Raw genomic sequence first — 92,403 nt, forward strand, 5'->3', positions numbered from 1 at the left:
ACATCCCGGCGGCGCTTTATAAGGCGCTGGGCGGTTTTGCCACCAGCGGGATCAATATGATCCGGCTGGAAAGCTATATCCGCGATGGCATCTTTGCCTCGACCTTCTTCTATGCCGAGGTCGAAGGCCGCCCCAGCGACCGCCTGCTGAAACTGGCGTTTGAGGAACTGGCCTTCTTCGCCGAAGAGGTGGAGTTGCTGGGCGTCTACGCCATGGACCCCTTTCGCGCCTCGCAGGGGGTGTGATTAGCTACGGGAGCTTTGTCCCTTCGCTGACGGCCTGATATACCGCAGGTATGGTTTCCGGCACGATGGGGCCAGTGATCTTGTCGATCACCACACCGTCCGCGCCGACGATGAAGGTTTCTGGCACGCCCGAAATCCCCAGATCGAGTCCCATCTGTCCGTCTTCGTCAGACAGTATGCGCGCGTAAGGGTTGCCGTGCTTTTCAATGAAGCTCAGCCCATTGATCGGCGTGTCCTTATGGTCGATGCCGATAATGATGACACCCTTGGCCTTCAGGTCCATCAGATAGGGATGCTCGGCCAGGCACGGCGTGCACCATGAGGCAAAGACATTGACCAGAACCGGCTTGCCTGACGCACGTGCGATCGCCGGCAAGGAGACCAGCGACCCGTCGTGCAGATCGGTAAGTTCGCGCGCCGGCAGCGATTTGCCCACCAGTTCTGCGGGGGCGTAATCGGTCTTTTTATGGAAGTTATACCAGCCGAGTACGGCCAGAAGCCCCACCAGCAGGATCAGAGGCGCGGCCAGTAGAAGGCGCCTCATGCGCCTACCTTCTGGGCCTTTTCGGCAGCCAGGGTCTCCTGCAACGCCTTGAGCTTGGCCGCGCGGTCACGATGTGCACGCACGCTCAGCACCATGAGGCTGAGCAGGGCCAGCGCCGTAACGCCATAGCTGCCCCAGACGAAAAAGGCGTACTTGCCCATATTCAAATCCATTATGCCCCTCCTTCGCGGAAGCCCAGACGCGCTCGCAGCCCGTTGTATTTTCGGTTCAGGATTTCCGTATCGATGCGGATCAGCCACAGCCAGACGAACAGCGCCTTATAGGCCAGTGCCATCACCAGCAGCGGCCACAGCATGGACGGGGCGACGGTGGGGCCATCCGGACGGAAAACCGAAGCCCCCTGATGCAGGGTGTTCCACCAATCGACCGAAAACTTGATGATGGGCAGGTTGATCAGGCCAATTAGTGCCAGAATGGCGGTTGATTTGGCCGCCCGCTGCTCGTCTTCGATCGAGGCGTGCAAGGCGATATAGCCGATATAGAAGAGGAACAGCACCAGCACCGAGGTCATGCGCCCGTCCCACTCCCACCAGGTGCCCCACATGGGCTTGCCCCACAAAGAGCCAGTGATAAGGGCCAGTGCGGTGAAGACGGCTCCGATGGGGGCGGCGGCCTTGGCAGCGGCATCGGCCAGAGCGTGACGGAAGATCAGCCCGAAGAAGCTGGCTACGCCCATTACAAGATAGGTAAACAACGCCATCCACGCCGCCGGAACGTGGATGTACATTATGCGCACCGTGTCGCCCTGCTGATAGTCTTCGGGCGAGGCGAAGCAGAGATAAAGTCCCCACGCAAAAAGCACGAGGCTCAGCCCAGCCACCCACGGGCGCACGGGCGTAAACACCTTTGAGAAACGTTCCGGATTGGCCAGCCAGCTGATAATCATGGGTGTCTCACATAGGCGGTTTCATGTGGAGCGACAAGTCTGTCAATTTAACGCACTCCGCAGCGCCGCGCCCATGGCGATGGGGCCCAGTGCCAGCGCAAACAGGCCGTAGGCGCAGAGCAGGCTAAGCGCCTGAAACACAGGTGCTCCGGTGACGAAGGCCTGCATCAGGCCAGCGCCAAAAATAACTGGCGGCACATAGAAGGGTAGGACCAGCAGGGCGATCAGCACCCCACCCTTGCGCGACCCCAGAGTCAGAGAGGCCCCTGCGCCACCGATCAGGGCGAAGCTGAACGAGCCGATCAGGGCGGCGACCAGCGCCCAGCCGGCCACGCCCACGGGCGCACCCAGCAGGATCATCACCACGGGCGTCATCAGCGATAGGATCAGGCCCGTCCCCAGCCACTGCGCCAGACATTTGAGGAACGCCACCCATTCAAGTGCTAGCGGCCCGGTGCGCAACAGGTCGAACACCCCCTCTTCGTAATCGCGCTCAAACAGCCGTTCCAGTGACAGGAGCGAGGCCAGCGCGAGACAAAGCCACGTCAGGCCGGGCGCGATCTTCGACAGGGTTTGCGCCTCCGGGCCGAGGCTGAGCGGCACCATCGCCATCAGGGTCAGATAGAACCCGGCCGCCAGCACCGGCCCACCACCGCGCGCCAGAGACAGGCCCAGATCGCGCTTCAACAGGGCGAGGGAAGGGGAGGGCGGCCTTGCCTTTAACTCACCCATAGACGGTCTCCATCGCCGGCGCCGTCAGGCGCAGTTCGCGCACGTCAAACGGTAGCGGGTCGTGCACGGCGCACACGATCAGCCCGCCCGCGCTCAGATGCGCCCGCATCAGTTCAGCCAGCTTCGCCCGCTGTTCGGCATCGAGCGGTGACATGGGCTCATCGAGCAGCCAGACGGGGCGTTTGGCCATGATGAGCCGCGCGCAGGACAATCTGCGCTTCTGCCCCGCCGACAGCATGCGTGTTTCCAGCTCCAGTAGAGGTGACAGGTTCAGCCATCGGATCGCCTCCGCCTGCCCCGCCGCCGTGCCGCCGAGAAAAGCGCGCTGAAAGTCCAGTTCCGCCCCGGCCAGACGCCCCGGGGACAGGGCTTCGGCGTGGCCGAGATAGTGAGCCTGGGCCGCCATTGACCCCTCCGGATCAACCCCGCCCACATAGCGCACGCTGCCGCCGTCTGGCCGGATAAATCCGGCCAATGTGCGCAGCAGCGTCGTCTTGCCCACACCATTGGCCCCGGTCAGGGCGACGCATTCACCCGGTGCGACTGAAAACGACAGGTCGTGAATCAGGTGGCGGTAGCCTTTTTTCAGGCTCAGCGCGTCCACCATAAGAGAGAGGGCCATCAGGCGAAAACTTCCGAACAAATTCCCCCCGACGGGGGCTTCTTCATAGACGAGTAGCCGGAAGCGGTTTAGAAGGCAATTGACCGCGCCATCGGCCGGTAACCGTGCGACCCCGGACAGGACCCTGTGCGTCCGTCAGGGCGGAACGCGCGACGCCGGTGTCAGGCCCATTGGGGGCCGCGATGTTCCCACCTTACGCGGTCGGAAGGAAAAGCGACCATGTCCCTCGACAGCTTTATTTCTAAGGCCGAACTTACCGTCGGCGAACACACCTACACCTATTTTGACCTTAAGGCTGCCGAAGCCAACGGCCTTCCCAACATCACGCGACTGCCCGCCTCGCTGAAGGTGCTGCTGGAAAACCTGCTGCGCAACGAAGACGGCGTGTCGGTGACCAAGGCGGATATTCAGGCACTGGCCAACTGGATCGACAATAAGGGCTCAGTTGAACACGAGATCGCCTTCCGCCCGGCGCGCGTCCTGATGCAGGACTTCACCGGCGTTCCCGCCGTCGTGGACCTGGCGGCCATGCGCGACGCCATGGTCAAGCTGGGGGCCGATCCGGCCAAGATCAATCCGCTCAACCCGGTGGACCTCGTCATCGACCACTCGGTCATGGTCGATTATTTCGGCACGGCGGATGCGGCCAAAAAGAATGTGGACCGCGAATATGAGCGCAATATGGAACGCTATAACTTCCTGCGCTGGGGCTCGTCGGCCTTTAACAATTTCCGCGTGGTGCCGCCGGGTACCGGCATCTGCCATCAGGTCAATTTGGAATACCTGGCGCAGACCGTTTGGACGAGCGTCGCGGGCGGCGGCGACGTCGCCTATCCGGACACGGTGGTCGGCACCGATTCACACACCACCATGGTCAACGGCCTGAGCGTGCTCGGCTGGGGCGTTGGCGGCATCGAGGCCGAAGCCGCTATGCTGGGCCAGCCGATCCCCATGCTGATCCCCGAAGTGATCGGTTTCAAGCTGACCGGCAAGCTGCCGGAAGGCGCCACCGCCACCGACCTCGTCCTGACCATCACCCAGATGCTGCGCAAAAAGGGCGTGGTTGGCAAGTTCGTCGAGTATTTCGGCGAAGGCCTGACCACCCTGTCGCTGGAAGATCAGGCGACCATCGCCAATATGGCTCCGGAATATGGCGCGACCTGCGGCTTCTTCCCGGTGTCTCAGGCCACCATCGACTACCTGACGGCCACCAATCGTGAGCCCGCCCGCGTTGCGCTGGTTGAAGCTTATGCCAAGCAGCAGGGCCTGTGGCTCGATCCGGAAAACGATCCGGTCTTCACCGATACGCTGGAGCTTGACCTCGGTGGCGTGCTGCCGTCGCTGGCCGGTCCCAAGCGCCCGCAGGACCGCGTGCTGCTGAGCGACGCGGCATCGGAATTTGCCAAGGCCTTGAGCGGTGAGTTCAACAAGGCTGGTGACGAAACCCGCTCTGCCGCCGTCGCCGGCACCGACTACAGCGTCAAGCACGGCGATGTGGTGATTGCCGCCATCACCTCGTGCACCAACACCTCCAACCCGTCGGTGCTGATCGCCGCCGGTCTGGTGGCGCGTAAGGCCAAAACGCTGGGCCTCAGCGTCAAGCCGTGGGTCAAGACCTCGCTCGCCCCCGGTTCGCAGGTGGTCACCGACTATCTCAATGCCGCAGGCCTGACCGCCGATCTCGATGCCCTGGGCTTCAACCTGACCGGCTATGGCTGCACCACCTGCATCGGCAATTCCGGCCCGCTGCCCGAAGCCATTTCGGCGGCCATCAACGAAGCCGACCTCGTCGCCTGTTCGGTCCTGTCTGGCAACCGCAACTTCGAAGGCCGTGTGAACCCCGACGTGCGCGCCAACTATCTGGCCTCACCGCCGCTGGTCGTCGCCTATGCGCTGGCCGGGTCGCTGAATGTCAACCTCTCGACCGACGCTCTGGGCACCGGCAGCAATGGTGAGCCGGTCTATCTCAAGGACATCTGGCCCACTAACGCCGAGATTGCCGAGATTCAGCGCGCCAACGTCACCCATGACAAGTTCAGCGCCCGCTACGCCGACGTCTTCAAGGGCGACGAACACTGGCAGGCCATCTCCGTGTCGGGCGGTCAGACCTATCAGTGGGACGCCACCTCGACCTACGTAGCCAACCCGCCCTATTTCGAGGGCATGACCATGACCCCGGAAAAGGTCACCGACATCGTCGAAGCCCGCGTGCTCGGCATCTTCGGCGACTCGATCACCACCGACCACATTTCGCCGGCCGGCTCGATCAAGAAGACCTCGCCCGCCGGTCAGTGGCTGACCGACCACGACGTGCCGGTGTCGGAGTTCAACTCCTACGGCGCGCGTCGCGGCCACCACGAAGTCATGATGCGCGGCACCTTCGCCAATATCCGCATCCGCAACAAGATCACGCCGGACATCGAAGGCGGGGTGACCAAACACTTCCCGTCGGGCGACGTTATGGCCATCTATGACGCGGCCATGCGCTACAAGGCCGAAGGCCGCAGCATGGTCATCTTCGCGGGCAAGGAATACGGCACCGGCTCATCGCGCGACTGGGCGGCCAAGGGCACCAAGCTTCAGGGCGTGCGCGCCGTCATCGCCGAGTCGTTCGAGCGTATCCACCGCTCCAACCTGGTCGGCATGGGCGTCCTGCCCTTGCAGTTCAAGATCGACGGCTGGCAGAAGCTGGGCCTGACGGGTGAGGAAATCGTCACCATTCGCGGCCTCGAAACCGTCCAGCCGCGTCAGGAACTGATCGTCGAGCTGTTCCGCGCTTCGGACGGCAAGGTGGCCCGCTTCCCGGTCCGCTGCCGCATCGACACCCCGACCGAGCTTGAATATTTCAAAAACGGCGGCGTCATGCCCTACGTGCTGCGCAATCTGGCCCGTGGCTAGGATTGAAGAGAGAAGAGGCAGGGGGCTTGCCCCCTGCACCCCGATACAGGAGCCCCGTCGTCACTGGCGGGGCTTTTTTTAGAGCAGCCCCTCCGCCTGCAACTGCTGCTGCCACAGGTCTTTGCGGCGTTTCAGATCGTCTTTGTGCGCCATGTCAGAATAGTCTTCCGGCACGCGATCCAGCGCTTCATAGCGAAACTCGGTCTCGCCATGCGCGTTCCACGCGGCTTGCAGGCTGGCGTGACGGTGACTGCCCAGTCGCAGCGTGAACCACAGACCGTTCTGCTGTGCCTCCAGATTGCGGCTGGCCCCCACCCACGTCTCGCCCGTGGCCTTGCAGATCACCGCATAGACCCCGCGTATCGCCTTCCGCTCTTTATAAGCCGCTATGGCCGCCTTCTTTTCATGGCTGTCCATGATCTTTCTCCTTTGACAGCGGCGCGGATAGTGCATATTTTTATCCGGGTAAAATAAATTTTGAGAGCCTGATGACGTCCGAACCTCTCTATGCCGTGTTTCAAGCGGCTCGCCGCCTGATCGTCGGTACACCCGCCGAAGCCGCACTGGCCGCCCACAAAGCCCTTGAGGTGCAGCCCGACACCCCCGTTATCGTCTTTGATCGCGCGACGGGTGCGGTGGTTGATCTTGACCTGCGCGGCGACGAAGCGGCCATTCAGGCGCGCTACGCCCCCACGCCTGAAGTTTCGCCTGAAATTGCCCCTGAAACCGTCAAACGCGGGCGGCCAAAGCTCGGGGTCGTGCCGCGCGAAGTCACGCTTCTGCCGCGCCATTGGGAGTGGCTGGGGCAGCAGCCGGGCGGCGCGTCAGTGACCCTGCGCAAGCTGATTGACGCCGCGCGCAAAGGCGGCCCGGACCCAAAGGCGCGCCTCAATGCCGCCTATCGGGTGATGGTCACTCTGGCGGGAGACCGCGAAGGGTTCGAAGAGGCGTCGCGCGCCCTATTTGCCGGGGATCGCGACGCGCTTCGTCAGCGCCTTGCCGTCTGGCCTGCCGATATTGGCAAGGAGGTTCTGGCCTGCCTCGCAATTGACCTGACCAGCACCTGAGCCGTGCATCATGGCCAAAAGCGCCGTTCAGGAGTGAAAAACAAACTTCACCCATGCAAATTTCTGCGCCGTTTCACGCCCATTTTACCCCTGTGGCCTATGCAAGGCTTCGCGCCTGCGATATGCGCCAAACCAAGGACTCCATAAGTCCGTCCCCAGACCCTTTCCAAAGGTGTACCGATGCTTGAAGCCTATCGTGCCCATGTGGCCGAGCGCGCCGCGCTTGGCATTCCGCCCCTGCCGCTGACCGCGCAGCAAACCGCCGAAGTGATCGAACTGATCAAGGCGCCTCCGGCCGGCGAAGCGGAATTCCTTCTCGACCTGATCACCTATCGTGTGCCACCGGGCGTCGATGATGCGGCCAAAGTCAAGGCCTCCTTCCTGTCGGCGGTGGCGCATGGCGACTTCCCGGTTGAGCTGATCAGTCGCGAAAAGGCGACCGAGCTTCTGGGAACCATGGTGGGCGGTTACAACGTCAAGCCGCTGATCGACCTTCTGGGCGACGCTGTGGTCGGCACCATCGCTGCCGAAGCGCTGAAAAAGACCCTTCTGATGTTCGACTTCTTCCACGACGTCGCGGAACTGGCCAAGGCGGGTAACGCCAACGCCAAGGACGTGATCCAGTCATGGGCCGAGGCCGAATGGTTCACCGTGCGCCCCAAGGTTGCCGAAAAGATCACTGTCACCGTCTTTAAGGTCACGGGCGAAACCAATACGGACGACCTGTCGCCCGCGCCGGACGCCTGGTCGCGCCCCGACATCCCGCTGCACTATCTGGCCATGCTGAAAAACGCCCGCCCCGGGATCTCCCCGGAAGAGGACGGCAAGCGCGGCCCGATCCAGTTCATCGAAGGCCTGAAAGCCAAAGGCAACCTCGTCGCCTATGTCGGCGACGTGGTCGGCACCGGTTCGTCGCGCAAATCGGCGACCAACTCGGTCATCTGGGCCACCGGCGAAGACATCCCCTACGTGCCGAACAAGCGCTTCGGCGGCGTGACGCTGGGCGGCAAGATCGCCCCCATCTTCTTCAATACGCAGGAAGATTCCGGCGCCCTGCCCATCGAAGTCGATGTGTCGCAGATGGATATGGGCGATGTCATCGACATCTACCCCTATGAAGGCAAGGTCGAAAAGGCCGGTCAAAAGATCGCCGACTTCCAGCTTAAGTCGCACGTTATTCTGGACGAAGTGCAGGCCGGGGGCCGCATCAACCTGATCATTGGTCGCTCGCTGACCGCTAAGGCGCGTGAGTTTCTGGGCCTGCCGGCTTCGACCGCCTTCCGTCTGCCGGTCGCCCCGGTCGATTCGGGCAAGGGCTTTACGCTGGCGCAAAAGATGGTCGGTAAGGCCTGCGGTCTGGCCGAAGGGCAGGGCATCCGTCCGGGCACCTATTGCGAGCCCAAGATGACCACGGTCGGCTCTCAGGACACCACCGGCCCGATGACTCGTGACGAGTTGAAAGACCTCGCCTGCCTCGGCTTCTCGGCGGATCTGGTTATGCAGTCCTTCTGCCACACGGCGGCCTATCCGAAGCCGGTCGATGTCAAGACGCACCGCGAACTGCCGGCCTTTATCTCGAACCGCGGCGGGGTGGCCTTACGTCCGGGCGATGGGGTCATCCACTCGTGGCTGAACCGTCTGCTTCTGCCTGATACGGTGGGCACCGGTGGCGATTCGCATACGCGCTTCCCCATCGGGATTTCCTTCCCCGCGGGTTCAGGCCTTGTGGCCTTCGGTGCGGCGACGGGCGTCATGCCCCTCGATATGCCGGAATCGATCCTTGTCCGCTTCAAGGGCGCGCTTCAGCCGGGCATCACCCTGCGCGACCTCGTCCACGCCATCCCCTACTACGCCATCAAGCAGGGCCTGCTGACCGTGGCCAAGGCCGGTAAGGTCAACGCCTTCTCCGGCCGCATCCTCGAAATCGAAGGTCTGCCGGACCTGAAGGTCGAACAGGCGTTTGAGCTGACCGACGCCTCGGCCGAGCGTTCGGCGGCGGGGTGTACGGTGAAGCTCAACAAAGAGCCGATCATCGAGTACATGACCTCAAACATCGTGCTGATGAAGAACATGATCGCCGACGGCTATCAGGACGCCCGCACGCTGCAACGTCGCATCAAGGCGATGGAAGACTGGCTGGCTAACCCGGTGCTGATGGAAGCCGACGCCGACGCCGAGTACGCGGCGATCATCGACATCGACCTCAACGACATCAAAGAGCCGATCCTGTGCGCTCCGAACGATCCGGACGATGCGCGTCTACTGTCCGAGGTGCAGAACACCGCCATCGACGAAGTGTTCATCGGCTCGTGCATGACCAATATCGGCCACTTCCGCGCCGCCTCCCTGCTGCTCAACGGCAAGAAGGACATCCCGACACGTCTGTGGGTCGCCCCGCCGACCAAGATGGACGCCGCCGAACTGACCAAGGAAGGCCATTACAACGTGCTGGGCACCGCCGGAGCGCGTATGGAAATGCCGGGCTGTTCGCTGTGCATGGGCAATCAGGCTCAGGTGCGCGAAGGGGCGACAGTGGTTTCGACCTCAACGCGTAACTTCCCCAACCGTCTGGGCAAGAACACCAACGTCTTCCTGGCTTCGGCGGAACTGTCGGCGATCGCCTCAAAGCTCGGCCGCCTGCCGACCGTCGAAGAATACCTCTCCGACATGGGCGTTATCAACGCCAAGGGCTCGGAAGTCTATCGCTACATGAACTTCGATCAGATCGAAGAATATGCCGATGTGGCCTCTACGGTTGCCGCTGAGTAGTCGGCTCACGGACCCTGCACACTGAAATAGGAGCCTCGCTGGAAACAGCGGGGCTCTTTTTCTTTCTCACTCCCTGCGGCCTTTTCAGGTGGCCGATGCGTCTATTGTAAGCGGGCCAGTAGAGCCTGACGCTTTTCTTCGTATTCGGCTTCGGTAATGGCGCCGGAATTTCTCAAAGTCGCGAGCGCATCCATTTCGGCCGATAAATCATGCGCTGTAAAACGGGCGGGGGGTGTCACCGAAGCGTTGGATTTGAACTGAGCCGCCAGCGCCATATTCGAGCGCTCAACGGTTCCCGGAATGATAAAGGCGTCAATCAGAACCCAGATTCCCACGCCCGCCATCAGGAACAGCCCAACCAAAAGCACGGCGGTCAAAACACCTAAGATCATCAGGACCAGTTGCGTGATCGCAACGCCATTGCGCCCCAGATAGAAATTGTGCGCGCCAAGCCCGCCGAGAAAAAACCACAGCACATAGGCTAACGCGATCGACTTTTTGCGGGCATCATAGGCCATCATGGCCTGCGTGTTATCGTAGGTCATTACCCCCTCCACTCTGTACACACACAAAGTACAGACCTTGGGCGGGGGGTCAGCTACCGGTTATGTGGGGCAGTAGGACACGCAAACGAATGCCCCTCCGGCGGGACCGAAGGGGCGGACACATAAGACAGCGTGGCGTCGTTTCGACCTAAAGCTTATAGGCCGCCTTGGGCAGGTTATAGGTCAGGTCCTTGATCGTTTCAGCGGCGTCTTCCAGTTCGAGGCGGTGTTCGACCACCAGACGCGCGAGGAAGTTGGCGTCGATGCGGCGGGCGACGTCGTGGCGCGCCGGGATGGACAGGAAGGCGCGCGTATCGTCATTGAAGCCGACCGTATTGTAGAAGCCGGCGGTTTCGGTGACCTGTTCGCGGAAGCGTGTCATGCCTTCGGGCGAGTCGTGGAACCACCACGACGGGCCGAGCTTCAGGATCGGATAGTGCCCGGCCAGCGGGGCCAGTTCGCGCGAATAGGAGGTCTCATCCAGCGTGAACAGAATGACCGTCAGGTTCTTTTCATTTCCGAACGCATCGAGCAGCGGCTTGAGATCATTAACATAATCGGTAGCCAGCGGAATGTCGCAGCCCTTGTCACGCCCGAAGGTTTCAAAGATCGTTTGGTTGTGGTTGCGGAACGATCCGGGGTGAATTTGCATGGTCAGCCCGTCATCAAGGCTCATGCGCGCCATTTCGGTCAGCATCTGGGCGCGGAACAGCTCGGCATCGGCGGAGGTAAATTCCCCGGCGATGATGCGGTTGAACAGGGCTTCGGACTCTGCGCCCGACAGATTGGCGGTCTTTGCCGTCGGGTGGCCGTGGTCGGTCGAGGTCGCGCCCATCTCCATAAAGAAATCACGGCGTTTGCGGTGAGCGGCGAGATAGCCCTTCCAGCTATAGACGTCTTCGCCCGACAGGTCGGCAAACACCTTCAGCTTGTCGCGGAAGTCCTCGTGTTCGGCATCGATAACCGGATCGGGGCGGTAGGCTGTGACAACGCGACCCTTCCAGCCCGACGCGCGAATTTTCTGATGGTGCTCAAGCGTGTCGGTCGGCGACTCGGTGGTGGCCAAAAGCTCGATATTGAAGCGTTCAAACAGAGCGCGCGGCTTATAGGCGTCGGATGCCAAAAGCTCACCGATGCGGTCGAAATACTCATCCGCCGTCGTCTCATCAAGGCGCTTGTCAAAGCCCATAATTTGACCGAAGACGTGGTTCATCCACATGGCGGTCGGCGTGCCGCGGAACAGGTGTTGATTAGCGGCAAAAATTTTCCACGCCGTGCGCGGATCGGCGGTCGAAGGCCCGGCCTTTGACCCCACGCCCAAATCGTTTAAGTCATAGCCCTGCGAATAGAGCATGCGGTAGATGTAGTGGTCCGGTGCCAGGAACAGCTCGGTCGCGCTGCCGAAATTGGCATTATCGGCGAACCATTGCGGGTCCGTATGACCGTGCGGCGACAGGATGGGGTAATCCTTGATCAGCGCATACAGCTCGCGGGCCACCGCTCGTTGCGCCGGGTCTGCCGAAAACAGACGGTCTTCGTTCAAAATCAAAGGCTTGGACATGTGATAGATACCGAAACAAAGCGAAACCGTGGACCGTTCTGTCTGGATTTTGTGACGGTCTTCGGGCTCATGATCTCCCGTTGCAACAGGTAACCGGTGTCATCGCTTTTATCAATGTCTAATTTAGACTCGTTCGCAAAAACCGGTCAGGGTTTGAACGACGGGTCTGCCGGGCCGGTCGATTCCCGAACGATCAGGGCCGTATCAAAGACGGTGCTGTCCTTGCGGTTTTCCGCCAGCAGGGCATCGGCGGCCGCGCGGCCGATGTCGCGGATGGGTGCGCGCACGCTGGTCAGGCCGGGGGTAACGCGGGCGGCGATGGGGGCGTCGTCATAGCCAACCACGCTAAGGTCATCGGGCACGCTGAGGCCCAACTCGGCGGCGGCCTTATAGACACCAACCGCCATTTCGTCGTTGGAACTAAAAATGGCGGTTGGGCGCGGTGATTGCGACAGCAGCGCCTTGCCGGCCACATACCCCGACTCGAATGTATATTCCCCCTGCACGATCAGGGCGCTATCGAGCGTCAGGCCGCGCGCCGTCAGCCCCTCATCGAAGCCCTGCCGGCGTTGGCGCGCCGAGGCGTAACCTGCCGGGCCCGAGATGAAGCCGATACGGCGGTGTCCCAGATCGGCCAAATGCTCTGCCGCTGCACGGCAGCCCATGCGATCGCGCGACACCACTTGCGATGAGACGATAGGCGGCGTGTTTTCTTCACCGGGCATGGCGGTGATGCGCACATAGGGCACGTCGAGATCATCCAGCGCGGCCAAAAGCTGACGGTTTTCGGCAATGGGTGGCAGGACGATCACGCCCGACAGGCGCTGCAATTCCACGAATTCGCGGATTTCGTCGATAAAATCCGGGCTCGTCTTGTCGCACGGGTGGACCACCAGTTCGGTGCCCGAACCGCGGATGAAATCCAGGACGCCATTTTGGATGTTTATGACGTACTGCGCATTGGGGTTGTCATAGACAAGGCCCAGCAGGAAGGAGCGGCGAAAGGCCAGACCGCGCGCCTGCGGGTCCGGTTTGAAACCGATGCGGGCGATAATGGCATTGACCTGATCGCGGGTTTCGGCGCGTACCGATGGCGAATGGTTGATCACCCGCGACACTGTCTTCTTCGAGACGCGCGCCAGCGAGGCCACATCGTTGATCGTCGCCTTCTTTCGGCGCTTCAGGAAATCTTCGACGGGATCGGGGACGCCTTCGGGAAGAGCGGTCGTGGTCATGTGTGAGTTTTGCTTCCGGCCTGAATTGCGAAACGGTCACATACAAAAGTCCGTTTCATCTGTTATGTTTAGCGGTAAATGGCGGTTGCGGGCAAGCGCGCAGATTTTCCGTCCATAGCCCTGTTACGCCTCTTGCCTATCTACCGCGTTCAGAGGTATGACACCGGTTACCAACCGTCAACATAAAAAACAGCGTTCGCGATCCCGCCTCTGCGGGCGTCGGACGTCAGAAAGACAGCGATTATGCCCGACGACTCTTCCTCCTGCGCGGCCCTAGGGCCCAAGGATATCAAGGCCCCGGCTATGGTGCGCTATGTGCGCGTGCACGCCACCGACGATGTGGCGATTGCGGTCGAAGCGCTGAGCGCCGGGGAGGTGCTGGATTTTGGCGATGTGCAATTGACGCTCGGAACCGACATCCCCAAAGGGCACAAGATCGCCCTGCGTGACATCGCGGAGGGTGCGCCGGTGCTGAAATTTGGCTTCCGTATCGGGCACGCCATCGCACCGATCAAGACCGGTGAGCACGTCCATACGCACAATCTGTCCACCTCTCTGACCGGGGTTGAGGATTATGACTACGCGCCCGTGGCCGCCGAAGGGCCGGGCTCGCGTCCCGATGCGCGCACCTTTATGGGCTATCGCCGTGCGGACGGCCGTGTCGGTATCCGCAATGAAATCTGGATTTTGTGTACCGTCGGCTGCGTGGCGCGCACCTCTGAGCGGCTGGCCAAGGTGGCGAGCGAGCGCTTTAAGGGCCGCGTCGATGGTGTCTATGCTCTTACCCATCCGCTCGGCTGCTCGCAACTGGGCGACGACCTGAACCATACGCGCAAACTGCTGGCGGCGCTGGCGGCGCATCCCAATGCCGGCGGCGTGCTGATCGTCGGTCTGGGCTGCGAAAACAATCAGCTCAGCGCCCTGATCGGTGAGATCGAAGGCCGCACGCCCGACCGCCTCAAATACTTCGCCGCCCAGATGGTCGAAGACGAGCACGAGTCGGGCCTTGAGGCGCTGGAAGCCCTGGTGCAGGTGGTCGAAAAGGATCAGCGCGAACTGTGCCACGTCTCGGACCTCGCCATCGGCGTCAAGTGCGGCGGTTCGGATGGCTTTTCGGGCCTGACCGCCAATCCGCTGGTTGGACGTGTGGCCGACATTGTGGCGCTGGCGGGCGGTCAGTCAATCATGACCGAAATCCCCGAAGTCTTCGGGGCCGAGCGCATTCTGATGGCCCGCGCCAAGGACGAAGGGGTGTTTCATCAGATCGTCGATGTGGTCAACGACTTCAAACAATACTTCCTCGACAACAACCAGCCGGTGTTTGAAAATCCGTCGCCGGGCAACAAGGCCGGGGGCATCTCCACACTGGAAGAAAAATCGCTGGGAGCTGTGCAAAAGGGCGGTCTCAGCCAGTTGACCGAGGTGCTGCGCTATGGCGAGCGCGCCACGCAAGCAGGGCTGTCGCTCCTCGAAGCGCCGGGCAATGACGCCGTGTCTTCGACGGCGCTGACGGCGGCCGGGGCGGTGATCGTGCTGTTCACGACCGGGCGCGGCACGCCGCTGGGCTTTCCTGCGCCGACGCTGAAGATCGCCTCGAACACCGCTCTGGCCGAAAAGAAGCCGCACTGGATCGACTTCAATGCCGGTCAGGCGCTGGAGGGCAAGACGCTGGACGAAACGGCCGACGACCTGATGGACCTCATCCTGCGCGTGGCATCGGGTGAGCGCGCCAACAACGAAAAGAATGACGAGCGCGAAATCGCCATCTGGAAGAATGGTGTCACCTTGTAGGTATCATGGGGAAAACAGCGTTTCCCCTGTGCACCGTCTTCGCTATAGTAGAGAAAATTCCTTGGGGCGGCCCGGCGTAATTTTTCGCAGTTTAGCCGCTTTAACAGTCTGAAAGAAAACGCATGACCCGCCTGTCGCTTGCCACCTTGTCCGATCTCTCTGCAGACGTGATCAAACCCGCCTACGATCCGGCGAGGGTCTCGGTCGGAATTGTCCATTTCGGTCCCGGCGCTTTTCACCGCGCCCATCAGGCGGCCTTTGTCGATGCTCTGCTGGCGACAGACCCGCGTTGGGGCATCTGCGGTGTGTCATTGCATTCGAAGGGGGTGCGCGATGCGCTGACCCCGCAGGACGGCCTCTACACGCTGGCTATTCTCGACGAAAAGATCGAGTATCAGATCCTCGGTTCGATGCGCGAAGTGCTGGTCGGGCCGGAGGACATCGACGCCGTGCTGGAACGTCTGACGCGCCCCGAAGTGCAGATCGTCACCTCGACCGTCACCGAGAAAGGCTACTGCCTTGATCCGAATTGGGAACTTGATTTCGCCCATCCTGATATTGTGCATGATCTGGCCCACCCCCAGACACCGAAATCCTATATCGGCTACGTGGCCGAAGGCCTGCGCCTTCGCTATGCCGCAGGCTTGGCCCCCTTTGTGCTGATCCCTTGCGATAACCTGCCGAAGAATGGCCACCGCCTGAAGGCCGCCGTCGTGGCCTTTGTGGCGAAGAATGATGCGGCGCTGGCGGCGAAGATCGAGGCCGATCTGGCCTGCCCCTGCACCATGGTGGACTCCATTACCCCCGCGACCGACGACGCCCTGCGCGAGCGGGTCAATGCGGCGGTTGGCCTCCAAGACGCCTGGCCGATCCAGCGCGAAGCCTTCACTCAGTGGGTGATTGAGGAACACAACCACGACGGCGGTCCGGACTGGGCCTCGGTTGGCGTCATCCTGACCGACAATGTCCCGGCCTATGAGCGCGCGAAGCTGCGTCTGCTCAACGGCCCCCATTCGACGATCGCCTATACCGGCCTCCATAAGGGCATCGAGAGCGTGTCCGAAGCCATGAAGGACGCGGAGCTGGCGCAACTGGCGCGTGACCTGATGTTGAGCGACGTAGTGCCGCTGCTGGAAGCCCCGAAGGGCCTTGACCTGAATGCCTATTCCGAAGCGATTCTGAAACGCTTCCGCAACCCTGCCATCCGTCACCTACTGTCGCAAATCGCCTGGGACGGCTCGCAAAAGCTGCCGATCCGCCTCCTGTCGTCCCTGTCCGAGGCGCTGGAAAAGGGGCAGGATGTGAGCCGCTTTGGCGTACCGCTGGCCGCGTGGATGCGCTTTATCCGTGCGAAGGCTGTGGCCGGTGAGACGATCACCGATCCCCTGGCCGATGAGCTGATCGCCCTGGGCAAGGGGCTGAAAGATGAGCTGTCAGACGTGGCGACCTGCCTTGCCTACCGCAAGGTCTTCCCTGAAGCGCTGGCTAATGACCCCCGCGTTATCGCCGCCGTCGAAGGGGCCTATCAGACGCTCCTGTCCCGAGAACAGGTGGCCGCGTAGGAAGCCCTTTACCGCATCACCTTTAAAGCGGAACGATTCCATCAGAGCGAAATGACTTTAGGTGGGGTCATTCCGCTCAAGCCGCTGTTAAGTCGGCGGCCAAGGTGGTGCAGCTCTTAGCCGGCGAGGGGCTAAACTCATCTGGATCAATACTGTTTCCACCCAAAACAAGATGTTCCAGAAATCATTCCGCTTCAAAATGGAAACGCCGTGGCCGACTTGATCCACTCATCTACGGACAGGGTCTTGGTCACTGGAGGCGCCGCGCGTTCGCGGCAATTCGGGCGTTCGCACAGCCGGCACATGGGCCCGGTTTCGACCGCCGCCGGGGTGTTGAGGTCGAGCCCCTTCGCATAGACCAGCTTTTCGGCGTATTTCAACTCGCAGCCCAGCCCCAGCGCCTGCTCGCTGTAGGCCCCGCCATCCCAGCCGCGCAGGCCCCGGTCGAGCGTGCGCGCCAGCGTGAAATAACGCGCCTTGTCCGGCGTTTCGATCACCTGGGTGAGGATGCGGCCCGGCGACTGAAAGGCCTGATGCAGGTTCCAGCGCGGGCAGGCCCCGCCAAAGCGCGAGAAGGGGAACCTGCCCGCCGCAAAGCGTTTGGAGACATTGCCTGCGGAATCGATGCGCATCATGAAAAAGGGCACACCGCGGCGGCCGGGCTGTGACAGGGTGGTCAGGCGGTGCGCCGCCTGCTCGAAACTGACGCCGAACGGGGCGCGCAGCAGTTCCAGATCGTAGCCACAGGTTTCGGCCGCCTCATGAAAGCGGCTATAGGGCATCAGGGTCGCTGCCGTCAGATAGTTGAGCAGCGCGATCTTGAACAGCCGCGCCGAGGCGAGGTCTGGCGCCTTGGCGCGTTCGACGCGTGCATTCAGCTCTGTGCCATGTAACGACAGGGCCAGTTGATAGACGATGGCGAAGGCGCGCGAGGAGGGGGCGAGCGTCTCCGACAGCATCAGGCGACGCCGGTGCGGATCGTAGCGCCGCTGATAGATGAGCATGACCGAGGCCGGCATGAAGCGTACGCCGATACCGAATTCGCTTTGCAGCCGACGTTCGGCAGCGGCTTCGAGCGTGTGGGGATCGCCGCCCAGCGCCTCGAACAAAGCCTCGCCGCGTTCATCGAAGTCCGGGAAGTAGTTATTGGCCGCCTGTACCTGATCGCGCGTCCAGTCGGCGGGCGAATGTTCGTTGAGGATTTCCGCCGAACTGAGGTCGATCACCTCTCTCACCTTGCGTTCCTTATAGGCGCGATAAAGCCGCAGCATGGCCTCGGCCACTGTGGGGGAGGCGGCGACCAGATCGGCAATTTCACGGCGCGGTGCGTGCAGGTCCTTGAACAACGGATCGCTCAGCACTTCGGCCAGATCGGCCTCACCCGACGGATCGGCCTCCGCGGTGAAGGTGCGCATATCGAGATCATAGGTCGAGGCCAGCTTCAGCAGCACCTGCGCCGTCACCGGGCGCTGATTGCGCTCCAGATGGTTGAGATAAGAGGGCGACACGCCGAGGTCTTCGGCCATGCGCGTCTGGGTCAGGTTCAGGTCGTGCCGCAGGCGTTTGACGCGGCCGCCGAGGAAGAGTTTGCGATCAAGTTCCGACATGGCCTAGTCCACGACCTTCAACTGAATTTGCCCGCCATTTGGGACATCCTTAATGTGAAAAGCGACATGGCCCGCCGAAGCCATCACCTGATCCGTGGGAGCTTGAGCTATGTTGTCTACGGCATATTCGCCGCCCAGAGGTGTCCAGAGCTTTAGACAGTAGCTGTAGCCCTCATGTAGATCGCCAATGGTATCGCGTGCCATTTCGACCAAGCGTTCCATTTTCCAATCCACCTGAAAATCCGCGTCCTGCAACACCAGTCTATAATTCGCGTCATCACGGGCAATGGGTTCGCACAAGAGGTCTTCGGGGCATATTCTCCGGTACTGGCCATCCAAAGAGCGAAACAGAACATTTCCGAAGGCATTCACCGCCATCACCTGATCGACTTCGAAGCCAAGCCAGCCCCATTCCTTTTGAATGATGTCGCGCATGTTTCTGACGGCCTGAGCAAGTGAGACTTTGAAGTCATTTAGTCACAATTTTACAAATTCAACAAGGTCGGGTTTTGCCAAATGACCCGGTATTCACCCGCTAATCTCTCCATTATCGCTCATTTCTAGCGCTTAATCGTCCCATCAACAGCGCGGCCCAGCCGCCGGAAAGGAGACGTATTATGACAAATTCACCCTTTTTCACACCGTTTCTGAGCCCATTCGATCTTGTGGCTGCCTATGCGTCCTCGTTCGGCGCTGCGGCCGTTCTGTCGCGTCAGGCCGCCCTGATGGCTCACCGCGAAAGCCTCAATCCCACCACCCCCCGGCCGGAGCGTCGGGATACGGAGACCCTGTCATGACCACTTTCGAGCACCTGGTGCCCAACGCCCCGAAGGGACGCTTCAACGGCATTACCCGTCCTTACACGCCGCAGGAGGTCGAAAAGCTGCGGGGTTCGGTGTGGGTCCGCAACACGCTGGCCGAGCGCGGGGCCAACCGCCTGTGGCAGCTGCTGCACGAGGAGCCCTTTATCAATGCGCTGGGTGCCGTCACCGGCAATCAGGCCATGCAGATGGTGCGCGCCGGGCTCAAGGCCATCTACCTCTCTGGCTGGCAGGTCGCGGCGGACGCCAACACCGCTTCGGCCATGTATCCGGACCAGTCGCTTTACCCGGCCAATGCCGCACCGGAACTGTGCCGCCGCATCAACCGCACGCTTCAGCGCGCCGATCAGATCGAGCATTCTGAAGGCGGCGCGAAACGCGACTGGTTCGCCCCCATCGTCGCCGACGCTGAGGCCGGCTTCGGCGGGCCCCTCAACAGTTTTGAGATTATGAAGGCCTTTATCGAGGCCGGGGCGGCAGGCGTGCATTTTGAGGATCAACTGGCTTCTGAAAAGAAGTGCGGCCACCTCGGCGGTAAGGTGCTGATCCCGACCCAGGCGCATGAGCGCAATCTGATTGCGGCCCGGCTGGCGGCCGACGTGCTGGGGGTGCCGACGCTTACCGTGGCGCGCACCGATGCCGAGTCGGCGCAGCTCATTACGTCTGATATTGACGAGCGCGACCATCCATTCATCGACCGCGACAGCCGCACGCCGGAAGGCTTCTTCCGTCTGAAGCCCGGAACGGGGCTCGATCATTGCATCGCTCGCGGTCTAGCCTATGCCAAATACGCCGACCTGCTGTGGTGGGAAACCTCGCACCCGGACCTTGACGATGCGCGCCGCTTTGCCGAGGCCGTGCACAAGGTTCATCCGGGCAAGCTCTTGGCCTATAACTGCTCGCCGTCCTTCAATTGGAAGGCGAAGCTGGACGAGGCGACGATCGCCAGATTCCAGCGCGAGTTAGGGGCTATGGGCTACAAGTTCCAGTTCGTAACGCTGGCCGGCTTCCACTCGCTGAATAACGGCATGTTCGAACTGGCCTCCGGGTACCGCGACCGCGGCATGGCGGCCTATTCCGAGCTTCAGCAGCGTGAATTCGCCAATGAGGCGGCGGGCTATACCGCTACCCGTCACCAGCGCGAGGTCGGTACCGGTTATTTCGACAAGATCGCCATGACCATCACGAATGGTCAGTCCTCGACGACCGCCTTGAAGGACTCGACCGAAACCGCTCAATTTCAAACAGAGCCCGCAGAGTAAAACCCGCACAATAAAGGAGAGTGCCGCATGAACGCCTACACCCGTCCTGATGCCATTATCGACTTCTGCCTCGCGCCGCTGAACCTCAATGCGGATGCGGCCGCTACGCAAGAGACTCGTCGCCGCCTTGAACACGTCCTTCGGACCTATCAGCTTAAGCTGGCGCAGCCGGTCGAGGTCGATTTCACCCGTATGCCCACCCTGACTATCAATGAGGCGGCTCACGGATACGAGTAGGGGCGTCACCCCTGACAGAAATGACGCCTTTTCCACCTGCCCCTTCGCTGAACCTCGGCGGAGGGGCTTTGTTCATTTGACGCGCGGCGCGGCTTTCAGTAAGGCTTGGCCAACCTCCCTGAGTTAGCTGGGCCTTATGTCTATGAGCACCGTTCCTCCTCCTGAAGTCATCTATGTCGATGGTCACAAGGTCGCCTGCAATGGCGGCGGTGGCGCGCTGGGTCACCCTATGGTCTATCTGGAACTCGGGGCCAATGGTGAGGTCGAATGCGGCTATTGCGACCGAAAGTTCGTGCATAAGGACCATGCGCACGAGTATCAAAGCCCGGCACCGCGCCCCGAGGGCGACCACTAAAGCCAGCGGATCTGAGGTCATCAGTTCCGCTCTTTGGTCTTTTGTTTAGCGCACTTTTTCATCCAAGAAGTGCGTCCCACTTTTTTGGAAAGTGCTCTGATGAGATATCTTCACACGATGATCCGCGTGAAAGATCTGGACGCGGCGCTCGATTTTTATTGTCGCGGTCTGGGTCTATTCGAAGTGCGCCGCACGGTGAGCGAAAAGGGCCGCTTTACGCTGGTCTTTCTGGCCGCGCCGCTGGATTCAGCCACAGCGACAGTAAATGGTGGCGACCGCGCCGCGCCGCATGTCGAGCTGACCTACAACTGGCCGGACGAAAATGGTAATGTCGAAGATTATACGGGCGGGCGCAATTTCGGGCACCTGGCGTATGAGGTCGATGACATCTATGCTGCCTGTCAGCACCTGATAGATATGGGCGTCGTGATCAACCGTCCGCCGCGCGATGGCAACATGGCCTTTGTGCGCTCTCCGGACGGTATCAGCATCGAACTGCTGCAAAAGGGGGCACCCAAAGCGCCGCAGGAACCGTGGGCCAGTATGCCCAATATAGGGAGCTGGTAGAGGTTTAGCTGAGAGAAACACGAAAAGCCGTTGGGAATTCCCAGCGGCTTTTTGGTGGCTTCGACTGGCCACCCACTCGTCATGTGGCTTGCGCCTAATGCCACCCTCCCCGCCAGCGGAGAGGTGTAAGAGGAGGTGGGGCTATCTTCCTGCCAATCCCTGACCCACAGATTGGGTATGGGGAATTGGCATCGTGCACGGATGGCTTTATTAAGCCTGCACGCCCCGCCCGAAACCCTTCTTGAAGCGAGCCCTCATGTCCCCCAAACGCCTCGTCCTGATCGACGGTTCCGGCTATATCTTCCGCGCCTATCACGGCCTGCCGCCCCTGACGCGCAAGTCCGATGGTTTGCCGGTTGGGGCGGTGTCGGGCTTTTGCAACATGTTGTATAAGCTCATCAAAGAGAACCGTGGCGAGGATGCACCGTCGCATCTGGCAGTAATTTTCGACGCCGGGGCGCACACCTTCCGCAATGACCTCTATGATCAGTACAAGGCGCATCGACCGCCCCCCCCCGAAGACCTGATCCCGCAATTCCCCCTGATCCGTCAGGCGACCAGGGCCTTTGGTATCCACAATGTCGAACTTCTGGGCTTTGAAGCCGACGACCTGATCTGCACCTATGCGCATCTGGCCGTGCAGCAGGGCTTCGAAGTCACCATCATCTCGTCCGACAAGGACCTGATGCAAGTGGTAAATGACCACGTCTCCATGCTTGATCCGGTCAAAGGCACACATGTCGGGCGCGAGCAGGTCATCGAAAAGTTCGGTGTGCCGCCGGAGCTGGTCGTTGATGCGCAGGCCCTGATCGGCGATTCCACCGACAATGTCCCCGGTGCGCCCGGCATCGGGATCAAGACTGCCGCCCAGCTTATCCTCGAATACGGCTCGCTCGATGCGCTGCTTAAGCGCGCGCACGAGATCAAACAGCCCAAGCGCCGCGAGGCCCTGACCGACTTCCGCGATCAGATCCTGATGTCGCGTGAGCTGGTGCGTCTGCGCTGTGATGTGCCACCGCCGTGCCCGATCGAGGAATTTGCCCTGAAAGACCCCAATGCTGCCGAACTGGGGGCGTTTCTGGCCGAGATGGAGTTCACCTCTCTAGCGCGTCGCGTCGGCGGATCGCTGGCGACGCTCGAAACCGCGCAGGCGGCACCGCGCGATCTCACGGCACCTGTGTCTAAGCCTCTGTTTGGCACGATGGCTCAGGTGAGCGCACCGCGCCCGGCCACTCCCGAAGCGCTGCTAACGCCGGTCGATTACAGCGCCTATCAGTGTGTTCAGGACATAGAGGCGCTGAAGGCCTATCTGGTGCAATGCCGGGCAGCGGGTGTGTTTGCCGTTGATACGGAAACCGACTCTCTGTCGGCCACCGCGTCGGGTCTGGTCGGCGTTTCTCTGAGCTGCGCGCCGGGGTCGGGGGTCTACATCCCGCTGTCGCATCAGTCGGACGACGGTGGTCTGGCCTTGTCTGGGGATGAGTTTAAACAGATCGCCCTGGTCGAAGCTTTGGCCGAACTCAAACCGCTGCTCGAAGACCCGACAGTGCTGAAGGTGGGGCAGAATATCAAATACGACCTGTCGGTCTTTGCGCGCTATGGTATCCGGGTTGCGCCCTATGACGACACCATGCTGATCTCCTACGTGCTCGAAGGCGGCCTGCACGGACATGGCATGGATGAGTTGTCTGAGCTGCACCTGGGCCACACGCCCATCCCGTTCAAGCAGGTAGCCGGCACGGGCAAGAGCGCCAAATCGTTCAAATTCGTCGATCTGAAGCCGGCCACCGAATACGCCGCCGAAGACGCTGACATCACGCTGCGTTTGTGGCATGTGCTCAAGCCGCAACTGGCGCAAAAGCGACTTCTGACCGTCTATGAGACTTTGGAACGCGCGATGCCGACGGTCCTGTCGGACATGGAACTGGCTGGCGTGCGCATCGATCCGCAGGTGCTGCGCCTTCTCTCTCAGGACTTTGGCGTGCGCATGGGGGAGATCGAGACAGAGGCGCACACGGTGGCCGGTCATCCGTTCAATCTCAATTCGCCGCAGCAACTGGGGGCCATCTTTTTCGATGAAATGGCTCTGCCGGGCGGCAAGAAGACCGCGACAGGTCAGTGGGCGACCGATGTCAAGGTGCTGGAAGAGATCGCCGAAAAGGGCACGCACGATCAGGGCCAGCGTTTGGCGCGTCTGCTGCTCGATTATCGTCAGATGGCCAAGCTGAAAGGCACCTATACGGACGCCTTGGTCGAATATGCCGATCCGCAGACCCAACGCATCCATACCTCCTATCAACTGGCTTCGACCACCACAGGCCGATTGTCTTCCAACGAACCCAACCTGCAAAACATTCCCATCCGCACGCTGGAAGGGCGCAAAATCCGTACCGCCTTTGTGGCGCGTGCGGGCCACAAGCTGATCTCGGCTGACTACTCTCAGATTGAGTTGCGCCTGCTGGCGCATATTGGCGACATCGGCCAGCTCAAGAAGGCGTTTCAGGACGGCATCGACATTCACGCTCTGACGGCGTCGGAAATGTTTGGAGTCCCGGTCGAAGGTATGCCGTCCGAAGTGCGTCGCCGTGCCAAGGCCATCAATTTCGGTATCATCTACGGCATTTCGGCTTTTGGTCTGGGCAATCAGCTCGGCATCGACAATCAGGAGGCGGGTCGCTACATCAAGACCTATTTCGAGCGCTTCCCCGGTATCAAGGCCTATATGGACGCGGCGAAAGAACAGGTGAAGGCGACGGGCTATGTCGAAACCATCTTCGGCCGGCGCATCCACATCCCCGACATTCACGCCAAGTCGGCGGGTCAACGCGCCTTTGCAGAGCGCGCGGCGATCAATGCGCCTATTCAGGGTACCGCCGCCGACATCATCCGCCGTGCCATGATCCGTATGCCGGGAGCGCTTGAAGCCGCGGGCCTGACCACAACCATGTTGCTTCAGGTGCACGACGAACTGATCTTCGAGGCCCCCGAAGCCGAGGTCGAAGCTGCCAAGGCGGTGATCGTAGAGGTGATGAAACACGCGGCGCTACCGGCGCTCGACATCTCCGTCCCGCTGGAGGTCGAGGCCAAGGCGGCGGACAACTGGGATGAAGCGCATTGATGGACTCGCAATAAAATCCCTGGCTATGGCTCGGTATTTGATTGCACGAGGTCAGGTTTATGGTTTCGATAGCCGATGATATTTCGTTAGCGGGAAAGGCGTTCATGGCTTTTGTCATGTCGCCGGACCGCGTCGCACAAGCATCGACCGATAAAATCGAAGCTCTGATCCGGCACCTCGATTGGCTGGCTATGGCCATGCACGATACCGAGCCCGACAGTTTCGATCCAGCAGAATATCCCGAACCCGCGCTGCCAAAATTTGAAACGATATATCAAGCTGTTCAGTCGGGCTTTTCTGAACTCAGACCGTACACTTTTATCATATTGGATGCGCAGAGCGGCGTGAGTAAAAAGCCCTGGGAGCAAGACCCATGGGACGATTTGACGGATATATACCGAGATTTGTTCGACGGTATTTGGCGCATGGAACACACCTCTCGTTCTGACGGGTTGTTTGAACTGTCACTTAGCTACAGATCGCATTGGTGCGCACACTTGCGAGCCTTGCAGGCTTATCTTCAAACCCTCACGGTTGCCTGACCCTACTTCCGCATACCGGCACTCTTGTCGCGCACGGGGCGGAATTCCGAACCGGCCTTCCATTGCGGCCAGTCGTGGCTATAAGCCAGATCACGCCCCAGCCGGTAGGCGAGGTCGATATCTTCGACCGCGCCGCTGAGGTCCCAGTCGGCGCTCCACGCATCGCAGGTCTTGTGATAGCAGTTGGTCGTATAGTCGGCGACCCAGCGCTCGCCGGCGGCCCGCCCACCTTCGGCGAGATCGGCCCCGCCGCCCAGACCCATAATTAGCAGGGTTGGTACGCCGCGCTTGGCTACCGAAAAATGGTCGGCACGGTAGAACAGGCCGCGTTCGGGGGCAGAATCGGGGGTCAGGGTACGCCCCTGATGCGCCGCCAGCGTCGCCAGACGGTCCTCCAGATCGTTCTGACCCATGCCGATCAGCACCAGGTCCTTAGCCTTGCCCGCCGTTTGCAGCACGTCCAACGTGATATTGGCTACTGTCGTTTCCAGCGGATAGGTTGGGCGGTTGGCATAGGTTTCTGAGCCCAGCAGCCCGCGTTCTTCGGCGGTCCATAGCGCAAAGACGATGCTGCGGTCGGGCTTCGGCCCTTGCGCAAAGTGACGCGCGATTTCCAGCACGGCGGCGGTCCCCAACCCGTCATCATTGGCGCCGGGGCGGATGGTGCGGCCCTGCGCGTCCGCTGGCCCGATGCCATAGGCGTCCCAGTGTGCGCCGTACAGGATTGACTCGTCCGGACGGGTTTTGCCGGGGAGGCGGGCGACGACGTTATGGCTCTGCACCCGATCGCTCTTCACCGCGGCCTCAATCGACAGGCGCGCGTCCCCGATAGCGACCGGTTTAAAATCATCCCGACGCGCCGCTACGCGCAGCGCCTTGAGGTCCAGCCCGGCCTTGCGGAAAAGGTCCTCGGCTGCCGCGCCGCTCAACCAGCCCTGAACCGGCACGGCCTGAAGCGCATCGGGTTGGCGCACTACGTCAAAGACTTCGGAATGCGGTGCGATGACCGTGCTCCAGCCATAGCCCGCGCCCGGCGTGTCGTGGATGATCAGGGCACCGGCGGCCCCCAGACGCGCGGCAATCTCATACTTATAGACCCAGCGCCCATACCACGTCATGGCCCGGCCTCCGAAACGCTCGGCCACCGGCTCACCGGCGGCGGCTTCGAAATCCGGATCATTGATCAGGAAGACGGCGATCTTGCCTTTGAGGTCCACGCCTTTGAAATCGTCGCGCTGGCGCTCCGGGGCCTTCACGCCGTAGCCGACAAATACCAGAGGCAGGTCCTTGACCGACAGCTTCTCGACCGGGCGCGCCGTGGCCAGATAGATGTCTTGCTCGTGGGTAAGGGGCTGTACCCCCGCTGGCGTGCGCAGGTTCAGCAGCGAAGGGGTCGCCAGGCGCGTATGGGTCAGTGGTACGGTCTGAAGATAGGTGCCGTTCTCACCACCGGGCTCAAGACCCAGCGCATTGAAGCGTTCGCTCAGCCAGGCGACGGTCTTGGCTTCGCCGGCTGTACCGGGGGCGCGCCCTTCAAAGGCATCGGAGGCCAGCACTTTTACGTCTTGCGAAATCCGCGCGCCGTCAATACTGCCGGACACCTGCGCCAGCGCCCCATTGGCCGCAAAGCTGGTGATCAGTCCGAGACAGATCAGCGTGCGTTTCATGTGCGGCTCCTGCGGCAAGACGATGTTTATAGGCCTGCCCTTTGACGATGCGCAATTGGCATTTGCCCCTGCGGCCTTGGCCCGATAAGCTGAGACCATGACGACTGTAAAACGCCTCGATCATTTCAACATTCAAACCCACGATATGGCGGGCACCATCGCCTTCTATGCCGATCTGCTGAACCTTGAGGCACGCACGGCGCCAGAGCGTGACCCAGCGGACCGCATGTGGCTTTACGACTCCGGCAATCGTGCCGTGATCCATCTTAACCGTTTTGGCACTGACAACACCATCCCGCGTGAAGTGCTGCCCGGTAACCCGACCGGGGCGATCCATCATATCGCCTTTGAATGCGACGGCTATGAGGAGACCGTGAATAAGCTTAAGGTTATGGGGCTCTACTATGCGACGAACGATATTGCGCGCATTTCTTTGCGACAGATTTTTGTCGCTGACCCTAACAATGTGCTGCTGGAACTCAATTTCCGCGGGTGATATTTCATTATTTACAAAACGATGTGCGGGCGTTTCGTTTTAAAACTCTCATTTATACTATAGTTAACCTTCCGTTTAGCATTAATACGGAAAAGCTGGAAGCGTATACTTTTTGCCCTCCTGTATTTTCCGTGTGCTCAATGTTCAAAAATCTCACCATTCGCGCGCGTATCGTCGCGGCCTTCGCCCTGATCCTTTTCGCTACGGCGGGACTGGGGGTGTTCAGTGTCAGTCAGTTGAACGCCGTCAACCGCTCGGTCGATGATCTGGGCTCGAACTGGCTGCCGACGGCCAATACGCTGGGTGACGCTTCGCAAACCTTTGAACTGATGCGCCTGCGTCAATCGCAACTGCTGATCGTCGCTGAGGCCGAGCGTCCGGAAATCGTCGAAAATATCGCCAAGGCGTCTAAGGACCTCGAAGAGACGCTTGAGAGCTACAAGACGATGATCTCCAACGGCGAGGAGCAGGCGCTGGCCGACAAGATCTACGGCACGATGCAGGGCTACCGCACCAACAGCCAGCGCTATCTTGATCTGGTGTCGGCGGGCGATATGGTGACTGCACAATCCTTCTTTATGAACGATATGCAGGCTCAGGCCCGCACCCTGCGCGACGCTATTCGTGCCGATCGTGCGTATCAGGTCGAAGAAGGCAACAAGGCCGCGGCTAAGGGTATCGCCACGGGCAAATCGGCCGCTACACTGATCCTGATCGCACTGGCCGGGACGGCGGTGTTTGCTGCCCTGATCGGCTTTTTGATGATTCGCGGCGTCTCCGTGCCGATCGCGCGCATGTCGGACGTGATGAAGGCCCTGTCGGGCGGTCAGGCGGACGTGAAGGTACCCAATCTGGGTGAACGTAACGAAATCGGTCAGATGGCGGCTTCTGTCGAAGTCTTCCGCGATGGCCTGATCCGCAACCGAGCGCTGGAAGTCGAAGCGGCCAAGGCTCGTGACGAGTCCGAATATCAGCGCAAGCAGGCAATGCGTGATCTGGCTGCCGATTTCGAAGGCGCTATTGGTGGCGTAGTAGAAATGGTGTCCTCCGCCGCGACGGAAATGCAGGCCACGGCGGCGCAACTGACCGCTTCGGCGCAGGAATCCTCAGCGCAGGCACAGTCGGTGTCGGCGGCAGCCGAAGAGGCGGGCACCAATGTGACCTCGGTGGCCGGTTCGGCTGAGGAACTGGGGGCTTCTGTCTCGGAGATAAGCCGTCAGGTGCAGCATTCGCTTACCAAGGCACGCGAAGCCGTCACCGAGGCCGAAGCCACCTCGGCCATTGTCAACGAACTGTCAGAAGCCGCAGGCCGCATCACCGGTATCGTGGACATGATTTCGGGCATTGCGTCGCAAACCAACCTGCTGGCGCTCAATGCCACCATCGAATCGGCCCGAGCCGGTGAGGCCGGGAAGGGCTTTGCCGTCGTCGCCGCCGAAGTGAAGACGCTGGCCACTCAGACGGCCCGTGCCACCACGGAGATCAATCAGCAGATCGCTGGTATTCAGGCGACCACCGAACAGGCGGTGCGAGCTATCGGAAACATCTCGCAAACCATCCGCATCATCAACGAGTCCTCCGCCACCATCGCCGCCGCGGTGGAGCAGCAGGGCGCGGCGACGGGCGAGATCGTACAGGCGGTCAATCAGGCCTCGATGGGCACGACCGAGGTGACGCAAAGCATCACCGGTGTCGCGCGTTTGGCAGAAGAAACCGGGATGGGCGCCTCTCAGGTGCTCAATGCCTCCTCCGAACTGGCGCAACAGGCGGAGATGTTGCGGGCACAGGTCAACGGCTTCCTGGCGCAGGTGCGCGCGGCGTAGTACTGAGGGGGAGGGGAAATGAGTTTGGGTACGCCTTCCAAGATTGTCTCATCTGTCTGACGCAAATGAGACAGTCTCGCGTTTTTGACCTCCGGATGAGGTCGGGCTGAAGCAAGATTTGGCCCTTACAAGATTACCGCGGCCCTCTCTCAAAAGTTTTATAATCCGCACGCACACTTTTTTAACCCTGTTTTTACAGTTTCGGATAACGCTCCTCTTTGAATTGTTTGGGCCTGCGGCACAATTATTCAGAGGGGATGATGTTCAAAAACTTTTCTATCCGGTTACGGATTATCGCTGCCTTTTCGGTTGTCCTTGCCTGCACGCTGGGACTGGGTCTGTTCGCCATCAACCGTCTGGCCATCGTCAATGGATCCCTTAATGATCTCGCCACCCACTGGCTGCCCGCCTCTCACAGCCTAGGCGAAGCCGGTCAGAGTTTTGAACTGGCCCGATTTCGCCAGCTTCAGCTTTCGACTGTTCCAGAGTCTGAACGGTCGGAAATTCGCGACAGCGTTAATCAGGAATTGGCTCAGCTGACGCAAGCCATAGAAGGCGGTACGCGCCACCTGACCAGCCCGGAGGAGCGGGCGCAGTCGGAGAAAATCCGCACAGAACTCAAAACCTACATGGCCAATAGCGAGCATTATGCCGGGTTGATTGACACCGGTGACATGGCCGCGGCTCAGGCCTATTTCTCGCAAGAAATGCGCACACAGGCCCGCGTACTTCGCAATTATATTCAAGAAGCCCGCGCCTACCAGGTGGAGGCCGGCAACAAGGCCGCCGCTCATGGCATGGAACAAGGCGCGACGGCCCGCACCCTGATCCTGATCGCGCTGTGCGTGACCGCCCTAAGTGCGGCCCTAATCGGCTTCATGATGATCCGCGCCGTCTCTGTCCCGATTGCGCGGATGTCGGACGTTATGAAGGCCCTGTCGGGCGGTCAGGCGGACGTAAAGGTACCCAATCTGGGTGAACGGAACGAAATCGGTCAGATGGCGGCTTCTGTTGAGGTCTTCCGCGATGGCCTGATCCGCAACCGAACACTGGAAGCCGAAGCGGCCAGGGCTCGTGAAGAGTCCGAGCATCAGCGCAGGCAAGCGATGCAGGATCTGGCGGCAGACTTCGAAGGGGCCATCGGGGGCGTGGTCGAAATGGTATCCTCCGCCGCGACGGAAATGCAGGCCACGGCGGCGCAGTTGTCCGCATCGGCGCAGGAATCCTCGGCAAAGGCACAATCGGTTTCCGCTGCGGCCGAGCAAGCCGGAAGCAGTGTCACCTCTGTGGCCGGGTCAGCCGAAGAACTGGGGGCTTCGATCTCTGAAATCAGCCGTCAGGTGCGTCACTCGCTTAGCAAGGCGGGCGAAGCGGTCATGGAGGCCGAAGCCACCTATGCTATCGTCAATGAGCTGTCGGGTGCGGCAGGTCGCATCACGAGCATCGTGGACATGATCTCGAGTATCGCCTCGCAGACCAACCTGCTGGCGCTCAACGCCACAATCGAATCGGCGCGCGCCGGTGAAGCGGGCAAGGGCTTTGCCGTTGTCGCCGCCGAAGTGAAGACGCTGGCCACCCAGACGGCCCGTGCCACTACTGAGATCAATCAGCAGATCGCTGGTATTCAGGCGACCACCGAACAGGCGGTCCGAGCTATCGAAAACATCTCGCATACCATCCGTATCATCAACGAGTCCTCCGCCACCATCGCCGCCGCAGTAGAGCAGCAGGGCGCTGCCACCAGCGAGATCGTATTGTCCGTAACTCAGGCTTCAACCGGCGCGATTGACGTGACGCAAAACATTACGGGCGTGGCCCGAATGGCTGAAGAAACCGGCACGGGCGCGTCTCAGGTGCTGAGTGCTTCGTCCGAACTGGCGCAACAGGCAGCGAAGTTGCAGGCGCAAGTCAACGGCTTTTTGGCGCAGGTGCGCGCGGCGTAGAATAGCTGTTTTTTGGAGCGGAAAGCCCGGTGATTTTGCCGGGCTTTTTTGTGCTTATGCCGCCAGACCAGCCTGCACCAGAAGGGGTTTGAGCCGGACCAGCGCCGCCGGGTCTTCCATCAGGCTGGCGCGCACATCAGCTACGCGCAACTGCTTCATGACTTCCGCCTTGGCCAGTTCGCTGAGTGCGCCCAGCGGCCCCGACTGACCGGTGGCAAGACCCAGCAGGGCCGCCATCCGCTGAAGAGGCGATTTCGAACCTTTCAGGATATGCGGGATCAACTGCACATCGCTGGCGATCTGTACGCCGATTTGCCCCAGCCGCGCATGAGCGGCATCGGTATCGCTTTCACCCAGCGCCGCCTTTGTGATGCGCCGTTGCAGCAGGGCCAACAACTGAAGCCGCTGCCCCGCTGGGCGTTTGGGATCACGCAGGTCCGTTTCAAATCGATGCGCTGTCAGGGCCGACAACAGCCAGCGCGCCGCTTGTTTTTTATTAGCCGTCCCGACCACGTTCTCACACAGCCACAACAGACGCTCGATCTCTTCGAGGCAGTGTGGTGCCGACCGCGTCAGCCCTTCGACGAAGGCGCTCGACACCAGCATTTTGGAGCGTTCGATAAAGGCGTCGGAAATGTCTTCGCGCTCGACCTGCTGCTGGCTGCCGGCCGTGAGTGCCAGCGCCATGGCGCGCAGGAGGTCGATTTCGCCCACCGGATTGTCTGGCATCAGCCGCTTTACGCCCCGCAGTTCGCCTAGCACGTTACGAAACGCCTGAAGGCGCAGGTCGCGGAAATGGCCGTCACGGATCAGACGTGCAAACTCTTCAAGGTGCGCAGGCGGCGGCGGTAAGGCACGCCCAATGCCCGAATCGACCTGACTGAGGCGTTCGATGGCCTCACCACTGACCATATGGGTCAGAAAAGCCAGACCTTCGCCTAGGCTGATGTCGCTTCCCAGAATTTCCGCCAGACCGCCTTTGCGCGCAAAAAGCTCGATGATAGGCGTTTCAATGACGTCGACCGCCCATTTCAGTTCCGGCTTACTGACTATGGTGGCAGCGATACGCGTCAGCGGGATCAGCTTGCGCCCGGCACTGCGGTCTGCGCCCATCAGCTTGGCTACCGCGCCGCCAAAGGCGTAGCCACGCTCTGGCGATTGTCCGATGCGCGCGACCTGAGCCGCAATATCGCCGTCGAGGTCGATATCACCGAACACTTTTTTGCGCCCGTCGCCGATCACGCGGTTAATGGCCTTATCCGTCAGATTGGTCCAACGGCGCATAATCTCGTGGATCGAGGCCCCAGTTTCTTCAGATTCGGGGATGGCGACCTTCTGAATGGCATGCGTCAGGTCATTGGTCGAAACGTCCAGCCGCTCACAAAGGACGGGACTGTGCAGCAATTCGAACACCGTCGCCCCCTGACGCCGCAGCCAGTCTTCGAGCACGCGGGCAATGGTCTCACGGGCGTGGCGGCTATAGAGGTCCTGCGGCGAGGTGCAGATGGGCTCGGCACTGCTGGCGACCTTCGGTTTGCTGCGCGTTTCAGGCAGCCCCTCGGTGAGGACGGTATAGGTGCGAAACTCCCCGGTATCGTCGGAAAAGACTTCCTTGGTCACCTTGATGGCGGCGGCGCGACGGGCATTCAGTAGCTCACGTGCCTGTGCGATAGCGGCGTCGCGGTCTTCCAGCGCATTTTGCAGCACCCAGCCCGATTGCGGCGTCTTTCGCGAAAAGATTTCGTAGTGGATCTGACCGGCCATAAAGCCTCAAGCGTGACGTCAAGAATTGGCTCTTTATGACGCGGGTGTCACAAACCCTGCCATTCGCGTCGAAATATGGACGAATCCTGTTAAATTAACGTTGAAGCGACGTCGGGGCCTGATTATCACCCCGGAGTGGCCTATATTTGGTCAACAATTGAGTGTTTGCCGTAAACGGCGTTATATGTTGCGCCACAGGTAAGACAACCGGAGGGCTTATGGCCAGAATTACCCTTGTCGATGATGACGAAAACATTGTCACCAGCGTTTCGCTGGCGCTGGAGAGCGGCGGACATACGGTGCAGGCCTATCACGACGGCGCGACCGGTCTGGCCGCACTGGAAAAGGACCCGCCCGATCTGGCGATCCTTGATGTGAAGATGCCGCGCATGGACGGCATGGAGGTGCTGCGACGCCTGCGCATGAATTCCAACCTGCCGGTGATCATCCTGACGTCGAAGGATGATGAGATCGACGAAGTGCTGGGCTTCAACCTCGGCGCTGACGACTATATGCACAAGCCCTTCTCGCAGCGCCTGCTTCTGGAGCGCGTGAAGGCCGTGCTGCGCCGAGCCGGCGTCGTCGATCAATCCGAGCCGCCTGAAACGCAGGAAGCGCTGAACGCCAAGTCGCTGAAGCGTGGTAAGCTGGTCATGGATGCCGCGCGCCACGAATGCACCTGGGAGGGCAAGCCCGTGCGCCTGACCGTAACCGAGTTCCTGCTGCTGCACGCGCTGGCGCAGCGTCCCGGCTTCGTCAAAAGCCGCGACAACCTGATGGACGCCGCCTATGACGATCAGGTCTATGTCGATGACCGCACCATCGACAGCCATATCAAGCGCATGCGAAAGAAGTTCCGTCTGGTCGATCAGGAGTTTGACTCCATCGAAACCCTCTATGGCGTTGGCTATCGCTATCGCGAAGTGTGACCATGCCGCTTGCCCGCTTCCCTCATACCTGCCCGGCTTTGCCGGAGAGGGGGACCATACGGGCCGCCGCAGGCGCACAGATGCGGTGGTGGTGGGGCCTATTGAGCCCGTCTCCCCAATCCAGTGGGGAGGTATAGATAATGGACGGCACCGAAACCCCGCAGCGCCGCCTTCTGCCGCCCTTTGCGCGCATCGGTTTTTTCCGTGCGCGGCTGGGGCGGCTGATCCTGTTGCTCAATCTGGCCGGGCTGCTGGTGCTGATCACCGGCGCGCTGGTGCTCAATGAATTCCGTCAGGGCCTGATCGACAACCGTAAGGAGTCGTTGATGGCACAGGCGGAGACGATGGGCGAGATCATCGCTGAGGTCGCGACCGCCGGTGATCCGGAGCCCTATCTTGAGCCGCAATATGCCGTGCTGGTACTGGGGCGCTTCATCCCCGCAGAGCAGCGTGCGCGTTTGTTCGATGCCAAGGGGCACGTCCTTACCGACTCCTATTCCGTCTCTGAACAGATCGATGTGCGCAGCCTGCCGCCGGTCGAGGACACCCTGCCCGATACCGAGCGCCGCAAGGCGCGCAATCTGCGGCAGGAAAAGGCGCGTGAGGCGCTAGATGCCGAGGTCAGACAGGCCTTAAGCGGTGAGCCGGTCGCGTCGGTGCGCTATAACGAAAAGGGCGAAAAGGTCGTTTCTGTCTCGGTGCCGCTGAAGCGGGTCAAGGCCATACTGGGCGTCCTGACCATCGAGGCGGGCGACGTGGACACCATCGTCGCGGCGCAGCGCTGGGCCATGCTACCCTTTATTCTAGTGGCGCTGGGCGTCAGTCTCTTTTCATCGCTGCTGCTGCACTGGCTGGTCAGCCGGCCGATCCATCGCCTGTCCGACGCCGCCGATGCCGTTCGGATGCAGAAGGCGCGCACGTTCTCGCTTCCCGATCTGGAATCGCGCCACGATGAGGTGGGGATTCTGGCGCGTTCGCTACAATCCATGACTGAAGCTCTGCAAAAGCGTATGGACGATATCGACCGCTTTGCTGCCGATGTATCGCATGAGATTAAGAACCCCCTGACTTCGATCCGCAGTGCACTGGAGACACTCAGCCTGGTCAAGGACGAGACGGCCAAGGCGCGGCTGATGGCCGTTATCCAGCAGGATGTGCGGCGCGCCGACCGCCTTATCACCGACATTTCCAATGCTTCACGCCTTGACGCCGAATTGGCGCGCGATGTGCCCAAACCCGTCGATGTCGGCGCGCTACTCGAAGACATTGTCTCCCTCTATCAGCATATGCCCGAGGGTGCGGCGGTCAGTCTGGAACGCAAACTGTCCCCGGCGGCGTCAAAGGTGATGGGCCGCGAAGGGCCGCTGGGGCAGGTCTTCCGCAATGTCATCGACAATGCGCGCTCCTTCTCGCCCGAAGGCGGTACGGTGCGCGTTTGCGTCGTCTATTCCGACGCCGACCCGAAGCGCCCGCTGCAAATCGTCATCGAGGACGACGGCCCCGGCATCCCGGCGGAAAACCTGGAGACCATCTTTCAGCGTTTCTATACCTCGCGGCCCAAGGGCACGGATTTCGGCCGCAATTCAGGTCTGGGCCTGTCGATTTCGCGCCAGATCATCGAGGCGCAGGATGGCCGCATCTGGGCCGAGAATCGTCTGAACAGCGACCACACCATCGCCGGCGCGCGCTTTACCATCACCCTGCCGAACGTGTATCAGTGACTCATCCCTAAACCTCCCTGCCTCCGGCAGGGAGGGGGCAGCGGCCGTCAGGGCGTGGGGGTGGGGCGTATTGCGATATGTCCATTTTTATAGCGTGTTGAATAAGTAAGCCCCCACGGCCCAGCAAGCTGGGGAGGGATAACCCCGCGGAGCCGCCCTTGTCCCGAATCATTCTCCACGCCACGTCGCTGACCGTACCCATTCGGGGCCAGTGGCGCGGCGTGTTGTTGATGGGGCCATCGGGCGTAGGTAAGAGTGATCTCGCCCTGCGCGCGATGGAGGCTGGGTTTCAGCTCGTGGGCGACGACTACTCGGTCCTGTGGGCATCAGGTGATCACATTTTCGCCAGCGCCCCGGAGACCATTGCCGGGCGCCTTGAGGTGCGTGGTATCGGCATCACGCCGCAGCCCCGTCGCCCCTTAACGCGCGTAAGTCTTTGTGTGCACTGCCAATTATCGCCGCCGGAGCGCCTGCCCGAATCCGAGTTGACCCCCCTTCTGGGGCACGACCTGCCCACCATCAGGCTTAACCCAAGGGAAGCTTCGACTGTGGCCAAACTGCTCACCCGACTGCGTCTTCTGTCGTGATCCCGCGGATCGGCCTTGGCACCGTCGCATTTTCGTCCTAAATCGAAAGACCTTTTTGCAGTGCAGTGAATTGGGTCTATAATCAGTTTCTTGTGCCCCGCCTCGACCCGAAATCCGGGACCCGACGGGCGGTCACGTGTAGGGATGACCTTTATATGATCGGACTGGTGATCGTGACCCACGGCGGTCTGGCGGAAGAGTTTGTATCCGCCATGGAACACGTTGTAGGACCGCAGGATCAGGTGACGGCCATCTGTATCGGGCCCGAAGACGACGTGGCTCAGCGCCGTCAGGACATCCTCAAGGCGACTTTCGCCAATGACAGTGGTGACGGTGTGATCCTGCTGACCGACATGTTCGGGGGCACCCCGTCGAATCTGGCCATCTCTGTCATGGAACAGACCAAGGCCGAGGTGATCGCCGGGCTCAACCTGCCCATGTTGATCAAGCTGGCGACGCTGCGCAAGCTGGAAGCCCTGGCTGATTGCGTGCAGCACGCACAGGAGGCCGGTCGCAAGTACGTCACCGTCGCCTCTTACGTCCTGTCGGGTGACAACTGAAGGTGACCGCCCAAGTTTGACCGCAAGCGGCGGGACGCGCAGGGGCCTTAAACCGTTCAAAATGGAGGTATCCGGTGAGTGAGGAACCATCCATGACCACTGCCTTTGCCATGAGTGAAGACCCGCGCTGGCTAGCCCTAATCGCCCGCGATGCGACGCAAGACTGCGCTTTTGTCTATGCCGTGAAGACCACCGGCGTCTATTGCCGCTGCACCTGCCCCTCGCGGCGGCCAAAGCCTGAGAATGTGCGCTTTTTTGCCACTAGCCCGGAGGCACAGGCCGCCGGCTTCCGCCCTTGCAAGCGCTGCCAGCCCGATCAAGGCGGTCAGCGCGCCCTTCAGGCGCATCGCATCGCCGAGGCCTGCCGCGAGATTGAAACCGCGGAGGCCGAACCGACCCTCGAGGCGCTGGCTCAGCGGGCGGGCCTTAGCCCCTTTCATTTTCACCGAGTGTTCAAAGCGGCCACGGGTCTGACCCCCAAGGCCTATGCCCGCGCCCACCGCAGCGGCCGGATGCGGGCGGCGCTGAAGACCAGCGGCAGCGTCACCGAAGCCATCTACGAAGCCGGCTTCAATGCCCCCAGCCGGTTCTACGCTGATACGGCTAACGCACTGGGTATGTCGCCGCGCACCTTCCGCAAGGGCGGGGTGGCCGAGGTGATCCGCTTCGCCGTGGGCCAATCGCGTCTGGGTGCGTTGTTGGTGGCCCGCAGCGAAAAGGGTGTCTGTGCGGTTTTTCTGGGCGATGACCCGGAGGCGCTGGTGCGCGACCTTCAGGACGCCTTTCCCGAAGCCGAACTAATCGGTGGGGACGCGGCGTTTGAAAATACGATGGCGTGTGTGGCTGGTCTGATCGAAGCGCCGCAAACCGCGCTCGACCTGCCGCTCGATATTCGCGGCACCCTGTTCCAGCAGAAGGTGTGGGCCGCGCTTCAGGCGCTGCCGGCTGGTACGCGCGTCTCTTATAGCGAACTGGCCGAGCGGGTGGGCCTGCCCGCGGCCGTGCGCGCCGTGGCCTCGGCCTGTGCGGCCAACAAGATCGCCGTGGCCATACCCTGTCACCGGGTGGTGCGTACCGATGGCAGCCTGTCGGGTTATCGCTGGGGTGTGGAGCGCAAGGCGGCGCTGTTAGAGGCGGAAGGCGAGATTCAGACCGCTTGATTTGTTCCCTTTTTGTGCTATGTTCGCGTTACGTTCTAATGACGCTGCGGAACCGCACCATGGAAAACGAGAACATCGAACCTCTGCGCAAGATCATCCACGTTGATATGGATGCCTTCTACGCCTCAGTGGAACAGCGCGATAATCCTGAACTGCGCGGCAAGCCGGTGGCGGTGGGCGGACTGGAACGCGGCGTTGTGGCGGCGGCCTCATACGAAGCGCGCAAATACGGCATCCGTTCGGCCATGCCGTCGGTGACGGCGCGACGCAAGTGCCCGGAGCTGATATTCGTCAAGCCGCGCTTTGACGCTTATAAGGCCGTCTCGAAACAGATCCGCGACATTTTTGAGGACTATACGGAACTGGTGGAACCACTGTCGCTCGATGAGGCCTATCTCGACGTCACGCACAATCACAAAGCTATCGCCTCGGCGACCCTGATCGCGCAGGAAATCCGGGCGCGGATCAAGCTGGCGACCGGACTAACGGCTTCGGCGGGTGTGTCCTATAACAAGTTTTTGGCCAAGATGGCGTCGGACTATCGCAAGCCAGACGGGCTTTACGTCATCACGCCGCGCATGGGGCCTGAGTTTGTAGAGACCCTGATGGTGGGGCGCTTCCACGGCATCGGCCCGGCGACCGAAGAGAAGATGAATCGGCTGGGCATCCTGACCGGGGCAGATCTCAAGGCGCAGGATCTGGCCTTTCTGCAAAAGCATTTCGGCGTGTCGGGCGACTATTACTACAATATTGCGCGCGGCATCGACCATCGCCGCGTGCAGCCGGACCGGGTGCGCAAGTCCGTGGGCGCGGAAAACACCTTCTTTCAGGACATCTTCTCACTGGAGGCCGCGCGCGCAGCCCTTTCACCTATCGTGGACAAGGTGTGGCGCTATTGCGATCAGCACGGCACGCGCGGCCGCACCGTGACGCTTAAGGTCAAATATACCGACTTCCAGCAGATCACCCGCAGTCACACCGCGGCTGCCATCGTGCTCAACAAGGGTGAACTGGCCCGTCTGTCGGGCAGTCTGCTCGAAAGCGTCTTCCCAATCGCCAAGGGGATTCGTCTGCTGGGCGTCACCCTATCGTCGCTGGGCGGTTCGCAGGCGCAGGCCGAACCGCAGCAACTCAGTTTGGCGATTTAGAGCGACATGTCGAAAAGCGTGAACGGTTTTCGAAAAAAAATATCTCTACCAAACAGAAGCTTAGAGAGCTTGTCGTCTCAGCTGGGCCGACGAACGCTTTAACCAAACGTGGTCGTGATATCCGCCCCTTCCTTGAGCGTCAGGGTGACCGGTGTGCGTTCAACCACCTCGGCCAGTCGCGCCCTCTGGGCCTCATCCAGGGCTCCCTTAAGGGTCAGCAAACGTGTGATTTTTGAGCGCTTGTCGTCCTTGCTGTGGTGCAGTTCAACATCGATGGCCTCCAGCGGCCAGCCCTTGTGCGCCGCATACATGCGTAGGGTGATACAGGTACAGGCGGCCAGAGAGGCTAGCAGCAGGTCGTAGGGTGCAAATCCAGCATTGCCGCCGCCCAGAGCTTCAGGTTCGTCGGCGGTGAGGGTGCGTCCGCCGGTTTCAATGGTGGTGAGAAAGTCGACGGTGCCGATATGGGCGCGTGCATGAGCCATGTGGTGTCTCCCTTTTGTCGGCAGACTATATGCGCGCAGCGTCCCTTCCTATGGCTATTTTACGCGCACGCGATGCAAATGGAGGGCTGCGGCGGGGTGCCAGCGAGACAAAAGAGGCAAAGCATGACGACCCTGTATGGCCAAGAGGCCCGCGAACGTATCTGGTCCCTGATCAAGGACACTAAGGTGGCTATGCTGGCGACGCACGCTGCGACTGGCCTGCTGCACGCGCGGCCCATGATGCCGCAAATTCGCCACCCGGAGGACAAGGCCTTTGACGGCGTGCTGTGGTTCTTTACCGGGGCTGACACAGGCAAGATTGGTGAAATCGAAGCCAATCCGGAGGCGCTTCTCACCTTTTCCGACCCTAAGGGCCACAATTATGTCGCCCTCAATGGCACGGTGAGCATCAGTCGCGACCCAGTGATTATCGATGAACTGTGGTCAGCGGCGGACAAGGCGTGGTTCCCCGGCGGCAAGGACGATCCCAATCTGCGCCTGCTGCGTTTTAACGCGAGCGAAGCCGAATTCTGGGACAGCCCTGGCCTGATTGCCGCCGGCGTCGCCTTCCTTCAGGCCATGGCCACGGGCGAGCGTGCCGATCCCGGTGACCACGGCCATGCCGATCTCGGCATCCCTGATTTTGCTCCGCGCACAGACGATCGGGCGAATCCACTCGCCATCACGCCACGCGATCCAGTGGGTTAAGGGATAAGCAAGGTGCTGCCGGTGGTGGCGCGGCTCTCGAGTGCTTCATGAGCCGCGCGCGCCTCGGTTAGCGCAAAACGCTGATCAATCCGTACACGGACTTTGCCATTCAAAATAACGCCAAACAGGTCCGCGGCGGAGTCTAAAAGCGTCGCGCGGTCCAAGTTATAACCGAAAACCGAAGGCCGGGTCAGGAATAGCGAACCCTTCGTATTCAGCACCGAAATATCGACCGGTGGCACGGCACCAGAACTCTGCCCAAATGACACCATCAGGCCTAACGGTTTCAGCACATCAAGTGATCCATCGAACGTGTCCTTGCCCACCGAATCATAGACGACATCGACCTTGCGCCCGCCAGTAATCTCCAGAACGCGCGCCACGAAATCTTCGGTGCGGTAGTTGATCAGATGGCTATAGCCATTGTGCCGCGCGAGTTCGATCTTGGCCTCAGAACCTGCGGTGCCGATCACCGTGGCCCCCAGAGCCCTGGCCCACTGCCCGGCGATCAGCCCAACGCCCCCCGCCGCCGCGTGGATCAAGACCGTATGTCCCGGCCCGACACGAAAGGTCCGGCGCAATAGGTATTGCGCGGTCAGGCCTTTGAGAAAGACCGCCGCCGCCACTTCGTCGCTGATGCCATCAGGAATGGGAATCAACTTGTCGGCAGCGATCAGGCGCGCCTGCGCATAGCCGCCGGGGGTCGCCGAATAGACCACCCGGTCACCGACTTTTACGAAATTGACGCCTTCGCCCACCGCTTCAACTATGCCCGCCCCTTCATTGCCCGGCACAAAGGGCATTGCGGTCTTATAGAGCCCCGAGCGGAAATAGGTGTCGATGAAGTTGACGCCGATGGCAGTGTGACGCACGCGCGCCTCCCCGGGCCCCGGTTCGCCGATATCTATCTGTTCGACTCTGAGAACCTCGGGTCCCCCGGTCTCGTGCACGCGAATGGCTGTGGTCATAGCGCTTTGTCTTTCTCACAATGGAGAGGAGATTAAACCACCTCGCCCGCGCGGAAAATCAGCGAGGCGCCCGGCGCGACCACTGTCCACACCTCGTCGTGGGTGAGGGGCTGGGTAGCGATGATGATGACCTTGTCGTCCGGTGTGGTTTCCTGCGCGAAATCGACCTGCATCTCGGCGTCGATCAGGGTGGCGCGGCCGAAGGGGGCCCGGCGCTGGATATAGGTCAGCTTCTTTGAGCAACTGGCGTAAAGCGACCGCCCATCAGTCAGCAAGGCATTGAAAACACCCATCTTGCGCAGCTCACCAAACAGTCGCTTGACCTCCTTGTCCAGCACGCGGGCGGGCGGATAGTCCATATACTTGCGGACCAGTTGATCGAGTATCCAGCAGAAGGCGTGTTCGGAATCGGTCGTGCCGATCGGGCGGAAAAAACTCAGCGGCAAGGCTTTGACGCCCTTGAGCTGGCCATTGTGAGCAAACGTCCACGCCCGGCCCCAAAGTTCGCGGGTAAAGGGGTGGGTGTTTTCCAGCGCTACGCGACCGCGATTGGCCTTGCGCACGTGGGCGATGACGGTCTTGGACTTGATAGGGTAGTTTCGCACGAGGGCCGCCAGCTCGGACGTCGCCGACGGGTTCGGGTCGTGAAAATTGCGGCAGCCCTTCTGTTCATAGAAGCTGATGCCCCAGCCATCAGCGTGCGGACCCGTGGCCCCGCCGCGTTTGGCCAGGGCCGTAAAGGAAAAGCGGATGTCGGTGGGCACGTTGGCGCTCATGCCCAGAAGTTCGCACATGTCTCAATACCTAAACGTAAGTCTCGTCTCACCTGTAACAGGCTAACGTCCCAACCGGCAAACGAGGCTTTCTATTCGCTTGCGTGAGAAGAGGTATGCCATGTGACGGCTCATTGCAGGATTGCCCGTTTACACATCCCGGTTTACCACTCGTTCCGGTATGGGCCGCGTAGGGGCCGGTTTATTTTTTTGCAACGCCTCATGCCGACGAGTGTGCGCCACTTTTCGCCACGAGGCTCTCGAAGGAGACTTCCGATGAAACGTACGGCGACAGCCCAGTGGCGCGGCGACGGCATGACCGGCACCGGCACGCTCACGACCCAAAGCGGCGCCTTTACGGCCCAGCCCTACAGCTTCAAAACCCGCTTCGGCGATGAAGAGGGCAAGGCCGGGACCAATCCGGAAGAACTGATTGCGGCGGCACATTCGGGCTGCTTCACCATGGCCCTGTCGTTTGCGCTGGCCAAGGCCGGGTTCACGGCGGAACTGCTGGAAACCGAAGCCGTGGTTGAGGTCACGCCCTCCGAGGCGGGCTTTTCCATCACCGCCATCACCTTAAAACTGAAGGCCAATGTGCCGGGTGTATCGGCGGAGCAGTTTCAAGAACTGGCCGCCGGGGCCAAGGCCAACTGCCCTATCTCAAAGGCGCTGGCTTCGGTGCCGATCACGCTGGAAGCGTCCTTGGTGTAAGCTGGCCTATACCTCCCCGGCAAACCGGGGAGGTATAATTCTTTATTGAAACAAGGCCTTTTCGCCTGCGATGACCTTGTCGTAACCGAAAACGATGTCCGCATCGGGGGTGGGCACGTCGTGAGAGTAGGCGGGACAGCCCAGATTGTGCAGGACGTGGCGGATAATGTTGAGCCGTGCGTCTTTTTTCCTGTCGGTCTTGACGCATGTCCACGGCCCGGCCGTGTGGTGTGAGCGGCGCAGCATCTCATCACGCGCGGCAGAATAGGCGTCCCATTTCTCCTGCGCCACCGCATCGAGCGGGGATACCTTAAGGCGCTTCAGCGGGTCCGATCGCCGGTCATCGAGCCGCTCTTTCTGCTCTTTTTTGGAAATATCCAGCCACAGCTTGATCAGGATGATCCCGGCATCGTCCAGCATGGTCTCAAACGGCGTCACATCGCGCAGGAAAATCTCCTGCTCCTGCGGCGTGGAAAAGCCCATCACCTTTTCGACCCCGGCGCGGTTGTACCACGAGCGGTTAAAGATCACCCATTCCCCGGCGGCAGGCAGGTGCTCAGCATAGCGCTGAAACCACCACTGGCTTTTTTCGCGGTCAGATGGCTTTGGAAGTGCGAGGACGCGCGTCTGACGCACCGACAGGTGCTCGGTGATGCGCTTGATGGCCCCGTCCTTGCCCGCGCTGTCGCGGCCCTCAAAAACAAGGCAGATTTTCTTGCCCTCGGCCAGGGCCCAGATCTGGGCATCGACCAGAGCCACCTGCAAGTGGGCCAGTTCGGCTTCGTATTCATCCTCGGTCATGGGCGCTCCTATTCAGACAGCGAGGCTCACCCGTCGGGGAAAAAATTTCAACAGCAATTCCCGTTTACGCCACGCGGCGGTGGTCGTTGAGCACGATCAGGCGCGTCTGGCCGTTGGGAGCTTTGGTTTGGGTATTTTCGATCTGGGCCGCGACCAGGCTCAGCTCACCGGCCAGCGGGCCCTCGATATCGAGTGGGTGGACGCTGGCGAAATGGCGCGGCCAGCCGCTATGCAGGGCATAGATACCCGCAAAGCGATCGACGAGGCCCTCGTCATTGCGTAGCGGCACCAGCATCAGCTCACCCGTAGCGTCCAAGGTCTGAAGCGGCACATGGACCTTGAGGCATATCGCCTCTTCGCGCTGCCGCGCCAGGGTGAGGCTGGCCACCACAAGCGCCCCGTGCGCTTCGCCAAACAGCTCGGTAAGGGCGCGCCCCTTGAGGTGCGTGCCATGCAGGCGTTCGACACGCTCACCGATCAGGCGGAAGCGAAAGCCATCGCGCGCCGTCAGTATAAAGGCGGACGGCAAGAGGGCCTTCAGATGAATGGGGTCAAGGTCCGAACGCAACGGCGTCTGACCGGCTTTGCGGCGCAGCGCCTGCCAGTAGCTGAGAAATGTCCCTGTGTCATTGTGAGCCATGGCGGCCTCCTCTGAGGCATACCCAGCAAAAAACCGGCCGCTGTGGCCGCGTCGGCGCGCCAGAGCTGAAAAAAAGCGGCCCGGCGCACCCGCTGAGGGAAACCGGTTCTCTTTTCGCGTCATGCGCTTAAGACTACCGCAAGACACCTGTGCTACGACCACGTTAAGCATTTTTATCCCCCGTCTGAGCCGTCCGGTACGGATCTTGCTCGGAGAACGGCAGAACGGGTTCCATTTGTGCCAGACTGACGCATTTCGGGACCGTTGCGGACCACAGATCATTCAGCGGCAGCCGGGCCTGTAGAAACGGCGGCCTGCCCTAGACACTCAGGAGCGTGATATGCGCGTTAGCTTTGCGAAAACCCTTGCCGCCGTGGTGGGGTTCGGCATGATGATGACGGCCAGCGCGGCTCTGGCCGGTGCGGGCTGCAACAGCGGCTGCACGCCGCCGGCCCCGCCCAGCCCGCCGACCCATCCGGGTAAGCCCAACATGCCCTGCGGCGGTGGCCGCTGCGGTGGCAATGTCGACGTCAACGTCAATGTAAACGTCAATGCGAATGCCAGCGCGCGCGCCTGGGGGCCGGGTGCCTTTAATGGTTCCGGTTCGGGCGCAGCCTATTACGGCGGTGGCTACGGCAACTGGTCGCAGTCGCAGGGCATCCCCTCGACCATGGGCCTGAACGTTGAAGGCGGCGAAATGCGCGCTATGGAGTCCTATCAAGCGTCGCGTAGCTCGACCCGCCTGATGATTATTGAGTCCGCTTGCATCGACGACAAGGGCGTGCCGCATCCGGCCTCTCAGGTTTTTGGCGGTAAGGACGTGGCGGGCAGCTATGCCGGCGAAGTCTATCGCTGCATCGCGGGGACAAAGATGCGCTACACCCTTCGTGACAAGGATGGCGGCGAAGGCAAGTCTTATGATTGTCGCAAGGGCGAGGCCCTGTGGCACGAAGGCGGTCAGGTCCGCTGCAAGGTGCAACTGGCGGCGCGTGACTGTAACGAGCGCTCGCTGCTGCGCAAGTTCGGCGCCGGTATCAAGGTGCTGACCCTGACCACCACCGAAAACTATATGGCCCAGCGCGAAGTTGTAAAACAGTCGTCGGCCAGCTATTCCTCAACGATGGTGTTTGATGGCGGCGTCGGCGGGTTTGTCCAGTAAACAAACACAGCTTTCTATAAACAGAAACGCGACTGAAACCTTCAAAGCCCCGGTTCGACAGAGCCGGGGCTTTATTCATACCCGACCGCAGGAAAAAGAATTGGCCACGAAAAGCCCAAAAAGCTGGAAAAGAAAGTGCGGCCAGGACGCCCCGATAGACGAAGCCTGTCAGGCAATAGACTGCCAACGGTTTTCGTGATTTTCGTTGCCGAAAAATCTCCGTCAATACTGTGCCGGTGGATCGGTCTTAAGGCCCAAAACGGTCAGGGCGTGGATGATCAGGAAGATGCTGACCGTCGCCGCCAGCAGCATCACAAAGCGCCACGGGATCAGGCGGGGATTTTCCTTGCGCAGATCGGGCGGACGCGCCCCCAGCCAGCCGGAAAGGACGGTTAGTCCGGCAAAGGCAGCCAGCAAGGTGAGAGTCAGGGGCAAGTTCATGTCCATGCCCGGCATATGGGCCTCCTGAGGCGCAAACACGCAAGAGGTGTTGCGTTTTTTTGTGGATAAGCGGTATTCAGGGGTGGGCCTCGCCAGAAAAGCGATTCGTTTCAGCGCATCTTCCACAGAAGAATAACGTTCTCCCAGATATTGGGGTTAACAAAAGGTTTACACCCCAGATGATGCGTATTAGCCTTTGCCACAAAGGTTGACAGGGGATTCGGATGAGCGGCACGCCTTGGAGCGTAAAAGGCATCGACGCCAAGGCGAGAGAAGTGGCCAAGGAATTGGCGCACCGCTCTGGCATGACGTTGGGCGAATGGCTCAATCAGATGATTCTCAAGGGTGAAGACGTCGATGCGGCTATCCGCCGTGAGCGTCAGCGCACGGCCCGTGATCCCGCCCCGCGCGCCCGCCGCGCCCCTGAGCCTGTTTATGGCGAAGGCGATTACGAAGACGATGTGTACGTGCCGCGCGATGTGGCGCCTCAGGCTGGGTCGGCGCGCCGGCCGGCTCCCTATTCCATGGCCGCTGAGCGTCAGCGCCGTGCCCCGGTGGCTCCTGCCTATTACGACGAAGCACCATCGGTTCAGGTCTCGGGGGGCGACATCGGCAAGGTGACGCGCGTGCTTGAGACCCTGGGGTCACGCCTTGAAAATTCCGAGCTGCGCTCGGCTACGGCTGTGCGCGGTGTGTCTCAGGCCGTCGAAGCCCTGCTGAACCGTCTGGAGCGCTCCGAAAGCACGCTGGCCGAAACGGTGGCTGAGACCGAAGCGCGCTTGAGCGATACGGCGCGTGAAGTGTTCGACAGCGTGGCGGATTCGCGTGAGTGGCTGGCGCGCAGCGATGCCGACCGTCAGGCTCTGTCTGAGCGTCTGGAAACGGCAGAGCGTCTGGTTGATGCGCAGGCTGAGCGTCTGGAAGGCCTTTCGGGCCATCTGCGCGAGGAGCGTGAGCGTGTCGCGCGCCTGGAGGCTGAGCTGAAGGCTAATCCGGCGCAGTCGGCGTTTGAAACGGTCGAAGCGGCTGTGGGACGTCTGGCCAATCAGCTTTATGAAAACGACGTCCGCTCACGTGATGTCCTCAAGGATGTGCGCGGCGATCTGGTCGGCCTGTCGCACCGTCTCAGTCAGCTTGAACTGCGCGATCCTGACGCGGCGGCGCAGGCGCTGGTAGATCGCGTGGCCGCGCAACTGTCGCAACGTCTGGAAGCCGCCGAAGCGCGCACCGCCACGGCCATGCGTAGTCTGGAGCAGGCCTTTACGGCGCTGGATGCGCGCCTGAACCGTGCCGAGGCGCAAGGCGATGTCACAGACCCGGAATCGGTCCAGTCGCTGAGCCGTCTGTCGGCCGACCTGACCCGTCGTGTCGAAGAGTCGCGATTTGAAGTTATGCGCCTTCTGGAAGACAGCCAACAAAGCTCCGCCGAAGAGACCCTGGCGGCGGTTGAAGCGCGTCTGTCGGCGGCCGAATCGCGTCAGGCTCGCGCCATAGAGACGCTGGGACAGGACGTCCTGAAAATTGCCGATAACCTCAATCGTAAGGTGGCGGCCGTGCAGAGATCGGGTAATGAGGCGGTCGCCCACATGGCTGCGGACATGAGGCGCCTGAACGACCAGGTCGAGGCGCGCTTTGCGGCGGCAGATGCGACGCACGCAAGCGCGCTTGAGCGCCTGAGCGGCGAAATCGCCCGCATTTCCGAGAGCCTGACACGCAAGATTGTTGAGACCGAAAAGCGTACCACTCAGGTGCTGGAAGGCGTCGGTGAAGAACTCGATACCCGTCATCAGCGCGTCCATTCCGACATTGCCGAGCGCATTCGTCAGAGCGAGGAGCGCACGCAAAAGCTGCTCGACGAGGCGCGCAATAAGATTGATGCGCGTTTAGGGCAGGCCCAGACACAAACGCTGCTGCGCGAAGCTGAACGCGAAGTCCCGCAGGCGCCGCTCTATGCCCCGACCGAATTGCAGCAAAAGCCGTTTTCGGCCTTTGAGCATGGCTTCGAAGACGAAGCCCCCGCTCCGGTCGCTGAGGCCGCCCCGGAAGCTGTGATCCAAACAGAGGTCAGGCGCCCGGCGTTGGACGATGACCTGACCGGGCGTTTGCTGGAATCGGTGACGCAGTTTGATGCGGATCCCTTTGAGGACGATCCCTTTTCCGACATCGTCGAACCGGCCAAAAGCCCGGCCTCTGACCCGTTTGCCGAGGCCTTGATCGCCGAAACACAGGCGCAGCGCGCGCTGAGTGAAGACGATGGCCGCGACATGCAGGTACCGCTAAAGCCGCGGGCAGCGAGTGCAGCCGCTGACCCCTTTACCGATGATTTCGACCTCGACCCCTTCGCCGATGTCGATGCGTCGCGCAAGATCGCGCCGGCGGCTCTGTCGGGTGCGTCCTACGAAGACGCAGCTCCCCTGTCCACGCGTGACGCGCTGGCGGCGGCGCGTGCGGCAGTGCGCGCCTCGATCGAAGGGGCTGACACTAAGAAGCCTCTGGGCCTGAAACTGGGCACCTCGCGCACGCGCGAGGCCCAGCCCAAGCCTGAGAAGCCCAAGGGCAAGACCCTGCTGAACGCCTTCAAGGCCTCGTCCATCGCCATCGTGGTGACGGCAGGCGCAGTTGGCGGTTACTATGCCTTCCGTGACAAGGACGAGCCAGCAGCCCAAAAGCCCACCCTGGCGGCCGCGGCGATCACGACGAGCCAACCGAAGTCGCAACCGGCTCAGGACATGAAGCGTCTCAAGGCCATGTACGAGGCGGCGTCTTTGGCGCTGGATGCCAACGACCCGAAGGCGGTTGAGGCCATGCGTACCGTGGCCGATCTTGGCTATCCGGTGGCGCAGTATGAGATGAGCACCCTCTATGACGGTGGGCGCGACGGTCTGGTCGTGGCTGACAAGACACAGGCGCGGCAGTGGGCCGAACGTGCGGCGAAGGCGGACTATCCGCTGGCCATGTATAAGTTCGGTCTGATGAACTATAATGGCGAAGGCGGCCCGCTCGATTACAACGCGGCGGCGACCTGGATTCGCAAGTCGGCGGAATTCGGCGTGCGCGATGGTCAGTTCGGTATCGGCGTCATGTATATGCAAGGCACCGCCATCCCGGAAAACCCACCGGAAGCCTATAAGTGGCTGTTGATTGCGGCCAATAATGGTGACCGCGAAGCCGAGTCCATGCTGAAGGACCTGCGGGCACGTCTGAAGCCCGAACAGGTGGCCACGGCGCAGACCGCCGCGCGCGCCTTTACGCCAGTGAAAAGCAAAACAGACGACACCAGCTTAGCGGCGCGTTAACCCTGAAGGACGGATAACGTATCGCCAACCCCGGCCGCCTGTGACAGATTGGGCATGGCCGGAAATCTGGTTATCCGAAAGGCTCTGACGTGGAAATCTACCTGCCCATCGCCGAGATGTCGGTGAATGTCTGGCTGATGGCCGGATTGGGTGTGGTTGTGGGGTTTCTGTCGGGGCTATTTGGCGTCGGGGGCGGTTTTCTAATGGCCCCGGTTCTGGTGGCGCTGGGTATACCGCCGTCGATTGCCGTCGCCTCTCAGGCCGGTCACGTACTGGCCACCTCGACCTCATCTGTCATGAGCTATGGCCGCGAAGCGAGCGTCGATTACCGGATGGGCGGCGTTATGGCGGTGGGCGGTATCGCCGGGGCGATCGCGGGCGTTGAAGTCTTCCGCCTGCTGCGCCTGTTGGGGCAGGCCGACCTGATGGTCGCCGTCCTCTACCTGCTGCTGCTGGGGACCATTGGCGGTATGATGCTGAATGAAAGCCTGCGGGCCCTGTTACGGGCTCGCGACGGTCTGCCTGCCGAACGCCCTAAGGTCAAACGCCCCGGCTGGCTGTACGCCCTGCCGTACAAAATGCGATTTCCGGTGTCGGGCCTCTATATTTCGGTGATTCCCCCGATTGCGATTGGTTTTGTCGTCGGTCTGCTGGCGGCCCTGATGGGGGTGGGTGGCGGCTTTCTGATTGTGCCGGCCATGATTTATCTGCTGCGTATGAAGGCCTCGGCGGTGGTGGGCACCAGCCTGTTTCAAATCGTCATCACAACCTTGGTCACCATGATCCTTCAGGCCGTGCGCAACCATACGGTCGATGCGGTGCTGGCCTTTATCCTTTTGATCGGCGGGGTGATCGGTGGGCAACTGGGCATCCGTGCGGCCACGAGATTTCGTGCCGAACAAATGCGGGTGGTGCTGGCTATCATTATACTGATGGCCGGTTTGCAGATGGGCTTTACCCTGTTCGTGCCGCCGGAAGATCCGTTCATTCTGGCCCCCACCAACGGATAGGGGCTCGATATGGTCGCCGCCTCTCTGCCGCCCGACGTCACCGCCCCCGCGCCGCCGGTGCCCTATATCGAGACGCAACCGGCCGCGGGTGTATCGGCTGACCTCTTGTCCACCGACCTGACCCAGAACCGTATTGAGGTGTCCTCTTCGTTTCAGGGGGCGAAGGTCATCCTTTATGGTGCGGTGTTTGAGCCCGAAGACCAGCCGTCCGACGTGGTGGTGATCATCCGGGGGCCGCAGGCCTCGATGCGCCTGATCCGCAAGGTCAAGGCCGGGGCCGTGTGGCTCAATTCGCGCCCCGTCGTCTTCGAAGGCGCGCCCGGTTATTATATGGCAGCGTCTTCGCAACCGCTTGACCGCATTACTGATTTTTCGCACCGCCGGCTGCTGGGTCTGGGCCTCGATTATATTGCCATGGATACCTCGCGCGAAAACAAGGTGGTGACGCGCTATGGCGTCAAGGATGTGGTCGTCAACGGCATCGAAGACGACTATCTCGACTGGCGGCGTGCGGTCATCCGGCTGAAGTCGAAGGCCGGGCTTTATAATGATAACCCGCTGGGCGTGCGCTTTGTCGATAAGAACCTGTTTCGCGCCGAGGTGACCTTGCCCTCGGAAGCGCCGATTGGCGACTATACGGCCGAGGTCTGGTTGTTCCGTGACGGTCAGCCGGTCGGCTACAGCGAGAAAAAGCTAACGGTGGAAAAGGTCGGGTTTGAGCGCTTTGTCTATACGGTAGCGCACCGTCATGCCTGGCTTTATGGGCTGGCCTGCGTCTTTATGAGCATGGGCATGGGCGCGCTGGCGTCACGGTTATTCCGGCGGGGGTGAGTGCTCGCGTCTCCCTCAAGGTGAGCGACGGTGCCACGGACGCTACCAATGCTTGTCACGTCTGCTTCAGCGTTCTATGGTGACTGGGCTTTTCAAGAGGGGGCGGCGATGGCCATTGGAAAAGTTCTTGTCCGTACCGTCATCATGACGTTGATCGGAGCCAGTATTCTGGCGCTTTACCAGATCAACAACGGCCTGTTTGATGCGCTGCGTTACAGTGGGTCGGTCATCGTTCTGGCGTTGACCGGTTTTGTGATGAATATGATCGAGCACTACTGGAAAAGCCGTCGCGCGACCCAAAAGGGATGATGACCTCACCCACTCGTCGAGGGTCATTATCCGTATGTGCGCGGAGAGGGGCTTTTGTTAGTCGTCCATAACGACTACATTGCCCGCGTGAGTCCTGAGTTTCCCGACATCGCCGATCAGACACCCTCCGCCGATACGGAGGCGTCCCTGCGCGCGCATTTACCAGCGCAGGGCTTCGCGCTTTTGCCCTCCAGCGGGGCGTTTAGCGACGGGCACGTGTCGCGGCGCATCGGCGCCCCGGAAGCGCGTGAAGCCTGGGGACGCGAACCTCTTCTGATCGTCAATGCGCCGCTGATGCGCCAGCGCCTGTTCGGACAGCGCTCTTTCCGCGAAACGAAGCATTTCGACCTTCTGGAGCTGTTTGCCTTTGTGCGTCCGGCGCGTTTTGCCGCCCCGTCCGTGGCCGGGCTGGCTCTGGCCATGGGCTACGGCGAGCCGGAAGGGGCCGAGGCGCAGGCCGCCGTCGTCTATCAGGTGGCGCTGGCGCTGGCGCGGGAACTGTCCGAAGCGCCTCTGGCCTTTCGGCTGATGGCGCGCTCGTCGCTGGAGTTCATGCAGCGTCAGGGCTGGGTCTGGGCCCCGTTTGTGGATGCGGCACTGCGCCAGAAGCCGGTGCCGGAGGGTTACGTCGCGCCACCGCCGCTGGAGGTGTGGTCGCTGCTCGAAGAATGGGAGGAGCAGGCCCCCGCCGGCGATGCGCGTCAGGTCAGCCTCGGCGAAGACGAGGTTCTGAAAGGGCTGAAGGACAATCTGCACCGTGCCGGTCTTCAGGAAGGCCGCCCCGAACAGCAGGCCTTTGCGCTCAAGACGCGCGAAATGTTTGCGCCCAAATGGGCCTCGGAACAGCCAAACATGCTGCTTCTGGAGGCCGGGACGGGCACGGGCAAGACGTTGGGCTATCTGTCGCCGTCGCGCCTGTGGGCCGAAAAGGCGCAGGGGCGGGTATGGATTTCAACCTATACAAAGGCCCTGCAGAAACAGATTTATAACGATACCCGCGCCCTGTTCGACACTGAGGGAGAGCGCGAGAACAAGGTCGCCATTCGCAAGGGGCGCGAAAACTATCTGTGCCTCTTGAACTGGCAGGAGCGGCTGGCCCCGCTGACCCAGGGGCCGGGGGAGGCGATTGTCGCCGCTTTGGTGGCGCGCTGGATCGTCTATAGCCGCGATGGCGACATTGTAGGTGGCGACTTTCCCACCTGGCTGCCTTCGCTTCTGCCCGCGGGCTCGGCCGCGGCCATGTTCGGGGCGCTCAATCCGGCCAATCTGGTCGATCGGCGCGGGGAATGTATTTACAGTGCCTGCCCTCACTACCGCACCTGCTTCGTCGAAAAGTCGATCCGCAAGGCCAAGTCGGCGCAAATCATCATCGCCAATCACGCGCTGGTCATGGCGCAGGCGGCCTACGATCTGCGCGAGGCCGCCAAGGCCGAACAGGGCGAAGCGACGATGGAGCCCGAAGCGCCCGGACTGTCGCGGCTGGTCTTCGACGAAGGCCACCATGTGTTTGAGGCCGCCGACGGGGCCTTTTCGTCGGAACTGTCGGGCTTTGAGGCCTATGAGCTGCGCCGCTGGATACGCGGCAATGAGGGGCGCGGGCGGCGCTCACGGGGGCTGGAACAAAGGCTGGGCGACCTTCTGGCAACGCGAGAAGTGGCGCAAAACGCCCTGAAAGACCTGATCCGCGCGGCGCACCTGCTGCCGTCCGAAGGCTGGTCGCAGCGCCTGACCACGCGCACCCAGTCGGGTGAGATGATGGCGCCATCAGGCCCCATCGAAGCGCTTTTGGCCGCCGCCCTGAAACAGATCGAGGTGAGGGGGCAGGAGAGCGCAAGCAAGAGCCGCTATCGTCCCGAAGCCGATAATGCCGAATGCGAGGCCCATCCCTGCCTGCCCGAAGTGTCCGAGGCGGCCTCGGCGGCGGCCAAAGCGCTGCAAGCGATCGAAGCGCCATTGCTGGCGCTCGTGCGCGCCATTGAAGACATTCTGACGGGCGAGGAAGAGATTGATCTGGCCGAACGCACGCGGCTCGATGGGGCCTTGCGTGGGCTGGAGCGGCGGGCGCGCATGACACTGCCGGCGTGGCGCAGCCTGTTGCAGCAACTGGCCTATGCCGAGGACGAAGACCCCATGCAACCTTCGCCCTATGTCGATTGGTTCGCCACCATTTCCCACGGTGGGCGACTGGTCGATGTGGGGTTGCACCGCCACTTTGTCGATCCGTCCGTGCCGCTGGCCGACTATGTGCTGAAACCGGCGCATGGGGTGCTAATGGCCTCGGCCACCCTGTCTGACAAGGCTCTGGCTGAACACCCCGACGAAGACCCGTTCGCTCTGGCGCGGCAACGCACCGGCGCCGCTCACCTGTCGATGGGGGCCAAGTCGTTGCGCATCGCCTCGCCGTTTGATTATGAGGCGCAGGCGCGATTGTTCGTCGTCACCGACGTGCCTCGTGATGATCCGCGCGCTGTGGCGAGCGCCATGAAGGCGCTGTTTCTGGCGGCCGGGGGCGGGGGCCTTGGCCTGTTTACCGCTATTCGCCGCCTCAAGGCCGTCTATGAGCAATTGTTCCGGCCGTTGGGCGAGGCGGGGATTTCGCTCTATGCCCAGCATGTCGATCCGCTGGATGTCTCTGACCTGATCAGCGTGTTTCGCTCCGAACGCCATTCGTGCCTCTTGGGGACCGATGCGGTGCGCGACGGCGTCGATGTGCCGGGTCAGGCCCTGCGCCTGATCGCTTTTGACCGCATCCCGTGGCCCCGTCCGGATGCTTTGCATAAGGCGCGGCGGGCGCATTTCGGGGCCAAACTCTATGACGACGCGCTGGTGCGTGCCAAGCTGGCGCAGGCCTTCGGGCGGCTGATCCGGCGAGCCGATGACCGAGGCGTGTTTGTGATGCTCGATTCAGCGGCACCCACTCGGTTGTTTGCATCCTTGCCCGACGGGGTGGTGGTGCAGCGCTGTACTTTGGCCGAAGCCCTGACGGCGATTGAGGGGTTCCTGCCGCGCGAGTAGGTCCGGACGAGGGGAGGGAATGTCATTGACCCCCTATCTTTCAGCGCCTAAGAGTGCGCGCAAAATCGCCGTGCAGAGTAACCTGACATGATGCTCAAAAATCCCGCCAGCAAGTACCGCCCCTTCATCTTCCCCTTCGACATGTCCGACCGGACCTGGCCGTCAAAGACGATCGAAAAGGCGCCGCGCTGGCTATCGACCGATCTGCGCGATGGCAATCAGGCGCTGGCCGATCCGATGGACGTCGAAAAGAAGATGCGCTTCTGGAAGACGTTGATGCAGATCGGCGTCAAGGAGGTCGAGGTAGGCTTCCCTTCGGCGTCTCAGATCGAATTCGACTTTGTGCGCAAGCTGATCGAGGAAGATCATGTCCCCGACGATGTGACCATTCAGGTGCTGGTGCAGGCACGTGAGGACCTGATTTTGCGCACCTTTGAGTCGCTGAAAGGCGCGAAAAAGGCCTGTATCCACTTCTACAATGCGACCTCACCCCTATTCCGCCGCGTGGTGTTCGGGCTGGAAAAGTCAGATGTGCTGGCTCTGGCGGTCAAGGCGGCGCAACTGATTAAGGACTGCGCGGCGAAGCAGCCAGACACCGAATGGTCATTTGAATATTCGCCGGAAACCTTCTCGGCCACCGAGCCCGACTTTGCGGTCGAGGTGTGCGAGCGGGTGATGGATGTGTGGGAGGCCTCGCCCGAAAAGCCGGTCATTCTCAACCTGCCGGCCACGGTCGAGGTGTCGTCGCCCAACATCTATGCCGATCAGATCGAATGGTTTTGCCGTCAGCTGACGCGCCGCGCGTCGGCCATCATCTCGCTGCACCCTCATAACGACCGCGGCACGGGTATTGCGGCGGCGGAACTGGGGATACTGGCCGGAGCCGACCGCATTGAAGGCTGCCTGTTCGGCAATGGCGAGCGCACGGGCAATGTCGATCTGGTGACCCTGGCGCTCAATCTCTATACGCAAGGGGTGAGCCCGGAGCTTGATTTTTCGGACATCCGTTCGGTGGTCAATACGGTCATCCACTGCAACAATATTCCCGTGCACCCGCGCCATCCCTATGCCGGCGAACTGGTCTTCACCGCCTTTTCCGGTTCGCACCAAGACGCCATCAAAAAGGGTTTTGCGGTGCACGAAACGCGCAATGACGGCGTGTGGGAAATGCCTTACCTGCCCATCGACCCGGCCGATTTGGGTGAAAGCTATGAGGCCGTCATCCGCGTCAATTCGCAGTCGGGCAAGGGCGGGATCGCCTGGATTCTGGAACAGGACAAGGGGCTGAAACTTCCGCGTCGTCTTCAGGTCGATTTTTCGCGCAAGGTGCAGGAAATCGCCGATGCTACGGGTAAGGAGATGCAGGCCGCCGATATTTGGCACGCCTTTGAGGACGCCTACTACCTCAAAGGCACGCCGAAATATGAGCTGGTCGAATATATCGATTCCGGGGCGCGCCGGGCGGGCGTCGATCGCCTGTTTGCCGGGCGCATCATCCATGACGGTCTCGAAACTCCGGTCACCGGGCGCGGCAATGGCCTGATGGCCGCCGCCGTCGATGCGCTCAATGCCGCCTATGCGCTGGGGATCGAGGTGCTCGACTATCACGAACACGCACTGAGCCGGGGGACGGACGCTAAGGCCGTGGCCTATGTCGAATGCCGCACCGCCGATGATCGTAAGGTCTTCGGCGTCGGCATGGACGTTGATAGCGCTACGGCCTCGGTCAAGGCTATTTTATCGGCGGCAAATGCGTTGTAGGGTGAGGTAACGACCCCTCACCCCGCCCTTTCCCCGTAGGGAGAGGGGGTTGCCTGGAGCCCTGAATGACCGACGTCCCCGCGCTCACCCCTCCCCCCAAAAAACACTCGCGGCTGGGTCTGTTCCTGCCCATCGGGCTGTTTCTGATCGGGGCGCTGCTATGGAGCGGCTACTGGTTTTACACGGCGCATCAGATCGAAACGCGGCTGGCCGAACAGGTGAAAACCCTGACGTCAAAAGGCTATCAGGTCGCCCATTCCCCGTTCAGGGTGGAGGGCTACCCCTTCCGGATGTTCCTTCAATTGAAAGACGTGCGGCTGATCGCGCCCAATGGCAAGGGACTGGCCGTTCCGGCGCTGGAGGCCGAGGCCTCGGCCTTTGCGCTCGACAATTGGATGTTTGTCGCCACCAAGGGCCTAACGCTCTATCGTGGACAGGGGGCGGATCAGAGCGATCTGGGGCAGGTCGCCGTCACCGGTGACGCCCTGCGCGTCAGCGTGTCGGGCTGGACGCAACCCTTACAGACCATCGGCCTTGAGGGTCTGAACGCCACCTTTACGCCGTCTAAGCCTGAACATCCTTTCGTCCTGCAAAGCGCCCAGCGCCTTGAAGGCCGCGTGACGCCGACAAAGGACGGGGTGGATACGGTCGATTTCATCTGGCGTGCGTCGGGTGCTCAGGCGCATCCGCAGAGCTTGCTGGGGCGACTGGGTCAGGGGCAGAATTTTGACATGGCCTTTCAGGGTCAGATGGCGCAGGCCTCCAAATTTCGCGGTGATCTGAATGGCTGGCGCGAGGCCGGCGGGGCCGTGCGTCAGGTGCAGGCCTCGCTGCATGTGGGCGAGCTTGAGGTGTTTGGCCGCTCTGAGGCCCTGCTGCTCGACCCGAATTTAGCGCTCAGCGGACCTTTGGGGCTGGAGGTCAAGGGCACGGGTGACCCGTTTGCCTTTCTGCTTGGGGCGGGGCTGATCTCGGCAGAATACGAACCGCTGGCGCGCGCCTTTGTCGGCACAAAAATGACGGCGGATAAGCCGGTGAAGCTCGACTTTGTTTTCCGTGAGGGCGGGGCCTATGTGGGGCCGCTGCGGGTGGCGGCGGCACCAGTTATTCGCTAGATGCGCTATCTATATTGTAAAATCCGGCGTTTTGTACTGTAATTGGCAGAGCTACACTTTGGTATCTTTGGAAACCAAGGGGGTGGCTGTGTATAGTTTTAAAAAGACCCCACCGGCGATGCCGCCACCGGGTCACGGAGACCGAGCTTGGCCCTCAATGCCCGCGCGCAGACCCCACCGTCGCCCCTGTCGCTGAGTGAATTGCGACTGCGGATCGACGCGATTGATGCCGAGCTTCTTCGTCTGGTCGATGAGCGCTCGGCGCTGGCGGGTGACATTGCGGCGGCCAAGGCGCGTGAGGGCGGTGACGCCAATGCCTGCCTGCTGCGCCCTGACCGCGAAGCCATGCTGCTGCGCAAGCTGACGGGTAAGCCGCGCGTAGCCGCTTCGGATGCGGCCGTGGTCGCCATCTGGCGTGAACTGATCTCGGAATCGCTACGCATTCAAGGTGAAGGTCAGGGTGGTCTTCACCTTGATTTTTGGGCGGGTGACGCTTCGGGGCAACTGGTCAAATGGAGTCGCGAACGTTTCGGGGCCGCCCCCTCTGAGGGCGGTCTGGCCGAGCCGGTGCAGGTCATCGCCGCGGCCCGTGATCCCCGCCACATCGGTATCCTGAGCCTCGATCCGCGCGCCGGCGCGTGGTGGGCGCGGCTTCTGGCCGAGCCGCAGGTGCGGGTGATCTGCGCCCTGCCGGAACGCACGCCAGAACGCCCAAAGGGCTTTGCCATCGCCGCTCTGAAACCCGAGCCGACCGGTGATGATGTTAGCTATTGGGTGAGCGACAGCCGCCTGTCCGAAGCCGCGCTGACCGAGCTTCTCGGGCAACGCGGTCTGGCTGCCGAATGGCTGTGCTCAACCGGTGGGATGAAGCTTTTTGGCTTGTCCGGTTTTGTGCAGGAAGATGACAGCCGCCTCGACTCCAAGGCCGAAAAGGCGCTGGGGTCTTTGTCCGGCGTGATCGGGTCCTCGCCGCGGATTTGATTCCTCTCATTGAACCTGCTGCCGCGTGGTGCTAACCAGCACCCAGTAAATATTCGCACGCGCAGGAACATCCCCGATGGATACCGTTTCGCCCCCCGTTTCCCAGCCTGAACCCAAGTCCGGTATCTGGGAGATTGCCGCCTATGTCGGGGGCAAGTCGAAGATCGAGGGCGTGGCCGAACCGACCAAGCTATCGTCCAATGAAAATGCGCTGGGCAGTTCGCTTAAGGCCATCGAGGCCTTCGAAGCCGCCCGTGCCAAGCTGTTTCGCTATCCCGACGGTCACGCCGCCCCGCTGCGCGAGGCCGTCGCTGCCTATCACGGCCTTGAGCCGGAACGCCTGATCTTTGGCAACGGCTCTGACGAGGTATTCGGCGTGCTCAATCAGGCTTGGCTTGAGGCCGGGGACAATATCGTGACCGGTGAGCACGGCTTTCTTGCGTATCGCATCAGCGCCGAAGCCTGTCAGGCCGAGGTGCGTCTGGCCCCCGAACCCGCTCAGCGCGTCGAAATCGAGCGCCTTTTGGAGCTGGTCGATGCGCGCACCAAGATCGTCTATATCTCCAACCCGGCCAATCCGACCGGCACCTGGAACACACCGGAAGAGATCGCTGACCTGCGCAGCCGTCTGGCCCCGCACATCCTGCTGGTCATCGACGAAGCCTATGCGGAGTTTGCCGACGAACCGACCTATCAAAGCGCCTTTGCGCTGGCGCGCAATTGCGACAATATGATCGTCACGCGCACCTTCTCGAAGATCCACGGACTGGCCGGGTTGCGCGTCGGATTCGGCTATGCCCCAGTGCGGGTGATCGAGGCGCTCGATCGCATCCGTATGCCGTTCAATATCAACCTCCCGGCTCAATACGCCGCCATCGCCTCTCTGGCCGATCAGGCGCATCTGGACGCGTCGCGCGCGCAGGTGCTGCAATGGCGGCCGCGCTTCTATCAGGCGGTGCGGGCGCTGGGCTACCGCGTTGATGTGAGTCAGGGCAACTTCGTCCTGATCCACTTCGCCGACGAAGCGCAGGCCGTACGCGCCAATGAGCACCTGATGCAAAAAGGCTTTATCGTGCGTCATGTCGCCAATTATGGTCTACCGCACTGCCTGCGCGTGACCATTGGCAAGGATTACGAAAACGAAGGCTTCCTCGCTGCGCTAGGCGCGTTTGCCGGTTAACTGGTGCGACAAATAATCGCTTTTGGCGACAGAGGGCGCTGAACTATAGTCACTGTTTCGCTCATTCTGTGATATCGTTTGCCTATGCCTGATCAGTCCTCCCCGCCCATCGCCAAAGAACGTCTTGTCTTCGGACAGGGCTTCCTCCGCGACGCCTGGTATTTTGCGGCGCTGGCGCACGATCTGAAGCCCGGTAAGCTGCAACGGTATGAGATTTTAGGGGAGCCGGTGCTGCTGGCGCGCGACACGCAGGGTAAGGCCTATGCGATGCGCGACATCTGTCCACACCGCGCCGCGCCCTTGTCCGCCGGCAAAATGATCCCTGACCCCAAGACCGGTCAGCCGGTGGTCCAGTGCCCCTATCACGGCTGGACGTTTGGCACTCATGGCGGCTGCACCGCTGTGCCTTCCCTGACCGCGGATCAGCCGATGGACGTCGAGCGCATTCGGGTGCGATCCTATGCGGTTAAGGAGCAACAGGGCATCGTCTGGATCTACATGACCGCCGATGCGCGCCGCCCGGCTGAGCCCGACCACGAGCCGCCTATGCTGCCGGGTGTGGTCGGTGGCAAACCCATTATCGTTGAGAGCATGGATTTCGATAGCCACATCGACCACGCGGTCGTGGGGCTGATGGACCCGGCGCACGGCCCCTATGTCCATCAGCAATGGTGGTGGCGCTCCTCTAAGAAGCAGCTTGAAAAAGCCAAGGCTTTTGAGCCGCGTGAGTTCGGCTTTGCGATGGTGCGCCACGCGCCGTCGAAAAATTCGCGCGCCTATCGTATTCTGGGTGGGGCCCCGGCAACCGAGATCACCTTCCGCCTGCCGGGCGTGCGCTATGAGCATATCGAGATTGGGGAGCGGCAGATTTTGGGCCTCACCTGTCTGACGCCGGTGCACGCCACAAGGACGCGCATCACGCAGATATTCTGGTCCGATCACGCCATTTTCCGCGCCATTGCGCCGATCTTCAAATTCGGTACTAGAGCTTTCCTCAAGCAGGACGGCGACATGGTCAATCTGCAAAACGAAGGGCTGAGATACGATCCATCACTCCTGTGGATCGACGACGCGGACACACAGGCCAAGTGGTACCAGCAGCTCAAGAGGGAGTGGATGGCGCACCGCTCCGAAGAACGCCCCTTCGCCAACCCGCTGAAACCGGCCACGCTCAAATGGACCAGTTGATCAGCCGCAGCGCCAGAAATGAAAAAGCCGCCGGAGATATACTCCGGCGGCTTTTTCATGGGAGGTGAGAGTTGGCCTACGCCGCCTTCAGGCCGGACACGATGAGTTCGATCTGAAAACGCAGACGCTCGCCCATGGAGACAAAGGTCTGACCGTCGCGATGGGCGCGGCGCAGATTGGCAAAGGTGAGGTCTTCGATGATCTCGGCGCCATGTTCGATGTCGGCCTTGGCCGGCAGTTCCTTTTCGCTCTGGGCGTGACGCAGAGTCTCCAGGATCACCTGACGTGTCATGTCAGTGAGGCTGGCGATATCGGCCAGACCGGCGTTGGCTTCGGCGTCGGTGGTTTGACCGCTCCAGTTCATCACGAAGGCCGACAGGATCAGGCGCGCATTGCCCTCTGCCGCTTCATAGGCCGCCATAAGCTGATGGTGCAGACGGTCGGCCAGCGGGCGCGTGGTATCGTGCGCGTCGATGGCTGAGGTAATGACGCGCGCGGTTTCTTCTTCGACGACTTTCACGAAGATCTCGTTCTTGTCAGCGAAGTTGGCGAAAACGGCACCTGTGGAGAGACCGGCTTCACGCGCGATGTCGCGTAAGGTGGCTGCCTCATAGCCGCGCTCCCGGAACAGAGCTTTGGCGGAGGCCAGGATTTTGAGACGGTTCAGTTCCTTGGAGCGCGCGCGCGCGCCCAGGGGGAGTGCCGTCTCTTCCTGAGTGAGTTTGTCTTTCAGTTCATACGCCTGATACATGTTCATTTATCGAGCTGTGTTGAGGGCGGTGCGGGCCGCCGGATGGAACCTATACCCATAAATGGGTTGGGGTTTTAGGGAATTCAATAGGTTACGCGGTTTAATGCCTATCGGGTCTTTAGGGCAAGCCCCAAAGGGCGTTAACCTAGGGAATTCGGTGAGAAACGCGTACCACACCCATTGGGGTGAAGTCTGATGCATCTATAACGAGAATGATCGTTCATTCCGTCGTATACAGAACTTCATTACGCCGAAAAACAGGCAAAAAATAGACCTGACCTCTAAAAAAGTGTAATCCTATAACATGAAGTGGCCCGTCCGGAGAATTCCCTCGGTGCATTGTTTTAGACAACACGCATCGCGGTCTGGATTTTTCGGCGTTAACATGGTTCAAAAAGACCGGCTATTCTCAAAGCCTGTTGCTGAGTGAGACCGCGATGAGCACCTTTCTTCTGATTGCCGCCTTGCTGGCGATGTTTGCGGTCCTTGTTGTACTGGGCATAGGCGTGTTCAGCCTCTATCGCGGCGGCAAGTTTGGCGAGCGCTGGTCAAACAAGCTGATGCAGTGGCGCGTCATGCTCCAGGCCGTAGCCATCGGCCTTCTGTGTCTGCTGGCCTGGTGGAAGGCGGGGCACTGAGCCTTCTATGGTTAAGCTCAACAGGATTTACACGCGGACCGGCGATGACGGAACAACCGGTCTGGGCGACGGGGCACGGCGGCTGAAGACCGATGTGCGAGTCGTAGCCATGGGCAGCGTCGATGAGGCCAATGCGGCGCTGGGCGTGGCGCGGCTGTTTGCGGAAGGCGCTGTCGATGCGCTTTTGGCGCAGGTGCAGAACGATCTGTTCGATCTGGGGGCCGATCTGGCCGTGCCCGATGACGGTCAGCCTAAAAGCTGGACGCCGCTGCGATTGGATGCGCGGCGCGTGGAGGCGCTGGAACAGGCGATAGATCTCTATAATGGCGAGATGGAGCCCCTCAGTTCCTTTATCCTGCCCGCCGGCTCGCCTTTGAGCGCGCATCTGCATCTGGCCCGGACCATTGCGCGGCGGGCCGAGCGCGATTGCGTGGCGCTGACGCAGGTGGCCCATGAGGTGGTAAGCCCACCGGTTACGACCTATCTCAACCGGTTGTCGGACTTGCTGTTCGTCCTGGCGCGCCACGCCAATGATCAGGGCCGCGCCGATGTTTTGTGGGTGCCCGGTAAGGTTTAAGGGGTTTGTACCTTATCCCCACGGGCGAAAATGCGGACGGTATGGGGCTCTTGAAAACGCGCTCTCTCGAGATTGTCTCATATGTGTCCGCCACATGAGAAATCTTTGAAAAGCATACCAAGAGCTATTTTCAATGACCCTTGGTGTTACCTGGATGCGGCCGAAGCGCTGGCCGATGCCGACGAAACTTCGGGCTGATCTACCGGTTTGGGTGAACCGTTAGACGCCCCTTTAGCGTCTTCGGTGGGCCACAGAATCTTTTGCGGCTCGCCTGGCTTACGTTTGGTCAAAATCGGTAGATAGACCGGCGTTTTGCACGCGCGGTACTTGTCCGACCACCAGCCGCCATTCGCCTCACACTTGCGTCGGGGCATCTCGTAAAGCCCGCCGTAAACCAGGATGCCGATACTGGCCACTATGAAGACCCCCAGCGCGATTAACTTGACGCGAAGGATAAGATTTTTGTCGCTTTTCATAAGGGGAGCACCATCCGTTGAGTGCCCGTTTCCATGCCTTCAAACCGCGCTTCAGGCAAGCGAAATGGTTACCGCTGAGATCGGAAAGCCAATAAAATGCGCGGGTTTCCGCCACGACACCGATTGACTTTGAGGGTCAGCGGCGTCAGTAAACGTCATCGAATTATAGCTTGCTGCGAGGAAAGCTCACCATGAAGGTACTGGTACCCGTCAAGCGGGTGTTGGACTACAATGTCAAGGTCCGCGTCAAGTCTGACCAGACCGGCGTCGATTTGGCCAATGTCAAGATGGCCATGAACCCCTTTGACGAAATCGCCGTCGAAGAAGCTGTGCGCCTCAAGGAGAAGGGCACAGTGACCGAGATCGTCGCCGTCTCCATCGGCGTGGCGCAGTGCGAGGCGATCCTGCGCACAGCCCTGGCCATGGGGGCCGATCGCGGCCTTCTGGTTGAAACCGATCAGGACCTTGAACCCCTGGCCGTGGCCAAGGTTCTGAAGGCCGTGGTGGCTCAAGAAAATCCGGACATCGTCCTGATGGGCAAGCAGGCCATTGACGGCGACAACAACGCCACGGGGCAGATGCTGTCGACCCTACTTGACTGGCCGCAGGCAACCTTCGCCTCGAAGGTTGAGATTTCCGGTTCTGAAGCGCTCGTCACCCGTGAAGTCGATGGCGGTCTACAAACGCTCGGCGTTCAGCTTCCGGCGGTCATTACCACGGACCTGCGCCTCAATGAGCCGCGCTACGCCTCCTTGCCCAACATTATGAAGGCAAAGAAGAAGCCACTCGATACCAAGGCGCTGGCCGATTACGGCGTTGATGCGGCGGCGCGTCTGACGGTGGTCAAGGTCACCGAGCCGGCTAAGCGGTCGGCGGGTATCAAGGTCGATAATGCTGACGGCCTAATCGCTAACCTCAAGACGGCAGGAGTTCTCTGATGGCAGTTCTGGTTATTGCCGATCACGACGGCGCGCACCTGCGCGACACGACGCTGAAGGTCATCACGGCAGTGCAAAATCTGTCGGGAGATATCGACGTTTTGGTCTATGGCGACGCGGCTGGCGTGGCCTCTCAGGCCGCTGCGGCGGCGGGCGTGCGCAAGGTGCTCACCGCCGAAAGCGCCGAGCTGAAGGCCGACATCGCGGAGGCCGTTTCAGCCCTGATCGTGTCACTGGCCGCGGGCTATGACGTCATCGCCGTCCCCGCCACGGCGTCGGGCAAGAATGTCGCGCCGCGCATTGCGGCGGCGCTGGACGTTTCGATCATTTCCGATGTCATCGAAGTTGTGGCGGGCGACACCTTTGTCCACCCCATCTATGCGGGCAATGCACTGGAAACCGTCAAAACGTCGGACGCGAAAAAGGTGCTGACGGTGCGCCCGACGGCCTTTGCGCCGGTGGCAGCGACGGGCGGTTCGGCGGCGGTCGCCGCCGTAGCGGTTCCGGCGGTGACGCTGAAGACGCGCTTTGTGTCGGACGAAAAAGTCGTCTCGGATCGCCCGGAACTGGGTGCCGCCAAGGTGGTGGTGTCTGGTGGCCGGGCGCTGGGTTCGGCTGATGAGTTTAAGGCCGTACTGGAGCCTCTGGCCGACAAGTTGGGCGCTGCGGTCGGCGCCTCGCGCGCGGCGGTCGATGCAGGCTATGCCCCCAACGACTATCAGGTGGGGCAGACCGGCAAGGTCGTGGCCCCGGAGCTTTATATCGCCGTGGGCATTTCGGGCGCCATTCAGCACTTGGCGGGTATGAAGGACTCCAAGGTCATCGTCGCCATCAACAAGGACCCGGAGGCCCCTATCTTCCAGGTCGCCGACTTCGGTCTGGTTGAGGATTATAAGACCGCCGTCCCGGCTCTGCTCAAGGCGCTGGGTTAAGACCCCGCCATTGCCTCCCTACCGTATCCCCGGCGTATCAGCGCCGGGGATTTTTTATTGTAACCCTTGATTACCCGGTGGGGCGGTTTAAGCTCTTTCCATAAAAACAAGTACCGCGGGTTCAAAATGACAGAGATCAAAGTCGTCGGCGTTATCGGGGCCGGGCAAATGGGGTCGGGCATCGCGCAGGTATGCGCGCAGGCTGGCTACGAAGTCTTCCTCTACGATCAGCAGGCTGCTGCCCTCGCCAAGGCTGTCGAAAAGATCAACAAGGGTATCGCCCGGTCGGTCGAAAAGGGCATCATCACGGCTGAGACAGCCGCCAACGCGGTTAAGCTGGTTAAGCCGGCAGCCATGGCCTCGGAACTGGCCGACTGCGATCTGGTCATTGAAGCGGCGACCGAAAACGAAGACATCAAGAAGGCCATCTTCCAGTCGGTGTCCGAACACCTGAAACCCGAAGCCATTCTGGCGTCGAACACCTCGTCCATCTCGATCACGAGACTGGCCACGGCTTCGGACCGTCCGACGCGGTTTATCGGTCTGCACTTCATGAACCCGGTGCCAATCATGAAGCTGGTCGAGATCATCCGCGGCATCGCTACCGAGACCGACACCTACGAGGCGGCCGTGCGCTTTGCCGAAAGCCTCGACAAGATCACCGCCAATGCGCAGGATTATCCGGCCTTTATCGTCAACCGCATCCTGATCCCGATGATTAACGAAGCCATCTACACCCTGTACGAAGGGGTGGGGACGGTCGAAGCCATCGACACGGCCATGAAACTGGGGGCCAATCACCCGATGGGGCCGCTGGAGTTGGGGGATTTCATCGGTCTTGATACGGTGCTGGCCATCATGAACGTGCTCTATGACGGTCTGTCGGATTCCAAATACCGCCCCTGTCCGCTGCTGGTGAAGTATGTTGAGGCCGGCTGGTATGGTCGAAAGACCGGGCGCGGTTTCTATGATTATCGCGGCGAAAAGCCCGTTCCGACAAGGTAAGTTCTGCTTGCTCACGGCCCGCCGCCCGCTTTTCTTGTGGTTCAGTCTGGCGCTGCTGGCAGCGTCGATCCTGCACGCTTGCGTGTGGTTTGCGGCGCGCGTCTTTGCGGCGCAGGGCCTGCTAGCGGCACCGGAAGGTGCGCGTCAGATGGGCCTGTCGCTGTTCTGGATGGTGTGTGCGACGTCGTTATGGCTCATCCAGGGGCCGAAAAACCGCGTGCACGCGGTCGGCCATGTGATCGGCTGTGCCTTCCTCGTCTGTTCTCTGGGCTCGGTCATGGCGTTCAGCAACCTGACCCTCAGCCAGAATTTCGAACTGAGTTTCAGTAATCTGCTGGTCTTTGCGCTCGTGGCTGTGCCGATGGTCGCCAGTCAGGTCCTGCTGGCCGTGCCGTCCGCCATGCTGTTCCAACTGATCCTGCTCAAGCGCCCGCTGCAGGCCATCAAAGAGGCCCCCGCCGCATGAGTGCCGAGCGCTATCCCGCCCTTGACTATATCCGCGGGTTCGCGCTGCTGGGCATATTGATCGTCAATGCCCCGGCTTTCGGCTGGCCGCTGGAAGTGTATATGAACCCGGCGCGCGCCACGATCGCGTTGAGCGACGCCGACCGTCAGGCGTGGTGGGTCATCCATACCTTTTTCGAGTCGAAATGCCTGACCCTTTTTGCCATGCTGTTTGGCATCAGCTTGTTTTTGGTTGGGCAGAAAGACGATCCGGCAACGCCGGTGATGCAGACCGTGCGCTTTCGGCGTTTGGTCTGGCTGGCTCTGATCGGCGTGGGGCACGGCGCGGCCATTTGGGTCGGCGATATCCTGCTGATGTATGCCCTGTGCGGCCTGTTCTTTATCCTGACCATCCGTACGCCGCATCTGTTGCGTTGGGGGATTTTCGCCTGGGCGCTGGGCGGGCTTATGGTGGTCGGAGCAGGGTTTATCCTGAGCTTTGTGCCGCGTGAGCAACTGGGGGAGGCCCTCAGCGGCAGCGACGGCCTGAGCTTTGCCGAAACGATCCGCCTGATGCAGGGAACATTTGCCCAATCCCTGCACGCCAATTTCGTCATGTGGGCGATGAGCATATTCTCTCAGATCGCGGTCTTTGCGCCCAAGGTCATCGGCCTTATGATGATTGGACTGGGCCTGTTCAAGGGGGGCTATTTCGACGCGCGACGCACCCTGTGGCATGTTGTGGCGATCATTTTGGGGGCGTTGGCGCTGGCGGTCATCGGTTGGCAGAACCTGATCATCTTGCGCGAAAATTTCCCGGAGCCCGAAATCTATGGCTCGCATCGCGCGGCAGCGGAGTTCCTGAGTATCTTCGTCAGTCTCGGCTACGCCAGCGCCCTGATGCTGCTGAGCCGTCTGCCGGTGGTGAAGGGGGTGACGAACCTGTTGAGCCCAGTCGGGCGCATGGCCTTTACCAACTATCTCAGCCAGTCGCTGATCATGACGGCGATCTTCTATGGTGGACGCGGGCTGGGCCTCTACGGGCAATTGTCGCTGTCGCAGATGGTGCCGATCGTGGTCGGCATCTGGCTGTTTCAGATCGTGGCCAGCGCCTTGTGGCTACGCGTATTTCGCTACGGCCCGTTCGAATGGGTGTGGCGCTGTCTCAGCCACGGGCGCTTCGTGGCCATTCGCTGAATCGCCGCCCGAATTGCCGGGGAGGCGGACAGTCCGAGCCGCGTGAGTGAGGTGGTGGCGGGTGCCCACCGACTGCCCTATAAAGTGAGACCCTGGTTACTTAGCCAGCGCGTCCACGAGCGCCTTGACCTCCGCGGCATCCCATTTGGCTTCCCCGCTAAGGCGCGCCACTTCCTGACCGTTTTTATCGAGGATGATTGTTGTCGGCATGCCCACAATGCCCCATTTGCTCATCGGCTGAATTTCGGAGTCGATATAGACGGGCAGGCCGCCGCTGAGCTTCAATTCCTTTTCGACCGCCGCCTTGTCTTCGGCCTTGTCGATACTCAGCGGCAGGACCAGCACCTTTTGCGGGTCGTAGCCCTTTTGCAGATTGGCCAGTGTCGGCATCTCGACCTTGCACGGTGCGCACCATGTCGCCCAGACGTTCAGCACCACCACACGGCCCTTGAAATCCGACAGTTTGACCGGCTTGCCCTCGCCATCAAGAAAGCTGATGTCCTCGATGGGGCGCGCGGTGGCGTGAGTCTCCAGCTTGGCCAAGGCGCCGGTGGCGTAAGACTTGAGTGGCCCTTCGGCGACTGGACCGCTTTCGGCGGCCACTGTGCCGTCAGTCTCGGCTTGACGGAACAGCACCACAGCCGCTACGGAGACGGCGATTATCAGGACCAGCAGTCCCGCGACGATCAGGTTGAATTTCAGCTTGCGCGGCGGTTTGGTCCGCTCTGTCTGCGGGGCCTTCGCTTCGGCGTTCGCCGTGTCCGTGTTTTCGTCCAGAGGCTCATTCATGACCGATCCTTCGCAATCCCCCAATTCCGCCGGGCAGAAAATGTGGGGTGGACGATTCTCTGCCCAACCTGACGCCATTATGCAAGCCATCAACGTCTCAATCGAGGTTGACAAACGTTTGTGGGCCCAGGACATCGCCGGATCGCGCGCCCACGCCGCCATGCTGGCCAGACAGGGTATCATCAGCGCCGAGGCGGCGCAGGAGATCGACGCCGGCCTGCAAACCATCATCGGTGAAATTGAAGCCGGGACATTCCCTTTCCGCGCCGAATACGAAGACATCCATATGAATGTCGAAGCGCGTCTGCGCGAGTTGATCGGGGCGACGGCCGGCCGTCTGCACACGGCGCGGTCACGCAATGACCAGGTGGCGACCGATTTTCGCCTGTGGGTGCGCGACCGCGTGGACTACACGATTGCGCAACTGCGTGATCTGCAAAAGGCGCTTGTGACGCGCGCCGAAGACTATGCCGACGCCCTGATGCCGGGTTTCACCCACCTGCAGCCGGCGCAGCCCGTGACCTTTGGCCACCACCTGATGGCCTATGTCGAAATGTTTGGCCGTGACGCCACGCGTTTTGAAGACGCGCGAAAGCGCATGAACGAAAACCCCCTGGGCTCCGCGGCTCTGGCCGGGTCACCGTTCAACATCGACCGCCACATGACCGCAGAAGCGCTGGGGTTTGATCGCCCGACAGCCAACAGTCTGGACGGTGTTTCCGATCGCGATTTCGCGCTGGAATCCTTGAGCCACGCCGCCATCTGCGCCGGGCATTTGTCGCGTCTGGCCGAGGAAATCGTCATCTGGACGACACCGCAATTCGGCTTCATCCGCCTCTCGGACTCTTTCTCGACCGGTTCTTCCATTATGCCGCAAAAGCGCAATCCCGATGCGGCTGAGCTGGTGCGCGCCAAAACGGGCCGCATTAACGGGGCGCTGATTGCGCTGACCACGGTGATGAAGGGGCTACCTCTGGCCTATTCCAAGGATATGCAGGAAGACAAGCCGCCCGTATTTGAGGCTTTTGAATCGCTCGATCTGGCGCTTGCGGCCATGACCGGCATGGTGCGCGACTTAAGCGCCAATCTGGAGCGTATGAAAGCCGCAGCCTCATCGGGCTTTTCGACAGCAACGGACCTCGCCGACTGGCTGGTGCGTAATCTCAACATGCCGTTTCGCGATGCGCACCATGTTACCGGGGCGGCGGTCAAGTTGGCCGAAGGGCAGGGTGTGGACCTTTCGCAACTGTCACTCGCTGATCTGCAAAAACTGGAGGCGGGGATTACCGAAGACGTATATAGTGTCCTCACGCCCGAAGCCTCGGCGGCTTCGCGCCTGTCCTATGGGGGCACCTCGCCTGTGCGGGTGCGTGAACAGATCCAGCGTTGGAAGGAAATTTTGGCATGACCGCTACCGTATCGCGTTCATTTGTGAAGGCCGCCCTGGTGCTGGCCGCGATCTCCGGTCTGGGTCTGACCGCCTGTGCCAAACAAGGCGATCTGGAACGCGCGCCGCCTCTGTGGGGTAAACGCGCGCAGGACGAGGTTACGGCCAAAAAGAAGGCTGAGGCCGAAGGCAAGGCGACCGAGCGCGCCCTGCCGCGCAAAGAATTCAAGAACGAAATGCCCGACCCCTATCAGCAAAACACCAAGGTTGCCGACGCCCCGCTTGAGGGCACCGGTAACGCTCAGCGCCAGTAATCTTTTTTGCCTCCCCGATGAGTCGGGGAGGGCGACCATTGCGCATGACGACGATGGTGGCGGGGGCTTGCGCCTCACAGGAACCTGTTTTCATATGAATCATTTTGATATCCGTGACGGCGAGATGCACGCCGAGGGCGTATCCATCCGCGAATTGGCCGAGCGCGTCGGCACGCCGCTCTACGTCTATTCTTCCGCCACCTTTGAGCGGCATTTTCAGGTCTTCTCTCAGGCCCTTTGGGCGCAAGACGCCCTGCAAAGCCCCAAAAACGAAGCCCCGCTGATCGCCTATGCGACCAAAGCCAATTCCAATCTGGCCGTGCTGCAAACGCTGGCGGAGCAGGGGGCTGGGGCCGATACGGTGTCCGAGGGCGAAATCCGCAAGGCGCTGACCGCAGGCATCCCGCCAGAACGCATTGTCTTTTCCGGCGTGGGTAAGACCGACGAAGAAATGGCCTTTGCGCTGAAGACCGGCATCTATCAGCTCAATGTCGAATCGAAGCCCGAACTGGAACGCCTCAGCCACGTCGCGGCGTCTCTGGGCCTGGTGGCCCCGATTGTCATCCGCATCAATCCGGGCGTTGGTGCAGGCGGTCATGCCAAGATCACCACTGGCGGCGCCAAGGACAAGTTCGGCGTGTCGGCGCGCGAAGCCATCGCCCTTTATGGTCAGGCGGCCGCTGATCCGAATATCGCGCCGATGGGCATTGCCTGCCATATCGGCAGCCAGATCACCGACCTTGCCCCCATGCAGGCGGCGTTCTCGAAGATGAGGGGTTGGGTTCAAGAACTGCGCGCTGGCGGCCTGAGCGTCGAGCGCCTCGATCTTGGTGGTGGACTGGGTGTGCCCTATTTCAATATGTCCGAACCGCCGTCTCCAGAAGACTTCGCCCAGATGGTGGCGCTAACGGTCGGCAATCTGGGGGTACGCTATACCTTTGAGCCAGGTCGTCTGATCGCCGCGAATGCCGGGATTTTGGTGTCGCGCGTCATCCATATCCATGAGCGCGAAGATTCAGGCCAAAAGTTTCTGGTCGTCGATGCGGCGATGAACGACCTGATCCGCCCCGCCATGTACGACGCCTATCATGACATCCGTCCGGTCGTGGCGGTTCAAACGAATGAAACCGCCACCTATGATGTGGTTGGCCCGGTCTGCGAAACCGGCGACACTTTTACCCGCGGCCGCGACCTACCGGCGCTGAAGGCAGGTGATCTGGTCGCCTTCATGTCAGCCGGGGCATATGGGGCGGTGATGGGTAGCGAGTATAATTCGCGGCCACTCGCCCCTGAGGTGTTGGTGCGGGACACAGACTGGGCTGTGGTGCGTCCGCGCCCCTCCTATGAAGAGATGATGAATCGCGAGGTCTTGCCGGAATGGTTAAGACCGCATAGGGTACGTGCGGACTAAATCCGCACGTCTTTGGGGGACGGCATGAAGTTGCAACGGACAAAACCCTTATCGAAGCTGAACCGGGCGCTGTTCTGGACGCACGTGGTGATGATCTGGGAGCAAATACTGCCCGCCCTGACGCCGTTTTTGCTGTTGGCCGGCGCGATTGCCGTGGCGGCCCAGTGGGGTGTGTTTGCGGCCCTGAGTCCGTTGGGGCATCTGGGTGTACTGGCCGCGGGCCTTGTGGTGGCCGCCATCGCCGCCGTGCTGAACCTGCGCGGCTTCAAACAGCCGAGCTTTACCGAGATCAACACCCGACTGGCGCTCGACAATGGCGTCACTCCCGACGTGCTGATCGGTTTGCGCCACAAGATGAAACAGCCCCATCTGAAAATCGGCAAGGCGAAGGCCGGTATGGCCAAGGGCGACCCGCTGGCCCTGCGCTATCTTATGCTTATTATGTTCGGCTTCGGCTATCTGCTGCAGGGGCCGGTGCCGCTTAGCGAGATCTCTTCGGCCTATATGCCGCTGAAAAAGGGCGCGCCGGTGGTGGTCGCGCAACTGGACAATTCCCGCTGAGGCGTTGGGCTGGCCTGCTGACGCCGGCCGCCGTGGCGACGTGTACCTGCCCCATCCGCATCACAGCTCCCCTAATCGGCCACCGAGGCCTTCAGAGGCGAAGCGAAGGGCGCAGCCGGCAATGGCCTGCGCGTGGGCGGTATTGAGGTGCGCCTCGACGGCGTTGATGCCTTTAAATGTCGTCAGCACTGCGAGGCCTTCGCTTGCGCAGACGCCGCCAGTCGGCAGATGAACCCTCTGGTGGCCGGGACCGAGGGGGGCTGCGACCCGCAAGGCGAAAACAGGTGCGGCCTCAGACTTGCCGTCTGCGTTGTCGAAGGCCGCAATCTGGGCGAGGCGCACGTGAAGGCCGAGCCCTGGCCTATCGCCGCTTTTCCTACCAGTGCCTAACCGCCGACGAGGCCGCCAAACCCTCCCGTATCGGGGCCTGGGTGTATGACATAGGGGCAACAGATAAGAACGTAACGCGAGCCTAGTTCAACTCCGGAAACCCATGCTCACGTAGGAAGGTCTTCGCGGCTTCGACGTCGGGTCCGTGGATCAGTCCCAGTTGCATCGCGCCCATTATCAGCACCAGCGCCGTCAGTACCGCCGTGGCCATCTGCCAAGGGCGCGCCGGATTAAAGCGTGAGGCCTTGCGGATCGAGGCAGGATTGACACCGTAAGAGCCGGTTTCCAGTGTAAACGCCATTTCGAACCCGTCCTGAAAACGCTCATCCGGATTGGGTGCCAAAGACTGAAGGATGATGCTTTCCAGCCAGCCCGGTGCATCATGGCGTTTGTGAGTGAGAAGGTCCGGACGTTTCAGCGTCGGCTTGGTGAAGGGCTCGCTTTCGCCATATGGGAAGGTGCCGCCGGTAAACAGTCGGTGCAGGGTGACGCCGAGCGCGAAGATGTCCGAACGCTCGTCACCCCACTGACCTTCGAACAGTTCCGGCGCCATGTAGTTATTGGTGCCCGGGGGCAGGACGCCGGTTTTTTCGTCGAGCGCTGGCAGGCGCGCAAAGCCCAAATCGACCAATTTCAGCCCGCCATCTTTCAGCAGGATCACATTGTCGGGTTTGACGTCACGATGGATGACGCCCGCCCGGTGCAGCGAGCCCAGCGCCTTCGCGAGCTTGGTCGCGATGTCAATGCCTTCGCTCAACCCAATAGCCGGTTTGCGCGACAGGCGCTTTTCCAGCGTTTCGCCTTCATAGAAGGGTTGGGCCACATAGAGGCAGGTCTGACGTTTGGGCGGCAGTTGCAGGACCGAGCCGATCCACATGTGCTGCACCCGGCTGGCGACCCAGGTTTCGCGCACAAAGGCCTGCCGGGCGAGGGTTTCGGCCCCTAGATTGTGCGGTTTGGGGAATTTGAGCACAACGGTTGAAAGCGGCCCGGTGGCCGACAGGTCGCGGGCCTTGAACACGCGGCTGTACATACCGTCGGCCAGCATAACCTCCAGCTTGAAGTCGTCGATGATTTCGCCCACCTCCGGCGGTTCGCGCATCGGCAGGCGCGAAATGGCGGCATCTAGGTCCTTAACGGTGGCGGGGGGCAGTTCGAAGATGTCGATGATCAGCACGGTGGCGTTGTCATCGCCGCCATTGCTGATGGCCATGTCGACCAGTTTTTGCGCGGTATCATCGGCCGATAGCCGTTCGGACAGGATGGCGTTGATCTGGGCTTCCGGCACCTTGGCGTGCATCCCGTCGGAACACAGCAACAACCGGTCGTGCGGGAAGATGTCGTGGATGCGGTAGTCGATACGCACCACCTCTTCGAAGCCGATGGCGCGGGTAAGGTAGGGCGAATCCTCGCCGCCTTCGGGCTTGTGATCCTGCGTCATCTGCCCCAGATAGCCCTCGCGCCAGCGGTAAAGCCGCGTGTCGCCGACGTGGAAGGAATGCAGGCGGTTGCCCTTGATCACCACGCCGGTGAAGGCGCAACTCATGCCACGGACGTTTTCGTCCTTCTGTCCCTGCCGGTGGAGCCAGTAGTTGATGCTCTCCAGCGCCCGACCGGCGGTCTTTTGCGGCGACAGGGCCTCGGTCTGGCTCAGATAATCGTCGATGAAGGAGCGCACGCTTAGTTCCGCCGCGACCCGACCACCCTTGCGTCCGCCGACGCCATCAGCCAGCGCCGCCACCAGCCCGTGATGCGACCCGTCATCGGCCAGACACGAGGCCGCAAAGTCCTGATTATCCTCGCGCCGGCCAATATGGCTGGCGAACCCGACGGCGGCCTTAAGACGGGTGGCGGTAGGCAGGCTGGCCATGCAGTGTCCTGTGTTTCGACGCTCTTTGTACCCGCGCCCGCGTGGGCCGGCATGCGAGGCATCCATTCTTCTGTCACAGAACGATAAAACGAAAACCGCGGCTATGGCAAAAAATTAAAGCCGGATACCGATTCTAAATCCACCCCAGTGTCTTCCGTGCACGATTATGGGCGCAGAGATATCCTTCATCATGACAAATTCGCCATTGCCCATATCGCGGCGATAGGCCTGCACGAGAGGCGGGCCGCTGTTTTGCCCGGCGCGCAGGCCGACGCGATCGTTGAACAGGCGGCGATTGCGGCAATGGGCGGTGTTCCATTCCGGATGGTCGGGCCTTTGAGGCTGAGAGAATTTGCGATTGTGCGTCGGTAGAAACCCATTGCGATCAACCGCGGCACAGAAGGCAATCTGAGGGTCGCTGCTGAGGATGGTCTCCTGAAGATCAGGCAGCAGACGATCGGTCAGGGCGACGAAGTGTGTCATGAACTGGGCCGGGTCAGTGCCAGGGATGGGGCGGTAATCGGCGTCAAAGAGATCGGCCTGAGTGACCTCGCCCCCGGCCAAAGCGGCTTCGAACATCTGGCTGACGCGTAGGGCGGCGTCTGCGGCCTTGCGCACGGTGGCGCTGTCGGCGTTTTCGACACCCGCCGATGAGGTCAGTTGCATGATGGCCTCGGCGTCCATCGCTACCTTTTCAAGTCGCTCGCTACCGCCGGTCAGCAAGGTGTCCAGTTGCGCGACATCGGAAGACAACTGCCCCAGACCTTCGCGCACTTCACCGGAACGGCCCTCAATGCGGCCCGCGCCTTCGGTGACCGCCCGAAGGGTCTCACGCGCCTGATCAAAGGCTTCGCCGATACCGGCCAAAGATGAGTCCTGAGACGATTGCGTGCCTGAGGGTTTGCCGGCGCCTTGCCCGGATACGGCGCGCGCCATATCGAGATTGTCCTCGCTGATCTGCGTCAGAGTTTCGATTTCCTGCGTCAGGGCTGACAAGGTTTGCTGGATGTGGCGGGAGGCTTCGCGTGTCTGCGCCGACAGAGCCTTGACCTCGGCGGCAACGACCGCAAAGCCGCGTCCGGCCTCACCGGCGCGGGCGGCTTCAATGGTGGCGTTCAGCGCCAGAAGATTGGTGTTGGAGGCGATAGTTTCGATGGACCGCGCCACCTGGGCCACCGAGGCGAGGCTGCTGGATAAGGCGGTAATACGCGAGGCCTGCCCCTCAGCGCTCGTGACCCAGTGTTCCATGGCCCCGATGGCTTGTGAGACGCGGCTTTCGGTGTCGCGTGCCGACTGATCCAGCCGGCCCTCGGCCTCACGGGCCAGATCGACCAGACGGGCGTTTTGCGCGGACACCTCAGCCGCCGCGTCCGCCAGTGTCTTCAGGGCGCGTGTCTGATCGGCATGGCGGCGTACCACTGTCTCGATATTGCCCGACACCGAAAGAAGCTCGAGCCCTACGGAACCGGCAATGTCCGAGATGCGGTGAATGACCTGATGCGCGGAGGCCGTATCCGTCGTCTCGGCGGACACAGGCGTCAGGCCAGACAGGGCGGCTTGCGTCATGGGCGGTTCCTCGGCGATTATGTGGTTTTAAGCCGAGGGTCCGCTGAAATGGTTGACAGGTGTTGAACAAGCCAAGCGGCTCAGGGTTCAGTCCCATCAAAATCCTAATTCAGCACGCGCTTGGTTTGGGGCGCATCCAGCGAGAAAAGCGGCACCTGCACGGCTAGCCATTCGCCATCGTCCGTCACGCACATATAATGGCCACCCATGGTGCCGGAGTCCGTATCAAGCGGGCAGCTTGAGGCATAGCTATAGCTCTCCCCAGGACAAATGCGCGGAGTTTCGCCGACCACGCCTTCGCCATCGACCGTCTGAACGCGGCCTAGCGCATCGGTAATGCGCCAGTGGCGGGTTTTGAGCTGAAGGGCGCGGTCGGAGGCATTGGCAATGGTAATGTTATAGGTCCACAGCCATTTGTGGGCGCGGATGGCGTCGTCATTGCGCGGGACGAACTGAACGCGGACGCTGACAGTCACGCCGTCGGTGGTGGCGGTATAGATCATGGCCGCAGAATAAGGCGCTTTGCGTCCTGTGTCAGTTTTTCTTTGCGCATTATGTTTCCGCCGCTTAAATGCGCCTCCCTGCTTTAAGAAAGTTAAGATTCCTGATGAGCGTCTCCGGTATCCTGCCGCTGCAATCCATCCGTGAACTGGTTGATCAGAGCGCTATTATGAGCGCCTCAACGCTCGATGCCGACCAGATTCAGCCGGCGTCAATCGACCTGCGGCTGGGGGCGAGGGCCTGGCGCGTGCGCGCCTCCTACCTGCCGCGCGGCAAGCGGGTGATGGACCGCCTGCCCGACGTGGTGATGCACGAAATGGACCTGACGCGTGGCGCGGTGTTCGAATCGGGTTGTGTCTATATCGCTGAGTTGCAGGAATTTTTAAGCCTGCCGGCCGGGGTTTCTGCGCGCGCTAACCCCAAAAGCTCGACCGGGCGGGTGGATGTCTTCGTGCGGTTGCTGTCAGATTTCGGCGACCTGTTTGACGATGTGCGCCAAGGCTACAAAGGTCCGATCTATGTTGAGATCGCCCCGCAGACCTTTTCTGTGCTGGCCCGCACCGGCACGCGCCTTAACCAGTTGCGCCTTAAAACGGGTGAGGTGCCCAAGCTCTACACGGCCGATTGCGGCGTGGACCTGATGACCGGTGATCTGGTCGGTTATCGTGCCCGCCGCCACGCCGGGGTCATCGACCTCGACCAAGTTGATGGCCATAATCCGCGCGACTACTGGGAACCGCTCTATCAGAATAAGGGTCAGTTGCTGCTCGATCCGGGCGAATTCTATATCCTCGCCTCGCAAACCGACGTGGTCATTCCGGCGAATGAGGCCGCCGAAATGCTGCCCATAGACCCGAGCGTCGGCGAATTCCGCGTCCACTATGCCGGGTTCTTCGATCCGGGTTTCGGCACGGAAGAGGCGGGTGGCATCGGATCAAAAGGCGTGCTGGAAGTGCGTTGCCACGAAACGCCGTTCCTGCTCGAACACGGACAGACCGTAGCGCGTCTGGTCTATGAGCCGCTAGTGGCCAAGCCGGAACAGCTCTACGGACAAGGCGGCTCACACTACCAGAAACAGGGATTGAAGCTCTCCAAACACTTCAGGCCCTGGTGAACTCTTAAATATGTCGATCTAGGCGTCGGCTTGGCCTGCCCGTATCATATACGGGCGGACGCAAGCCTCCTTCGATCTCATCCAAATTGAAGACTTTTACAGGCGGTGTACCCGGCATATCGCTTTTTTGTGCAGCGACAGGCCTGATGATCCTTCAGACTATGGAGGATAGTATGGGTTATATGATTGGCGATACGGTTCAGCTCAAATCCGGCGGCCCGGCCATGACCGTGAACAATGTCGATCTCGACAACTACGTCTATTGCGACTGGTTCGACGAACACGGCGACCGTCATTCCGACAAGTTCAAGGCCGACCTGCTGATTGTTGCCACCCCGGAAGCTGCGCCGAACGAACCCACTCCGGTGGCATCACCAAGCCTCTAAGCCTTTAACCTGCTCGCACATCATGCCGTGAGGGGGCCGCGCCCGAAGGGCACGGTGGTAGGGGGCCTTGGCAATACCATCCGCTCAGGCTTTTGAACTTAAACATAAGCTCTACCACCGCATCCGGCGCCGCGCGTCGTGCGCTCCCATCGCTTGGGAAAGCTGTCTTTTCGCCCTTGCTATACCCCAGCACGCTCGCGAGCTATGAGGGCTAGGCTGCCCGCTTTGACGGCACGGGCACTTCGACCCCCTCATCGAAGTGCAGGACTTCGGGGCGGGTTTCGTCCAGCGTAAAGCGCGCAGTGAGGGGCGACTTGTTGCCATTATAGCCGCCGGCCATTTTCACCAGCCGCGCAAACACCACCTTGAACGGCTCCAGCCATCTGGGGGACTTTGCCAGAGTGGGTTTCAGCCCCAGCCAGCGGCGCAGGCAGCCATTGGCGTAGATGACATTCGCGCGCCAGATCGCGGCCGGCGTCATGAACTCGATCGACAAGGACACGTTCACCGAGTCCTGATTGACGATGCGGTGCGGGGCGTTCTGTGTCCAGGTCAACATCTGCCCCGGCACGAACTCGACCTTCATCGCCTCGGCATCCCACGCCGGATCAAAGCGCAACTGCTCATCCGATTCGCGCAAGGCCACGCCTTCGAGGTCATGATCGGAGACATAGGGGTCTTTGGGCGGATAGACATAGACGTGCTTGACGCCGCGTATCTGCCAAAGGGTCACCAGCGGGATATCGAGATGGTAGAAGACGTGGGCGTTAGGCGAAGAGATCAGCAGGCCCAAATCTTCCTTCAGTGTGCTGACACCCGTCTTGGCGCGAATTTCGCCAAACATGGCCTCACACAGTGCGCCGATATCGGCATCCGAATGATTGACCTTGCGCAGGTTGAGCCATAACCGCCCGGCCTTCACGCCTTCCATCAGCGCGCGTCCGTCATGCACGCCGCGCCGGCCGAGGAACCACTGCCCCCAGTTGGTCGGGTCATAGCCCATAGTGAACACTTCCAGCTTGTCGCGCGGATAGCGGTCGATCAGGGCGATCAGCGCCTCGTCGGTAAACAGCGGGCTGTTGTGCAGGTTGTGCGTGAATGTGAGGTTTTCACGGCCAAAGCCCGCCTTGTGCGCGTCGGTCCAGGTGAGAATGTCGTTCATCAGCGTCCTGCCGGATTGGGTTTCAATAAGGCCGTGCCGTAAAAGCCGATCTTGTGAAACCAGATGAGTTTGCCAAGACCACGGGCGCCCTTGTCGAGGATACGCGCGGCGGCTTTTGAGCCTGTCGCGTAAAGCGCTAGCCCGGCCCCACCAAACAACACCGCCTGTACCAGCCCATTGAGCATCCAGTAGGCGCAGGTCAGCGGTTTTTTGGGCGTGCCAGCCATAGCCGAGGTCGAAGGCCCCTGACCATAGGCAAAGGCGCGCGGCAGGGTGTAACGCAGCGTGGCGCGGCTGTCGGGCACGTCTTCCCAAACAAAGGCGTCGGCCGCCCACACCATGCGCGCACCGTCCTGTTTCAGGGCGTAGAATAGCTTGTCATCCTCACCGCCGCAGATGTTGCGGTTGGTGTCGAAGGGCTGGTCGCCGCTCAAAAGGGTCCGGCGAATTAGCGAATTCCCGCAGCCGTAATAGTCGGGGATGGGGCCACTGCAGGCCGGCCCGAAGCGCGAGAAAAAGGCTTCGAAATAGGGCCGAAATCTGGGATCGGCGGTTTTAAGCCGCGCGGTGACCGGGCCAAACACCACATCGGCTTCAAAAGCCTGCTGCGCGCACAGCATCTTTGCCACCCAGTCGGGCGGGGCCTCTTCGTCGTCATCGAGGAAAAGGATAAGGGGGTCACGCGCGGCCTTTACCGCCGTATTGCGGGCATTGGCGACACCGGGGTTGGGTTCGTGCAGATAACTTAGGCTCTGCCCCGCACCGGGCGTCAGGCGCTCGACCTGGTCGCGCGCCGACCCTTCCGGGGAATTGTCGCAGACGATAATGTTCACGGCCCCCTCAACGTCCTTCTGCGCAAAGACCGAGTTGAGCGCGGTCTTTAAGCCGTCCGGGCGGCGGAAGGTGGGGATGATCAGGCTGACCGACATCTTACTGGCTCAGCCGTTTGCGGGCATTGGCGAAGGCATAGATCGTGCCGTTGACGCGCCCGCCGAGGTCCAGTTCCAGGCTGGCCAGTTGGTCGAGGCGACGCCCCAGGCGCTGCGTCAGATGCGACACGCCCAGCGCCTTGCCGCCGCTGTCGATCAGACGTGACAAGGTTTCAGAGGTGCGACCCTGTCCGGAGGCGGCAAACAAGCGACCATGCTGCACCACCGAATGGTTGTTGCAGAAGGCGTTCTTGTAATGCTGCTGCCCGGTCGAGAGGTCGTAATAATTGACACCTAACTCACGCAATGGCGTCTGACAGCCCTGCAGGAATATCTGACCGGGGGAATAGGCACTGTAGGCAGGGTCAAAGGCCGACACCCAAGGATGTATGCGGTCTCCCAGACGCGGCCCAAAGTGCCAAATGATCGGCTTGCCGCCTGCCGTGACGGTCGTCAGATGACCATAAAGCTGCGTCTGCGTATCGGCCGGGCGCACGAACAGCTGACGCATCAGGGCCTGCACCCAAGGGGCCGAGAGGAAATCGTGGATGCCGGTCTGCGCGGTCTGAGCGCGCTTGATGGCCAGCATGGCCTCAAAGTGTTCGGGCGTGAAATCCGGCAGTTCAAACCGTATCTCGCCGTGATCCTCTTCGAGGCGGCGGCGCAGGCGGTTGATGTTTTTCAGATGCTTCTTGTCGACATTATTGACCGTTTCACCGTGCGTCAGGTCGATACCGTAGGCGTCTTCGGGTTCACCCTCAAAGCCGTCAAAGGCCCCATAAGGGTCGATCAGGCCCGACACCTGAAAGGCGCGAATCCCAGCCAGAGCCAGTGCTTCCCGCGTCGGGAAGACCGTATCTGGGAAGCTGATCAGGGCCGTGTAGTCGTTGAACGGTGCGCCGACGGGGCGCGCAAACTGCCCCGGACGGCGGTGGTGCGGCAGGAAGGCAAGGGTCTTTCCGGCGCGACGAAACACCGCCACCTTTACATCATCGCGCACCTGCGCCACGGCGGCGCAGAAGTCCAACGACAGGACCGGCGAGCCGAAGGCAAAAGTCTGGCGCGCCATGTCGCGCCAAGCGCCGATGTCGGTTTCGCTAAGGTCGCGCGGAGCGATCAGGTCACAGGTAATCATACGGGTTCCGGGACGGGCCTGCGGAGGCCCCTTGTTTTACAGGGAATTCCTAACAGGGAAGGGTAAATATTCCCTATGTCAGGATAGTTACTTTTTTCAACCCACTGACAGGGAAGTGGAGGAAAAACCGGGTTTCGCGGGCGTCCGCAAACGCAAAAGACAAGTTTCACAATCTTTTTGACAAGGACGCTTGACATTGAAAGCGGCTCCCGTGTAAAGGTTACTTGTCACTTCGAGGGTGGTTGTTATGTCGGTAAATCGGTTTTTCTACACGGGTGTCATAGTGGCTGGGGTCACGCTAGGCACGGCAGGCGGATTTGTGGCGGCCAAGGCCTTTATGGCCCCGGTCGTCCCTGTGTGGGTGGTGCCTGCGTTGGTGTGCATCATTGCGGGTCTTGCAGCCCTAGCGCTCTTTGCTTTCGTTTACAAAAAACGCCACCGCGCGGACTTCCATGATGAGTTTGCGGTGCGCAAGAAATCAGAGTCGGCGCAATTGGGTTTGTCTCTAGGCATCCTGATGTTTCTTACCGTGCACCTGTCGCTGATATTTATTCCCGGCCTAGAGGAGGCGGTGTCCCATGCGATGCATCGCTTCGGTAACCCCTTCGAGGCAGGTCGAATGGTGGGTTTCCTGCCTGTTGTTGCAGGCGTTCTGATCGCGCGGCTGGCAACCGCTGTGAAGTATAGCTGAGGTGAGTGAGGTGAAGACGATGATGGCGAAGAAAAAGATTTCATTCACAGGTGTGCTTTTACGCGTTTTGGGCTTCAGTCTGATCGGAGGCATGGCCGTCGGAGCCTTGTCTGCAGTCCTGATGCTGGAAGGCGGTGTGACAGATCGTACCTTCATACTCGCGACAGCGGCGGCCCTGATGGGGGCTGTTTTGATGGTCGTTACCGGTGTCTATTCCATTCGCTGGTGGCAGAGTGTCGATGAGGCCGTGCGCCATGCCCATGCTTGGGCCTGGTACTGGGGTGGCAGCGCCGGTATGGCTTTTTCCACCGTGTTTTTCCTTGTCTTTACAGTCACGGACGGAGTGGTCGCCCGTACCCTCATGCAAAAGCTGGGATACGAAGGCGGGGCCGTTGAATTCGGCATGATACTGACGGCGGGGCCAATGTTGGTTGGCTATGGCATCGCGTGGGGTATCTGGTGGCTGCGGCACAGATAACATCATGAAAAATCGTCTCAAAGTCCTGCGTGCGGAACACAACCTGTCTCAGGCCGATTTGGCCCAGAAGCTGGATGTGTCACGCCAGACCGTGAATGCCATCGAAACGGAGAAGTACGATCCCTCCCTGCCGCTGGCTTTCAAAATCGCCGACGTCTTCGCCCTGAAAATCGAAGACATCTTCCAACCTTAATCTATAGTCTTTTTTCACACTCAAGAGGGGGTATCCCATGATCAATCTGAAAAACACTCGCCGTGCGCTTCTGACCGGCTTTGTCGCTGTCGCCGCCCTGCTTCCGCTGGGGGCAGCGCAGGCCAAAGAGACCGCTCCCGCCCCAAAAATGTGGGTCATCAAAGACGCCGACTCCACCGTCTATCTCTATGGCTCCTTCCATATTCTGAAGTCGGATACGCAGTGGCGGACGCCAGCGCTAGATAAGGTGTTCAACAGCGCCGACACGCTTTATCTCGAAGTGCCCAATATAGATGATCAGGCCGCCGCGACCGCCTTGGTACAGAAGTACGGTATCGACCCGACGGGCAGCCTTTTGAAGCCCTATACGCCCGAAGAGCAAAAGCTGATCCGCGAGACCTATGCCAAGTACGGCCTAAATATCGACCAGCTGGTCATGCTGAAGCCATGGCTGGCGAGCCTGATGCTGGCCATGGCGCAGATGCAGAAGGAAGGCTTTGATCCGAACATCGGCGTGGACAAGACGCTTCTGGCGGCGGCGCGCGCCAAGAACCTGCCGGTCAAGGGGCTGGAGACGATGGAAGACCAGATGAAGCTCCTCTCTCAGGATGTGTTTGGTGAAGAGTCGAAAGCGCTGCTCGATACGGTCAAAGAAGACGCTAACGTCAAGGCCCAGTTCACCAAGCTGCTGACGGCGTGGCAGACCGGCGACCTCAAGGGGATGGAAGTCCTGATGATCGACGAGATGAAGGCTAAGACGCCGAAGATGTACGAAGCCGTCATGGTCAACCGCAACCGCAATTGGGTGCAGCCGATCAAGGACGTGCTGGCCGGTTCGGGCACGCAGATGATCGTCGTCGGGGCTGGGCACCTGGCCGGTCCGGACAGCGTGCAGGCCCTTTTGAAAAAAGAAGGCATCAAGGTTGAACTGTACGACTATCAGTCTGCAAAGTAAGCCTTTGTGATCGTAACCCCTGTGCGTGATCGTGCAGGGGTTTTTATTGACATTGAGGCCGTTTTTATACACAAGGCGCGCCTAAGCCCCTTAAAGCTTAGAATTACCGATCCCCTTGGTCCCGTGCGGCTTTGGGGATGCTTCTTTTTTAAGGGATTCACGAAGATGAACACCACGCCTGAGACTGCCCCCGAAGATCACCTGTTCGGCGTTTATAACCGCGCCGCTATGGAGGTTGAACGCGGCGAAGGCGTGCGACTTTACGCCCGTGACGGGCGCGTGTTCATCGATCTGGTGCAGGGCGTGGCAACCAATGGCCTCGGCCACTGCCATCCGAGGCTGATTGAGGCGGTCAAGACCCAGTCCGAAAAGCTGTGGCACGTGTCCAATATCTTCCGCATCCCGGATCAGCAGACGTTGGCGGCGCGGCTTTGCGAAGACTCCTTTGCCGATCAGGTCTTCTTCACCAATTCGGGCACCGAAGCCGTTGAATGCGCGCTGAAGCTGGCGCGCAAGTATCACGACGCCAAGGGGCAGCCTGAGCGCATCGACATCATCACCTTTACCGGGGCCTTCCACGGCCGCTCCTATGGCGCGGTCAATGCCGGGGGCAATGATGCCTATCTTGCCGGGTTCGGGCCGAAGTTGCCGGGCTATGTGCATCTGTCGTTTGGCGACCATGAGGCGCTGAAAGCCGCCGCCGCCGCCCCCACGGCAGCGGCCATTCTGGTCGAGCCGGTGCAGGGCGAGGGCGGCACCCGTCAGGTGCCGGAACAATGCCTGCGCGGCCTGCGTGATCTGTGCGATCAGTACGGCCTACTTTTGATGTTTGATGAGATCCAGTGCGGCATGGGGCGTTCGGGCAAGCTGTGGGCGCACCAGTGGTCTGGCGTCGAACCAGACGTCATGATGACCGCCAAGGCGCTGGGCGGCGGCTTCCCCATCGGAGCCTGTCTGGCGACCAAGGAAGCAGCGTCTGGCATGGTCTTTGGCAGCCACGGCTCGACCTTCGGCGGCAACCCGCTAGCCATGGCGGTCGGTCTGGTCGCCTATGGCGAGCTGTCGAGCCCTGAGATGCTCGATCACGTCAATCAGGTGTCCGGATTCCTGCGTCAGCAGCTCCAGGGTCTCAAAGCCGCCTTCCCGGACATCATTGACGAAATCCGCGGCAAGGGCCTGCTGGTCGGTATCAAGGTCAAGCCATCCAACCGTGACGTTATGGCTCTGGCGCGCGACAACGGCCTTCTGATTGCGGGCGGGTCCGACAACTGCATCCGCTTGCTGCCGCCGCTCAACCTGACCATTGAGGAGGCACGTGAGGCGCTGGCGTTGTTCGAAAAGACCTGTCAGGCGGCGCGCGACACCCTGCTCGTTGAGGAGACCGCGTAATGGTGAAGCATTTTCTGGACATTTCCGACCTGAGCGCCACCGACCTGCGCGCGATCCTCGATGACGCCCATGCGCGTAAAAAGGCGCGTCTGGGCTGGCCCAAGGGGCGCGTCGATGCCGATGCCCCGGCGCAGGACCGCGTGCTGGCCATGATCTTCGAAAAGAACTCTACGCGCACACGCTTCTCCTTCGATGCGGCTATCCGGCAACTGGGCGGTGACGCCATCATCTCGACGGCGACCGACATGCAGCTCGGTCGCGGCGAGACCATCGAAGATACGGCCAAGGTCTTGTCGCGCATGGTCGATGCCATCATGATCCGCGCCAATCGCCATGAGGATGTCGAACGTCTGGCGCGCGCCGCCAGCGTGCCGGTGATCAACGGCCTGACCAACAAGAGCCACCCGTGCCAGATCCTCGCTGATCTTCAAACGATTGAGGAACATCGGGGCGATATCAAAGGTAAGACCCTGGCCTGGGTCGGTGACGGCAACAATGTCTGTGCCTCCTTCATCCATGCGGCGGCACGTTTTGACTTCACGCTGAACATTGCTTGCCCGGCCAAGTATAAGCCCTCGAACGCTGACATGGTGTTTGCGGCGGAATCGCGTGCGCGCGTGACGGTGACGCAGGACCCGGAGGCCGCGGTGCGTGGCGCCGATGTGGTGATGGCCGATACCTGGGTGTCGATGGGCGACCTCGATCACGAGGAACGCCTTGAGGCCTTTGAACCCTATCAGGTCAATGAGGCGCTGATGAAGCTGGCCGGGCCCGACGCACTGTTCCTGCACTGCCTGCCGGCTCATCGCGGCGAAGAGGTGACGGACGGCGTGATCGACGGCCCGCAATCGCAGGTCTGGGATGAGGCGGAAAACCGCATCCACGCCCAGAAGGCCGTGCTGGCGTGGTGCCTGAACGCATAAATCCGAAACCTCCCTTCACGAAGTGCGGGGACGGGTAACATTGAAAAACCCCTCCGGTTTGCGCCGGAGGGGTTTTGTTTGGTCCTACTTCGCTGGGGCAGCGGCGGGTTTGTCCGCCGGCTTGACCTGAATACGCAGCAGTTTCTCCTTGATCAGCCACTTCTTCGCCATGGCCTGAATGTCAGCAGGCGTCACCGCCTCGACCTCAGCCTTGCGCGTGCGGATAGCGGTCAAATCGCGCGGATCGGCCTGAATGCCGGGCAGGGCGCCGATCCAGTAGCCATTCGTTTTGACCTGAACGTCGTAGCGATCCAGCACCGGCTTGCGCGCGCGCAGAAGTTCGTCGGCTTCCACGGGCTTGGCTTTCAGGTCTTCGGCAATGGCCAGAAGCGAGTCATAGAAGGTCTGATCGACTTCGGGTTTCACCGTCGCCTGGGCCGCCAGATAGCCATAACCCTTGAAGGTGTTGGACATCACACTGCCCGCCGAGGAGCCGTAGGACGCCCCCTGCTTTTCGCGGATTTCGTCGATCAGGCGCAGCGTCATGACTTCGGCCAGCATTTCGGTGGCACGGGCCTGCTTCGTATCGGCGAAGAAGTCCGTGGTTGGCCAGGCGACGTAGCTGAGGTTCTGATCGGCGCGACCATTGTGAGTGAGGACCTGATGCAGGTTGGTCGTGGGGAAGCGAAGTGTATCGGCCCCCTTGACCGGCGCGACGGTTTCGGCGCGCTTGGGCAGGGTGGCGAAGGTGGTTTCCAGTACCTTCTTGGCGTCTTCGACCGTGATGTCACCGACAATGGTGATTTCGATAGGGGCTGTGGAAAGGATACCGGTGACCAGCGCCTTGGCATCATCATTCTTCACCGCCAGAGCCGCGTCCTTTTCCGGCAGGCCGAAGCGGGTATCCCCATTGCGCAGCAGGCGCGGGGCCTTGGTCGAGAAGACGCTGTTGGGTGTTGAAGACAGGGTCTGGTAATAGTTGGGCAGGAAGGATTTCAGACGATCCAGCGCCTCCGGACGATAGGCCGTGTCGGTGACGAAGGCCGTCAGCACCTGCATTTGAAGCGCGAAATCGGCCGGGGTGGTTCCGCCGGACAGTGTGGCCGCCTCTTCACCGATGCCGAAATTGGCGCCATAGATGCGTCCGGCCAGCGTGTCCTTGATCTCTTCGGAATCGAGTTTGCCCAGACCGCCGTCGAAGACGCCGACCCAGTTGGCGGCCTGTAGCGGCAGGGCCTTGTCCTGTCCGATGGCGGTCAGGCCACCATTGAAGCGGACATTGACCAGAATTTCATTGTCCTTGAACGTCGTCGGCTTGATATTGACCTTCACGCCGTTGGCATAGGCCAGTTCGGTGACGCCAATATCGGACAGCACCGTTTCCTTACTGATCAAGGCCGGGGCCTTGCCAAAGGTTTCGTAAGGCCAGGCCTTCTTGACCGAGACCGCCGGTTTTTCAACGGCTTTGGCCTTGATGGCCTCATACGACGCCAGCATGGCCGGCTTGTCGAAGCCGCCCAGATCGGACGCCCAGTGCGTCAGAAGCGGGCCGTCACCGGAAAACAGCGTCTTGGCGCGGGCACTGACCGCCGGGGCGGTAAGGCGGCCCTTGATGCTGTTGAAGAAGGCGAGGTTCTGGCTGGGGGCCGTCATGACCTCCTTGTCTGCCACAGAACCGACCAGCGCATTGACGATGGCGCCGGTATTGCGCGTCTTTTCGCCCTTGGCCTGTGCCTCTAGGCTTGCGGCCATCTCGGACAGTTCGCGGGTCACCTCATCTTCGGTCACGCCATAGGTTTCGAACTGGCGCACCATGGTGAAGGCCTGCTCAAAAGCGTCCTTTTCCTTGCCGGGCTTGGGCGTGATGCTGACGCTGAGGGTCTCGGCGGTCTTGGCGACTGTGTCGTCGCCGGCCCCGGCGGCGGCAAAGGCGCTTTCGGGGGACTTAGCCTGACGCTCAAGGCGCTGGTTGAGGATGGACAGGGTTAGGTTATCGAGCGTGTCGTCGAAGTCTCTGGCCTGCGTTTCCCATGCATCGTCGAACGGCTTGAACCACGTCACCTGCATGGATTTGCTGAGGCCCGGCTCGACATAGGTATAGGCCGAGGCCTTTTGTGGCGTGTAGGTGCCAAAGCTCAGCTTATCCAGCGGGCGCTTGGAACGGGGTGTCAGGTCCGAGAATTTCGCCTTGATCTTGGCTTCGATGGCGTCGGCATCGACATCACCGGCCACCACGACCGTAGTGAGTTCCGGGCGGTAGAAGTCGTTATAATAGTCGATAAAGGCCTGAGCCGGGGCCTCGGCGATGACTTTGGTCGAACCGATGGGCAGGCGGTGGCCATAGAGCTGACCCGGGAAGGCGGCCTTGGCCCATTCGACATAGGCGCGGAAGCCCGGCGAATTGCGCGCGCGCTCTTCGCCCAGCACCACGCCGCGCTCACGGTCGATGGCCTTGGGGTCTAGTGTCAGATTACCCGCTGTCTCACGGAACAGGAACAGGCCCGTGTCGATGATCTCTTCGTCATTCTTGGGCAGGTCCAGCATGTAGACCGTCTCATCGAACGAGGTGTAGGCATTGGTGTCCGGGCCGAACTTGAGGCCGTGACGCTCAAGGATCTTGACCATGTCGCCTTCGGGCACATTCTTCGAGCCGTTGAAAGCCATGTGCTCAAGGAAGTGGGCGAGGCCGAGCTGTTGCTCCGACTCCATCAACGAGCCGGTGCCAAAACGCATACGCAGGGCAACGACTCCCGGCGGCGTCTTGTTCGGATAGATGATGTAGGTGAGGCCGTTGGGCAGGCGACCGAAACGCGCCTGAGGGTCGGGTGTGATGTCCGAATGGGTCTGCGCGAACTCGATGCCGCCCGGCAGGACCGCCGGTGCCTTAGGCGCCGTCTGAGCGTAGGCCACAGGCGTCAGCGCCGTCGCCGACAAAAGCCCGCTGGACAGGGCGGCAACCGTTGCGGCGGTCAGGAATTGGCTACGTATCGACATGAAAAGGTCGCCCCTCATAGGAAAATGTGGAGCGACCTTTTCAAAGTTTTGCGGCTGAATAAAGTTACGAAATCGTAATGTAGGTAACGACCTAGTTCTTGCCATTCCCCGACACGTAATAGGTCGCGGTATTGCCAATGGCACGGCTGGTCGAGACAATGGCCCGGCCCGATCCGCCGATGGTCGTTGTTGTCGAAGCCGACACGTTGGCATTGTTGACCTGAGAGTTGCGCACGGTCATGTCCGCTTCGCATTCGGCACAGGCATAGGCATAGGCCGAGTTGCCCGTCGCTTCGGCGGTGACATAGGCGTCATAACCCGTATGACCTTCAAAGCTCGCTTGAACGTCGATCGGACCGTCGTTGAACTGCTCGGTATTGATGTTCACGTACTTGTCGCCGTTACCTGCGGTCAGGCTGTTGCCGACGCCGGTCGCGGTGGAGTGCATCTCACCATATTCATACCCGGTCAGAACGCTCATCGACTGCACCTGACCGCCATTGGCCTGACGCGTGTCGGTGACCAGCGAACCGCCCGTATTGTAGAGCGTCACTGTGTTGGCGGCGGCGTCCGACTGCGTGGCCATGTGCCAGGCATTGCCCGCATTGGCCGAGACGTAAGATTCCGTGCGTCCGCTCGAGTCCTGTGTGACCGTATGCTCCTGCGAGCCGCGATCGGTAGAGTTCGAAGCGTAGTAGTTGTTCATCGCCGAGGCGGTGTACAGGTTCGGTGAGGGCGAATAGTGCAGCACCACGCCGGTGCGGGCACGCGCTTCGGCATCGGACTGCTGATGCGCGGTCGATTCCAGACGGCCATTCGTCACCTCATAGGCCTGATGGTTGGTGACCGCGACCGTGTTGATCTCACCTGACTCATAGATAGAGTTGTTGGGTGAGTTGACCTGCGTATCGGCGTGGACATTGACCGCATCGACATACTGCTGGGTATTGGCCACCAGCTTGCCGTCTGTGGTCGTGCCCGCGCCGTAATTTCCGACGGCCTGCGTCGTCATATAAAGCGGCGTGCCCAGCGATTTACGGTAATCTTCAGGAGCTGCCGTGCCGTTGACCGTAGCCGTGGCCGTGACATTGCCCTGAAGCACCTGAACAGAGGTCAGCTTCGCATCGACCTGTTCATTGCCGGCCGTCACCGCATTGCCGTGGCCCGACGTCTCGACCTTGAGAAGGTCGTAGTTTTCAACCACGTTCAGGGTCTGAGCGGAGAAAATGTCGCCGGTCTGCACCTGATCATTGGTGATGTCGAGCCCGCCCGAAGACGGTGTCGTCGTCTGACTAGTAGCGGCCGTCGCCAGAGTTGCGGTTGCGAGTATTGTGCCAACGGCTAGGATCTTCGCGCGTACCCGCATTGTTGGTCTCCAGATTGTTATAGGCCGGGGTGTAGCCGCCGGTCTTGCCCAGCGTGGCGTCGTTGAGGAAGTCGTCCTTGGGGTTCAGGCAGATTTCGGGGCCTTGCACCCCATAGAGGTTGGCCATGAATTCCAGCGTGGCGCGTTCAATCAGGGCACGCACGGCCAGTTGCATGGGCTCAAGCCCGCCTTCGCCCGCCGAAACGTCGAAGATGTTACCGTTGAAGAAGTCGAACACGCCGGCCTTGATTTCGCGGCCGATGATCTGCTTCTGGTAAGAGATGACATCCACCACTTCCAGTGTGCGGGTATCGACCAGACGCAGGTCGAGCGCGACATTCATCACATAGAGACGGCCATTGACGATGCCCTTGGTATCGCGAGCGTCAGCGTCGCCGACATAGGCGTCGATGCCGGAAGAGCGGATATTGTAGTTCAGCTCGGTGATGCCGCCCACGATATGAAAGTCGGAACCGGCGATCTGACCCGCCATGATGCGGCGGTATTCGCCAGCTTCGGTCGGGTTGGCGACCTCATTATCGGTGATCAGTTTGTTGTTGGTGTACTTCAGCTCCAGCTCCGACACCGACGTATCGAAACGCTCGACCTGACGCGCGCCGGACTTGGCCAGAGCGGTCATCGCCATCAGCGACGCACCCTGAGTGATCTTGCGACCCCCTTCGTATTCTACCTTGCCGGTGTAGTCCGAGATGCGGCCCACCGCCATGCGAGGCGAGGCGAGGCTATGCTTGCGGGCATAGGAGCCGAGGCAGACCAGAGCGTCCGAATAGGCGGTCGGGTTGGCCGTCACCGGGGCATTGCCAATCGGCTTGGCATAGACGCCAGACGGACCCGCGACCGGCGACACACAGGCCGACAAGGTCATGGCGCCCGCCGCCAGAGCGATCAGGCTGAGGCCACGACGCACGCGGCGCGACGATTTCTTCGTATCAGAAGCCATTGAGATTTCCTGTAATGTCCGTGCCAGTGGCACCCGTGGCGGTTTGGTTGCCATTGGTGGCCGTGACGTTGCCGTTGTTGGTCTGGGTCGAATTGACGATGACGGTGTTGTAGTTGCCGTTGACGACAACCGAGAGGTTGTTGCCGATGGCGGTGGCCCCACCCACGGCGCCGGCGCCGGAGTAGCTGTCGCCCGCGCCATAGGTCATCGACTTGGAATAGACACTCTGATCGCCGCCGGTGACGATGACGCCATCCAGCAGCACACGGTTGCCATTGGCATCACGCGTCGAAGGGTCGATGGCGCGCTCCTCCTGACCGCGGGTACGGCCATAGCCGGTTTCAAAGCCGCTTGAGGTCGTACTCATGGTCTGCGCCAAGGCCGGGGCCCCGGTGAGGACGACGAGGCCTGCGGTGGCTGCGGCTATCTTGTTAAACGCCATGTTGGGCTCCTGTCAGGCTTGCGCCTTCACTTAAGAGGCGAAAAGCAAATTGGATGCCACTGTGACCGCGAACCTTAAAAATTGGGTATATTTTGTCTTGAAAATCGCTAAAGGGTTTCAAAATCAGGGGTTAAGGGCTTCGCAAAGCGCTTTGCGGCTCTATATTTGCGCCTCAACCAGCCGATGGACGCTGTAGCCGCACAAGGGTTGCCTATGAATGAGACGACAAAAGAGCCGTTTTTCACGGCACCCTGGCCGGCCGTAGTCCTCAGCGGGCTCATTTTGGCACTGTTCGCCCTGCAATCTCAATTCGATACAAACGGCGATCTGGTCTATATGCTGGGCCTCAATCCGCGCCTTTTGTGGAAGTACGACACCTACTACGCCCTGTTTACCACCTTGTTCCTGCACGGGAGCTGGATACACGCCGGAATGAATGCCGCCCTGGGACTGGCCTTTGCCAGCGGCGTCGCGCGCGTTTTTGGCACACGTATCGGTGGTGCGGCACTCTTCTATATATACTACCTGTTCTGTGGCGTGCTGGCCGGGGTGGTCTATTGCGCGATCTTCCCGGATCGTAACGTCCTTCTGATCGGCGCGTCTGGTGCCATTTCAGGGCTGATGGGGGCGGCCATCCGCATCGGCCCCGGCTATATGCTTCCCTTCACTGACCGCGGGGTGATGGGGATGACGATCGCGTGGACCGCTATCAATATCTTGTCGGCCTTCATCAGCATCATTCCGGCCGCGGGCACCATTGCCTGGGAAGTGCACCTGATCGGTTACGCCATTGGCCTTCTGACCATAGGGGTCTGGATGCGCCTGTTCCGGCCGCGTTTCTTCAGCGCCTAATTTCCCGTAAAGAGACGTCTCACGTAAAATTGACATCGGGGTCAAATTAAGGCCTTGCCGTCTTAACGTCTTCGCATAACCCTGCTCTCTTGCTTCGGACACTGGGAGGTCCGGCTATAAAGGGAGAGAGCCTATGCTGATCAATCAGCTTTTAAACGCCAAAGGGCATCAGGTCTTCACCGTATCCCCCGAAGATACAGTGGCCGCAGTATCCGCCCTTCTACATACGCGCAAGGTCGGGGCGTTTGTGGTCGCCGACCGTTTGGGGCGTGTCGCCGGCATCGTATCTGAACGCGACATCATAGGGGCGCTGGCGCAAAAGGGGGCTTTGGCTCTTGATCTGCGGGTTCAGGACATCATGACGACAGATGTGATCGTCGCGCGTCTGGGTGAGACCGTGGACTCTCTCCTTGAGCGCATGACCGACCGCCGTATCCGCCATCTGCCGGTGATGGAAGGCCCCAAGCTCACGGGCATCGTTTCTATTGGGGATCTGGTCAAGGCGAAGATCGCTCAGGCCGAACACGAG

At 60.9% G+C, this 92,403-nt stretch carries 88 protein-coding genes and 1 pseudogene (2 of these 89 running past the window's edge); 56 read left to right on the forward strand and 33 right to left on the reverse strand.

All coding sequences use genetic code 11. The annotated features are described in order from the left end of the window. Positions 1-245, forward strand: the end of a protein-coding gene (locus ASTEX_RS02155; RefSeq protein ID WP_013477968.1) for a prephenate dehydratase. It extends 610 nt beyond the left edge of the window; only the last 245 of its 855 coding nucleotides appear in the window; its start codon lies off the left edge, out of view; it ends in the stop codon at positions 243-245. Positions 246-249: 4 nt separating this feature from the next. On the opposite strand, the gene ASTEX_RS02160 is transcribed toward ASTEX_RS02155, so the two are convergent. Genes ASTEX_RS02160 through ccmA form a run of 5 tightly spaced genes read right to left on the reverse strand, consistent with a single transcriptional unit; the run spans position 250 to position 3,050 of the window. Then, the gene (locus ASTEX_RS02160; RefSeq protein WP_013477969.1) at positions 250-789 is read right to left on the reverse strand and encodes a DsbE family thiol:disulfide interchange protein; all 540 of its coding nucleotides are present in this window, start codon (positions 787-789) and stop codon (positions 250-252) included. Continuing rightward, positions 786-962, reverse strand: coding sequence for a heme exporter protein CcmD (gene ccmD / locus ASTEX_RS02165; protein ID WP_013477970.1), 177 nt, complete (start codon positions 960-962; stop codon positions 786-788). The genes ASTEX_RS02160 and ccmD overlap by 4 nt, the downstream gene beginning before the upstream one ends. Then, positions 962-1,696 carry a heme ABC transporter permease gene (locus tag ASTEX_RS02170; RefSeq protein ID WP_013477971.1) on the reverse strand — a complete coding sequence of 245 codons (735 nt, stop codon included), beginning with the start codon at positions 1,694-1,696 and terminating at the stop codon, positions 962-964. The genes ccmD and ASTEX_RS02170 overlap by 1 nt, the downstream gene beginning before the upstream one ends. A 42-nt stretch (positions 1,697-1,738) precedes the next feature. Continuing rightward, positions 1,739-2,428 (reverse strand): heme exporter protein CcmB, encoded by a 690-nt coding sequence (ccmB, locus tag ASTEX_RS02175; RefSeq protein ID WP_013477972.1) that lies wholly within the window; start codon positions 2,426-2,428, stop codon positions 1,739-1,741. Further along, the gene (gene ccmA, locus ASTEX_RS02180) at positions 2,421-3,050 is read right to left on the reverse strand and encodes a heme ABC exporter ATP-binding protein CcmA (RefSeq protein ID WP_013477973.1); all 630 of its coding nucleotides are present in this window, start codon (positions 3,048-3,050) and stop codon (positions 2,421-2,423) included. Before ccmA ends, ccmB begins: the two co-directional genes overlap by 8 nt. Before the next feature lie 219 nt (positions 3,051-3,269). Here ccmA and acnA point away from each other — a divergent pair, with 219 nt between their 5' ends. Next, a complete protein-coding gene (gene acnA, locus ASTEX_RS02185) occupies positions 3,270-5,948 on the forward strand; it encodes an aconitate hydratase AcnA (protein ID WP_013477974.1) in 2,679 nt (892 codons plus the stop codon). Positions 5,949-6,026: 78 nt separating this feature from the next. Here acnA and ASTEX_RS02190 read toward each other — a convergent pair whose 3' ends face one another. Then, positions 6,027-6,365 (reverse strand): GIY-YIG nuclease family protein, encoded by a 339-nt coding sequence (locus ASTEX_RS02190; RefSeq protein WP_013477975.1) that lies wholly within the window; start codon positions 6,363-6,365, stop codon positions 6,027-6,029. 71 nt (positions 6,366-6,436) lie between these two features. Between ASTEX_RS02190 and ASTEX_RS02195 the strand changes: the two genes are divergently transcribed. Both ASTEX_RS02195 and acnB read left to right on the forward strand, forming a co-directional pair. Then, positions 6,437-7,015 (forward strand): DUF2239 family protein, encoded by a 579-nt coding sequence (locus ASTEX_RS02195; RefSeq protein ID WP_013477976.1) that lies wholly within the window; start codon positions 6,437-6,439, stop codon positions 7,013-7,015. 180 nt (positions 7,016-7,195) lie between these two features. Beyond that, positions 7,196-9,784, forward strand: coding sequence for a bifunctional aconitate hydratase 2/2-methylisocitrate dehydratase (gene acnB, locus ASTEX_RS02200; RefSeq protein WP_013477977.1), 2,589 nt, complete (start codon positions 7,196-7,198; stop codon positions 9,782-9,784). A gap of 101 nt (positions 9,785-9,885) precedes the next feature. Here the strand turns inward: acnB and ASTEX_RS19645 are convergent, their stop codons facing one another. The 3 genes from ASTEX_RS19645 to ASTEX_RS02215 form a co-directional block, all read right to left on the reverse strand. Further along, positions 9,886-10,329 (reverse strand): NINE protein, encoded by a 444-nt coding sequence (locus ASTEX_RS19645; RefSeq protein WP_013477978.1) that lies wholly within the window; start codon positions 10,327-10,329, stop codon positions 9,886-9,888. Between the two features lie 148 nt (positions 10,330-10,477). Then, the gene (gene uxaC / locus ASTEX_RS02210; RefSeq protein WP_013477979.1) at positions 10,478-11,890 is read right to left on the reverse strand and encodes a glucuronate isomerase; all 1,413 of its coding nucleotides are present in this window, start codon (positions 11,888-11,890) and stop codon (positions 10,478-10,480) included. A 146-nt stretch (positions 11,891-12,036) separates the two neighbouring features. Then, the gene (locus ASTEX_RS02215; protein WP_013477980.1) at positions 12,037-13,125 is read right to left on the reverse strand and encodes a LacI family DNA-binding transcriptional regulator; all 1,089 of its coding nucleotides are present in this window, start codon (positions 13,123-13,125) and stop codon (positions 12,037-12,039) included. 303 nt (positions 13,126-13,428) lie between these two features. Between ASTEX_RS02215 and ASTEX_RS02220 the strand changes: the two genes are divergently transcribed. Both ASTEX_RS02220 and ASTEX_RS02225 read left to right on the forward strand, forming a co-directional pair. Then, positions 13,429-14,916, forward strand: a complete 1,488-nt coding sequence (locus tag ASTEX_RS02220) for a UxaA family hydrolase (protein ID WP_013477981.1) — start codon at positions 13,429-13,431, stop codon at positions 14,914-14,916. A 122-nt stretch (positions 14,917-15,038) separates the two neighbouring features. Beyond that, on the forward strand, positions 15,039-16,478 hold the full coding sequence (locus tag ASTEX_RS02225; protein WP_013477982.1) for a mannitol dehydrogenase family protein: 1,440 nt from the start codon (positions 15,039-15,041) through the stop codon (positions 16,476-16,478). 194 nt (positions 16,479-16,672) lie between these two features. Here ASTEX_RS02225 and ASTEX_RS02230 read toward each other — a convergent pair whose 3' ends face one another. Both ASTEX_RS02230 and ASTEX_RS02235 read right to left on the reverse strand, forming a co-directional pair. Beyond that, positions 16,673-18,085 (reverse strand): helix-turn-helix domain-containing protein, encoded by a 1,413-nt coding sequence (locus tag ASTEX_RS02230; RefSeq protein WP_013477983.1) that lies wholly within the window; start codon positions 18,083-18,085, stop codon positions 16,673-16,675. Between the two features lie 3 nt (positions 18,086-18,088). Beyond that, the gene (locus ASTEX_RS02235) at positions 18,089-18,520 is read right to left on the reverse strand and encodes a T6SS immunity protein Tdi1 domain-containing protein (RefSeq protein WP_013477984.1); all 432 of its coding nucleotides are present in this window, start codon (positions 18,518-18,520) and stop codon (positions 18,089-18,091) included. A 182-nt stretch (positions 18,521-18,702) separates the two neighbouring features. Between ASTEX_RS02235 and ASTEX_RS02240 the strand changes: the two genes are divergently transcribed. From ASTEX_RS02240 to ASTEX_RS02270, 7 genes are all read left to right on the forward strand, one after another. Next, positions 18,703-18,882: a hypothetical protein gene (locus ASTEX_RS02240; protein WP_013477985.1), complete on the forward strand. Its 180-nt coding sequence runs from the start codon at positions 18,703-18,705 to the stop codon at positions 18,880-18,882. Next, positions 18,879-20,168 (forward strand): isocitrate lyase, encoded by a 1,290-nt coding sequence (gene aceA / locus ASTEX_RS02245; protein ID WP_013477986.1) that lies wholly within the window; start codon positions 18,879-18,881, stop codon positions 20,166-20,168. The genes ASTEX_RS02240 and aceA overlap by 4 nt, the downstream gene beginning before the upstream one ends. 27 nt (positions 20,169-20,195) lie before the next feature. Then, a complete protein-coding gene (locus tag ASTEX_RS02250; RefSeq protein WP_013477987.1) occupies positions 20,196-20,405 on the forward strand; it encodes a hypothetical protein in 210 nt (69 codons plus the stop codon). Between the two features lie 136 nt (positions 20,406-20,541). After that, entirely contained in the window at positions 20,542-20,760 is a 219-nt protein-coding gene (locus ASTEX_RS02255) for a zinc-finger domain-containing protein (protein WP_013477988.1), read from the forward strand. A gap of 99 nt (positions 20,761-20,859) precedes the next feature. Beyond that, the gene (locus ASTEX_RS02260; protein WP_013477989.1) at positions 20,860-21,327 is read left to right on the forward strand and encodes a lactoylglutathione lyase; all 468 of its coding nucleotides are present in this window, start codon (positions 20,860-20,862) and stop codon (positions 21,325-21,327) included. Between the two features lie 256 nt (positions 21,328-21,583). Next, entirely contained in the window at positions 21,584-24,445 is a 2,862-nt protein-coding gene (gene polA, locus ASTEX_RS02265) for a DNA polymerase I (RefSeq protein ID WP_013477990.1), read from the forward strand. A gap of 104 nt (positions 24,446-24,549) precedes the next feature. After that, positions 24,550-24,987 (forward strand): DUF5063 domain-containing protein, encoded by a 438-nt coding sequence (locus tag ASTEX_RS02270; protein ID WP_168148054.1) that lies wholly within the window; start codon positions 24,550-24,552, stop codon positions 24,985-24,987. Positions 24,988-24,989: 2 nt separating this feature from the next. Here the strand turns inward: ASTEX_RS02270 and ASTEX_RS02275 are convergent, their stop codons facing one another. Next, on the reverse strand, positions 24,990-26,654 hold the full coding sequence (locus tag ASTEX_RS02275) for a M28 family peptidase (RefSeq protein WP_013477992.1): 1,665 nt from the start codon (positions 26,652-26,654) through the stop codon (positions 24,990-24,992). 97 nt (positions 26,655-26,751) lie between these two features. Here ASTEX_RS02275 and ASTEX_RS02280 point away from each other — a divergent pair, with 97 nt between their 5' ends. The 3 genes from ASTEX_RS02280 to ASTEX_RS02290 all read left to right on the forward strand — a co-directional run bounded on the left by ASTEX_RS02280 (position 26,752) and on the right by ASTEX_RS02290 (position 30,916). Further along, positions 26,752-27,150, forward strand: coding sequence for a VOC family protein (locus ASTEX_RS02280; protein ID WP_013477993.1), 399 nt, complete (start codon positions 26,752-26,754; stop codon positions 27,148-27,150). A gap of 140 nt (positions 27,151-27,290) precedes the next feature. Next, complete coding sequence (locus ASTEX_RS02285) at positions 27,291-28,973, forward strand: methyl-accepting chemotaxis protein (protein ID WP_013477994.1); 1,683 nt, start codon at positions 27,291-27,293, stop codon at positions 28,971-28,973. Between the two features lie 257 nt (positions 28,974-29,230). Further along, the gene (locus ASTEX_RS02290) at positions 29,231-30,916 is read left to right on the forward strand and encodes a methyl-accepting chemotaxis protein (RefSeq protein WP_245532520.1); all 1,686 of its coding nucleotides are present in this window, start codon (positions 29,231-29,233) and stop codon (positions 30,914-30,916) included. Positions 30,917-30,970: 54 nt separating this feature from the next. Here the strand turns inward: ASTEX_RS02290 and ASTEX_RS02295 are convergent, their stop codons facing one another. Further along, positions 30,971-32,680 carry a hypothetical protein gene (locus tag ASTEX_RS02295; RefSeq protein ID WP_013477996.1) on the reverse strand — a complete coding sequence of 570 codons (1,710 nt, stop codon included), beginning with the start codon at positions 32,678-32,680 and terminating at the stop codon, positions 30,971-30,973. Positions 32,681-32,898: 218 nt separating this feature from the next. Between ASTEX_RS02295 and ASTEX_RS02300 the strand changes: the two genes are divergently transcribed. The 6 genes from ASTEX_RS02300 (at position 32,899) to dinB (ending at position 38,785) form a co-directional block, all read left to right on the forward strand. Beyond that, complete coding sequence (locus ASTEX_RS02300; protein WP_013477997.1) at positions 32,899-33,609, forward strand: two-component response regulator ChvI; 711 nt, start codon at positions 32,899-32,901, stop codon at positions 33,607-33,609. Between the two features lie 140 nt (positions 33,610-33,749). Next, a complete protein-coding gene (locus tag ASTEX_RS02305; RefSeq protein WP_013477998.1) occupies positions 33,750-35,330 on the forward strand; it encodes a stimulus-sensing domain-containing protein in 1,581 nt (526 codons plus the stop codon). Positions 35,331-35,488: 158 nt separating this feature from the next. Next, entirely contained in the window at positions 35,489-35,917 is a 429-nt protein-coding gene (locus ASTEX_RS02310) for an HPr kinase/phosphorylase (RefSeq protein WP_013477999.1), read from the forward strand. 155 nt (positions 35,918-36,072) lie between these two features. Next, positions 36,073-36,477 (forward strand): PTS sugar transporter subunit IIA, encoded by a 405-nt coding sequence (locus ASTEX_RS02315; protein WP_013478000.1) that lies wholly within the window; start codon positions 36,073-36,075, stop codon positions 36,475-36,477. A gap of 92 nt (positions 36,478-36,569) precedes the next feature. Further along, positions 36,570-37,637, forward strand: a complete 1,068-nt coding sequence (gene ada, locus ASTEX_RS02320; protein WP_013478001.1) for a bifunctional DNA-binding transcriptional regulator/O6-methylguanine-DNA methyltransferase Ada — start codon at positions 36,570-36,572, stop codon at positions 37,635-37,637. Between the two features lie 59 nt (positions 37,638-37,696). Next, the gene (dinB, locus tag ASTEX_RS02325; RefSeq protein WP_013478002.1) at positions 37,697-38,785 is read left to right on the forward strand and encodes a DNA polymerase IV; all 1,089 of its coding nucleotides are present in this window, start codon (positions 37,697-37,699) and stop codon (positions 38,783-38,785) included. Between the two features lie 98 nt (positions 38,786-38,883). On the opposite strand, the gene ASTEX_RS02330 is transcribed toward dinB, so the two are convergent. Further along, positions 38,884-39,270 (reverse strand): OsmC family protein, encoded by a 387-nt coding sequence (locus ASTEX_RS02330; protein ID WP_013478003.1) that lies wholly within the window; start codon positions 39,268-39,270, stop codon positions 38,884-38,886. 123 nt (positions 39,271-39,393) lie between these two features. On the opposite strand from ASTEX_RS02330, the gene ASTEX_RS02335 reads away from it, so the two are divergent. Beyond that, entirely contained in the window at positions 39,394-39,978 is a 585-nt protein-coding gene (locus ASTEX_RS02335; protein WP_013478004.1) for a pyridoxamine 5'-phosphate oxidase family protein, read from the forward strand. Here ASTEX_RS02335 and ASTEX_RS02340 read toward each other — a convergent pair. Both ASTEX_RS02340 and ASTEX_RS02345 read right to left on the reverse strand, forming a co-directional pair. Further along, on the reverse strand, positions 39,975-40,946 hold the full coding sequence (locus ASTEX_RS02340) for a quinone oxidoreductase family protein (RefSeq protein WP_013478005.1): 972 nt from the start codon (positions 40,944-40,946) through the stop codon (positions 39,975-39,977). The two genes, ASTEX_RS02335 and ASTEX_RS02340, sit on opposite strands and share 4 nt — an antisense overlap. 32 nt (positions 40,947-40,978) lie before the next feature. Then, on the reverse strand, positions 40,979-41,740 hold the full coding sequence (locus tag ASTEX_RS02345) for a class II glutamine amidotransferase (RefSeq protein ID WP_013478006.1): 762 nt from the start codon (positions 41,738-41,740) through the stop codon (positions 40,979-40,981). A gap of 255 nt (positions 41,741-41,995) precedes the next feature. Between ASTEX_RS02345 and ASTEX_RS02350 the strand changes: the two genes are divergently transcribed. Further along, a complete protein-coding gene (locus ASTEX_RS02350; RefSeq protein WP_013478007.1) occupies positions 41,996-42,430 on the forward strand; it encodes an OsmC family peroxiredoxin in 435 nt (144 codons plus the stop codon). 42 nt (positions 42,431-42,472) lie between these two features. On the opposite strand, the gene ppk2 is transcribed toward ASTEX_RS02350, so the two are convergent. Further along, on the reverse strand, positions 42,473-43,231 hold the full coding sequence (gene ppk2, locus ASTEX_RS02355) for a polyphosphate kinase 2 (protein WP_013478008.1): 759 nt from the start codon (positions 43,229-43,231) through the stop codon (positions 42,473-42,475). Between the two features lie 64 nt (positions 43,232-43,295). Continuing rightward, positions 43,296-43,871 (reverse strand): PAS domain-containing protein, encoded by a 576-nt coding sequence (locus tag ASTEX_RS19160; protein ID WP_013478009.1) that lies wholly within the window; start codon positions 43,869-43,871, stop codon positions 43,296-43,298. A gap of 340 nt (positions 43,872-44,211) precedes the next feature. Here ASTEX_RS19160 and ASTEX_RS02365 point away from each other — a divergent pair, with 340 nt between their 5' ends. After that, on the forward strand, positions 44,212-45,030 hold the full coding sequence (locus ASTEX_RS02365) for a hypothetical protein (RefSeq protein ID WP_013478010.1): 819 nt from the start codon (positions 44,212-44,214) through the stop codon (positions 45,028-45,030). A 222-nt stretch (positions 45,031-45,252) separates the two neighbouring features. Here the strand turns inward: ASTEX_RS02365 and ASTEX_RS02370 are convergent, their stop codons facing one another. Next, positions 45,253-45,471: a hypothetical protein gene (locus ASTEX_RS02370; protein ID WP_041658756.1), complete on the reverse strand. Its 219-nt coding sequence runs from the start codon at positions 45,469-45,471 to the stop codon at positions 45,253-45,255. 224 nt (positions 45,472-45,695) lie between these two features. Here ASTEX_RS02370 and ASTEX_RS02375 point away from each other — a divergent pair. The 10 genes and pseudogenes from ASTEX_RS02375 to ASTEX_RS02420 all read left to right on the forward strand — a co-directional run. Further along, positions 45,696-48,620 (forward strand): annotated as a pseudogene (locus ASTEX_RS02375) (SEL1-like repeat protein); the annotation flags it as partial. Positions 48,621-48,856: 236 nt separating this feature from the next. Next, the gene (locus ASTEX_RS02380; RefSeq protein ID WP_013478013.1) at positions 48,857-49,777 is read left to right on the forward strand and encodes a sulfite exporter TauE/SafE family protein; all 921 of its coding nucleotides are present in this window, start codon (positions 48,857-48,859) and stop codon (positions 49,775-49,777) included. A 9-nt stretch (positions 49,778-49,786) separates the two neighbouring features. Continuing rightward, positions 49,787-50,608 carry a TIGR02186 family protein gene (locus tag ASTEX_RS02385; protein ID WP_013478014.1) on the forward strand — a complete coding sequence of 274 codons (822 nt, stop codon included), beginning with the start codon at positions 49,787-49,789 and terminating at the stop codon, positions 50,606-50,608. A gap of 48 nt (positions 50,609-50,656) precedes the next feature. Further along, positions 50,657-50,917, forward strand: a complete 261-nt coding sequence (locus tag ASTEX_RS02390; protein WP_041658448.1) for a hypothetical protein — start codon at positions 50,657-50,659, stop codon at positions 50,915-50,917. Positions 50,918-50,971: 54 nt separating this feature from the next. Then, entirely contained in the window at positions 50,972-53,932 is a 2,961-nt protein-coding gene (locus ASTEX_RS02395) for an ATP-dependent DNA helicase (RefSeq protein WP_013478016.1), read from the forward strand. An 87-nt stretch (positions 53,933-54,019) separates the two neighbouring features. After that, a complete protein-coding gene (gene leuA, locus ASTEX_RS02400; RefSeq protein ID WP_013478017.1) occupies positions 54,020-55,693 on the forward strand; it encodes a 2-isopropylmalate synthase in 1,674 nt (557 codons plus the stop codon). 65 nt (positions 55,694-55,758) lie between these two features. Beyond that, a complete protein-coding gene (locus tag ASTEX_RS02405; RefSeq protein ID WP_013478018.1) occupies positions 55,759-56,808 on the forward strand; it encodes a DUF2125 domain-containing protein in 1,050 nt (349 codons plus the stop codon). Between the two features lie 147 nt (positions 56,809-56,955). Then, positions 56,956-57,789 (forward strand): chorismate mutase, encoded by an 834-nt coding sequence (locus tag ASTEX_RS02410; protein ID WP_013478019.1) that lies wholly within the window; start codon positions 56,956-56,958, stop codon positions 57,787-57,789. A 76-nt stretch (positions 57,790-57,865) separates the two neighbouring features. Beyond that, the gene (gene hisC / locus ASTEX_RS02415) at positions 57,866-58,969 is read left to right on the forward strand and encodes a histidinol-phosphate transaminase (RefSeq protein WP_013478020.1); all 1,104 of its coding nucleotides are present in this window, start codon (positions 57,866-57,868) and stop codon (positions 58,967-58,969) included. An 84-nt stretch (positions 58,970-59,053) separates the two neighbouring features. Further along, positions 59,054-60,157 carry an aromatic ring-hydroxylating oxygenase subunit alpha gene (locus tag ASTEX_RS02420; RefSeq protein ID WP_013478021.1) on the forward strand — a complete coding sequence of 368 codons (1,104 nt, stop codon included), beginning with the start codon at positions 59,054-59,056 and terminating at the stop codon, positions 60,155-60,157. A gap of 76 nt (positions 60,158-60,233) precedes the next feature. Here ASTEX_RS02420 and ASTEX_RS02425 read toward each other — a convergent pair whose 3' ends face one another. Beyond that, positions 60,234-60,914, reverse strand: coding sequence for a TetR/AcrR family transcriptional regulator (locus tag ASTEX_RS02425; protein ID WP_013478022.1), 681 nt, complete (start codon positions 60,912-60,914; stop codon positions 60,234-60,236). A gap of 431 nt (positions 60,915-61,345) precedes the next feature. Here ASTEX_RS02425 and ASTEX_RS02430 point away from each other — a divergent pair, with 431 nt between their 5' ends. Both ASTEX_RS02430 and ASTEX_RS02435 read left to right on the forward strand, forming a co-directional pair. Continuing rightward, positions 61,346-61,546, forward strand: a complete 201-nt coding sequence (locus ASTEX_RS02430; protein WP_013478023.1) for a twin transmembrane helix small protein — start codon at positions 61,346-61,348, stop codon at positions 61,544-61,546. A gap of 7 nt (positions 61,547-61,553) precedes the next feature. Further along, positions 61,554-62,123 (forward strand): cob(I)yrinic acid a,c-diamide adenosyltransferase, encoded by a 570-nt coding sequence (locus ASTEX_RS02435; protein WP_013478024.1) that lies wholly within the window; start codon positions 61,554-61,556, stop codon positions 62,121-62,123. 146 nt (positions 62,124-62,269) lie between these two features. On the opposite strand, the gene ASTEX_RS19165 is transcribed toward ASTEX_RS02435, so the two are convergent. Next, the gene (locus tag ASTEX_RS19165; RefSeq protein ID WP_013478025.1) at positions 62,270-62,599 is read right to left on the reverse strand and encodes a hypothetical protein; all 330 of its coding nucleotides are present in this window, start codon (positions 62,597-62,599) and stop codon (positions 62,270-62,272) included. Positions 62,600-62,790: 191 nt separating this feature from the next. On the opposite strand from ASTEX_RS19165, the gene ASTEX_RS02445 reads away from it, so the two are divergent. The 5 genes from ASTEX_RS02445 (at position 62,791) to ASTEX_RS02465 (ending at position 67,115) form a co-directional block, all read left to right on the forward strand. After that, entirely contained in the window at positions 62,791-63,537 is a 747-nt protein-coding gene (locus ASTEX_RS02445; protein ID WP_013478026.1) for an electron transfer flavoprotein subunit beta/FixA family protein, read from the forward strand. Then, positions 63,537-64,469 (forward strand): electron transfer flavoprotein subunit alpha/FixB family protein, encoded by a 933-nt coding sequence (locus tag ASTEX_RS02450; RefSeq protein ID WP_013478027.1) that lies wholly within the window; start codon positions 63,537-63,539, stop codon positions 64,467-64,469. Before ASTEX_RS02445 ends, ASTEX_RS02450 begins: the two co-directional genes overlap by 1 nt. 126 nt (positions 64,470-64,595) lie before the next feature. Next, on the forward strand, positions 64,596-65,474 hold the full coding sequence (locus tag ASTEX_RS02455; RefSeq protein WP_013478028.1) for a 3-hydroxybutyryl-CoA dehydrogenase: 879 nt from the start codon (positions 64,596-64,598) through the stop codon (positions 65,472-65,474). A gap of 7 nt (positions 65,475-65,481) precedes the next feature. Beyond that, positions 65,482-65,940: a hypothetical protein gene (locus ASTEX_RS02460; protein ID WP_041658451.1), complete on the forward strand. Its 459-nt coding sequence runs from the start codon at positions 65,482-65,484 to the stop codon at positions 65,938-65,940. Next, positions 65,937-67,115, forward strand: coding sequence for a DUF418 domain-containing protein (locus ASTEX_RS02465; RefSeq protein ID WP_013478030.1), 1,179 nt, complete (start codon positions 65,937-65,939; stop codon positions 67,113-67,115). Before ASTEX_RS02460 ends, ASTEX_RS02465 begins: the two co-directional genes overlap by 4 nt. Positions 67,116-67,211: 96 nt before the next feature. Here the strand turns inward: ASTEX_RS02465 and ASTEX_RS02470 are convergent, their stop codons facing one another. Then, positions 67,212-67,904 carry a TlpA family protein disulfide reductase gene (locus ASTEX_RS02470; RefSeq protein WP_013478031.1) on the reverse strand — a complete coding sequence of 231 codons (693 nt, stop codon included), beginning with the start codon at positions 67,902-67,904 and terminating at the stop codon, positions 67,212-67,214. Positions 67,905-67,944: 40 nt separating this feature from the next. Between ASTEX_RS02470 and argH the strand changes: the two genes are divergently transcribed. The 4 genes from argH to ASTEX_RS02490 all read left to right on the forward strand — a co-directional run bounded on the left by argH (position 67,945) and on the right by ASTEX_RS02490 (position 71,577). After that, the gene (gene argH / locus ASTEX_RS02475; RefSeq protein WP_049781675.1) at positions 67,945-69,312 is read left to right on the forward strand and encodes an argininosuccinate lyase; all 1,368 of its coding nucleotides are present in this window, start codon (positions 67,945-67,947) and stop codon (positions 69,310-69,312) included. Next, positions 69,309-69,605, forward strand: a complete 297-nt coding sequence (locus ASTEX_RS02480; protein ID WP_013478033.1) for a hypothetical protein — start codon at positions 69,309-69,311, stop codon at positions 69,603-69,605. Before argH ends, ASTEX_RS02480 begins: the two co-directional genes overlap by 4 nt. A 94-nt stretch (positions 69,606-69,699) precedes the next feature. Next, entirely contained in the window at positions 69,700-71,016 is a 1,317-nt protein-coding gene (gene lysA / locus ASTEX_RS02485) for a diaminopimelate decarboxylase (protein WP_013478034.1), read from the forward strand. A 24-nt stretch (positions 71,017-71,040) separates the two neighbouring features. Then, positions 71,041-71,577: a DUF4175 family protein gene (locus ASTEX_RS02490; protein WP_013478035.1), complete on the forward strand. Its 537-nt coding sequence runs from the start codon at positions 71,041-71,043 to the stop codon at positions 71,575-71,577. A 60-nt stretch (positions 71,578-71,637) separates the two neighbouring features. Here the strand turns inward: ASTEX_RS02490 and ASTEX_RS20225 are convergent, their stop codons facing one another. The 4 genes from ASTEX_RS20225 to apaG all read right to left on the reverse strand — a co-directional run bounded on the left by ASTEX_RS20225 (position 71,638) and on the right by apaG (position 75,906). After that, positions 71,638-71,919, reverse strand: coding sequence for a hypothetical protein (locus ASTEX_RS20225; RefSeq protein ID WP_144004592.1), 282 nt, complete (start codon positions 71,917-71,919; stop codon positions 71,638-71,640). 130 nt (positions 71,920-72,049) lie between these two features. Then, entirely contained in the window at positions 72,050-73,837 is a 1,788-nt protein-coding gene (locus ASTEX_RS02500) for a bifunctional protein-serine/threonine kinase/phosphatase (RefSeq protein ID WP_013478036.1), read from the reverse strand. A gap of 114 nt (positions 73,838-73,951) precedes the next feature. Continuing rightward, positions 73,952-75,403 (reverse strand): methyl-accepting chemotaxis protein, encoded by a 1,452-nt coding sequence (locus ASTEX_RS02505; RefSeq protein WP_013478037.1) that lies wholly within the window; start codon positions 75,401-75,403, stop codon positions 73,952-73,954. A 104-nt stretch (positions 75,404-75,507) separates the two neighbouring features. Next, complete coding sequence (gene apaG / locus ASTEX_RS02510) at positions 75,508-75,906, reverse strand: Co2+/Mg2+ efflux protein ApaG (RefSeq protein WP_013478038.1); 399 nt, start codon at positions 75,904-75,906, stop codon at positions 75,508-75,510. Positions 75,907-76,010: 104 nt separating this feature from the next. Here apaG and ASTEX_RS02515 point away from each other — a divergent pair, with 104 nt between their 5' ends. Continuing rightward, entirely contained in the window at positions 76,011-77,018 is a 1,008-nt protein-coding gene (locus ASTEX_RS02515; RefSeq protein ID WP_013478039.1) for a 2'-deoxycytidine 5'-triphosphate deaminase, read from the forward strand. A gap of 173 nt (positions 77,019-77,191) precedes the next feature. Further along, positions 77,192-77,404, forward strand: a complete 213-nt coding sequence (locus tag ASTEX_RS02520; protein WP_013478040.1) for a YodC family protein — start codon at positions 77,192-77,194, stop codon at positions 77,402-77,404. Positions 77,405-77,615: 211 nt separating this feature from the next. Here ASTEX_RS02520 and ASTEX_RS02525 read toward each other — a convergent pair whose 3' ends face one another. Genes ASTEX_RS02525 through ASTEX_RS02535 form a run of 3 tightly spaced genes read right to left on the reverse strand, consistent with a single transcriptional unit; the run spans position 77,616 to position 80,630 of the window. Then, complete coding sequence (locus ASTEX_RS02525) at positions 77,616-78,566, reverse strand: hypothetical protein (RefSeq protein WP_013478041.1); 951 nt, start codon at positions 78,564-78,566, stop codon at positions 77,616-77,618. Further along, positions 78,566-79,495 (reverse strand): glycosyltransferase family 2 protein, encoded by a 930-nt coding sequence (locus ASTEX_RS02530; protein ID WP_013478042.1) that lies wholly within the window; start codon positions 79,493-79,495, stop codon positions 78,566-78,568. Before ASTEX_RS02530 ends, ASTEX_RS02525 begins: the two co-directional genes overlap by 1 nt. Before the next feature lies 1 nt (position 79,496). Next, complete coding sequence (locus ASTEX_RS02535; protein WP_013478043.1) at positions 79,497-80,630, reverse strand: GNAT family N-acetyltransferase; 1,134 nt, start codon at positions 80,628-80,630, stop codon at positions 79,497-79,499. 247 nt (positions 80,631-80,877) lie between these two features. Between ASTEX_RS02535 and ASTEX_RS02540 the strand changes: the two genes are divergently transcribed. The 6 genes from ASTEX_RS02540 to argF all read left to right on the forward strand — a co-directional run bounded on the left by ASTEX_RS02540 (position 80,878) and on the right by argF (position 85,259). Continuing rightward, positions 80,878-81,321, forward strand: a complete 444-nt coding sequence (locus ASTEX_RS02540; RefSeq protein WP_013478044.1) for a hypothetical protein — start codon at positions 80,878-80,880, stop codon at positions 81,319-81,321. 19 nt (positions 81,322-81,340) lie between these two features. After that, positions 81,341-81,799 carry a hypothetical protein gene (locus ASTEX_RS19170; protein WP_013478045.1) on the forward strand — a complete coding sequence of 153 codons (459 nt, stop codon included), beginning with the start codon at positions 81,341-81,343 and terminating at the stop codon, positions 81,797-81,799. A 4-nt stretch (positions 81,800-81,803) separates the two neighbouring features. Continuing rightward, positions 81,804-81,992: a helix-turn-helix transcriptional regulator gene (locus ASTEX_RS02550; RefSeq protein WP_013478046.1), complete on the forward strand. Its 189-nt coding sequence runs from the start codon at positions 81,804-81,806 to the stop codon at positions 81,990-81,992. A 37-nt stretch (positions 81,993-82,029) separates the two neighbouring features. Next, positions 82,030-82,947, forward strand: coding sequence for a TraB/GumN family protein (locus tag ASTEX_RS02555; RefSeq protein ID WP_013478047.1), 918 nt, complete (start codon positions 82,030-82,032; stop codon positions 82,945-82,947). Positions 82,948-83,112: 165 nt separating this feature from the next. Beyond that, entirely contained in the window at positions 83,113-84,336 is a 1,224-nt protein-coding gene (locus ASTEX_RS02560) for an aspartate aminotransferase family protein (protein ID WP_013478048.1), read from the forward strand. Beyond that, positions 84,336-85,259: an ornithine carbamoyltransferase gene (gene argF, locus ASTEX_RS02565; RefSeq protein WP_013478049.1), complete on the forward strand. Its 924-nt coding sequence runs from the start codon at positions 84,336-84,338 to the stop codon at positions 85,257-85,259. Before ASTEX_RS02560 ends, argF begins: the two co-directional genes overlap by 1 nt. Before the next feature lie 84 nt (positions 85,260-85,343). Here argF and ASTEX_RS02570 read toward each other — a convergent pair whose 3' ends face one another. The 4 genes from ASTEX_RS02570 to hfaA all read right to left on the reverse strand — a co-directional run bounded on the left by ASTEX_RS02570 (position 85,344) and on the right by hfaA (position 91,022). Beyond that, the gene (locus ASTEX_RS02570; RefSeq protein ID WP_013478050.1) at positions 85,344-88,253 is read right to left on the reverse strand and encodes a M16 family metallopeptidase; all 2,910 of its coding nucleotides are present in this window, start codon (positions 88,251-88,253) and stop codon (positions 85,344-85,346) included. 91 nt (positions 88,254-88,344) lie between these two features. Then, complete coding sequence (hfaD, locus tag ASTEX_RS02575; RefSeq protein WP_049781586.1) at positions 88,345-89,619, reverse strand: holdfast anchor protein HfaD; 1,275 nt, start codon at positions 89,617-89,619, stop codon at positions 88,345-88,347. Beyond that, positions 89,546-90,580: a holdfast anchoring protein HfaB gene (hfaB, locus tag ASTEX_RS02580; protein WP_013478052.1), complete on the reverse strand. Its 1,035-nt coding sequence runs from the start codon at positions 90,578-90,580 to the stop codon at positions 89,546-89,548. Before hfaB ends, hfaD begins: the two co-directional genes overlap by 74 nt. After that, entirely contained in the window at positions 90,570-91,022 is a 453-nt protein-coding gene (gene hfaA / locus ASTEX_RS02585) for a holdfast anchoring protein HfaA (RefSeq protein WP_013478053.1), read from the reverse strand. The genes hfaB and hfaA overlap by 11 nt, the downstream gene beginning before the upstream one ends. 213 nt (positions 91,023-91,235) lie before the next feature. Between hfaA and ASTEX_RS02590 the strand changes: the two genes are divergently transcribed. Further along, complete coding sequence (locus ASTEX_RS02590; protein ID WP_013478054.1) at positions 91,236-91,874, forward strand: rhomboid family intramembrane serine protease; 639 nt, start codon at positions 91,236-91,238, stop codon at positions 91,872-91,874. A 133-nt stretch (positions 91,875-92,007) separates the two neighbouring features. Then, on the forward strand, positions 92,008-92,403 hold the 5' portion of the coding sequence (locus tag ASTEX_RS02595; protein WP_013478055.1) for a CBS domain-containing protein. Its footprint extends 36 nt past the window's final position; 396 of the gene's 432 nt are visible here — the first part of the coding sequence; the start codon lies at positions 92,008-92,010; its stop codon lies off the right edge, out of view.

Origin of the sequence: Asticcacaulis excentricus CB 48 (assembly GCF_000175215.2) — a bacterium.
In the GTDB taxonomy this organism is placed as follows: domain Bacteria; phylum Pseudomonadota; class Alphaproteobacteria; order Caulobacterales; family Caulobacteraceae; genus Asticcacaulis; species Asticcacaulis excentricus.

Coding starts and splice junctions, on each gene's coding strand:
- hfaB (WP_013478052.1), bottom strand. CDS start 90,580: ATGGCTTCTGATACGAAGAAATCGTCGCGCCGCGTGCGTCGTGGCCTC.
- ASTEX_RS02420 (WP_013478021.1), top strand. CDS start 59,054: ATGCCTGATCAGTCCTCCCCGCCCATCGCCAAAGAACGTCTTGTCTTC.
- hisC (WP_013478020.1), top strand. CDS start 57,866: ATGGATACCGTTTCGCCCCCCGTTTCCCAGCCTGAACCCAAGTCCGGT.
- ppk2 (WP_013478008.1), bottom strand. CDS start 43,231: ATGACCGAGGATGAATACGAAGCCGAACTGGCCCACTTGCAGGTGGCT.
- ASTEX_RS02455 (WP_013478028.1), top strand. CDS start 64,596: ATGACAGAGATCAAAGTCGTCGGCGTTATCGGGGCCGGGCAAATGGGG.
- ASTEX_RS02275 (WP_013477992.1), bottom strand. CDS start 26,654: ATGAAACGCACGCTGATCTGTCTCGGACTGATCACCAGCTTTGCGGCC.
- ASTEX_RS02365 (WP_013478010.1), top strand. CDS start 44,212: ATGCGCGTTAGCTTTGCGAAAACCCTTGCCGCCGTGGTGGGGTTCGGC.
- leuA (WP_013478017.1), top strand. CDS start 54,020: ATGATGCTCAAAAATCCCGCCAGCAAGTACCGCCCCTTCATCTTCCCC.
- ASTEX_RS02290 (WP_245532520.1), top strand. CDS start 29,231: ATGATGTTCAAAAACTTTTCTATCCGGTTACGGATTATCGCTGCCTTT.
- ASTEX_RS19165 (WP_013478025.1), bottom strand. CDS start 62,599: ATGAAAAGCGACAAAAATCTTATCCTTCGCGTCAAGTTAATCGCGCTG.
- ASTEX_RS02425 (WP_013478022.1), bottom strand. CDS start 60,914: ATGAACATGTATCAGGCGTATGAACTGAAAGACAAACTCACTCAGGAA.
- ada (WP_013478001.1), top strand. CDS start 36,570: ATGACCACTGCCTTTGCCATGAGTGAAGACCCGCGCTGGCTAGCCCTA.
- ASTEX_RS02385 (WP_013478014.1), top strand. CDS start 49,787: ATGGTCGCCGCCTCTCTGCCGCCCGACGTCACCGCCCCCGCGCCGCCG.
- ASTEX_RS02240 (WP_013477985.1), top strand. CDS start 18,703: ATGACAAATTCACCCTTTTTCACACCGTTTCTGAGCCCATTCGATCTT.
- ASTEX_RS02315 (WP_013478000.1), top strand. CDS start 36,073: ATGATCGGACTGGTGATCGTGACCCACGGCGGTCTGGCGGAAGAGTTT.
- ASTEX_RS02345 (WP_013478006.1), bottom strand. CDS start 41,740: ATGTGCGAACTTCTGGGCATGAGCGCCAACGTGCCCACCGACATCCGC.
- ccmB (WP_013477972.1), bottom strand. CDS start 2,428: ATGGGTGAGTTAAAGGCAAGGCCGCCCTCCCCTTCCCTCGCCCTGTTG.
- ASTEX_RS02490 (WP_013478035.1), top strand. CDS start 71,041: ATGAAGTTGCAACGGACAAAACCCTTATCGAAGCTGAACCGGGCGCTG.
- ASTEX_RS02190 (WP_013477975.1), bottom strand. CDS start 6,365: ATGGACAGCCATGAAAAGAAGGCGGCCATAGCGGCTTATAAAGAGCGG.
- hfaA (WP_013478053.1), bottom strand. CDS start 91,022: ATGGCGTTTAACAAGATAGCCGCAGCCACCGCAGGCCTCGTCGTCCTC.
- apaG (WP_013478038.1), bottom strand. CDS start 75,906: ATGATCTATACCGCCACCACCGACGGCGTGACTGTCAGCGTCCGCGTT.
- ASTEX_RS02170 (WP_013477971.1), bottom strand. CDS start 1,696: ATGATTATCAGCTGGCTGGCCAATCCGGAACGTTTCTCAAAGGTGTTT.
- ASTEX_RS02340 (WP_013478005.1), bottom strand. CDS start 40,946: ATGACCACAGCCATTCGCGTGCACGAGACCGGGGGACCCGAGGTTCTC.
- ASTEX_RS02285 (WP_013477994.1), top strand. CDS start 27,291: ATGTTCAAAAATCTCACCATTCGCGCGCGTATCGTCGCGGCCTTCGCC.
- acnA (WP_013477974.1), top strand. CDS start 3,270: ATGTCCCTCGACAGCTTTATTTCTAAGGCCGAACTTACCGTCGGCGAA.
- ASTEX_RS02570 (WP_013478050.1), bottom strand. CDS start 88,253: ATGTCGATACGTAGCCAATTCCTGACCGCCGCAACGGTTGCCGCCCTG.
- ASTEX_RS02160 (WP_013477969.1), bottom strand. CDS start 789: ATGAGGCGCCTTCTACTGGCCGCGCCTCTGATCCTGCTGGTGGGGCTT.
- hfaD (WP_049781586.1), bottom strand. CDS start 89,619: ATGCGGGTACGCGCGAAGATCCTAGCCGTTGGCACAATACTCGCAACC.
- ASTEX_RS02350 (WP_013478007.1), top strand. CDS start 41,996: ATGAAACGTACGGCGACAGCCCAGTGGCGCGGCGACGGCATGACCGGC.
- ASTEX_RS02370 (WP_041658756.1), bottom strand. CDS start 45,471: ATGAACTTGCCCCTGACTCTCACCTTGCTGGCTGCCTTTGCCGGACTA.
- ASTEX_RS02255 (WP_013477988.1), top strand. CDS start 20,542: ATGTCTATGAGCACCGTTCCTCCTCCTGAAGTCATCTATGTCGATGGT.
- ASTEX_RS02555 (WP_013478047.1), top strand. CDS start 82,030: ATGATCAATCTGAAAAACACTCGCCGTGCGCTTCTGACCGGCTTTGTC.
- ASTEX_RS02530 (WP_013478042.1), bottom strand. CDS start 79,495: ATGTCGGTCAGCCTGATCATCCCCACCTTCCGCCGCCCGGACGGCTTA.
- ASTEX_RS02445 (WP_013478026.1), top strand. CDS start 62,791: ATGAAGGTACTGGTACCCGTCAAGCGGGTGTTGGACTACAATGTCAAG.
- ASTEX_RS02525 (WP_013478041.1), bottom strand. CDS start 78,566: ATGAACGACATTCTCACCTGGACCGACGCGCACAAGGCGGGCTTTGGC.
- ASTEX_RS19645 (WP_013477978.1), bottom strand. CDS start 10,329: ATGACCTACGATAACACGCAGGCCATGATGGCCTATGATGCCCGCAAA.
- ASTEX_RS02225 (WP_013477982.1), top strand. CDS start 15,039: ATGACCCGCCTGTCGCTTGCCACCTTGTCCGATCTCTCTGCAGACGTG.
- ASTEX_RS02300 (WP_013477997.1), top strand. CDS start 32,899: ATGGCCAGAATTACCCTTGTCGATGATGACGAAAACATTGTCACCAGC.
- polA (WP_013477990.1), top strand. CDS start 21,584: ATGTCCCCCAAACGCCTCGTCCTGATCGACGGTTCCGGCTATATCTTC.
- aceA (WP_013477986.1), top strand. CDS start 18,879: ATGACCACTTTCGAGCACCTGGTGCCCAACGCCCCGAAGGGACGCTTC.
- dinB (WP_013478002.1), top strand. CDS start 37,697: ATGGAAAACGAGAACATCGAACCTCTGCGCAAGATCATCCACGTTGAT.
- ASTEX_RS02215 (WP_013477980.1), bottom strand. CDS start 13,125: ATGACCACGACCGCTCTTCCCGAAGGCGTCCCCGATCCCGTCGAAGAT.
- ASTEX_RS02480 (WP_013478033.1), top strand. CDS start 69,309: ATGACCGCTACCGTATCGCGTTCATTTGTGAAGGCCGCCCTGGTGCTG.
- ccmD (WP_013477970.1), bottom strand. CDS start 962: ATGGATTTGAATATGGGCAAGTACGCCTTTTTCGTCTGGGGCAGCTAT.
- ASTEX_RS02560 (WP_013478048.1), top strand. CDS start 83,113: ATGAACACCACGCCTGAGACTGCCCCCGAAGATCACCTGTTCGGCGTT.
- ASTEX_RS02450 (WP_013478027.1), top strand. CDS start 63,537: ATGGCAGTTCTGGTTATTGCCGATCACGACGGCGCGCACCTGCGCGAC.
- argF (WP_013478049.1), top strand. CDS start 84,336: ATGGTGAAGCATTTTCTGGACATTTCCGACCTGAGCGCCACCGACCTG.
- ASTEX_RS02295 (WP_013477996.1), bottom strand. CDS start 32,680: ATGGCCGGTCAGATCCACTACGAAATCTTTTCGCGAAAGACGCCGCAA.
- argH (WP_049781675.1), top strand. CDS start 67,945: ATGTGGGGTGGACGATTCTCTGCCCAACCTGACGCCATTATGCAAGCC.
- ASTEX_RS02505 (WP_013478037.1), bottom strand. CDS start 75,403: ATGACGCAAGCCGCCCTGTCTGGCCTGACGCCTGTGTCCGCCGAGACG.
- ASTEX_RS02435 (WP_013478024.1), top strand. CDS start 61,554: ATGGTTAAGCTCAACAGGATTTACACGCGGACCGGCGATGACGGAACA.
- ASTEX_RS02465 (WP_013478030.1), top strand. CDS start 65,937: ATGAGTGCCGAGCGCTATCCCGCCCTTGACTATATCCGCGGGTTCGCG.
- ASTEX_RS19160 (WP_013478009.1), bottom strand. CDS start 43,871: ATGGCTCACAATGACACAGGGACATTTCTCAGCTACTGGCAGGCGCTG.
- lysA (WP_013478034.1), top strand. CDS start 69,700: ATGAATCATTTTGATATCCGTGACGGCGAGATGCACGCCGAGGGCGTA.
- ASTEX_RS02405 (WP_013478018.1), top strand. CDS start 55,759: ATGACCGACGTCCCCGCGCTCACCCCTCCCCCCAAAAAACACTCGCGG.
- ASTEX_RS02195 (WP_013477976.1), top strand. CDS start 6,437: ATGACGTCCGAACCTCTCTATGCCGTGTTTCAAGCGGCTCGCCGCCTG.
- ccmA (WP_013477973.1), bottom strand. CDS start 3,050: ATGGCCCTCTCTCTTATGGTGGACGCGCTGAGCCTGAAAAAAGGCTAC.
- ASTEX_RS02500 (WP_013478036.1), bottom strand. CDS start 73,837: ATGGCCAGCCTGCCTACCGCCACCCGTCTTAAGGCCGCCGTCGGGTTC.
- ASTEX_RS02590 (WP_013478054.1), top strand. CDS start 91,236: ATGAATGAGACGACAAAAGAGCCGTTTTTCACGGCACCCTGGCCGGCC.
- ASTEX_RS02470 (WP_013478031.1), bottom strand. CDS start 67,904: ATGAATGAGCCTCTGGACGAAAACACGGACACGGCGAACGCCGAAGCG.
- ASTEX_RS02235 (WP_013477984.1), bottom strand. CDS start 18,520: ATGCGCGACATCATTCAAAAGGAATGGGGCTGGCTTGGCTTCGAAGTC.
- acnB (WP_013477977.1), top strand. CDS start 7,196: ATGCTTGAAGCCTATCGTGCCCATGTGGCCGAGCGCGCCGCGCTTGGC.
- ASTEX_RS19170 (WP_013478045.1), top strand. CDS start 81,341: ATGATGGCGAAGAAAAAGATTTCATTCACAGGTGTGCTTTTACGCGTT.
- ASTEX_RS02535 (WP_013478043.1), bottom strand. CDS start 80,630: ATGATTACCTGTGACCTGATCGCTCCGCGCGACCTTAGCGAAACCGAC.
- ASTEX_RS02515 (WP_013478039.1), top strand. CDS start 76,011: ATGAGCGTCTCCGGTATCCTGCCGCTGCAATCCATCCGTGAACTGGTT.
- ASTEX_RS02550 (WP_013478046.1), top strand. CDS start 81,804: ATGAAAAATCGTCTCAAAGTCCTGCGTGCGGAACACAACCTGTCTCAG.
- ASTEX_RS02250 (WP_013477987.1), top strand. CDS start 20,196: ATGAACGCCTACACCCGTCCTGATGCCATTATCGACTTCTGCCTCGCG.
- ASTEX_RS02330 (WP_013478003.1), bottom strand. CDS start 39,270: ATGGCTCATGCACGCGCCCATATCGGCACCGTCGACTTTCTCACCACC.
- ASTEX_RS02270 (WP_168148054.1), top strand. CDS start 24,550: ATGGCTTTTGTCATGTCGCCGGACCGCGTCGCACAAGCATCGACCGAT.
- ASTEX_RS02230 (WP_013477983.1), bottom strand. CDS start 18,085: ATGTCGGAACTTGATCGCAAACTCTTCCTCGGCGGCCGCGTCAAACGC.
- ASTEX_RS02520 (WP_013478040.1), top strand. CDS start 77,192: ATGGGTTATATGATTGGCGATACGGTTCAGCTCAAATCCGGCGGCCCG.
- ASTEX_RS02430 (WP_013478023.1), top strand. CDS start 61,346: ATGAGCACCTTTCTTCTGATTGCCGCCTTGCTGGCGATGTTTGCGGTC.
- ASTEX_RS02390 (WP_041658448.1), top strand. CDS start 50,657: ATGCTTGTCACGTCTGCTTCAGCGTTCTATGGTGACTGGGCTTTTCAA.
- ASTEX_RS02280 (WP_013477993.1), top strand. CDS start 26,752: ATGACGACTGTAAAACGCCTCGATCATTTCAACATTCAAACCCACGAT.
- ASTEX_RS02220 (WP_013477981.1), top strand. CDS start 13,429: ATGGTGCGCTATGTGCGCGTGCACGCCACCGACGATGTGGCGATTGCG.
- ASTEX_RS02305 (WP_013477998.1), top strand. CDS start 33,750: ATGGACGGCACCGAAACCCCGCAGCGCCGCCTTCTGCCGCCCTTTGCG.
- ASTEX_RS02260 (WP_013477989.1), top strand. CDS start 20,860: ATGAGATATCTTCACACGATGATCCGCGTGAAAGATCTGGACGCGGCG.
- uxaC (WP_013477979.1), bottom strand. CDS start 11,890: ATGTCCAAGCCTTTGATTTTGAACGAAGACCGTCTGTTTTCGGCAGAC.
- ASTEX_RS02335 (WP_013478004.1), top strand. CDS start 39,394: ATGACGACCCTGTATGGCCAAGAGGCCCGCGAACGTATCTGGTCCCTG.
- ASTEX_RS02540 (WP_013478044.1), top strand. CDS start 80,878: ATGTCGGTAAATCGGTTTTTCTACACGGGTGTCATAGTGGCTGGGGTC.